This window comes from Phycisphaerales bacterium (assembly GCA_040221175.1).
Taxonomy (GTDB): domain Bacteria; phylum Planctomycetota; class Phycisphaerae; order Phycisphaerales; family UBA1924; genus JAHCJI01.
Map to the genome: position 1 here is coordinate 115343 of JAVJVK010000007.1, position 115343 is coordinate 230685.

At 67.5% G+C, this 115343-nt stretch carries 103 protein-coding genes and 1 tRNA gene (2 of these 104 running past the window's edge); 60 read left to right on the top strand and 44 right to left on the bottom strand.

Features of this window, described 5'->3' with window-relative positions; translation table 11 throughout:
* From RIE32_08090 to RIE32_08110, 5 genes are all read left to right on the top strand, one after another.
* Positions 1 to 355, top strand: the end of a protein-coding gene (locus tag RIE32_08090) for an ABC transporter substrate-binding protein (GenBank protein MEQ9096206.1). The gene continues 599 nt to the left of window position 1, outside the view; only the last 355 of its 954 coding nucleotides appear in the window; its start codon lies beyond the left edge, outside the window; it ends in the stop codon at positions 353 to 355.
* Positions 352 to 1401, top strand: a complete 1050-nt coding sequence (locus RIE32_08095; GenBank protein MEQ9096207.1) for an iron ABC transporter permease — start codon at positions 352 to 354, stop codon at positions 1399 to 1401. The genes RIE32_08090 and RIE32_08095 overlap by 4 nt, the downstream gene beginning before the upstream one ends.
* Positions 1398 to 2258 carry an ABC transporter ATP-binding protein gene (locus tag RIE32_08100; GenBank protein ID MEQ9096208.1) on the top strand — a complete coding sequence of 287 codons (861 nt, stop codon included), beginning with the start codon at positions 1398 to 1400 and terminating at the stop codon, positions 2256 to 2258. The genes RIE32_08095 and RIE32_08100 overlap by 4 nt, the downstream gene beginning before the upstream one ends.
* Positions 2259 to 2344: 86 nt before the next feature.
* Positions 2345 to 3490: a hypothetical protein gene (locus RIE32_08105; protein MEQ9096209.1), complete on the top strand. Its 1146-nt coding sequence runs from the start codon at positions 2345 to 2347 to the stop codon at positions 3488 to 3490.
* 70 nt (positions 3491 to 3560) lie between these two features.
* Positions 3561 to 4016: a hypothetical protein gene (locus RIE32_08110; GenBank protein ID MEQ9096210.1), complete on the top strand. Its 456-nt coding sequence runs from the start codon at positions 3561 to 3563 to the stop codon at positions 4014 to 4016.
* A gap of 3 nt (positions 4017 to 4019) precedes the next feature.
* Here the strand turns inward: RIE32_08110 and RIE32_08115 are convergent, their stop codons facing one another.
* The gene (locus RIE32_08115; protein MEQ9096211.1) at positions 4020 to 4883 is read right to left on the bottom strand and encodes a S24 family peptidase; all 864 of its coding nucleotides are present in this window, start codon (positions 4881 to 4883) and stop codon (positions 4020 to 4022) included.
* A gap of 171 nt (positions 4884 to 5054) precedes the next feature.
* Between RIE32_08115 and RIE32_08120 the strand changes: the two genes are divergently transcribed.
* The 4 genes from RIE32_08120 to RIE32_08135 are packed head-to-tail and all read left to right on the top strand — an operon-like array spanning position 5055 to position 8260.
* Positions 5055 to 5492, top strand: coding sequence for a sigma factor-like helix-turn-helix DNA-binding protein (locus tag RIE32_08120; GenBank protein MEQ9096212.1), 438 nt, complete (start codon positions 5055 to 5057; stop codon positions 5490 to 5492).
* Positions 5489 to 6187 (top strand): ATP-binding cassette domain-containing protein, encoded by a 699-nt coding sequence (locus tag RIE32_08125; GenBank protein ID MEQ9096213.1) that lies wholly within the window; start codon positions 5489 to 5491, stop codon positions 6185 to 6187. Before RIE32_08120 ends, RIE32_08125 begins: the two co-directional genes overlap by 4 nt.
* Positions 6141 to 6815 carry a GNAT family N-acetyltransferase gene (locus RIE32_08130; GenBank protein ID MEQ9096214.1) on the top strand — a complete coding sequence of 225 codons (675 nt, stop codon included), beginning with the start codon at positions 6141 to 6143 and terminating at the stop codon, positions 6813 to 6815. The genes RIE32_08125 and RIE32_08130 overlap by 47 nt, the downstream gene beginning before the upstream one ends.
* Positions 6812 to 8260 (top strand): hypothetical protein, encoded by a 1449-nt coding sequence (locus RIE32_08135; protein ID MEQ9096215.1) that lies wholly within the window; start codon positions 6812 to 6814, stop codon positions 8258 to 8260. Before RIE32_08130 ends, RIE32_08135 begins: the two co-directional genes overlap by 4 nt.
* On the opposite strand, the gene RIE32_08140 is transcribed toward RIE32_08135, so the two are convergent.
* On the bottom strand, positions 8251 to 9249 hold the full coding sequence (locus RIE32_08140) for a hypothetical protein (GenBank protein ID MEQ9096216.1): 999 nt from the start codon (positions 9247 to 9249) through the stop codon (positions 8251 to 8253). The two genes, RIE32_08135 and RIE32_08140, sit on opposite strands and share 10 nt — an antisense overlap.
* Positions 9250 to 9257: 8 nt before the next feature.
* Positions 9258 to 9599, bottom strand: coding sequence for a hypothetical protein (locus RIE32_08145; GenBank protein MEQ9096217.1), 342 nt, complete (start codon positions 9597 to 9599; stop codon positions 9258 to 9260).
* 334 nt (positions 9600 to 9933) lie between these two features.
* Between RIE32_08145 and RIE32_08150 the strand changes: the two genes are divergently transcribed.
* The 8 genes from RIE32_08150 (at position 9934) to RIE32_08185 (ending at position 17156) form a co-directional block, all read left to right on the top strand.
* On the top strand, positions 9934 to 10590 hold the full coding sequence (locus tag RIE32_08150) for a hypothetical protein (protein MEQ9096218.1): 657 nt from the start codon (positions 9934 to 9936) through the stop codon (positions 10588 to 10590).
* Between the two features lie 12 nt (positions 10591 to 10602).
* The gene (locus RIE32_08155; protein MEQ9096219.1) at positions 10603 to 11730 is read left to right on the top strand and encodes a cytochrome c biogenesis protein ResB; all 1128 of its coding nucleotides are present in this window, start codon (positions 10603 to 10605) and stop codon (positions 11728 to 11730) included.
* Complete coding sequence (locus tag RIE32_08160; GenBank protein MEQ9096220.1) at positions 11727 to 12110, top strand: hypothetical protein; 384 nt, start codon at positions 11727 to 11729, stop codon at positions 12108 to 12110. Before RIE32_08155 ends, RIE32_08160 begins: the two co-directional genes overlap by 4 nt.
* Complete coding sequence (locus RIE32_08165) at positions 12111 to 13142, top strand: hypothetical protein (protein MEQ9096221.1); 1032 nt, start codon at positions 12111 to 12113, stop codon at positions 13140 to 13142. It begins immediately after the preceding gene.
* Entirely contained in the window at positions 13118 to 13543 is a 426-nt protein-coding gene (gene ccsA / locus RIE32_08170) for a cytochrome c biogenesis protein CcsA (protein MEQ9096222.1), read from the top strand. Before RIE32_08165 ends, ccsA begins: the two co-directional genes overlap by 25 nt.
* A 49-nt stretch (positions 13544 to 13592) precedes the next feature.
* Positions 13593 to 14126, top strand: a complete 534-nt coding sequence (gene nrfH / locus RIE32_08175; GenBank protein ID MEQ9096223.1) for a cytochrome c nitrite reductase small subunit — start codon at positions 13593 to 13595, stop codon at positions 14124 to 14126.
* Between the two features lie 12 nt (positions 14127 to 14138).
* Entirely contained in the window at positions 14139 to 15872 is a 1734-nt protein-coding gene (locus RIE32_08180) for an ammonia-forming cytochrome c nitrite reductase subunit c552 (GenBank protein MEQ9096224.1), read from the top strand.
* 510 nt (positions 15873 to 16382) lie between these two features.
* Positions 16383 to 17156 (top strand): DUF695 domain-containing protein, encoded by a 774-nt coding sequence (locus RIE32_08185; protein MEQ9096225.1) that lies wholly within the window; start codon positions 16383 to 16385, stop codon positions 17154 to 17156.
* Between the two features lie 24 nt (positions 17157 to 17180).
* Here RIE32_08185 and nuoF read toward each other — a convergent pair whose 3' ends face one another.
* The gene (nuoF, locus tag RIE32_08190) at positions 17181 to 18590 is read right to left on the bottom strand and encodes an NADH-quinone oxidoreductase subunit NuoF (protein MEQ9096226.1); all 1410 of its coding nucleotides are present in this window, start codon (positions 18588 to 18590) and stop codon (positions 17181 to 17183) included.
* 170 nt (positions 18591 to 18760) lie between these two features.
* Between nuoF and RIE32_08195 the strand changes: the two genes are divergently transcribed.
* Positions 18761 to 19579, top strand: a complete 819-nt coding sequence (locus tag RIE32_08195; protein MEQ9096227.1) for an outer membrane beta-barrel protein — start codon at positions 18761 to 18763, stop codon at positions 19577 to 19579.
* Positions 19580 to 19615: 36 nt separating this feature from the next.
* Here the strand turns inward: RIE32_08195 and ribB are convergent, their stop codons facing one another.
* Entirely contained in the window at positions 19616 to 20812 is a 1197-nt protein-coding gene (gene ribB / locus RIE32_08200) for a 3,4-dihydroxy-2-butanone-4-phosphate synthase (GenBank protein MEQ9096228.1), read from the bottom strand.
* Between the two features lie 30 nt (positions 20813 to 20842).
* Here ribB and RIE32_08205 point away from each other — a divergent pair, with 30 nt between their 5' ends.
* Genes RIE32_08205 through RIE32_08215 form a run of 3 tightly spaced genes read left to right on the top strand, consistent with a single transcriptional unit; the run spans position 20843 to position 21906 of the window.
* Positions 20843 to 21511, top strand: coding sequence for an O-methyltransferase (locus tag RIE32_08205; protein ID MEQ9096229.1), 669 nt, complete (start codon positions 20843 to 20845; stop codon positions 21509 to 21511).
* A gap of 21 nt (positions 21512 to 21532) precedes the next feature.
* A complete protein-coding gene (locus tag RIE32_08210) occupies positions 21533 to 21712 on the top strand; it encodes a hypothetical protein (protein MEQ9096230.1) in 180 nt (59 codons plus the stop codon).
* Positions 21713 to 21771: 59 nt separating this feature from the next.
* Positions 21772 to 21906, top strand: coding sequence for a hypothetical protein (locus RIE32_08215; GenBank protein ID MEQ9096231.1), 135 nt, complete (start codon positions 21772 to 21774; stop codon positions 21904 to 21906).
* Here the strand turns inward: RIE32_08215 and RIE32_08220 are convergent.
* Positions 21903 to 23171 (bottom strand): hypothetical protein, encoded by a 1269-nt coding sequence (locus tag RIE32_08220; protein ID MEQ9096232.1) that lies wholly within the window; start codon positions 23169 to 23171, stop codon positions 21903 to 21905. The genes RIE32_08215 and RIE32_08220 overlap by 4 nt on opposite strands.
* Positions 23172 to 23263: 92 nt before the next feature.
* Between RIE32_08220 and RIE32_08225 the strand changes: the two genes are divergently transcribed.
* Positions 23264 to 23914 carry an RluA family pseudouridine synthase gene (locus RIE32_08225; protein ID MEQ9096233.1) on the top strand — a complete coding sequence of 217 codons (651 nt, stop codon included), beginning with the start codon at positions 23264 to 23266 and terminating at the stop codon, positions 23912 to 23914.
* Between the two features lie 224 nt (positions 23915 to 24138).
* The gene (locus RIE32_08230) at positions 24139 to 25440 is read left to right on the top strand and encodes a hypothetical protein (GenBank protein MEQ9096234.1); all 1302 of its coding nucleotides are present in this window, start codon (positions 24139 to 24141) and stop codon (positions 25438 to 25440) included.
* Between the two features lie 89 nt (positions 25441 to 25529).
* On the opposite strand, the gene RIE32_08235 is transcribed toward RIE32_08230, so the two are convergent.
* The 3 genes from RIE32_08235 to RIE32_08245 are packed head-to-tail and all read right to left on the bottom strand — an operon-like array spanning position 25530 to position 27797.
* Complete coding sequence (locus tag RIE32_08235) at positions 25530 to 26180, bottom strand: hypothetical protein (GenBank protein MEQ9096235.1); 651 nt, start codon at positions 26178 to 26180, stop codon at positions 25530 to 25532.
* Between the two features lie 37 nt (positions 26181 to 26217).
* The gene (locus tag RIE32_08240) at positions 26218 to 26982 is read right to left on the bottom strand and encodes a GC-type dockerin domain-anchored protein (protein MEQ9096236.1); all 765 of its coding nucleotides are present in this window, start codon (positions 26980 to 26982) and stop codon (positions 26218 to 26220) included.
* A gap of 26 nt (positions 26983 to 27008) precedes the next feature.
* Positions 27009 to 27797 carry a type II secretion system protein gene (locus RIE32_08245; protein ID MEQ9096237.1) on the bottom strand — a complete coding sequence of 263 codons (789 nt, stop codon included), beginning with the start codon at positions 27795 to 27797 and terminating at the stop codon, positions 27009 to 27011.
* A gap of 102 nt (positions 27798 to 27899) precedes the next feature.
* Here RIE32_08245 and RIE32_08250 point away from each other — a divergent pair, with 102 nt between their 5' ends.
* The 3 genes from RIE32_08250 to RIE32_08260 all read left to right on the top strand — a co-directional run bounded on the left by RIE32_08250 (position 27900) and on the right by RIE32_08260 (position 32917).
* A complete protein-coding gene (locus RIE32_08250) occupies positions 27900 to 28973 on the top strand; it encodes a tRNA-dihydrouridine synthase (protein ID MEQ9096238.1) in 1074 nt (357 codons plus the stop codon).
* Between the two features lie 355 nt (positions 28974 to 29328).
* Positions 29329 to 31104, top strand: coding sequence for an integrin alpha (locus RIE32_08255; GenBank protein ID MEQ9096239.1), 1776 nt, complete (start codon positions 29329 to 29331; stop codon positions 31102 to 31104).
* Positions 31105 to 31192: 88 nt separating this feature from the next.
* On the top strand, positions 31193 to 32917 hold the full coding sequence (locus RIE32_08260) for an integrin alpha (GenBank protein ID MEQ9096240.1): 1725 nt from the start codon (positions 31193 to 31195) through the stop codon (positions 32915 to 32917).
* 69 nt (positions 32918 to 32986) lie between these two features.
* Here RIE32_08260 and RIE32_08265 read toward each other — a convergent pair whose 3' ends face one another.
* Entirely contained in the window at positions 32987 to 35014 is a 2028-nt protein-coding gene (locus RIE32_08265) for a cation-translocating P-type ATPase (protein MEQ9096241.1), read from the bottom strand.
* A gap of 162 nt (positions 35015 to 35176) precedes the next feature.
* Between RIE32_08265 and RIE32_08270 the strand changes: the two genes are divergently transcribed.
* A complete protein-coding gene (locus RIE32_08270) occupies positions 35177 to 36229 on the top strand; it encodes an NAD(P)H-dependent glycerol-3-phosphate dehydrogenase (protein ID MEQ9096242.1) in 1053 nt (350 codons plus the stop codon).
* Position 36230: 1 nt separating this feature from the next.
* On the opposite strand, the gene RIE32_08275 is transcribed toward RIE32_08270, so the two are convergent.
* The 5 genes from RIE32_08275 to RIE32_08295 all read right to left on the bottom strand — a co-directional run bounded on the left by RIE32_08275 (position 36231) and on the right by RIE32_08295 (position 41692).
* Entirely contained in the window at positions 36231 to 37061 is an 831-nt protein-coding gene (locus RIE32_08275; protein ID MEQ9096243.1) for a GC-type dockerin domain-anchored protein, read from the bottom strand.
* Positions 37062 to 37656: 595 nt separating this feature from the next.
* Positions 37657 to 38571, bottom strand: a complete 915-nt coding sequence (locus RIE32_08280; protein MEQ9096244.1) for a hypothetical protein — start codon at positions 38569 to 38571, stop codon at positions 37657 to 37659.
* Between the two features lie 75 nt (positions 38572 to 38646).
* Entirely contained in the window at positions 38647 to 39159 is a 513-nt protein-coding gene (locus RIE32_08285) for an N-acetyltransferase (GenBank protein MEQ9096245.1), read from the bottom strand.
* 9 nt (positions 39160 to 39168) lie between these two features.
* On the bottom strand, positions 39169 to 40533 hold the full coding sequence (locus RIE32_08290; GenBank protein MEQ9096246.1) for a pyruvate dehydrogenase complex dihydrolipoamide acetyltransferase: 1365 nt from the start codon (positions 40531 to 40533) through the stop codon (positions 39169 to 39171).
* A gap of 91 nt (positions 40534 to 40624) precedes the next feature.
* Positions 40625 to 41692: a pyruvate dehydrogenase complex E1 component subunit beta gene (locus tag RIE32_08295; GenBank protein MEQ9096247.1), complete on the bottom strand. Its 1068-nt coding sequence runs from the start codon at positions 41690 to 41692 to the stop codon at positions 40625 to 40627.
* 135 nt (positions 41693 to 41827) lie between these two features.
* Here RIE32_08295 and RIE32_08300 point away from each other — a divergent pair, with 135 nt between their 5' ends.
* The 3 genes from RIE32_08300 to RIE32_08310 all read left to right on the top strand — a co-directional run bounded on the left by RIE32_08300 (position 41828) and on the right by RIE32_08310 (position 44746).
* On the top strand, positions 41828 to 43864 hold the full coding sequence (locus tag RIE32_08300; GenBank protein MEQ9096248.1) for a M1 family metallopeptidase: 2037 nt from the start codon (positions 41828 to 41830) through the stop codon (positions 43862 to 43864).
* Between the two features lie 137 nt (positions 43865 to 44001).
* Positions 44002 to 44616, top strand: coding sequence for a macro domain-containing protein (locus tag RIE32_08305; protein ID MEQ9096249.1), 615 nt, complete (start codon positions 44002 to 44004; stop codon positions 44614 to 44616).
* Between the two features lie 40 nt (positions 44617 to 44656).
* Positions 44657 to 44746, top strand: a tRNA-Ser gene (locus RIE32_08310).
* Positions 44747 to 44777: 31 nt separating this feature from the next.
* On the opposite strand, the gene RIE32_08315 is transcribed toward RIE32_08310, so the two are convergent.
* From RIE32_08315 to map, 3 genes are all read right to left on the bottom strand, one after another.
* Positions 44778 to 45803: a hypothetical protein gene (locus RIE32_08315; GenBank protein MEQ9096250.1), complete on the bottom strand. Its 1026-nt coding sequence runs from the start codon at positions 45801 to 45803 to the stop codon at positions 44778 to 44780.
* A gap of 3 nt (positions 45804 to 45806) precedes the next feature.
* On the bottom strand, positions 45807 to 46478 hold the full coding sequence (gene elbB, locus RIE32_08320; GenBank protein MEQ9096251.1) for an isoprenoid biosynthesis glyoxalase ElbB: 672 nt from the start codon (positions 46476 to 46478) through the stop codon (positions 45807 to 45809).
* Positions 46479 to 46548: 70 nt separating this feature from the next.
* On the bottom strand, positions 46549 to 47397 hold the full coding sequence (gene map / locus RIE32_08325) for a type I methionyl aminopeptidase (protein MEQ9096252.1): 849 nt from the start codon (positions 47395 to 47397) through the stop codon (positions 46549 to 46551).
* Positions 47398 to 47454: 57 nt separating this feature from the next.
* Between map and RIE32_08330 the strand changes: the two genes are divergently transcribed.
* Positions 47455 to 48780, top strand: a complete 1326-nt coding sequence (locus RIE32_08330) for a dihydroorotase (GenBank protein ID MEQ9096253.1) — start codon at positions 47455 to 47457, stop codon at positions 48778 to 48780.
* A 296-nt stretch (positions 48781 to 49076) separates the two neighbouring features.
* Here RIE32_08330 and RIE32_08335 read toward each other — a convergent pair whose 3' ends face one another.
* The 5 genes from RIE32_08335 to RIE32_08355 all read right to left on the bottom strand — a co-directional run bounded on the left by RIE32_08335 (position 49077) and on the right by RIE32_08355 (position 55980).
* Positions 49077 to 50168 (bottom strand): aldo/keto reductase, encoded by a 1092-nt coding sequence (locus RIE32_08335; protein ID MEQ9096254.1) that lies wholly within the window; start codon positions 50166 to 50168, stop codon positions 49077 to 49079.
* Between the two features lie 111 nt (positions 50169 to 50279).
* Positions 50280 to 52787 (bottom strand): outer membrane protein assembly factor BamA, encoded by a 2508-nt coding sequence (bamA, locus tag RIE32_08340; GenBank protein MEQ9096255.1) that lies wholly within the window; start codon positions 52785 to 52787, stop codon positions 50280 to 50282.
* A 49-nt stretch (positions 52788 to 52836) separates the two neighbouring features.
* Positions 52837 to 53979, bottom strand: a complete 1143-nt coding sequence (locus RIE32_08345; GenBank protein ID MEQ9096256.1) for a CPBP family intramembrane glutamic endopeptidase — start codon at positions 53977 to 53979, stop codon at positions 52837 to 52839.
* Between the two features lie 147 nt (positions 53980 to 54126).
* Entirely contained in the window at positions 54127 to 54462 is a 336-nt protein-coding gene (locus RIE32_08350; GenBank protein ID MEQ9096257.1) for a PilZ domain-containing protein, read from the bottom strand.
* Positions 54463 to 54600: 138 nt separating this feature from the next.
* Complete coding sequence (locus RIE32_08355; GenBank protein MEQ9096258.1) at positions 54601 to 55980, bottom strand: glycosyltransferase; 1380 nt, start codon at positions 55978 to 55980, stop codon at positions 54601 to 54603.
* A 152-nt stretch (positions 55981 to 56132) separates the two neighbouring features.
* Here RIE32_08355 and RIE32_08360 point away from each other — a divergent pair, with 152 nt between their 5' ends.
* Together RIE32_08360 and RIE32_08365 are read left to right on the top strand one after the other, a co-directional pair.
* The gene (locus RIE32_08360) at positions 56133 to 57779 is read left to right on the top strand and encodes an adenylyltransferase/cytidyltransferase family protein (GenBank protein ID MEQ9096259.1); all 1647 of its coding nucleotides are present in this window, start codon (positions 56133 to 56135) and stop codon (positions 57777 to 57779) included.
* Positions 57776 to 58963, top strand: coding sequence for a glycosyltransferase (locus RIE32_08365; GenBank protein MEQ9096260.1), 1188 nt, complete (start codon positions 57776 to 57778; stop codon positions 58961 to 58963). Before RIE32_08360 ends, RIE32_08365 begins: the two co-directional genes overlap by 4 nt.
* Here RIE32_08365 and RIE32_08370 read toward each other — a convergent pair.
* Together RIE32_08370 and RIE32_08375 are read right to left on the bottom strand one after the other, a co-directional pair.
* Entirely contained in the window at positions 58911 to 59399 is a 489-nt protein-coding gene (locus RIE32_08370) for an NUDIX domain-containing protein (GenBank protein ID MEQ9096261.1), read from the bottom strand. The genes RIE32_08365 and RIE32_08370 overlap by 53 nt on opposite strands.
* The gene (locus RIE32_08375; GenBank protein MEQ9096262.1) at positions 59396 to 60244 is read right to left on the bottom strand and encodes an anthranilate synthase component I family protein; all 849 of its coding nucleotides are present in this window, start codon (positions 60242 to 60244) and stop codon (positions 59396 to 59398) included. The genes RIE32_08370 and RIE32_08375 overlap by 4 nt, the downstream gene beginning before the upstream one ends.
* Before the next feature lie 523 nt (positions 60245 to 60767).
* On the opposite strand from RIE32_08375, the gene ppdK reads away from it, so the two are divergent.
* Entirely contained in the window at positions 60768 to 63512 is a 2745-nt protein-coding gene (gene ppdK, locus RIE32_08380; protein ID MEQ9096263.1) for a pyruvate, phosphate dikinase, read from the top strand.
* An 85-nt stretch (positions 63513 to 63597) separates the two neighbouring features.
* Here the strand turns inward: ppdK and RIE32_08385 are convergent, their stop codons facing one another.
* Positions 63598 to 65019: a redoxin domain-containing protein gene (locus tag RIE32_08385; protein MEQ9096264.1), complete on the bottom strand. Its 1422-nt coding sequence runs from the start codon at positions 65017 to 65019 to the stop codon at positions 63598 to 63600.
* A gap of 298 nt (positions 65020 to 65317) precedes the next feature.
* Here RIE32_08385 and RIE32_08390 point away from each other — a divergent pair, with 298 nt between their 5' ends.
* Both RIE32_08390 and RIE32_08395 read left to right on the top strand, forming a co-directional pair.
* Positions 65318 to 66166, top strand: a complete 849-nt coding sequence (locus tag RIE32_08390) for a phenylalanine 4-monooxygenase (GenBank protein ID MEQ9096265.1) — start codon at positions 65318 to 65320, stop codon at positions 66164 to 66166.
* Between the two features lie 115 nt (positions 66167 to 66281).
* Positions 66282 to 66962, top strand: a complete 681-nt coding sequence (locus RIE32_08395; GenBank protein ID MEQ9096266.1) for a nuclease-related domain-containing protein — start codon at positions 66282 to 66284, stop codon at positions 66960 to 66962.
* Between the two features lie 3 nt (positions 66963 to 66965).
* On the opposite strand, the gene RIE32_08400 is transcribed toward RIE32_08395, so the two are convergent.
* Both RIE32_08400 and RIE32_08405 read right to left on the bottom strand, forming a co-directional pair.
* A complete protein-coding gene (locus RIE32_08400; GenBank protein ID MEQ9096267.1) occupies positions 66966 to 67856 on the bottom strand; it encodes a GC-type dockerin domain-anchored protein in 891 nt (296 codons plus the stop codon).
* Positions 67857 to 68036: 180 nt separating this feature from the next.
* A complete protein-coding gene (locus RIE32_08405) occupies positions 68037 to 68498 on the bottom strand; it encodes a hypothetical protein (GenBank protein ID MEQ9096268.1) in 462 nt (153 codons plus the stop codon).
* A gap of 127 nt (positions 68499 to 68625) precedes the next feature.
* Here RIE32_08405 and truA point away from each other — a divergent pair, with 127 nt between their 5' ends.
* Positions 68626 to 69522, top strand: coding sequence for a tRNA pseudouridine(38-40) synthase TruA (gene truA, locus RIE32_08410; protein ID MEQ9096269.1), 897 nt, complete (start codon positions 68626 to 68628; stop codon positions 69520 to 69522).
* Positions 69523 to 69868: 346 nt separating this feature from the next.
* Here the strand turns inward: truA and der are convergent, their stop codons facing one another.
* Positions 69869 to 71557, bottom strand: a complete 1689-nt coding sequence (gene der, locus RIE32_08415; protein MEQ9096270.1) for a ribosome biogenesis GTPase Der — start codon at positions 71555 to 71557, stop codon at positions 69869 to 69871.
* 84 nt (positions 71558 to 71641) lie between these two features.
* Here der and RIE32_08420 point away from each other — a divergent pair, with 84 nt between their 5' ends.
* The 9 genes from RIE32_08420 to RIE32_08460 all read left to right on the top strand — a co-directional run bounded on the left by RIE32_08420 (position 71642) and on the right by RIE32_08460 (position 78139).
* Entirely contained in the window at positions 71642 to 71908 is a 267-nt protein-coding gene (locus tag RIE32_08420; GenBank protein MEQ9096271.1) for a hypothetical protein, read from the top strand.
* A gap of 23 nt (positions 71909 to 71931) precedes the next feature.
* The gene (locus RIE32_08425; protein ID MEQ9096272.1) at positions 71932 to 72861 is read left to right on the top strand and encodes a cation diffusion facilitator family transporter; all 930 of its coding nucleotides are present in this window, start codon (positions 71932 to 71934) and stop codon (positions 72859 to 72861) included.
* A 222-nt stretch (positions 72862 to 73083) separates the two neighbouring features.
* Entirely contained in the window at positions 73084 to 74541 is a 1458-nt protein-coding gene (locus RIE32_08430) for a phage portal protein (protein MEQ9096273.1), read from the top strand.
* Positions 74534 to 75007, top strand: coding sequence for a hypothetical protein (locus tag RIE32_08435; GenBank protein ID MEQ9096274.1), 474 nt, complete (start codon positions 74534 to 74536; stop codon positions 75005 to 75007). Before RIE32_08430 ends, RIE32_08435 begins: the two co-directional genes overlap by 8 nt.
* 62 nt (positions 75008 to 75069) lie before the next feature.
* On the top strand, positions 75070 to 76242 hold the full coding sequence (locus RIE32_08440) for a DUF5309 family protein (protein MEQ9096275.1): 1173 nt from the start codon (positions 75070 to 75072) through the stop codon (positions 76240 to 76242).
* Positions 76243 to 76367: 125 nt separating this feature from the next.
* Entirely contained in the window at positions 76368 to 76997 is a 630-nt protein-coding gene (locus RIE32_08445; protein ID MEQ9096276.1) for a hypothetical protein, read from the top strand.
* An 11-nt stretch (positions 76998 to 77008) separates the two neighbouring features.
* Positions 77009 to 77428 carry a hypothetical protein gene (locus RIE32_08450; protein MEQ9096277.1) on the top strand — a complete coding sequence of 140 codons (420 nt, stop codon included), beginning with the start codon at positions 77009 to 77011 and terminating at the stop codon, positions 77426 to 77428.
* A gap of 22 nt (positions 77429 to 77450) precedes the next feature.
* The gene (locus RIE32_08455) at positions 77451 to 77840 is read left to right on the top strand and encodes a hypothetical protein (GenBank protein MEQ9096278.1); all 390 of its coding nucleotides are present in this window, start codon (positions 77451 to 77453) and stop codon (positions 77838 to 77840) included.
* A gap of 2 nt (positions 77841 to 77842) precedes the next feature.
* The gene (locus RIE32_08460) at positions 77843 to 78139 is read left to right on the top strand and encodes a hypothetical protein (protein ID MEQ9096279.1); all 297 of its coding nucleotides are present in this window, start codon (positions 77843 to 77845) and stop codon (positions 78137 to 78139) included.
* Positions 78140 to 78235: 96 nt separating this feature from the next.
* Here RIE32_08460 and RIE32_08465 read toward each other — a convergent pair whose 3' ends face one another.
* Positions 78236 to 80146 carry a GC-type dockerin domain-anchored protein gene (locus RIE32_08465; GenBank protein MEQ9096280.1) on the bottom strand — a complete coding sequence of 637 codons (1911 nt, stop codon included), beginning with the start codon at positions 80144 to 80146 and terminating at the stop codon, positions 78236 to 78238.
* A 536-nt stretch (positions 80147 to 80682) separates the two neighbouring features.
* On the opposite strand from RIE32_08465, the gene RIE32_08470 reads away from it, so the two are divergent.
* Positions 80683 to 82014, top strand: a complete 1332-nt coding sequence (locus RIE32_08470; GenBank protein MEQ9096281.1) for a beta-ketoacyl-[acyl-carrier-protein] synthase family protein — start codon at positions 80683 to 80685, stop codon at positions 82012 to 82014.
* A gap of 129 nt (positions 82015 to 82143) precedes the next feature.
* Here RIE32_08470 and RIE32_08475 read toward each other — a convergent pair whose 3' ends face one another.
* Positions 82144 to 84075, bottom strand: a complete 1932-nt coding sequence (locus tag RIE32_08475) for a GC-type dockerin domain-anchored protein (GenBank protein MEQ9096282.1) — start codon at positions 84073 to 84075, stop codon at positions 82144 to 82146.
* A 459-nt stretch (positions 84076 to 84534) separates the two neighbouring features.
* On the opposite strand from RIE32_08475, the gene RIE32_08480 reads away from it, so the two are divergent.
* Positions 84535 to 85140 (top strand): hypothetical protein, encoded by a 606-nt coding sequence (locus RIE32_08480; GenBank protein MEQ9096283.1) that lies wholly within the window; start codon positions 84535 to 84537, stop codon positions 85138 to 85140.
* Positions 85141 to 85218: 78 nt separating this feature from the next.
* Positions 85219 to 86778, top strand: coding sequence for a glycine--tRNA ligase (locus RIE32_08485; GenBank protein ID MEQ9096284.1), 1560 nt, complete (start codon positions 85219 to 85221; stop codon positions 86776 to 86778).
* 3 nt (positions 86779 to 86781) lie between these two features.
* Here RIE32_08485 and RIE32_08490 read toward each other — a convergent pair whose 3' ends face one another.
* From RIE32_08490 to lpdA, 4 genes are all read right to left on the bottom strand, one after another.
* Complete coding sequence (locus tag RIE32_08490; protein MEQ9096285.1) at positions 86782 to 88047, bottom strand: GC-type dockerin domain-anchored protein; 1266 nt, start codon at positions 88045 to 88047, stop codon at positions 86782 to 86784.
* A gap of 147 nt (positions 88048 to 88194) precedes the next feature.
* Entirely contained in the window at positions 88195 to 89148 is a 954-nt protein-coding gene (locus tag RIE32_08495) for a GC-type dockerin domain-anchored protein (protein MEQ9096286.1), read from the bottom strand.
* A gap of 124 nt (positions 89149 to 89272) precedes the next feature.
* A complete protein-coding gene (locus RIE32_08500; GenBank protein MEQ9096287.1) occupies positions 89273 to 89998 on the bottom strand; it encodes a GC-type dockerin domain-anchored protein in 726 nt (241 codons plus the stop codon).
* Positions 89999 to 90042: 44 nt separating this feature from the next.
* A complete protein-coding gene (gene lpdA / locus RIE32_08505; GenBank protein ID MEQ9096288.1) occupies positions 90043 to 91587 on the bottom strand; it encodes a dihydrolipoyl dehydrogenase in 1545 nt (514 codons plus the stop codon).
* Between the two features lie 217 nt (positions 91588 to 91804).
* Between lpdA and RIE32_08510 the strand changes: the two genes are divergently transcribed.
* The gene (locus RIE32_08510; GenBank protein MEQ9096289.1) at positions 91805 to 92755 is read left to right on the top strand and encodes a GC-type dockerin domain-anchored protein; all 951 of its coding nucleotides are present in this window, start codon (positions 91805 to 91807) and stop codon (positions 92753 to 92755) included.
* Between the two features lie 15 nt (positions 92756 to 92770).
* Here the strand turns inward: RIE32_08510 and RIE32_08515 are convergent, their stop codons facing one another.
* Together RIE32_08515 and RIE32_08520 are read right to left on the bottom strand one after the other, a co-directional pair.
* Positions 92771 to 93463, bottom strand: a complete 693-nt coding sequence (locus RIE32_08515; protein MEQ9096290.1) for a class I SAM-dependent methyltransferase — start codon at positions 93461 to 93463, stop codon at positions 92771 to 92773.
* A gap of 81 nt (positions 93464 to 93544) precedes the next feature.
* A complete protein-coding gene (locus tag RIE32_08520) occupies positions 93545 to 95437 on the bottom strand; it encodes an ABC transporter permease subunit (protein ID MEQ9096291.1) in 1893 nt (630 codons plus the stop codon).
* A 240-nt stretch (positions 95438 to 95677) separates the two neighbouring features.
* On the opposite strand from RIE32_08520, the gene RIE32_08525 reads away from it, so the two are divergent.
* The 5 genes from RIE32_08525 (at position 95678) to RIE32_08545 (ending at position 99997) form a co-directional block, all read left to right on the top strand.
* A complete protein-coding gene (locus RIE32_08525; protein ID MEQ9096292.1) occupies positions 95678 to 96220 on the top strand; it encodes a PEP-CTERM sorting domain-containing protein in 543 nt (180 codons plus the stop codon).
* Positions 96221 to 96322: 102 nt separating this feature from the next.
* Entirely contained in the window at positions 96323 to 96973 is a 651-nt protein-coding gene (locus RIE32_08530; GenBank protein ID MEQ9096293.1) for a GC-type dockerin domain-anchored protein, read from the top strand.
* Between the two features lie 210 nt (positions 96974 to 97183).
* Positions 97184 to 98284: a GC-type dockerin domain-anchored protein gene (locus RIE32_08535; protein MEQ9096294.1), complete on the top strand. Its 1101-nt coding sequence runs from the start codon at positions 97184 to 97186 to the stop codon at positions 98282 to 98284.
* 323 nt (positions 98285 to 98607) lie between these two features.
* Complete coding sequence (locus RIE32_08540; GenBank protein MEQ9096295.1) at positions 98608 to 99168, top strand: PEP-CTERM sorting domain-containing protein; 561 nt, start codon at positions 98608 to 98610, stop codon at positions 99166 to 99168.
* Positions 99169 to 99325: 157 nt separating this feature from the next.
* Positions 99326 to 99997, top strand: coding sequence for a GC-type dockerin domain-anchored protein (locus RIE32_08545; protein MEQ9096296.1), 672 nt, complete (start codon positions 99326 to 99328; stop codon positions 99995 to 99997).
* An 83-nt stretch (positions 99998 to 100080) separates the two neighbouring features.
* On the opposite strand, the gene RIE32_08550 is transcribed toward RIE32_08545, so the two are convergent.
* From RIE32_08550 to holA, 3 genes are all read right to left on the bottom strand, one after another.
* Positions 100081 to 102642 (bottom strand): ATP-dependent Clp protease ATP-binding subunit, encoded by a 2562-nt coding sequence (locus RIE32_08550; GenBank protein MEQ9096297.1) that lies wholly within the window; start codon positions 102640 to 102642, stop codon positions 100081 to 100083.
* 328 nt (positions 102643 to 102970) lie between these two features.
* A complete protein-coding gene (locus RIE32_08555; GenBank protein MEQ9096298.1) occupies positions 102971 to 104098 on the bottom strand; it encodes a hypothetical protein in 1128 nt (375 codons plus the stop codon).
* 57 nt (positions 104099 to 104155) lie between these two features.
* A complete protein-coding gene (holA, locus tag RIE32_08560) occupies positions 104156 to 105202 on the bottom strand; it encodes a DNA polymerase III subunit delta (protein ID MEQ9096299.1) in 1047 nt (348 codons plus the stop codon).
* A gap of 1 nt (position 105203) precedes the next feature.
* On the opposite strand from holA, the gene RIE32_08565 reads away from it, so the two are divergent.
* The gene (locus tag RIE32_08565) at positions 105204 to 106931 is read left to right on the top strand and encodes an ATP-binding protein (GenBank protein MEQ9096300.1); all 1728 of its coding nucleotides are present in this window, start codon (positions 105204 to 105206) and stop codon (positions 106929 to 106931) included.
* A 9-nt stretch (positions 106932 to 106940) separates the two neighbouring features.
* Here RIE32_08565 and RIE32_08570 read toward each other — a convergent pair whose 3' ends face one another.
* Both RIE32_08570 and RIE32_08575 read right to left on the bottom strand, forming a co-directional pair.
* The gene (locus RIE32_08570; protein MEQ9096301.1) at positions 106941 to 107534 is read right to left on the bottom strand and encodes a hypothetical protein; all 594 of its coding nucleotides are present in this window, start codon (positions 107532 to 107534) and stop codon (positions 106941 to 106943) included.
* 142 nt (positions 107535 to 107676) lie between these two features.
* A complete protein-coding gene (locus RIE32_08575; protein ID MEQ9096302.1) occupies positions 107677 to 108591 on the bottom strand; it encodes a ParB/RepB/Spo0J family partition protein in 915 nt (304 codons plus the stop codon).
* Positions 108592 to 108674: 83 nt separating this feature from the next.
* Here RIE32_08575 and RIE32_08580 point away from each other — a divergent pair, with 83 nt between their 5' ends.
* Positions 108675 to 109364 (top strand): HAMP domain-containing sensor histidine kinase, encoded by a 690-nt coding sequence (locus RIE32_08580; GenBank protein MEQ9096303.1) that lies wholly within the window; start codon positions 108675 to 108677, stop codon positions 109362 to 109364.
* On the opposite strand, the gene RIE32_08585 is transcribed toward RIE32_08580, so the two are convergent.
* Complete coding sequence (locus RIE32_08585) at positions 109361 to 110431, bottom strand: ABC transporter ATP-binding protein (protein MEQ9096304.1); 1071 nt, start codon at positions 110429 to 110431, stop codon at positions 109361 to 109363. The genes RIE32_08580 and RIE32_08585 overlap by 4 nt on opposite strands.
* A 116-nt stretch (positions 110432 to 110547) precedes the next feature.
* Here RIE32_08585 and RIE32_08590 point away from each other — a divergent pair, with 116 nt between their 5' ends.
* The gene (locus RIE32_08590) at positions 110548 to 110898 is read left to right on the top strand and encodes a hypothetical protein (protein ID MEQ9096305.1); all 351 of its coding nucleotides are present in this window, start codon (positions 110548 to 110550) and stop codon (positions 110896 to 110898) included.
* Between the two features lie 9 nt (positions 110899 to 110907).
* On the opposite strand, the gene RIE32_08595 is transcribed toward RIE32_08590, so the two are convergent.
* Positions 110908 to 112428, bottom strand: a complete 1521-nt coding sequence (locus RIE32_08595) for a DASS family sodium-coupled anion symporter (GenBank protein ID MEQ9096306.1) — start codon at positions 112426 to 112428, stop codon at positions 110908 to 110910.
* Between the two features lie 150 nt (positions 112429 to 112578).
* Here RIE32_08595 and RIE32_08600 point away from each other — a divergent pair, with 150 nt between their 5' ends.
* Both RIE32_08600 and RIE32_08605 read left to right on the top strand, forming a co-directional pair.
* Complete coding sequence (locus RIE32_08600; GenBank protein ID MEQ9096307.1) at positions 112579 to 114858, top strand: M14 family metallocarboxypeptidase; 2280 nt, start codon at positions 112579 to 112581, stop codon at positions 114856 to 114858.
* Positions 114859 to 114962: 104 nt separating this feature from the next.
* A protein-coding gene (locus RIE32_08605) for a GC-type dockerin domain-anchored protein (GenBank protein MEQ9096308.1) crosses the window boundary here: on the top strand, positions 114963 to 115343 show its 5' end (the start). It continues 744 nt past the right edge of the window; the window shows 381 of its 1125 coding nt (coding positions 1–381); its start codon is at positions 114963 to 114965; its stop codon lies off the right edge, out of view.

A 115343-nucleotide genomic window follows, 5' to 3' on the forward strand; every position in this document is an offset into this window, starting at 1 on the left:
CTTTTATGCATTTCTTCCCGACAGCTATCTGGGCGATCTGGTCGAGACGGCCGGCGGGCGACTTATCACCAGCGACCTGCCCGCGCATCGTTTCTATCGCGGCCTGGCTCCGTTGAGCATGGAAGCCGTCGTTCAGAAGGATCCTGACGTCATCCTCGTCGTGTTCCACGGACCCGAGCGCGCCGCCCGCGCGCTCTTCGCCCGTGACCCCCTGTGGGGGCAACTGACCGCCATCAAGGACGACCACATCGCCTTCCTGGGCGAAGACCTCTTCGCGATGCGATCGGGCTCGCAGGCCGTCACCGCACTGGAAGACGTCCGCGCCGCCATCGAGCGAGCCAAGCCCACCCAATGACCACCCTGTCGGCGGGCCATCAGGCGACCATCTCCCCGGCTACGCGTCCCGCGTGGCGTCGCTTCGTGACGCCCGCCGCCATCGTGCTCGTCCTCGTGCTTGGTCTTGCCCTGTCGCTCGCGCTCGGAGCCGTCCGCATCCCGCTGGCCGACGTGGTCGCCACGCTCACCGGCTCGGGCGAGGGCACGAGCGAGCGCATCATCATGAGCGCCCGCCTGCCGCGCGCACTCGTGGCGTTGCTCGCCGGCGCGAACCTCGCCGTCGCCGGCGTCCTGCTCCAGGGCGTCACGCGCAACCCACTCGCAGACCCGGGCATCATCGGCGTCACCGCCGGCGCAGGCGTCAGCGCCACCATCGTCTTGGCCGCCTTCCCGCAGGCTGCCCACGCGCTCCCGCTGGCAGCCTTCCTGGGCGCCATGGCCTCGGCCGTCTTCGTCTACGCCGTAAGCTGGACGCCCGGCGGCGCGGGCAAGGGCGGCACGAGCCCCGTCCGCATGGTGCTCGCGGGCGTGGCCGTCAACGCCATCCTCGGCGCCGTCATCGGCGTGCTCATTACCGCGTTCGCCGACCGCATCCCCGCCGTCATGTTCTGGACCGCCGGCTCCTTCAACGGCCGCGGCTGGAGCCACCTCTGGATGGTGCTGCCCTACTCCATCGTGGGCCTCACGATCGCGTTCCTCCTCCGCTCACGCGTGCGCATCCTCGAACTGGGCGATGACACTGCCAGCACCATGGGCATCTCGGTCGAACGAACGCGCCTGCTCGCCTTCGCCGCCGCCGCCCTGCTTGCCGGCTCGGCCGCCAGCGTCGCCGGCCTGGTCGGCTTCGTCGGCCTGGTGGTTCCTCACCTGGTCCGCCTGGCCATGGGCTCCAACCGCCTGATCGTGCCCGTCAGCGCCTTCGCCGGCGGCGCATTGCTCTTGTGGGCCGACCTCGCCGCCCGTACCGTGCTCGCTCCGAGCGAGCTGCCCGTGGGCGTCGTCACCGGCCTCGTCGGCGGCCCGTACTTCATCTTCCTGCTCTACAAGTCGGGGTGGCTGCGATGACACTGAAGGCCAACGACCTTTCCATCGACCTCCCGCCCCGCCGCGTGCTCGCCGGCGTGAACGTCACGATCGAGCCGGGGGAGATGGTCGCCATCGTCGGCCCCAACGGCTCGGGCAAGTCCACGCTCCTGCGCGCCCTGGCGGGCCTGCTGCGCCCCGCCGCTGGCAGCGTCACGCTCGATGCCAAACCCCTGCACCGCTACCCCAAGCGCGCCCTGGCCCGCCGCCGCGGCCTGCTCGCCCAATCGGCCGACCTCCCCCAACTCACGACCGTGCGCGAGCACGTGGCCATGGGCCGCCACGCCCATGCCAGCGCCCTGGCCTCCCTCTTCCGCTCGCAGCATCAGGCCGCCCACGACAACGCCATCGACACCGCCATGGATCGCTGCGGCATCGCGCACCTGGCGGACCGCCGCATGGAAGCCCTCTCGGGCGGCGAATGCCAGCGCGTCCGCCTGGCGACAACGCTCGCCCAGGAGCCCGCCGTCCTCATGCTCGACGAACCGCTGACGGGCCTGGACATCGAGCACCAGCTCAGCCTGCTCGACCTGCTCAAGGAACTCAACACCGCCACCGGCGTCACCGTCATCTGCGTCATCCACGAACTGGGCCTTGCCCTGCGGCACTTCCCCCGAATCCTGGCCGTCCACGACGGCGCCATCGCGGCCGACGGCACGGGCCGCCAGGTCATGACCACCCCCACGCTCCGCACCGTCTTCGGCGTCGAGGGCTGCGCCTGCTACGACCTTCCCGATCACCCCGTCGTGGTGTGCAAGAGCCCGGGCGAATGCGCTGCCGGCCGCGAACTGCCGCAGGTGGTCACACCGATCCTCGACCGCCGAGCCATTGCCCGATAAAAACGCAGGGCGCACGATTTGCGCTCTCGACTATTTCTCAGCCAATCAGGCTCAAGTCGCCCCCTCACACGTTCGATAACCGGGGCATGGCACCCCAGAACAGCAACCCGGCCGTCGCCCAGGCCCAAAGCCAGGGCGAAAACCAGACCGCACCGAGCCCCACCAGCAGCGGACGCCAGCCATTCAGGCTCTCGGCGCTGCACCCGCGCGCGGGCAAGGCCTCGTCGGCCGGCATCGCCCCCAACCTCATGGGCGAGATGGCCGGCCTGTTCGAGGGCAGCCTCACCAGCGGGTACGGGCCACAGATCGGCATGGTGCCCACCGCCAAGCCCAAGACCGAAGAGCCCTCCACCAAGCCCGCCAGGCCCGCGATCAAGCGCCGGTCCAAGGCCTCAACCGAAGCCAAGCCGAAGCCCGCCCCGCGCCGCATGACCGCCGAGGAGGCACGGGCCTTCCTCATGGGCTCGGAGGCGCCCGCCGGCCCCAATGCCGAGCCCCGCCCGATGCGCACGCCGCCCATCCCCAAGAGCATCCGCGACCTGCGCCTGGCGGGCTTCACCAGCGTCTACGAACTGCTGCCCGAAGAGCCACGTCTGTTCGCCCTCGAGTCGGTCTACGGCCGCTGGGACGGCAAGATCCTCGTGCTGGATTCAGCCCCGACCCACGTCCAGGTGGTCAAGGCCCGCCTGGCACGCCGAACCCTGCGCCCTTACTGCCAGCACGAGACCCCGGCGACCTACGGCCTGGCACGCCTTGCATTCCCGTTGGCCAGCCGAGGCGTCCTGGCGGGCACTTGCTACGGCCCGCTGCTGGTTAACGACAACGGCCGCGATGAACTGAAGCGCAGCCGCGACGAGCACCGCAAGGCGGTCGCGCCCATGTTGCGCCACGTCATCAAGAGCATGCCAAACGTGAAGGCCATCGTCTGCCTGGGCGTCACCGCCTACGACTTCGTGCTCCATGCCATGACCAGCAAGGCACCAAGGCCGGGAGCCTTGCCCCGCTGGCCCCAGGAGTTCGATGCGGCCGAGCCCGTGCGCCCGATCTTCGGTGGGCCCACCGTCTTCCTCACTTGCCGCACCTCGCCCGACGCCATCCACCGTCGCGGCGGCGAGACCAGGGCCCAGCAGGACTGGCAGGCCGTCGCCGACCACCTGGCACACCAAGAGAAGCCTCGCGCCCTTAAGAGCATCGGGCGCTCCAAGGTGACCGTGCCCAACCACGCCGCCTGATACACATCACCACTTCGAACGAGGCCCGAGCGCACGCCCGGAACCTTCATAACAAACCCTACGCTGACGCATGCGTCTCACGGGCCGAACCATTACCGACGACCGCGGCAACCGTCGTCCAATCACGCGATGGGTGTATAGCTTCACCTATCCCATGCCCTGGGAACCAATCTACCGCGAGACCCCGCGGAGCTGGCGCATGTATCACCTGGGAGCGCTCATTTTTGCACTGGTGGTCGTGGCCTTGATCGTGTTGTCGAGCTTCATCTTCCCAAGCCTTGGATCGCCGCTTGCAGCCCTGCCCTCGCTGTGGATGCCAGCGTTCATGATCGTCTGGATGGGTGTGTTCTGCTATTTCCACTTCGCAGTGTTCAAGCCCTGGGCCAAGCGGCACAAGCTCGCCGCTGGCCACTGCCGTGCTTGCGGCTACGACCTCACAAACCTCACCGCCGACCCCGACGGCTGCACCACCTGCCCCGAATGCGGCGCCGCGTGGAAGCTCCCGCCACCCACTCCCCAGACCTGAGCCCTACTCCCCCACCCGCCGCGTCACGCTCACCGCCGGATACAGCCCCGCCACCTTCTCCCGCGGCTCCACGCGCGCCTTGTGCCGGGGATTCAGCGGCTGCAGCCGGATCAGTTCTTCGCCCCCTTCGCCGCGCTCGAAGTACACGCGCTTGAACGTGGTCTCGCTGTCCGGCTCGGCAAGCCGCGCGAAGCAGTCCATCCCGTCTCGCACCTCGCGGCCGGGGCTGAAGATTACCACGTCGCCCTCGAGATACGTGGGCTCCATGCTGTCGCCGGTGATGCGGGCCGCGAAGGCGTCCGGGTCGCCCAACTCGGGCGCCGCCACGTAGCTGTCGGCTACGCGGGCCGGGTAGCCCAGGTCGGTGAACTCGGCCGCCTGTCCCGCCGGCACAAGATTAATCAGCGGCACCGCCCGGGGTAGCAACGCCTCGACCGTCTCGCCCTCGCCCGGCGTGCCCGCCTGCGGCGCAATCCGCTCCACCAGCCGAGCCAGCACGCCCGACTCGAACGCACGATCGAGCCCGCCCGGCCCCGCCGAACGGAGCATCGCCGCCAGTTGCCGCGCAGCGTGGCCCTGCTCGCGCCGCTCGGCCAGCTCCTCGCGCACGGCCGCCGGCGTGCTCTGCATCGCCACCATCTCACCCAGCGAGCCCGGCTCCATCTCCAGGGCTCGCTCCAAGCCAGACAGCACACGCTCGGTCGGCGCCCCCCGCTTGCCGCGCTCCAGCAGCGAGAGATATCCCTTGGTGCACCCCGCCCGCTCGGCCGTCTCGCGCAAACTCAGGCCGAGCCGCAGCCGCCGATCCCGCAGACGATCGCCGAACCCGCTCGCCAACGGCCACTCGCTGCATCGATCCACCGGCATGCTCGGCCCCTTCCGTGAGCCGCCTCAGAGCATCGAGAGCGGCTATCTGCTCCATATCGCCACCCAACTGCGCAATCTGGTGGGGATACCAAACATTAGCCTTGCAATTGTTTGCAATCCAGTCGACAATAGGGCGTCAGACCAAAGCATGCAGTAAACGGAGAGCACGCCATGCAGACAAGACTGGACGATGCGGCCCTGGACATGCGACGCAAGCAGCGGCGGGCTCTCGTGACGCGCGTCCTTGACGCGGCAGACCATCTGCCCCCCGAAGAACGCCAGCTGCTCATCGCCATTTATGGCCGCGGCATGGCCGTCAGCGAGGCCGCCGTCATGCTGGGAACCCCCGAGCGCCAGCTTCGCCGCCGCGTCCGGGCCCTGGTCCGTCGCGTGTGCGACCCGACCTTCGACGCCGCCGTCCGGCTGAGCCCGGACATGCCCCGCCAGCTCCGCCAGGTCGCCCGCCTGAAGGCCATTGAGGGCCTGCCCATGCGGCAGATCGCCCAAAGGCTGGGCGTGAGCTACCACACCGTGCGCAAGCACTACGACGCATTCCGAGCCCTGATCGAGGCCGCGGGCTCGCGCTCCAAGCCAGGGAGCGCCGCGTGAACGACCGCGTCGCCCACGCCCGCGCCTTGTTCGCCCTGCCCGTGGGCTCGGCCGAGCCCTGCCGCCGCAGCGCCCTGCGCGCCGCCCGCGATGCCGCCCGATCGCTCGCGCAGCTCGAGCCCGGCCAGGTCGCCCTGCTCACCGGCCCCAGCGGCAGCGGCAAGAGCACCGCCATCGCGATGCTCCGCCGCCGCCTTTCGCGCATGGGCCGCGTGGTCGTCCGCCCACCCGCACACCTGTCGCGCCGACGGCCCACCATCGAGCACGTGGGCGATGACCTCGACCAGGCACTCGGACTGCTCGGCGCCGCCGGCCTGGCCGAGGCCTCCTTGCTCGTGCGTCCGGCCGGCCGACTGAGCACCGGCCAGCTCGCGCGGCTGACCATCGCCGCTGCCATGGACCGTTGCACCCCCGGCTGCGTGCTCGTCGTCGACGAGTTCGCCGCCACGCTCGATGCGCCCACCGCCCACTCGCTGGCCCACGCTTTGGCGCGCTGGTGCCGACGCAAGCGCATCACGCTGGTTGCCTGCAGCGCTCGAGAAGACACGCTCGAAGCGCTCGCGCCCGACCTGCTCATCGTCCTGCCCCTGCCCGGCGATCGCCCGTCGCCACCCGTCGTCATCACCCGCGCCCCCGCGGAGCCATGCCGTGGCACACGCCTCGCTCGTCCGCCGATTCCGCGTCCTGCGCACTGACCCCATCACCATCGAAACGGGCACGTACGACGATCTTCGCGCGCTGTCGCGCTACCACTACGTGGCCGGTCGGCCCGGGCCCATCACCCGTATCCTGCGCGCGAGCGCCGACGGCGAGACCGTGGGCGTGCTGGCCGCGTCGATGCCGACCCTCAACGGCCGGTGGCGAAGCATCGCCTGGCCGGGCGACTACGACACGCCCGACAAGCGCGCCAACGCCCTGCGCCTCAACCACGACGTCCGCGTGATCTCGCGCGTCATCGTCGACCCGCGTTACCGCGGCCGCGGCGTCGCGGTCCGGCTCGTGCGCGCGTACCTGGACGCCCCGTGCACCGAGCGCACCGAAGCCCTGGCCGCCATGGCCCACGCGTGCCCCTTCTTCGAGCGAGCCGGCATGGAGCGCATCGACCTGCCGCTGAGCAAGGCCGACGCCAAGCTGCTGCGCGCGATGGCACGCCACGGCGTCGAGCCGGCCGACCTGCTCGCGAGCCTGCCCGCGGCGATCACCCCGAGCCTGCGCGCGTGGGCGCGGGCCCGCAAGCTCCGCGGCGGCGACATCGCCGCGCGGGCATTTGCGCTGCTCACCCACCCACCCGTCGCCCACGTGCACGAACGGAGCCAGTCGTGACGCCGCTGCCGGCACGGCCGGCGACCGTCGACGAACTGGCCCAGTGCGTGGGCACGATGCTGGACGTGCAAGTGAGCGCCAAGCCCTTGGCGTACCTGGCCCATGCGTTCTTTGCCGACCACATGCCCGACGCGCTCGGCAACACCGCCGACGACCCGATCGACGCGGTCGTGTGGGCCAACCGCGGGGGCGGCAAGACGTTCCTGGGCGCCGTGGCGACGCTGCTGGACCTGGTGTACAAGCCGGGCATCGAGGTGCGCATCCTGGGCGGCTCGCTCGAGCAGGCCCAGCGCATGCACGCGCACCTGCGGCATCTCATCCGGTGCCCGGCCGTCAGCGAGCTGGTCGAGGGCCGCGTCACCGATCGACGGCTTGAGCTGATCAACGGATCGAGGCTCGAGTTGCTCGCCCAGAGCCAGGCATCGGTCCGCGGCACGCGCATCCAGAAGCTGCGCTGCGACGAGGTCGAGCTCTTCGACCCGGCCGTGTGGGAAGCCGCCCAGCTCACCACGCGCAGCAAGACCGTGGAATACGAGGGCAAGCCATACACCATCCGCGGCTCGATCGAGGCCCTGAGCACCATGCACCGCGCCCACGGGCTGATGCGGGACGTTGTGGACCAAGCCAACGAGGGCACGCGGCACCTGTTCAAGTGGGGCGTGGTCGACGTGCTCGAGCGCTGCGACGATCGCTACACGTGCGAGGGGTGTCCACTGTTCACAGAGTGCCAGGGCTCGGCGAAGGATGCGAATCGGGTGCCGGGCCACCTGTCCATCGCCGACGCGGTCTCGCTGAAGGGGCGGGTTTCGCTGTCAACATGGGACGCGGAGATGCGGTGCGAGCGGCCCAAGAGCGACGACGCGGTGCTGCCCGAGTTCGATCGGGCCGTGCACGTGCGCCAGATGCCGAACATCGACGAAGACTGGCAATGGGTCCTGGGCATGGACTTCGGGTATCGCTCGCCGACGGTGATCGTGTGGGGCGCGCTCAGCCCCGAGGGGGTGTTGCGCGTTGTTCGTGAGCGCGTGGCGTCACGGTGTCTGCTCAATGAGCACATCGACGCGATGCTGGAGAACGAGAGCCAGAAGCCGAGCTGGATCGGCATCGACCCGGCCGGCTGGCAGGGCAACGCGCAGACCGGCCTGAGCGACGCCCAGCAGATCCAACGCGCCGGCCTGACCGTGCGCGCCCGCCGCACGACCATCCGGGCCGGGCTCGACCTGCTGCGCGCTCGATTGCGGCCTGCCAATGGTGAGCCGACGCTGTTCATCTCTCCCGACTGTCCGCACCTGATCGAGAGCCTGGAGCGCTACCACTACGACATGCAGCGCCCCATGAGCGAGGAGCCGGCCAAGGACGGGCCCGACCACGCCGTCGATGCGCTGCGGTACCTGGTGACGAATCTCGATCGGCCGGGGGCGCTGAAGGCGGGGAGTTACTTGTGAGTGTCGAGGCCGAGGAACCGCAGCATGATGGCCTCTTCGCTCTGACACAGGTGTTCCATCGCCGCGGCCGACGCACTTTGACCATGCAGGCAGGCTCGCGCGAAGGCAAAGAACTCGGCGGGCCTGGTGTCGAGCAGCGATCGCGTGACGGCCTCGGCGAGGTTGTACGAGAGTTCCTGGTGCCCATCCTCGGGCGAGCGGAAGGTGTCGCCATGCAGGAACCCGGCCAGGCCGATCGACGACCAGAGCGCTCTGTGTCGCCGCATCTTCTCGTGATCGATGGTAAAGAAGCACTGATTGGTGACGCGCTCTTCCATCATCTGTGTGAGACCCTCTTCGGCCCACAGAGGGAGGTCGCCGGCGTCTTCTGACCGAGGTGCGAGCGCGTGGTGGGTGAGTTCGTGCGCGATCGAATGCTCGAACGCGTGGCGATCGACGTTCAGGATCAGCGTCGACGGATTGATTGACGAATCGCCAAGATAGATGCCGCCGGATGAGGCAACGTGCCCATCATCCTGGCGGTACGCGTCAACAAGGTCGTAGTACGCATCCATCGTGGGCGCGGCGATGATGGTGATGTGGGCGATGGGGTGCTCGTTGGGATCACCAAGGATGGGAGTGAGCGCTCGTCCGATCGTGGCGAGCGACGACGCCGCTGCGCGCTCGAGGCGCATCCGATCGGCCTTGGGGGCAAGGCCCTCGACACCGATGCTGCGCCATCGCTCGAGCGGCGTTCTGTACTTCGATTGGAGGGTCTGCGCGAGAAAGTCGACCCAGCCGGCAATCATTGCGTGGGCCAACTCGTCGGCGTCGGAGTCTGTCTGTGTTGTCGAGTCAATGTGATCCAGGGCCTCGTCCCAGTTCAGGTGAGGCAGGCCGAGATGGCTGCGCAGGAAGGGCGAAATCGCGTCGATGGCCAGCGGCTCGGGCAGGCCGGCGGGCTGGGGCGTGGCGTCCGGGCGCCCGCGCGAGGATCGACGAAAGAACACGGCGGCCCTCAGTGCCTGAACAACCGGTACACCATCAGGATGCCGCCGCTCAGGATCGCGCCGCCGATGAGGCCGAGGATGCCGTCCATGGCGGCGCCCCAGCCGGGGCCCACCTCTTCTGGTGCGACGAACGCGCCGACGCCGGCGGCGATGGCGATGCTGGCCAGGATGAAGACGGCCTGGAAGGCGTTGTCCTTGACGCGAAGGTTCGGGCCGACGGCCACGTCGGTGACGATGTCGTAGGTGCTCGGCTCCTTGCGCTTCCTGGCGCCTCGCTTCGGCAGGGGCGGCGGGCCGGGCCGCCGGGGCGTGTCGGGCGTGGGCGAAGGGCCGTCGGGGTGCTGTGCCATGGTGGGCGATGGTATCGGCGGGCGGGCCGGGGGTGTTTCGGGGGTGCGGGGATGGTTCCGGGCGCGCCCTGGGAGGCTTGGGCCGCGCCCCGAAAGGTTCCGGGCGCGCCCTGAGAGGCTTGGGCCGCGCCCCGAAAGGTTCCGGGCGCGCCCTGAGAGGCTTGGGCCGCGCCCCGAAGGGTTCCGGGCGCGCCCTGGGAGGCTTGGGCTGCGCCCTGAGCGGTTCAGGCCGTGGCCCGCGGGGTGTGCGCGGCGGCGCACGCGGGCTTCCCGGGGGCGATGCGCAGTTCCTGCGCATCCGGTGGGGGCGGGGCGGGGGCGGCTAGCATGGGGCATGAAGCCGAGCAACCCCTGCCCGCGTGCCCTTCTGGTGCTGCCCCTGCTGGCGTTGCTGGCTCTGCTGGCACTGCCCCTGGCCGCCTGCGAGGAGGCGGCGATCGAAGAACAGTCCGTGCCCGAGGGGGCCGAGACCATCGCCGAGCCGCCCCACACCCAGAGCCAGATCCAGACCGAGCCCGACGCGGCGGCCGAGGCGGCAGATGGGGAGCCGGCCTTCGCCGACGACGCCGAGGCGTGGCCCTGGGCGGCGCCCGCGGGCTGGCGCCGCGTCGACCAGGAGCGGCCGATGCGTCTGGCAACGTACGTGATCGAATCGGGCGACGCCGGGGATACGGTGGAGGTCGCCATCAGCCGGTTCCCCGGGGACGTGGGCGGCATGCTGGCCAACGTGAACCGCTGGCGCGGGCAGGTGGGGCTGGCGCCGGTCGGCCAGGGCGAGCTGGACGGCATGATGGAACGCTTCGAGAACCCCGGCTTCGTGGGGCACACGATGCGGCTGGATGGGCCCCAGGGGCACATGCTGGTGGCCAGCATCCATGAGAGCGGCGAAGACCGGACGTGGTTCGTGCGGGTGACCACCGACGCCCAGACGGCCGACGCGGTCCAGGACGAGGTGTTCGCCTTCGCGCGCACGTTCGGGGCGGGGGGCTGATAGCCTGCGGGCATGCTCCTCCGCCGGGCCATCGAGCCGCTGGCGTCGCTCCGCCTGACCGTCGTTCTGCTAGCGCTGTCGATGGCCCTGATCTTCGTGGGCACCCTGGCCCAGGTCCGCATGGGCGTGTGGGAGGCGGTCGACTCGTACTTCCGCAGCTTCGTGGCGTGGGTCGACCTGTCGCTGTTCATTCCTGAGGCCGCGGGCGTAATCCCCATTCCCGGCGGGGCGACGCTGGGGCTGCTGCTGCTGCTCAATCTGGTGGCGGCCCACGCGGTGCGGTTCAAGCTCTCGTGGCGGCGCGTGGGCATGATCCTCATCCATGGCGGGCTCATCGTGCTGCTGGTGGGCGAGTTCGCCACGGCGTGGCTGGCGGGCGAGGGGCTGATGGCCATCGACGAGGGGGCGACCAGCCAGTACTACGAGGACGTGCGCTCGGTCGAACTGGCGGTGGTCGATCCGTCGCCGGAGGGTGAGGACCGGGTGGTGACCGTGCCCGCGGCGATGCTTCGCTCGGCAGTGGACGGAGCGGCGATTGCGCATGCGTCGCTGCCGTTCGAGGTCGAGGTGCTGCGGTGGATGCCCAACGCGCGGCTCATGCGCGGCGATGGGCCGACGGTGGCGGATCGCGGCGTGGGGCTCGAAGCGGTGGCGCAGCAGCGGCCGCCGGTGCGGGGGGTCGATGGTGCGCAGAGCGATGCGCCCGCGGCGTACGTGCGGCTGACGCGCGATGGTGAAGACCTGGGGACGTGGCTGGTGTGGGCCGGGCTTGTGGGCTCGCAGCGCGTGGAGGTCGATGGCCAGCACTACGGCCTGGCCCTCCGCTACGCGCGGACGTACCTGCCCTACAGCCTGACGCTGCGCGACTTCCGCCACGACACGTTCACGGGCACGGACATCGCCCGGAACTTCTCCAGCGACGTGCGGCTGGTGGATGAGGGGCGGGGGGTTGATCGGGACGTCCGCATCTGGATGAACAACCCGCTGCGCTACCGCGGGGCGACGTTCTACCAGGCGTCGTACAAGCCCGACGGCAGCGGGACGGTCTTGCAGGTGGTGCGCAACCCCGGGGCGGCCCTGCCGTACGTCGCGTGCGCGCTGGTGGCGGCGGGCCGCTGCTGCACTTTGGGTTGGCGATGACCACCTACCTGCGCCGGCGGAGCAAGCGGCTGGCGAAGGCGGGGGCGCCAGCGGCGGGGCGCTCGGCGTGGGGGTCGGCGTGGGGGTCGATCTGGCCGTGGGCGGTGGGCGTGCTGGGGGTGGGGCTCGCCCTGGCGGCGCTGGCGCGGCCGGCGGGCTATGGAGACTTCGACCTGGACACGTTCGCGCGCCTGCCCGTGTCGGCCGGAGGTCGCATCAAGCCCATGGACACCGCCGCGCGGCATGCGCTGATGGTCGCCGGCGGGCGGCAGTCGGTCGATGGCGAAGCAGGCATGCCCGCGATCGAGTACCTGGCGGGTCTGATGGCCCAGCCGGAGGGCGTGGCGGGCCTGCCCGTGGTGCGCGTGGACCACCCCTAGGTGCTGGCGCTGCTGGAGTTGACGCCCGACCAGGGCGGGCGGCTGGGTCTGAGCGCGATCGAGCCGCACTGGGGCGAGGTCGCCCGTCAGGCCCAGCGCGCGATGGACATCGACGCCAAGCGGCGCGACCCGTACCAGCGTGCCGTGCTGCGGCTGTACACGGCGGTCGACACGCTGCTGGCCCATGCGCAGCTCCGCGAGCCGTTCATCGTGCCGCCGCTGGGCCCCGATGGTCGGTGGCGCAGCTTCCATGAGGTGATGGTCCACGACGATCCGCTCGGCAGGGGCGCTTCGCCCGAGGACGTGCATCCGACGGTGGCGTACACCGTCGCGATGATGACGGCGTATAGCGAGGGCGACCCCGAGGGGTTCAACGCCGCGGTGGCGGACTACGAAACGCTGCTGCGCGACTCGATGTCCGGGGTGATGCGGAAGATGGACCTGGAGGTCCTCTTCAACCGGGCCCGGCCGTTCGTGGGGGCGGCGTCGGTGTACGTGCTGGCTTTCGTGCTGCTTTGCGGGTCGCTGCTGATGCGGGCGCGCGCGGGAGAGAAGGGCGAGCCGTTGCGGCGCTCGGCGGTGGCGCTCTTGTGGGGCGGGCTGCTGGTGCATACGGCGGCCATCGCGGTCAGGATCTACCTGCAGGACCGCCCGCCGGTGACGAACCTGTACTCGTCGGCCATCTTCGTGGGCTGGGCGTCGGTGTTGTTCGCGCTGGTGCTCGAGAAGCTGCAGCCGCTGGGCGTAGCGGCACTGGGGGCGGCCAGCGTGGGCTTCGCGACGCTGGTCGTCGCGCACAACCTGGGCGACGACGGCGACACCATGCAGATGATGCAGGCCGTGCTGGACAGCAACTTCTGGCTGGCCACGCACGTGGTGACCATCACGCTTGGCTACGCCGCGACGTTCCTGGCCGGGGCGCTGGCGGCGCTGTACCTGGTGCTGGGCGTGTTCACGAGGCTGCTGACGCGCGAGCGGGCCCAGGCGCTGGGCGGATGGTTTACGGCGTGGTGTGCTTCGCGCTGCTGCTGAGCTTCGTGGGCACGGTGCTGGGGGGCATCTGGGCCGATCAGAGCTGGGGCCGGTTCTGGGGGTGGGACCCCAAAGAGAACGGCGCGGCGCTGGTCGTGCTGCTCAACGCCATCATCCTGCACGCGCGCTGGGGCGGCTTGGTGCGCACGCGGGGCATCATGGTGCTGGCGGTGGCGGGCAACATCGTGACGGCGTGGAGCTGGTTCGGCACCAACATGCTGGGCGTGGGGCTGCACTCGTACGGCTTTATGGACTCGGCGGCGATGCTGCTCATCGGCTTTGTGATAAGTCAGTTTTTATTCATGTCGCTGGGGCTGCTGCCGGTGCGTGCGTGGCGCAGCTCGATTGACACGGCGTCTCAACACCCCAGTGGTGTAGACAGCGCGGATGGGTCGATCTAGTCTCCTTTCGTCAGGCGTGCGACGCGAGCGCGATCGAGAAGGGGAGGCCATGGCCAAACCGCCCGGCAACCGGCCCGCACAGGACGCGCCCGCGCGTGGACGCACGCTGTGGCGGCGGGGCTTGCTGGCACAGCTCGGCCTGCTGCCCATCGCCGTGGCGGTGGTGGTGGGCATGCTGGCCGGCGTGGGGGCGTTCACCTTCGGCTATGGCGAGGGGTGGGCGTACCTGAGCAACGATCCGCAGGCGTGCGCCAACTGCCACGTGATGCAGGGGCACTACGACGCGTGGCAGAACTCCAGCCACCACGCCGTGGCGACGTGCAACGACTGCCACCTGCCCCACGACTTTACCGGCAAGTGGGTCACCAAGGCCGACAACGGGTTCTTTCACTCGCTGGCGTTCACCACCGGCGACTTCCACGAGCCCATCCAGATCAAGCCGCGCAACGCCCGGGTGACGCAGAACGCCTGCCTGCACTGCCACGCGGATTTCGTGCACAGCATGCTGCCGGCGCAAGACGGGGGCGGCATGCTCTCGTGCGTGCACTGCCACCAGGACGTTGGCCACGACGAGCGACAGTGACGGAGAGCTTCCATGAGCGACACGCATCCTGCTGATACCAGGCCAGCGCGGCCCACCCCCGCCGAAGATGCCCGCCGCACGCGCTCCCGGCGTGTGTTCGCCCTGGGCGCGGTGCTGGCCGTCGCGGCCGTCGCCACGGTCGTGGTGACCTTCGTGCTGGTGACGATGTTCGAGCACAAGCAGGACGCGCGCACGCCCTTCGTGCGCGTGGCCGAGGTGAGCGAGGTCAGCACCGACCCCAGGCCATGGGGCCTCAACTGGCCCCACCAGTTCGACGCCTACATGCGAACGGCCGAGGGCGTGCAGTACGGCGGCTCGAGCGCCCTGACGGCCAGCAAGCTCGAGGAGAGCCCGTGGCTCAAGCGGCTGTACGCGGGCTATGCCTTCAGCCTGGACTACCGCGAGGCCCGGGGGCACGCGTACATGCTCTACGACCAGACGGTGACCGAGCGGGTGACCAAACGCCAGCAGAGCGGGGCCTGTCTGCACTGCCACGCGTCGAACACGGTGGCGTACCGGCGCGTGGGGCTCGAGGCGATGGGCCATGACGCCAGCGACGCCGCGCTGGCCGAGGGCTTCAACATGCCGGCGGTCATCCGCGGGTTCGAGGAGGTCAGCCGCAAGCCCTACCACGAGGTGCTGGCGATCGTGGCCAGCGTGCCCGATGGCACGCCGGACAACGATACCGCCTTGCACCCCGAGATGCGCGAGCAGTCGAGAATCGAGACGCCCGCGGGCCACATCGACCTGGGCAACGCCCACCCGGTGAGTTGCGTGGATTGCCACGACCCGGAGACCATGGCCATCCGCATCACGCGGCCGGGCTTCGTGCAGGGCATCGCCGAGCTGGCCGCCAGCGACGAGCCGGTGCCGCACATGCCCAGCATCGACCGCTGGCGCGAGGGCGGTCGGGCCGAGCCGTACGACCCCAACGCCCTTGCCACGCGTCAGGAGATGCGCTCGTTCGTGTGCGGCCAGTGCCACGTGGAGTACTACTGCGCCAACAAGATGACGCTGACCTTCCCCTGGGGCAAGGGGCTGAAGGTCGAGCAGATCGAGGCGTACTGGAACGAGACAACGTTTCCCGCTGATGGCCAAGGGGGTCAGGAGGGGGGCGGTGAGTCGTTCTACGACTACGCCCACGGCGAGACGGGGGCCAAGCTGCTGAAGGCCCAGCACCCCGAGTTCGAGCTGTGGAGCCAGGGCATCCACGCGGCCAATGGCGTGAGCTGCGTGGATTGCCACATGCCCTACGAGCGCGTGGGCGCGATGAAGGTGAGCGACCACCACGTGCAGAGCCCGCTGCTCAACGTCAACAACGCTTGCCAGCACTGCCACAACCTCCCCGAGCGCGAGATCATCGCCAACGTCAAGGCCATCCAGGTCCGCACGGTGGCGCTCATGGAGCGTGCGGCGGGGGCCATGACCGACATGCTCGACGCGGTGATGGAAGCCAAGGCGGCCGGCGCAACCGACGAGCAGCTCGCCGAGGTCTACGCGCTGCAAAGCAAGGCGATGTGGCGGCTGGACTACATCTCCAGCGAGAACAGCAAGGGCTTCCACGCCAGCCAGGAGGCCGCCCGCATCCTGGGCGAATCGATCGACTACAGCCGCCGGGCCCAGGCGATGGCCCTGCGGTTGCGGGCCCCCGAGGCCCCCAGCACCGAGGGGCTGTCCACCGAGGGCGTCCAGGGCGTGACGCCCGCTGGGGAGGCGCCGCGGGAGGGGCCGGTGGAGCCGGGGTGAGTCTGGGGATGGCCGGGACGTTCCGGGGCGCGCCCTGAGAGGCTGCGGCGACGGCCGGAACGTTCCAGGGCGCGCCCGGGAAGGCTTCGGGGACGGCGGGGACGTTTCAGGGCGCGCCTTGGGAGGCTTCGGGGACGGCCGGAACGCTCTGGGGCGCGCCCCGGGAGGCTCGGGGGATGGCCTGGAAGGTTCCGGCTGTCCCCGGAAGGACCTTTCGCGCAGGTCTTGCGCGTTGGGGCGGGGGCTGGGGGGCCTTCGGGTGCGCGCACCCGGGGGCTTGCGCAACTGCGGGAAAGTTCCGGTGCGCGCACCGGAGGGCTTACGCGGCTGCGGAAACTTTCCGGTGCGCGCACCGGAAGGCTTCTGCGGGGCATGGCGCGCAGTTTCTGCGCGTTCAGCCCATGCCAAGGTCTTCGATCAACCTTGAGTCGCGAGTGATCAGGTGATGAGCGCAGGGCCTAGGGTCTTCCAGCAGGCGGTTCAATCCGACCGCACGCAGGGAGAGCACACATGGCGACGCCCGACGAGAGCTGGGCCGTGTACTGGGCCAATGTCGAGGGCAAGGCCGCCACGATCGTGGTCGACCTGTCCTGGCGTGATCGGGCGCCTGACCCGGCTCGGCCAGTGCTCGTGGAGGTCTCGGTCCCTTTCCACGCCTCGCGGGAGGACGGGTTTCCCAATCCGGATGAGCTTACCGCGCTCGACCCGATCGACGATGGCCTCGACGCCGCCATGAAACACGGGGTTGATGCCGTGCCGGTGGGCTGCATGTCAAATGACGGGCGGCGACGGTGGTACTTTTATGCGAGAAGCGGCGAGTGTGAGGCCGCGGTGCGTCGGGCCTTCGATGGGAGCGGATACGAGCCGACATGGGGCGCCAAGCCAGACCCGGATTGGAGTGGGTACAACGACACGCTCTATCCCAAGCCGGAAGAATTGCGATGGATCTGGGACGTGCCCGTACTTACTGCGCTCCAGCAGAATGGTGACCAGGCCGAGCGGGAACGCCCGATCGACCACTTCGCCTACTTCAAAGATCGCGGCGATGCGGAGCGGTTTGCGAAGTGGTGCACGGAAGAGGGCTTCACCCTGAACGGCGAGCCGGACACGAACGCCGATGATGAGCGATTCGGCGTGGAATTTTCGCATTTCGGGCCCGCCACGATCGACTCGATCCATGGCCGGACGATTGCCGCCGATCGCGAGGCGACGCGGCTAGGCGGCACGTACGACGGTTGGGCGACGATCGTGAAAAGGCGACCGTGGTGGCGATTCTGGGGTTGATCGCTTTCTGCTTCGGATCGTCGCCTAGGAATGCGCCGCCGCGCCGATGGTCATCTTGACGGCGACGTGGCTCGGCTTCACGCGGCTCTCGAACTCATCCCTGAACTTGTTCATGATGGTGCGCAGGGCCCAGTTGTTGCCGTCGGCCAAACCACAGATCGTCGTGCCGGGCATGGAGCCCATGCTGGTGGCGATCTCCAGGGCCATGTCCAGGTCCTTGGTCTTGGCGTGGCCGTCCTCGATGCGGCTGACGAGCTGGTAGAGCCAGCCGCTGCCCTCGCGGCAGGGCGTGCACTGGCCGCAGCTCTCGTGCTTGTAGAAGCGGGCGATGTTGCGCGCGACGGCGACCATGTCGGTGTCCTCGTCGAACACGGTCGGCCCGGCGGTGCCCAGGCCCAGCACGTTGTACTTGCGGCCGATGTCGAAGTCCAGCTCGGCCTCGTACTGGTCGGTTCCGAGCACGCCCATGCTCACGCCACCGGGGATGGCGGCCTTGTACTTCTTGCCATTTCGCATGCCGCCGCAGTATTCCTCGACCAGGACCTTCAAGGGAATGCCGAGCTCGAGCTCGTAGACGCCGGGCCTATTGACGTGGCCGCTGACGCCCATGAGCTTCGTGCCGTAGCTGGGCGGGCCGCCGACGCTGGATTCGACGCCCTGCTTGGTGAACCACTCGGCCCCGTTCTCGACGATGCTGGGCACGTGGGCGAGGGTCTCGACGTTGTTGATGATGGTCGGCCGGCCGAAGAGGCCCTCGACCGCGGGGAAGGGCGGCTTGATGCGGGGCCAGCCGCGCTTGCCCTCCAGACCTTCCAGCAGCGCAGTCTCTTCGCCGCAGATGTAGGCGCCCGCGCCGCGGTGGACGTAGCAGTCGACCTGGAACTTCGTGCCGCCGGTGTTGGCGTCGGTGTTCGTCAGGCCCCTGGGGCCGAAGATGCCCTTGTCGTAGGCCTCCTGGATGGCCTTCTCGAGGACCCTGGCCTGGTGGTGGTACTCGCCGCGGATGTAGATGAAGGCCTTGTCCAGGCGGCAGGCGTAGCAGGCGATGGCGATCCCTTCGAGGACCAAATGAGGGTCGAAGTCCATCAGCAGGCGGTCCTTGAAGGTGCCCGGCTCGGACTCGTCGGCGTTGATGGCCAGGTAGCGGGGGCCGCGGTCTTCCAGGGCCTCCTTGCCGTCCTCGATCTTGGGCAGGAAGGTCCACTTGAGACCGGTGGGGAAGCCCGCGCCGCCGCGGCCGCGGAGCATGGAGGTCTTGACGGCCTCGACGACGTCGCCGGGGGCCATGGCGAGGGCCTTGCGGAGGCCCTCGTAGCCGCCGGTCTTCACGTAGTCGTCGTAGGAGACGACGCGGCGGTCCTTGGGGTCGCCGTAGGGCCAGGTGGGGATGCGCTTGCACAGGACGTGCTCTTCGATCTTGGGGGACCAGGCCATGGCGACTCCGGGGGGGCGTGGGGCTGCTGTCGGAAAGCGAGGGAACTGAGCGGGCATTCTAGCGGATGGGGTGGGCGGGCCGACCCCGGGCGCGCGGGGGGTTAGGATTGGTCCCAGCCCGCCGCAGGACCATGGCGGGGTAGCCGGGCAAGCGACCTTTGGAGCGAGCGATGCGGAACCTGATGGTGATGGCGGCGGCACTGGCGTGCTCGGCGGGCGTGCTGGCGGAAGGCGGCAGGCTGGGCTTCGTGCACGAGCCCTACGTGCCCGCGGCGGCGCCCAGCGCGGGCGCGGAGGGCGCCTTCGGCGGCACGTCGGAGGCCTTCGGCGTGGCGGTGGCCCGCTCGGCCGCCCAGGACGACGTGGACTGGACCCGGCGGCAGCGGGAGATCGCCCTGCAGGAGATGTGGCTGTACTACCGCATCGGCGTGGGGGCGACCGACCGGGGCAGCGCCCGGTTCGAGAACTTCAACGGCAGCGACTTCGACGCCGACTTCGACAGCCCCGGGCTGCTGGTGAGCTTCGCCATCGGCGGGCGGTATCGCCTGTGGGCCGACGGCCCGTGGTCGCGCGTTGGGATGCGGTTCGAGGTCGAGGGCCTGTTCGGCTACAGCGAGTACGACCGCAACGGGCTGGGCGCCGGCCCGCGCGCCGGCGACGGCGACCTGTTCGAGTACGGGCTGAGTGCCAACATCATGCCGGACATCAAGCTGGGGCGGTTCAACCTGTTCGCCGGCGGTGGCATCGGCGGGTCGCTCTTTACCATCAGCGACAGCAGCCCGAGCGACTACGACGACTCGCGCGGGGCGCTGAGCTTGCAGGCGATGGCCGGGGCGAGCTTCGAGCTGACCGAGCCGGTGTCGCTGTACGCCATGGTGCGGTACCGCACGTACAGCAACATCCACTTCTACGACGACACGGACATCCGCATGCGGCTGCTGGACCTGGATTCGGCGTCGCTGGAGGTGGGGCTGGAGTTTCGGTTCTGAATCTTTCCCCTCCCCCGCTCCCAGCGGGGGAGGGGGTTAGAGACTCACCCGTTCGCTGATACTCAACCCGAAGGCATCGAGTTGGGGGTATTCGGCGTCGCTGTTGGTCAGCAGCTTCATCTGTGAGATGCCCAGGGCACGGACGATCTGGCTGCCGGTGCCGTATTCGAGGGCGCCGGCGGCCTGGCTTCTCGTTGGGCTGTCGTCGCTGTCGAGGTTGAACGGCTGGGTGAGGCGGTTGTTGAGGTTGGCGTGGGCGCTGTGGGTGTCGAGCCCGCCGCTTGGTCTCAGATACACGAGCGCCCCCCTGCCCTCGCGTTGGATCTTCTGCATCGCGCTGTCGAGGATGGTGCGCGCGTTGCGGTCGCCGTGGCGCGCCGCGAAGATGTCGCCAAGGAGGTCTCGGCGGTGCACGCGGACCAGCGTGGGTTCGGCCTGCTCGACGACGTTGCCCGCGTCGTCGAGATCGCCCACGCCGCCGAGGGTCAGGGCAAGATGCGGCAGAGGATCGGTGATGCTGCGGAAGGCGATGAGGTTGAAGGGGCCGTGGGCGGTGTCGATGGGCGTGCCCTCGGCCGGCTCCAGCCGCTCGACGAAGCGCTCGGCGCGCAGGCGGTGCTCGATGAGCTGCTTGATGGAGCACATCTTCAGGCCGTGCTTCTGGTTGAACTCGACCAGGTCGGGCACGCGGGCCATGGCGCCGTCGTCGCGGAGGATTTCGATGATGACCGCCGCGGGAGTCAGGCCGGCCAGGCGGCACAGGTCGACCGAGCCCTCGGTCTGGCCGATGCGCACGAGCACGCCGCCATCGCGGGCGCGCAGCGGGTTGATGTGGCCGGGGCGGACGAAGTCGCCGGGGGTGCTGCCCGGCTCGATGGCCAGGCGGATGGTCTTGGCCCGCTCGGCCGCGCTGACGCCGGTGGTCAGGCCGTGCTTGGGATGGCCATCGATGGCGACGGTGAAGGGCGTGCCGCGGACGGAGGTGTTCACGTCGGCCTGGGGCTTGAGGTCCAGCCGGCGGCAGTCGGCCTCGGTGAGGCTGAGGCACAGGTAGCCGCGGGCCTCCTTGAGCATGAAGCCGATGCTGGCGGCATCGGCGAACTGGGCGGGCAGGACCAGGTCGCCCTCGTTCTCGCGCGTCTCGTCGTCGGTGAGCACGACCATGCGGCCGGCGCGCAGCTCGTCGAGGATCTCGGGGATGGGGCTGAAGCCGTCGGGGAGTTGGGCGGTCACGGGCGAGGGTAGGAAGGGCTAGGGTGACCCATGGCCATCGACATGACCCCCAACCGCTGGCAACACACGAGCGAGTACCTGGACACGGTGTTCGGCCGGCAGGACGCGCACCTGGCCGGGCTCATGCCGCGGGCGATCGAGGCGGGCATCCCCGATATCGCGGTGTCGGCGTCGGTGGGGCGGATGCTTTTGACCCTGGCCAGGCTGGTGGACGCGCGGCTCATCGTGGAAGTCGGCACGCTCGCGGGGTACTCGGGCATCTGGCTGGCGCGCGGGCTCGCCGATGGCGGAAAGCTCGTGACCATCGAGCCCAATGAGATGCACGCAGGCTTCGCCGAGACCATGTTCGCCGAGGCCGGCGTGGCGGAGCGTGTCGAGGTCGTGCGCGGCTATGGCACGCCGGTGCTCGAGAAGATGGCCGGCGAGCGGGCGGGGGCGGTGGACCTGGTGTTCCTGGACGCCATCAAGACCGAGTACCCCGATTACCTGCCGCACGCCAAGACGCTCCTGCGGCCCGGCGGGCTGCTGGTGGCCGACAACATGCTGGGCTCGGGCGACTGGTGGATCGACACGCCGGCAGGCGAGAATGAGAATCGCGACGCGGCCGACCGGGTGAACCGGCTGGTGGCGGGCGACGAAGACTTCGAGGCGTTCTGCGTGCCGTTGCGCGAGGGCGTGATGGTGGCGCAGAAGAAGTAAGCAGCGCAAAGGGAGCTTGGCATGACCTGGCTGACGTGGGTGTTCGTGATCGCGCTGGGCGTCTTCGCGCTGCGGAACATCTGGACGATCTACGAGGCGCTGGCGCACGAGCCCAAGCAGACGGGGCGCGTGGGCGTGGGCCTGCTGTTCCTGGTCATCGACGTGCTGCTCATCCTCTGGCTGCTGGGCGTCATCCCGTGAGGCGCTCATGAAGCACCTTCCGGGAAGCTACACCGTCGGCCGCGCGGTCGAGCAGATGCGTGGGGCCCGACTGGCTGGGCGACGGGCCAGACCTGGACGACCACGACGCGGCGAACGTCGGCCAGATCGTGATCGTGCTGGCCGTCATTGCCGCGCTGGTGGCGCTCGGGCTGTGGCTCGGGGGCGTGTTCTAGCGGGAGGTCGTTGTGGCCTGGCCGTCGTTGGCGCTGCGCAGCTTGTCGCGGATGGCGTCGCTGTCGACCTCGGCGATCCAGAGCTGGCTGCTGGGGCGCTGCTCGCCCTCGGCCAACTCGCCGCGCTGGGCGGTCCACATCAGGTACCGGCCATCGGGGCTGAAGACCGGCAGCACGTCGGCGCCGTCGGCCTGGGTGATGCGCACGGGCGTCGTGCCCCTTGCCGGGTCGGCCCAGATGGCGAAGACCTCGTAGTTGCGGTGGCTGACTTCGCTGGAGGCGTAGACCAGGAACTCGCCGCTGGGGTGCCAGTACGGCGCCCAGTTGACGTGGCGATTGTCGGTGAGCTGGGTTTCGTTCGTGATGCCCACGGGCACGCCGTCGCTGTTGAGTTCGAGGTCGGCCACGAAGAGCTGGAGCAGGTTGTTGCCCTGGCGATCGGAGCGGTAGCAGATCTTCGTGCCGTCGGGGCTGAAGAAGGGGCCGCCGTCGTAGCCGCTGGCCTCGACGATGGGGAAGTGGGCTCCCGTCTCGGTGTCGTAGGCCCAGAGGTCGGCGTCGGGGCGACCGGCCGCGTCGCTCTTGGCCTCGTCGACCTGGGCATAGAGAATGGTGCGCCCGTCGGGGCTCCAGGACGCCTCGGCCGTGTAGCCGGGCTTCTCGAAGACGGGATCGGTAATGGCCGGGCGCAGGCCGTGGAAGTCGGTGTCCCCTTCGGCGGGGATGATGGTGGAGCTGATGCTGCCGCTGACGATCTGCATCTCGGTGGGGAAGCTCCACGCGTATCGGCCCGTGCCGCGCTGGTAGCCGGGCACGTTGTCGGCCGAGGGCGGCTCAACGGTGCTGCCGAAGAGGACGATGTTGGCCTGCGTTGGGTGGAACCAGCCGCAGGTGTTGGCGCTGCCGCCGGTGGAGACGCGGATGGGCGTGCGGATGCCCTCGATGCGGCCGCTGGTGCTCATGTCGAAAGGGGCGACGAACATCTCATAGTGCGGACTGGGGGCGGCGCCCTCCTCGGGCACGGGCGTGGCCTGGAAGATGACCATGCTGCTGGAGGGGTTGAAGTAGGCCTCGCCCGCGCGGGTGAACATGTCGCGGCTGGTGAGCGGACGATGGTTGGTGAGGATCGGGGCCTCGGCCTGCCGCCAGTCACCGCTGGCCCCGTGGCCGTTCTGCTCGGGGTTGCCTTCGCCGTTCTGGGCCGCAGTCAGCGAGCAGGCCAGGCCGACGCACGCGAGCACACCAATCCGAATCCCGATCATCATCCGTCCTTCCCGAGCGATCGCCCGGCTGCAAGCCAATCCATCCTCGTGACTGAGACTCTGTCGCAACGAATGGGAGTATATCGTCCGACCTGATGCCGGACGCCCCTGCCGACAGCCTCCTGAGGATCATCCTGGATACCGGGCGGTACGTGGTGGTCGACAAGCCCAGCGGCCTGCTGAGCGTGCCCGGCAAGGGGCCCGAGAAGGCCGACTGCGTGCGGAGCCGCGTTGCGGCGATGTACCCCGACGCGACCGGCCCGATGACGGTGCACCGGCTGGACCAGGACACTTCGGGGCTCATCGTGGTGGGCCTGGACCCCGACGGTCAGCGTGCCATGAGCCAGGTGTTCGAGCATCGCCGGGTAACCAAGCGCTACATCGCCGTGGTTCAGGGCGAACTCAAGGAGCACGCCGGGCTGATCGACCTGCCGCTGCGCATCGACTGGCCCAACAGGCCGAAGCACATCGTGGCCGAGGACGGGCGCGCGAGCCAGACGCGGTACCGGGTGCTTGGCGTCGAGAACGGCAACACGCGGGTGGAATTCACGCCCATCACCGGGCGCGGCCATCAGCTCCGCGTGCATGCGGCGGACGAACGCGGGCTGGGCGCGCCGATCCTCGGTGATCCGCTGTACGGCGACACGAGCAAGGCCCCACGCCTGCTGCTGCACGCGTGGAGCCTGGAATACACCGATCCGTTTACCGGTGAGCTGATTCGGGTGGTGAGCGAGCCGGGGTTCTGAGTTGGATTGACCAGGGTCGCGTGGAATCCCGACACCCCCTGAATTCCCGGTATCTCCCCCGCTATCTGGCGCACGGACGAGCTCGACCTGCGACGACGGCCCGATTTCTTCAATTTCACAGCGAGTTCACGGCGGGTTCAATGCCGGGCGTGATTGTTCGAGTGTGGGCCGGGTGGCCGGTCCACACGAAATTGATTCATCGAACACGGAAGGAGCTCTCCACCATGTTCAACAAGAAGCTGAACAACAGGACCAACACCGGCGAACGATTGACCCGCGGCCTTGTTCCCGCCCTCGTCGCCGCGGCTGGCCTGGCCATCGCCGCACCGGCAACCGCCCAGGACTGGGAGGAACACTACGAATGGGAGCCGGGCACGGGGTACCACGAGGAAGAGTGGTATGACCCGACCGACTGGTTTGACGACGACTTCTATAACACTGGCATCGACTACGAAGAGACCGGCTACGACTGGTGGCGTGACGGCGACGAGGCATGGTCGCCCGGATACGACAACGACTACTACGCCGACTACGACGGTGACCGCTCGTATTGGGAGAACCGCGACGGCGAGCCCAACGCCAGGTACGACTACACGTGGTCTGGATGGGACGACGCAAGCGGCCAGCGCAGGTCGCAGACCACCGACTCGGACTTCTACACCGACGAGGACGACCCGGTCGACTACGACTACTGGGACAGCCGCCGCGATTACGACTACACCAGCCAGGCGAACCAACAGGACCGGCAGCGGATGATCCAGAATGCGGAGCTTCGCGGCCGGCTCGATGGCTGGCAGCGCAGGAACCTCCAGGGCCAGAAGGACGCGCACACGCTCGTCCGCATCCGCATGGAAAACGGTCGCAGCGCGATCGTGAACCTTGGGCCCAACGTGGAGTTGTCCCGCCTGGACCTGCAGGACGGCGACCGCATCGCCGTGGCTGGCAAGCATGGCACGATCGATGGCAAGGACGTGTTGATGGCCCAGAAGGTGCGAACGGGCGACAAGATCGTTCGCATGAACAACTGGGAGCCGCAGCAGCAGAGCAATCGCGATCGCATGCAGCGCGAGTACGACCGCCAGCGCCGGATGCAGGCCGAGCGTCAGCGTCAGATGCAGTACGAGCGCCAGATGCGTGCCGAGCACCAGCAGCGCATGCAGGATCAGCGGCGCAGCGGTTCGCAGGTTCGCGGCAAGCTGGAGAACTGGCAGCGCGTGGACCTGGAAGGCCAGAAGGACGCCCATACCCTGGTGCGTCTGCGCATGGACGACGGTCGCTCGGCGATCGTCAACTTCGGCCCCAACGTCGAACTCTCGCGGCTTGACCTCGAGCAAGGCGACCACGTCGCCGTGCGGGGCATGCCCGGCAGCATCAACGACAAGGACGTGCTGATGGCCCAGTACGTGCAGGTGATCGACAGCACGACCATCCGCATGGACAACTGGGACCCGACGGGCAAGGACGGCTCCGGCAGCACGCAGTCCAAGGCCAAGCAGAAGAGCGGGCAGAGCGAGCAGTCCGAGTAAACCTCGCCTGACCTGATGGCATAACGAACGACCGCCCGCACTCGCAAGAGGACGGGCGGTTTTCTCTTGCGCAGATGGTTGACCCGGTCTTAGCGGCGGCGGCGCATCGCCAGGGCGCCCAGGCCCAGGACGGCCAGCGAGGCGGGCGCGGGGATGATGACGTCTTCGACGTAGTGGATCGCCGCGTCGTGCACGCCCTCGTCCTCGCCGTTGTTGAAGACGAGATAGGTGGTCAGCGCGCTGCCGATGCCCGCTTCGCTGCTCGAGAGATCGAGCGCCAGCAGATAGACGCCCGTCTCGGCGTCGTTCAGGTAGAAGTCGTAGTGCTCATCGAAGCCGGCCGGGCCGACGCCGATGCCAAAGCCCGGTGCGCTGCCGGCCAGGGGGCTGGTGGCGCTCAGCGGGCCGAACTCGAGGGTGAAGGTCTGCGTCGCGCTCTCGAAGCCCGCGCCGTTCCATCGCTGCACGGGGCTGGCGAAGTCGAAGACCAGGTCGCTATCGGGGAACTCGCCCGCCGCGGCGAACAGGCCGGGCTCGTCGGCGTAGATCCGCCCACCGAACTCGAACATCTCGGCGGCAAAGACGCGCTCGCCGGGTACGACGAACTCGCCGCCGGGGCCGTCCTCGACGATGCCCGTGACGATGCGGCCGTCGACGATCTTCAGGCCGATGTCGCCCTCATGAGCGAGCGTGGCGCTGGTCAATGTCAGGGCGGCGATGCTGGTGATGGCTGCGCGCATGGCGGAACTCCTCTCAACTCTCTCGCGACCGGGCCCTTCAGCAGCCCGCGTCGAACTCGTTCTGGAAACTCAGGAAGTCAAAGATGGTCAGCTCGCCGTCGCCGTCGAAATCGGCGGCAAGGTCGCCCGCGTCGAACAGGTTCTGGAAGGCCAGGAAGTCGAAGATCGTCAGCGAGCCATCGCCGTCCATATCGGCCCGGCACGGCGAGCCAATGAGCGTCGCCTCGACCCACGCCACGGCGTCGGCCAGATCGTCGGGGCTGGCGTTCTGGCCGAACACGAGATAGAAGGGGTCGCTGTCGGCGATGATCGCGGCGTCGTCCCACAGCACCATCTCCAGCAGGTAGACGCCATCGCTGGCGGGCGCAAGCAGTTCATACGCGAGGTGGTGGTGGAACTTGCCGGTGGTGCTTGCCTGGCCGAACACGAAGCCAGGCTGTGCACCAGCGAGGGGCGTCTCGATCGAGACCGGGCCCTTGCTGATCAGGATGCGCGAATCGGCGACGTCGGTGAAGGCGGCGCCATCCCACGCGAGCACGGGGCCGAGCACGTCGAAGCCCAGCGAGGCGCGCGGGGCGAACGCATCGACGGGCGAATCGAAGCCCGGGTCGTTGGTCCAGTTGGGAAGCTTGCCGAACGCCGTATCGAACACGCGGCGGCCGTAAACCGGCGTGCCGGCGTCGCTGTATCCGGTCTCGATGACGCCGCGCTCGCCGGTGATGACGATGTCGCCCTGGTGCGTCTGCGCCATTGCGGCGGCGCAGAGCGTCAGGAGCGTGATCGTTGAGGTCGTGATGCGCATGGGGCCTCCTTCCAATCGGGCATGCTTTACTGCGCGACGCGCGGGTCGAAGCGGTTCTTCTCGTAGCTCTCGTACACCTTCTCGAACTTTTCGATGGCGGCGTGGCCGTCGAGGTAGCCGTAGGTGGCGCGGGCCGACCAATCGCCGGGGTTGCCACCGTGGGCGTTGACCTGGCTCTCGAGCGAAGCGCGCAGCGGGATGCGCCCGCCGGGCGCGGCGCCCCAGTCCTCGGCGTGCACGTGGTCGGTGCGCGCGAAGTCGGCGCTCGCGTCGGTCTCACCGAAGGTCATCATCAGCCATTGCACCGTGGCGTAGGGGCGCTCGACCAGGCGGTCGGCGTCGTAGGTCTGATCGGGCGAGGGCGCGACGCTGCGGGTGGTGTAATTGTTCAGGCCATAGCTGGTCCACCGAGCGAGCTCGCCCAAGCCACTGGTTTCTCCTGCGCGCACGCGGCGGAGCGCTTCGGCGAAGCTCAACCCCTCGAACTGCCCGCCCTCCTCGACCGACCAGAACGGGCTGCGATCCACCGGCGAGCGGATGGCCAGGCCGTCTTCGGTGTAGTCGGCCAGCAGCACGGGCCAGGCGTTGGGCAGGTCGGCGATGCCGCCGTGGGCGAGCCCGGCGTCGACGTAGTGGCCCTTGTGGTCGTCGGCGTAGAGCCGCTGGGCGAGCCCGAGCGAGCGGACCTGGCTGAGACACACCGCGCCGCGGGCCGTCGCGCGGGCCTGGCCGAGCGCCGGCAGCAGGATGCCGATGAGCACCGCGATGATCGCGATGACCACGAGCAACTCGATGAGGGTGAAGGCGTGCCGCACGGCTGGCTCCCCGGCCCAGGTAATGAGACTGCGCTTTCAATACTACACATAGTGAGAAGGCGTTACCAGGAATCCGCCAGCGATTTGCCGGTACGATTCGGCGTGACCGCCGTCGCCACGAGCCCCATCCATGCCCAGAACCCGGCCATCGGCCGGCCGTTAACCATTGGCGGCGTTGAACTTGCGACGAACCTGCTGCTGGCCCCCATCGCCAACTACTGCGACCTGGCCTTCCGCCTCACCTGCCGGGATCAGGGCGGCGTGGGGCTCGCCTGCACCGACCTCTTGAGCCCCCAGGGCCTGCTCCGCGGCTCGGCCGCCAGCCTCGACCTCGCCCGCACCAGCGACGAGGACAAGCCGGTGGGCATGCAGCTCTACGGGGCCGACCCCGCCATCATGGCCGAGGGGGCCAGGTGGGCCGCCGACCACGGGGCGACGATCGTCGACATCAACATGGGCTGCCCGGTGGACAAGGTTTGTAAGAAGGACGGCGGCAGCAAGCTGATGTGCGACGTGCCCAACGCCATCGCCATCGCCGCGGCCGTGCGTGCGGCGCTGCCCGACTCGGTGCCGCTGACGGCGAAGATGCGCCTGGGCTGGAGCGAGGAAGATTGCCAGAACGGTGTCGCTGGCCAGCTCGCGCTGGGGCTGGTCGAAGTCGGCGTGAGCGCCATCACCGTGCACGGGCGCACGACCGCCATGAAATTCAGCGGCGAGTGCCGGCGCGCCGATATCGCCCGCGTCGTGCGCGCCGTGAAGGACACGCACCCGCACATCCCCGTCATCGGCAACGGCGACGTGCGCACCGCCCAGGACGCCATCAACATGATGGAGGCCACCGGCTGCGACGGCGTCATGATCGGCCGCGGGGCCCTGAGCACGCCCTGGCTCTTCCGCGACGCCTGGGCCCTCCAGACCACCGGCGAGGTTCCCCCAGAGCCGAGCGAGCACGAGAAGCTCGACATCGTCCGCGCCTTCTTCGACCGCATGCTCGCCTTCCGCGACGAGCACTACGCCATGACGCACATCCGCCGGCGGATTTCGTGGTTCGCCAAGCGGATTAATGGCGGGCACTGTCGACCGCTCAAGGAAGCCATCCGCACGGCAGAGGGCCCGGCGGACGTGGACGCCGCGCTCGACGGCTGGGCCTCTGGCGATCTGGCCGCCCCGGCTTGAACGAAAGCTTCGAATCGCTCGCCCCCGCGCACGCGCTGCGCGTTTTGCGTCCGAGAAGCACCGCAACGTCCGCGTAACCGAGTTCCAGAATGATTCTGTGACTGCACAGAATGGTTCTGGCACGCCACGGAAGGATTCTGGAACGCTCCAGAAGCGTGCCGTGACGCCACGAGTTCGTTCTGCAACGCCACGGACCGGCCCTGGAACGCTCCAGATTCGTTCCGCGACGCCGCGGCACGGTCCCACGCCGCTCCAGAAGCGTTCCGTGAAGCCCCGGATTGGGCCAGCACCGCTCCAAAATCGTCTTGTGGCGACTCGGCCTTCGTGGTATGCTGGTGGCAGAAGGAGCCCCGCCATGCCCAAGAGCCGAGTTGCCGTCCGCCCGTATGCCCTCTTCGCCGCCTGCGGGCTGGCCCTGACGGCCGCGAGTGCGGCGCTGGGTCAGGGCGATCCGTTGAGCGAGCCGTTTCCGGCAGTGCTGGAGTTGGCTGATCTTGATGGGGTGATCGGGTTTCGGATCGACGGCGAAGTTCGTGATGGCTTCACCGGCGTGAACGTCGCATCCGCAGGTGACGTCAATGGTGACGGCATCGATGATATGCTCATTGGCTCCCAAGTCGCTCCCGGAGAGAGCTACGTTGTGTTCGGTCGCGATGCCATAGCTGGTCCCGGCTTTCCGTCCGTGCTCCAGCTTGGCGACTTAGACGGAGTCACTGGGTTCCGAATTGGCGGCGTGGAGCGCCAGAGCGCAGGTTACTCGGTGGCCTCAGCGGGCGATTTCAATGGCGATGGCATCGACGATCTCGTCATAGGCGCGCACGGCGCTAGCCCGGGTGGCCGCTATCGCGCTGGCACGAGCTACGTCGTGTTTGGAAGCGACAGCGGCTTCCCAGCCACGTTTCGACTCGCTGACCTGAATGGCACCAACGGTTTCCGGCTTGACGGTGACGAGGAAGAAACCCATAGCGGCTACCGGGTGGCCCGTGCGGGCGACATCAATGGCGACGGCATCGGCGATGTGATCATTGGGGCACGGCGGTCCTATCCCTTCGGCAACGATCTACCTGGTCTGGCTTACGTCGTTTTCGGTCGCGACCCCAGCTCGGCCTTTCCTGCCGTACTCCAACTGGGCGATCTTGATGGCGAAACGGGCTTTCGCCTCAATGGCACCGATGCGGGTGATTACTTTGGCGTGAACATCGCGTCGACCGGCGACATGAACAACGATGGCGTTGACGACCTGATCATTGGGGCGACAGGAACCGACCCCGGTGGCCGCGAGAATGCTGGCACTAGCTTTGTTGTTTTTGGCCGCGACACCGCTTCGACCGGTGGATTTCCCCCGGTGTTTGAAATGTCTTCGCTAGTCGGCTCAGAGGGATTCCGTATTGAAGGAGCGGCCGCGTTCGATACCAGCGGCAGACCAGTTGCTCATGCGGGGGACGTGAATGGTGACGGCATCGACGATGTTGTAGTGTCGGCGCGCGGAGCAGATCCCGGCGGGCGCAGGTCGGCTGGCTCAAGCTACGTCGTGTTCGGCCGCGATACAACCGACCCATTCCCCGCTGCCCTGCAGCTCGTTGATCTTGATGGTGTCAGAGGCGTGCGTATCGAAGGTGTTGATTCTGGAGACTTTGCTGGCGAACCGGTCGCATCAGCCGGCGACGTCAACGGTGACGGCTTGGACGACCTGATCATCGGGACAACCTACTACACCGCTACGTCCTACGTTGTCTACGGACGCGACACCAGCGGCGGCGGCTTCCCGGCTGTGATCCCTCTAGCTGACATCGATGGTGAAATTGGCTTCCGTCTGGATGGCATTGCCCGCGCCGTGGCCCCGGCGGGCGACATCAACAACGACGGTGTCGACGACTTCATGGTCGCTTCACCCTCCTCCGATCCCGGCGGTCGCGAAGACGCCGGCTCGACCTACATCATCTATGGTCGTAAACTGACCTTCTGCCCCCCCGACCTCGACGGCGATGGCGAGCTCACCATCTTCGACTTCCTCACCTTCCAGAACCTCTTCGACCTCATGGACCCGCGCGCCGACTTCGACGGCGATGGCGACTTGACCATCTTCGACTTCCTCGCCTTCCAGAACGCCTTCGACGCCGGCTGCCCCTGATAGCGACCAAACGACGGGGCCATTGTTTTGCCTGCGCTGCAACCGCATGGGCTGCTTGCGGTATCGTGCTCGTGGAAGGAGAACCCGCATGAGAGAGAACCGCATGTCGACGTTGCTGGCCGTTGGCGGCCTGGCGACCACCGCGATGGCGCAGGGCCCGCTGAGCGAGCCGTTCCCCGCCACCATCAATCTGGCAGACCTCGACGGAGCGCTGGGCTTCGTCATGCACGGCGTTGCCGCGAGCGATCAGGCCGGGTACGCCGTGGGGAGGGCCGGCGACATCAACGGAGACGGACTCCCGGATATCGCGGTCGGCGCGTGGCTGGCCGACCCGAACGGCTCGCTCCAGGCCGGTGAGACCTACGTCGTGTTCGGGCGGCGTGACCCGAGCCCGCACTTTCCTGCCCGATTGGAACTTGCAAGCCTCGACGGGGCCATCGGCTTCCGCCTGCCAGGATTCATCGGAGGCGGCCGCAGCGGCTTTGCCGTGCGGTCGGCCGGCGACATCAACAACGACCGGATCGACGACCTGGCAATCGGCGCGCCCACGCTCGAGGCCAGCGGTCAGGTCTACGTGGTCTACGGGACCCGAGCAGGATTCGCAGCGCAGGTGCCGCTCGACTCGCTCAACGGCGCCAACGGCTTCCGGCTGGACGGCGATGACGCGTCGGGCCGGCTGGGCGCCGCGATCGGCCGCAGCGGCGACGTCGACGGCGACGGGCTGGACGACCTGCTGGTCGGCGCGCCGGGCGATCGGGACCGGGGCGAGGCGTTCGTGGTGTACGGGCGGCGCGAGGCGTTCCCTGCCGTCGTTGACCTGGACGACGTCCAGGGCACGCTGGCCAGTTCGATCGTCGGCGACGCGATCGCCAGCGACAACGTCGGCGCGGGCATGGCATCGATCGACTTCGACGGCGACGGACTGGACGACCTGGTCGTGGGCGCCCCCACCGCCGAGACGGGCTTCCGCAACGGCGGCGCGACGTACGTGCTCTATGGCAAGCTCGACCGCTTCCCCGCTCGCGAGAGCCTGTCGAGGATCCTGCCGCGGACGCGATTCCGCGGGGCCGAGACGGCCGACCGCGTGGGCACGGCCATCGACAACGCGGGCGACGTCAACAACGACGGCATCGACGACCTGATCATCGGCGCGCCGTTCTCTGCCGGGGTACAGGGCCGCGGGCGTGCGTACGTGGTGTTCGGCACGGCCGACGGGCTCGAACCGTTCGGCTGGAACGACCTGTTCGACGACACCGGCGAATTCGGCTTCCGCATCGAGGGCGTTGACACCGGCGATGGTTGCGGTACGTCGGTGAGCGCCGCGGGCGACGTGAACGGCGACGGCGTCGACGACCTGATCGTGGGCGCGCCCTCGATCGGCGATGTGGGCAAGGCGTATGTCGTATTCGGGCGCGAGGACGGTACATTCCCGCCCGTGCTGCGATTGCGGGAACTGGATGGCCAGAACGGATTCAGGCTCCTGGGCATTGGCAACAACGATCAGACGGGCATCTCGGTCGCGGGGATTGGCGACATCAACGGCGACGGCGCGGACGACATCGCGATCGGCTCGCCACTGACCGACCCCGACGGCCGCACGCGCGCGGGCATGGTGTCGATCGTGTACGGGCGTGCGTTGTTCCCCACCTGCCCGGCCGACCTGGACCGCGACGGCGAGGCGACGCTATTCGACTACCTGGCGTTCCTCACCGCGTTCGAGTCCGGCGACCTGATCGCCGACTTCACCGGCGACGGCACGCTGACGCTGGCGGACTTCCTGGCATTCCAGAACGCGTTCGACATGGGCTGCTGAACGAGGCCACAACCGCCAATGACAAACCCACGCCTTGGCGTGGGTTTTTATGTTGGTCGGAGATGGAACTCAGGCCGTCGCCAGCCCGCGCATCGACGCCTCGCGGCGCTTGGGGCCGCCCTCGGCCTCGCCCTCGATGGCGGCGAAGCTTTCACCAAACCGGAACAACCGGAAGCTGTTGAACATCACGAAGAGCACCGGCAGGATCTGGTAAAGGCCCGCGACAGTCAAGTTGATGAAGCCCGTCGAGGCGATGACAAGGCCCACGATCACGAACAGGATCGAGGCGATGATGTTCTGCAGGATGATCGCCTTGGTCTTGCGCGCCAGCTCGATGAAGAAGGGGATGCGGCTGAGGTCGTCGTTCATGAGCGCTACGCCCGCGCTGTTGGCCGCGATGTCCGAGCCGCTCAGGCCCATCGCCACGCCCACGTCGGCCTCGGCCAGCGAGGGACCGTCGTTGATGCCGTCGCCGACCATCATGACGCGGTAACCGCGGTCGACCAGGTCTCGCACGAGCTGGTACTTCTCTTCGGGCAGGCACTCGGCCTCGATGGCGTCGACCCCCACGGCCACGCCCACGCGCTTGGCCACGCTCAGGCGGTCGCCGGTGAAGATCGCGATGTGCCGGGCGCCGAGTTCACGCAAGCGTTGCAGCACGTTCTTGGTGTTCTTGCGGACGCGGTCCTCCAGGCCCACCACGCCCATGTACCGCCCGTCGCGCATGACGTGCACGCCGCTGATGCCCTCGATCTTGGCCTCGACGGCCTCGATGGCCGCCGCCTGGCCGGGCTTGAGCTCCTTGAGCCAGCTCGAACGGCCGACGTGCAGCTCGCCGCCCTGGGTGACGGCGCGGACGCCCTTGCCGTGCAGCTCCTGGAAGTCGCTGGGCGTCTCGACGGGCACGCGGGCCTTGTCGGCCGTGCGCGCGATGGACTGCGCCAGCGGGTGGTTGCTGTTGCGCTCGGCCGTCGCAGCGGCCTTGAGAAGATCCGCCCCCTCGACGCCCTCGGCCGGCACCAGCCTTGTCACTTCGAAGGTGCCGGTCGTGATGGTGCCGGTCTTGTCCATGATGATCGTGTTGACGCTGGCGGCGGCCTCGAGGAAGCCCGTGCTCTTGACCAGGATACCAAGCCGGGCCGCGGCGCCGAAGGCGGCGACCATGGCCGTCGGGCTGGCCAGCAAGAGCGCCGCGGGCACGGCCACGACGAGCACCGCGAGCGCCGAGGCGAATGCGTCCTGCTGGGTCTGCGCGTTGTTGGCGCTGAGCATGAAGACGATGAACGCCACGCCGATGGCGATGGGCACGAAGAAGCGCGCGACCTGCTCGATGATCTGCTGGCGCTGGGTCTTGGTGCTCTCGGCCTCGCGGATGAGCTGGGTGACCTTGCCGATGGTGGTGTCCTCGCCCACCTGGGTGACCTCGAGCTCGATGATGCCCGAGAGGTTGGTCGTGCCGGCGTAGACCTCGCTGCCGGCCTGCACCGAGACGGGGATGGCCTCACCGGTCAGCGACGCCTGGTTGATCTCGCTCTGGCCCTTGACGATGCGGCCGTCGACGGGCAGGTTCTCGCCCGGGCGGACGCGGACGATCTGGCCCAGCTTGACGTCGGTGATCTGCTCCTCGCGCTCGTTGCCGTCCTCGTCGACCACGCGGGCGGTGTCGGGCGTCAGGCCGACCAGGGCCTCGATGGCGCGGCGGGCGCCGCTGGCGGTGCGCTCGACGATCTCGTTGGAGATGTTCAGGATGAAGGCCAGCAGGCCGGCCTCGAAGTAGCGCTCCAGCGCCAGCGCGCCGCCCACGGCCACGACCACCAGGCAGCGCGAGCCGAACTCGCCCCGCTTGATCTCGCGCCAGGCCGGCGGCAGCAGGTAGGCCCCCAGCAGCAGGGCGGCGATGCCCGCGGGCACGGCGGCCACCGGCTCGCTGGCCATGCCCGTCCAGCGTGCGATGACCGAGCAGGCCAGCACGATGGCGGCGATCAGGAAGACGATGATCCGCAGCTCGATCTTGGTTTCCTGCTCGCTCTGGGAGCTCAGGTCCGGGTTCTCGAGCTGGTCCAACTCGTCGCGGCTGGGGCTGGCGAGCGTCGACATGGGCGGGCGTCTCCTGCCGGGGGCGGATGCGAGCGGTGCGAAGGGGCCACTTTAGGCCCCGGGGCGGCCTTTTCGGGCGGCGCACGCCAGCACGCCCGGGGGTCCGGGTGAAGGCGTGCTTACGCCGGCTCCGGCGGGGTGGTTCGCGGCGTATGGTGGACCATGCGACACGCCGTGGTGCTCGGAGCGGGACAGATGGGGCTGGTGTGCACGGCGATCCTCGCCTCGGCCTCGCCCCGGGAGTCCCAGCCGCACGAAGACGGCTCGGGCGAGGGCGACGAGATCGGCCGCATCGCTCTGTGGGGCCACGAGCCCGACGCCCAGCACAAGCTGGCCCAGGTCCGCCACAGCCCCCTGCTGGAGGGCTTCACCCTGCCCGAGCGCGTGGGGGTGGCCCTGAGCGACGAATCGGCCCTCAAGGGCGCCGGGCTGATCGTCTGCGCCATCCCCGCCCAGCACGTCCGCGAGGCGTTCGAGCGCCTCAAGGGCCACATTCCCGCCGGAGCGGGCGTGGTCAGCACGGCCAAGGGCCTGGAGCAGGGCACGCTCTTGCGGCCCACCGAGGTCATCGCCCAGGTGATCGGCGAAGACAGGCCCATCGCCGCCCTCAGCGGGCCCACCATCGCCGCCGAGCTGGCCCGGGGGCTGCCGGCCACCATGATCGCCGCCAGCCGCGACGAACGCTTCGCGCGCGACGTCCAGCGGTGGTTCGCCGCCAGCTACCTGCGGATCTACACCAGCACCGACATCGTGGGCACCGAGCTGGCCGGGGCCACCAAGAACGTCATCGCCATCGCCGCGGGCATCCTCGACGGCCTGCAGGCCGGCTACAACGCCAAGAGCGCCCTCTTGGCCCGCGGCCTGGCCGAGATCGTGCGCCTGGGCGTCGCCATGGGGGCCGAGCCGGAGACCTTCTTCGGCGTGGCGGGCGTGGGCGACCTGGCGACCACCTGCTTCAGTCCGCAAGGCCGCAACCGCGCGTGCGGCGAGGCCCTGGGCAAGGGCCGCACCCTCGAGCAGCACATGCGGGCCACCATGCACGTGGTCGAGGGCGTGGCGACCACCAGGGCCGTCATGGCGCTGGCCGAGCGGCACGGCGTCGAGATGCCCATCTGCGAGGCGGTGCACGCGGTGCTCTTCGACGGGCTCGACCCGGTGGACGCCATCGGCCTCTTGATGAGCCGGCCGCAGAAGGAAGAGCGGCTGGCGGAGTAGGTCAGCAGCCGGCGTTTAACTGGTTCAAGAACTCCAGGAAGTCGAAAATCGTAAACTCGCCATCGCCATCAACGTCGGCGGACGGATCCTCGACCGCGAACAGGTTCTGGAACACAAGAAAGTCACCCAGGGTCAGCACGCCGTCCAGGTCGAGGTCCGCCGGGCACCGCAGGAGCCAGCGGATCTGCGCCGCGGCCACGGCATCGGCCGGAACCCAGTTGTCCCACTGCTGCCCGTTGACCAGAACTCGACCGCCAGCCGAGAGCACCGTGCTCAGGCCGGCGTCTTCGTAGCGGATGATCCCGCGGGACCCGATGGCGGGGAGGAGTTCGTCGCCGTAGTCCGGCGGGAACAGCTCGTCCCACAGCGGCAGGCCGCCGAACGGCATCGACGGGTGCCGCGGCGGCTCGATCGTGTCCAGCCGGCGCAACGGCAACCGAAGATCCACCGCCCCCTCCAGCCCCAACAGGTCGTACCAGGCGTCGGGCACGAGCTCCAGGTCGGCCATCTGGAAGTGCAGCGGGCGACCCGCATCGACGTGGTCGCGCAGCAGCGCCAGGATCTCGGCCTCGTACAGCGCCTCGAAGCGGATCGTCCGACGCACGATCACCAGGTCCCACGGCCCGTCGAGCAAGTCGTCGCGCGTCGCGCGCGAGGTAAACGCCACCTCGGCGTCGATGCCCAGGTCACGCAGCGCCGACGCGATGGGCGTGAACACGAACAAACCGAACTCCGTGCTGTACAGCACCCGAGGGTCGTCCTGCGCGTGGCAGGGTTGGCACGCCACGCATGCGAGCAACAGGCCGACAAGGCTTCCAATCATCGCTCTCATCTCGATCCCTCCCATGTTGTCCCTCAGGCGAAGCGATACACGAACCCCGCCTGGGTCGCCGCATCGCCGCCGCCGCCCTCGGTCCATCACCCCGCCCTGATTCACGATAACAGAAGATCGCCAGATCCGTTGCGGGTTTTGCCCAGATCCTCGCTGCTGTGACGGGCCGCTGCACCCCCCTCACCCCCTGAATCGGGAGGCATAACGGGCGGGACATATCGGACGCCGCGTTCGAGATCGGTCCCTCCGGCGGCTTCGTGCCTCGCGTTGCGGCCGAGATGCGGTCCATCGCACGCGTGATGCGTTCCATCGGAGGCCTCGCGCCGTCCCTCGCACGCCACTTTTGGACCATCGAACGCGCCACACGGTCCATCGCACGTCACTCTTGCTCCATCGGACGCGTCATTTACTCCATCGGTGACGACTTTTGGACCATCGAACGCGTCCTATGGCCCATCGGAGGCCTCATGCGCTCCATCGCAGGCCTCGCGCGGTCCATCGGAGGCCTCGTACGGAACGATCCCAAGGGCACAACCGCCCTGGGTGGGCATGGGCGGGCGCACGCGGATGCTGGGAGGGAACCGGCCCGCCCGGCTCAGTCCCTCGGCGGGGTCGAGGGCTCGGCCAGCGGGGTTTCCCCCCGCAAGCGGCGGCCCAGGTCGGCCAGGATGCGGTCGTCCAGCGAGATCAGGTGGTGGCTCAGGACGATGCGGCCGGGCACCCAGATGGGCTCCTGCCCGTTGGGGGCCGCGTTGGTGGCGCCCACCCAGGTGTCGCGGAGGGTGGCGTAGGGGACGATCCTGAGGTCATGCCCATCGCCCAGCGTCGCCGCGTCCAGGTCGGCCAGGAAATCGCTGCCGGGCTTCATCTGGCGGGCCGATTCATCGAGGCGGATCCAGTTGGCCAGCTTGGCCCCCTTGTGGGGGCTGCCCAGGGTGTAGAGGGTCTGGATGTTCAATCGCACGCCCAGGTTCCGCTTGACGTCGGTGGGCTCGGCCCACGCCGTGCGGGCAACCAAGCCGCCCATCGAGATGGCGACCACGTCGACCTCGGCCGTCCAGCGCTCGCCGGTGAGCGGGTCGGTGTTCGTGCCGTACTCGTCGGCGACCTTCTGGGCGACCGCGTCGGCGATGTCGCGGATGTCCTCCTGCCAGAGGTAGGAGATGGCCATCACCCGGCCCTCTTCGGCCCCGGTGACTTGGCGGATGCGCCCGGCCAGGCCCTTGCCGGTGAGGCTCGGGCTGCGCCAGCCGCTCAGGACGATCACGGGGCGGTCCAGGCCCACGGGGGTGGCTTCCATCTTCTCGATGGCGGCGTCGACCTGGTCGTTGGTGGCCGGGTAGGCGGGGTTGGGATGGTCCAGGTGGATGCACGAGGCCAGGGCGAACAGGGCGGCGCCGGCCACGACGCCGATGGCCCCGCGGCCGAGGCGCTTGCGCCACTTTCTCGGCCGCTTCGCGGGCGCGGCGTCGGTGCTGGGGGTGTCCTGGGTGGGGTCTGGTGCGGTCATGGGGCCTCCCGGGGCGGCGTGCCCGGGGAGTGTAGTGGGAAAAGCTAGCGGCTGCTTACAAATGCGGCGATCCGCTCAGCCCGGGGCGTCGAACGCCTGAGCGTATCGGACCAGCCCGCCGCCGTCCGGCACGCCCCCGCCGGGCAGGGAAAGGACCATGAACGCCTCGCCGGCGTCGTAGGGGCCGGTCAGGCCGTGCCCGGAGGCGGGGCGGAAGCCGAAGCGGCGGTAGTAGGCCGGCTCGCCGAGCACCACGCAGAACGCGGCGTTCCAGCACGCCGCCAGGGCGGCGGCGACGAGCGTGGCGCCGATGCCGCGCCTCTGGCGGCCCGGCAGCACCGCGACGGGCGCGAGGCCCACGCCCTCGCTGGGATTTCCGTTGATGGTCACCGGGCTGATCGCGACGCAGCCGACGATTGCGCCCTCGAGCTCTGCGACGAGCGAGACGCGCAGGTCGCCATCGGCGCGCAGCTTCTTGACCAATTCGGCTTCGTCGGCGGTCGGGAAGGCGGCGCGCAGGACCCGGTCGATGGCGTCCACGTCCTCGGCTCGCTCGGCGCGGATGGTGACCGCCGGCGCGTCGTGCACGCGGGCCGCTCAGACCAGCAGCGTCGCGGGCGCCTCGAGCATGCCCTTGACGGTGTTGAGGTACTGGGCGGCCATCGCGCCGTCGACGATGCGGTGGTCGCTGGACATGGTCATGCTCATGACGCTGCCGATCATGAGCTGGCCGTCGCGGACGACGGGGATCTCGCGCGCGGCGCCGACGGCCAGGATGCAGGCGTTGGGCGGGTTGATGATGGCGGTGAAGTGCGACACGCCGAACATGCCCAGGTTGCTGATGGTGAAGGTGCTGCCTTCCATGTCCTCGACGCTCAGGCCCTTCTCGCGGGCCTTCTTGGCCAGGCGCCGCGTCTCGCTCGAGATCGTCCGCAGCCCCATGCGATCGGTGCCCTGGAGGACGGGGACGACCAGGCCCCCGCCGCGCTCTTCGGGCAGGGCGACGGCCACGCCGATGTTGACGCTGCCGTGCTGGCGGATGGCGGCCTGCTTGCCGCTGTCGTCCCACGAGCTGTTGACGAAGGGGTGCTGGTGCATCGCCAGGGCGCAGGCGCGGACGAGGAAGTCGTTTACGGTAAGCTTGACGCCCTGGGCCTGGAGCTGCTCGTTGAGCTGCTCGCGCAGGTCGAGCAGGGCGTCCATGTCGACCTCGACGGTGACCTGGTAGTGCGGGATCGACTGCTTGCTCTGCACCAGGCGCTTGGCGATGGTGCCGCGCATGTTGCTGAGCGTGACGGTGTGGTCTTCGAGGGCCGCGCCGATGGGCGGCAGCTCGGGTTGGGCGGGGGCGGAGCGCGAGGGCTGCGAACGAGCGCCGCCGGATTCGAGGGCCTGCTCGACGTCCTTCTTGACGATGCGGCCGCTGGGGCCGGTGCCGTCGATGCCCGCCAGGTCGACGTTGTGCTCGCCGGCGATCTTCTTGGCCAGCGGGCTGGCGAAGATGCGGCCGCCGTCGCCGCCCGAGGCCGCACCGTTGGCGCTGCCATTGGAAGCCGGGGCGGTTGCGGTGGCGGTCGACGCGGACGCCTTGCTGGAATCGCCCCCATCGGCCTGCTTGCTCTTGTCCTTCGAGTCGCCTTCGGACTTGGACTCGGACTTGCTCTCGCTCTTGGCTTCCGCCTTCGCCTCACCACCGCCCTTGGCGGCCTCGGCAACGTCTTCGCCCTCTTCGGCCAGGATCACGATCGGGTCGCCCACGTTCACCGCGTCGCCCTGCTTGGCGGCCAGCTTGGCCACGGTGCCCTCGTCGAAGGCCTCGAGCTCCATGGTGGCCTTGTCGGTCTCGATGTCGGCCAGCACGTCGCCGGGGGAGACGGAGTCGCCTTCTTTCACGTGCCATTGCACGACCGTGCCGACTTCCATGGTGTCCGAGAGGCGGGGCATGGTGACGGTGATGGGCATTTGCGATGGCTCCGGAAGTCTGCAACTGGTCGCAGCGAGTCGGGTACGTCAGTTCGAGGCGGGCAAGGCGGAGAGATCGGGACGACGAGGGCTACTGCACGACGCCCTTGACGGCTTCCACGATCCTGTTCGCGTTCGGCAAGTACGCCGCCTCCAGGTTCTTCGCGTACGGCGTGGGCACGTCGGCCGTGTTCACGCGGACCGGCTGGTGGTCGAGCCAGTCGAAGGCGTGCTCGATGATCTGGGTGATGACCTCGCTGGAGACGCCGGCGAAGGGCCAGCTCTGGTCGACAACCACCACCCGGTTGGTCTTCTTCACGCTCTCGATGATCGCGTCGATATCCAGCGGGCGGATGGTCCGCATGTCCAGGACGTCGACCTCGATGCCCTCCTCGGCCAGCTTGTCGGCGGCCTCCAGGCAGAAGTTGACCGGGCGGCCAAAGCTGACGATCGTGCAGGCGTCGCCCTCGCGAGCCAGCCGGGCCTTGCCGAAGGGGATGAAGTAGTCTTCCTCGGGCACGTGGCCGGTGTCGCCCAGCATGCGCTCGCTCTCGAGGAAGAAGACCGGGTCGGGGTCGGCAATGCTCGTGCGCAGCAGGCCCTTGGCGTCGATGGCGTTGGAGGGGATCACGATCTTGACGCCCGGCACGTTGCTGTAGAGGCCCTCGACGCACCAGCTATGGGTGCTGCCGAGCTGGCCGCCCGCGCCGTCGTTGCCGCGGAAGACGATGGGGCAGCCCCATTGCCCGCCGGACATGTACAGCATCTTGGGCGCGTTGTTGAGGATCTGGTCGGCCGCGACAAGGCTGAACGACCAGCTCATGAACTCGACGATCGGTCGCAGGCCGCTCATCGCCGCGGCGATGGCCATGCCGGCGAAGCCGTTCTCGCTGATGGGGGTGTCGATGATGCGCTTGGGCCCGAACTCGTCGAGCATGCCCTGGCTGACCTTGTACGCGCCGTTGTACTCGGCGACTTCCTCGCCCAGCAGGAAGACGCGATCGTCTTCACGCATGGCAAAGGACATGGCCTCGCGGAGGGCTTCGCGGAAGGGAATCTCGCGGTTGCCTTCGCGCGTGGGCTCCTGCCAATCCGAGAAGTCGGGAAATGGCTGGGGCTTGAGCAGGGCGGGATGCTCGATCTCGATCGTGGCGGGCATGGGCGGGATCCTCGCGTTTCGGTCCGGGGCGAAGGGGATGGTATCCGTGGGCTGCCGCCCGCGGGCGCAGGCCCGGCCCGGCGTCCGGGTATCATGCGGCAACCTGCGGCCCAACGACCCCCTCGGGAGACTTCCATGCGGACCATGCTCGCCTGCCTGCTGGCCCTGACCATGCCCCTTGTCGCCACCGCGGCGGCCCAGACGGGCGAAGAGCGTCCATTCGACGCCTTCGCACCGCTCGACCTGCCCACGCCCAACGCCTTCCGCCTGGGCTCGGGCGCCCCCGGTCCGCAGTACTGGCAGCAGCGGGTGGATTACAAGATCGACGCCACGCTGGACGCCGAAAGCCAGCGGCTGAGCGCCACGCTGGAGGCGACCTATTACAACAACTCGCCCGACGAGCTGACCTTCATGTGGATCCAGCTCGAGCAGAACCTGTTCCGGCAGGACAGCATCGGCACGCGCAGCCGCACCGGCGGCGGGCCGATGCGGCAGATGGACGAGGCGTTCAACGGCGGCTACGACATTCCCTACGTCCGCTCGGGCGGCAAGGAGCTGGAGTTCACGGTCTACGACACGCTCATGCGTGTCGAGCTGCCCCGGCCCATCCAGCCGGGCGGGCGCTTCGGCTTCGAGCTTGCGTTCGCCTTCGACATGCCGCCCTACCTGCGCCGCATGGGCGCCGAGGACGTCGAGCAGGGGCGCATCTTCGAGTATGCCCAGTGGTTCCCCCACGTGTGCAACTACGACGACGTGCACGGCTGGAACACGCTGCCCTACGCGGGCAGTGGTGAATTCTACACGAACTTCGGCAACTACGAGGTCAACATCACCGTCCCGCGCACCTACCTGGTCGCCGGTTCGGGCGTGCTGCTCAACCCCGCGCAGGTGCTCACGGCCACGCAGCGGCGCCGGCTCGAAGAAGCGAAGAACAGCCGCGAGACGGTGATGATCCGCACGGCCGAGGAGGTCGGGGATCCAACGTCGCGGCCCGAGGGCGAGGGCCCGCTGACGTGGAGGTTCCGCGGCGAGAACATCCGCACGTTTGCCTGGGCGGCCAGCGACGCGTTCATCTGGGACGCCTGCGGCGTGGTGATCGAAGACCTGGAGGGCAACGAGAAGACCGTGCTGTGCCAGTCGCTGTATCCCAACGAGGCCGACGCGTGGAAGCCCGAGGCCGAGCAGGGCGGCAGCACGCAATACGTGGCCCACAGCGTGGAGTTTTACAGCGACTTCCTCTATCCGTACCCCTACCCGATCATGACGAACGTGAACGGGCCCGAGGGCGGGATGGAGTACCCGATGATCATCTTCTGCGGCGGGCGAACGGGCCGCGGGCCGCTGGGCGTGACCGACCACGAGGTGGGCCACACCTGGTTCCCGATGATCGTGAACACCGACGAGCGGCGGCACGCGTGGATGGACGAGGGCTTCAACACCTTCATAAACATGCACTCGCTGGCCGCCTTCCGAGGCCAGGACATCGACCCGGGCCGGGCGCGTCGGCAGACCATGCAGCTTGCCCGCGGGCGCAGCCAGCCCATCGACGTGTTCCCCGATCGCAACCTGCCGGGCCTGCTCGGGCGCTTGCAATACCGCAAGACGGCCATGGGCATGCACCTGCTCCGCGAGGTCGTGCTCGGGCCGGAACGCTTCGATTATGCCTTCCGCGAATACGTCCGCCGATGGGCGTTCAAGAGCCCTCGGCCGGCGGACTTTTACCGCACGATGGAAGACGCGGCGGGCGCCGACCTGGCGTGGTTCTTCCGCCAGTGGTTCATCGAGGATGGCTCGCTCGACCAGGCGATCGAGGTCGCCTTCAGCGAAGAGCCCGAGGCCACCGAGACCGAGGGCGAGGGTGAGCAGGCCGAGGAGCCCTACGTGCCCACCGCCACCATCACCGTGCGCTCGCTTGGCGAGATGGTGATGCCCGCGGAAGTCATCGTGCAGTTCGATGACGGGTCGTACGACCGCCGGTTCTATCCGGTGGAGACCTGGGCCACCACGCGCGAACGCAGCTTCGAAGTGACGCTCGATGGGCGCCTCCTGCGCCGGGCCATCGTCGATCCGCAGGGCCTGCTACCCGACGTCGAGCCGGACAACAACCGCTGGCTGGCCGATGGCGAGGCCGAGGAAGACGCCGAATCCGAGGACGAGAACGACGAGGGCTGAGCCGCCGGCCGACCCATCGCCCGATCTCCAATCGCGGATTACCGGCCTGCCGGTCGCCGTGCTCGACACGGGCAACGCGGTGGTCTTCGAGCGCTAGCCTTCCTCAGCCACGCTCGGCCGAGCGAACGGAGCAGCCCATGGCGCCGGTGATCGAGGCCATCCTGGACGACATCACGACGCTGCGCGTCGACGCGATCGTTAACGCCGCAAACGAGATGCTGGCCCCCGGGGGCGGGGTGTGCGGGGCCATTCACCGGGCGGCAGGCCCCCGGCTCGAGGACGCCTGCCTGGACCTGCCCGAGGTCCGCCCCGGCGTGCGGTGCGAGCCCGGGCACGCCGTGGTGACGCGATCGTTCGAGCTTCCCGCCCGCTGCGTCGTCCACACGGTGGGCCCGGTCTGGGTCAACGGCCGCAGCGGCGAGGACGACACGCTGGCGGCGTGCTATCGGTCGTGCCTGGAGCTGTGCCGAAAGGGCAAGATCGCCTCGATCGCCTTCCCGGCCATCTCGACGGGCGTCTACGGCTTCCCGCCCGAGTACGCGGCGATCATCGCCGTCCGGACGATCGCCCGAGCCATCGCCCCGACCGAGGACCGCCCGGACCCCTTCCCGCACCTGGAGACGATCATCCTGTGTGCCTTCGACGAACGGACCCTGGAGCTGTATCGCCGGCAGTTGGCGGCGGCCGGATTGGCTCAAGAGGGCACGCGGGGCGATCCGAATGGGAAGCATGACGCGGCCCCGGCTGGCTGATACCATGCGGTCCCGTCGGGACGTCGAGTCCCGGCCACACGGAGTGGTGCCCGAGAGGCTGAAGGGGCCGGATTGCTAATCCGGTGTACTGGTTTTACCGGTACCGAGGGTTCGAATCCCTCCCGCTCCGCTTGAGACGCCCGCTGAGAAGCGGGCGTTTTTCATTGGGCGGAACGGGCGACGGCCAGGGCCCGAGCGCGGATGCGGATGAGCAGCCAGAGGGCGAGCACGAACAAGACCAGCGGCGGGATCAGGGAGATGACCACGGCGATGATGACCGCCGGGTCTGCCATGGCGCCAAGGCCCGCCGATTGGGTGCCAGTGCCGCCGCCCTGAGGCGTGAGCCCGTCGCCGTTGCCAGACAGCGCCATGTGGAAGGAAGGAACGCCCTGGGCCGTGGGCCCCTCGCCCGCCAACGTATTCGCGATCAGGATTGCGTCGTCCAGTTCGCCCTGCGAGTTGGACCAGTAGGCGTCGAGCCCGCCCCGGCGATACAGCTCGCGCACGGCACTCTCCACGTCCGTGCCGGAGGCTTCGGGCACGCCACCACGAGCCGGGATCGACCATGCGTCCTTGCCCACGTCGTAGGTGAGCGAAACCGGATTGGCATCCGGCCCTCGCAGCCCCAGTTGCAGCGTGCCGGTTCGTGGCTCGACGGTCGGTTCCACCGGCGTTCCAGATACGAACCGATCGGGGCCGGTGAGGTCGGCGTTGACGTAGAACTCGTAGTCTGGCGCATTGGACCCAGGAAACCATGGGCCGAACGACTGGTTGCTGGTGTACTGGTAGATCGACGTGCTGCCCACCGCGATCTGGTTGCCGATGGCCGTCCCGATCGAGACGGAGATGCCGCCCACGACCAGGCACACGGCCATGATCATGACCACCGCCAGCAGCATCGGTGCGCCCAGGCGGACGGTGGTGGCCACCGTCACGATGCCGCCGCGCAGGTAGGGCGTGCCGCACTCGCCGCACCGTTCGCCGGTGATGGTCTCGCCCACGGCATGGCCGCACACGCCGCAGACGGCCGGGCTTGCGTCGTGTCGCGCGCGCCTGGCCGCGCGGCGGACCTGATCGAACCCGATGCCCGCGCATGACAGCAGCGCCCACAGCCCCACGATCGGCAGGGCCAGCAGCACGAGCAGGAAGAGGATCTGGATCAGGCCCAGCAGCCACATGCCGCCCATGCCCTACACCGCCGCCGGCTGCTCGACCATCTCCATCACCTTGTCCACCATCGCGCCGATGCCCGTGAAGACCGCCCCGATGGGCTGGTCGCACATGTAGGCGGGGGTCGAGACGATGCGGTGGCGGTTGTCCACGACGATGCCGTCGCCCTCGCAGTCCTGGTGGGTCGCGCCCATGGCCTCCAGCCCGTCGGCCGTGCCCTTGTCGCGGCCGATGGTCAGGTTGGGTCCCAGGTCCTTGCCGAAGACGCGGGCTGCGACGGCCGGGCTGATGCACGCAAAGCCCAGCGGCCGGCCGGCCTGCTGGGCTTCCTTGAGCACGCGGGCGACCTGCTCGTTGGCGGTGCAGTCGGGCCCCTTGCTGGCAAAGTCGCACAGGTTCTTGGCCGCCCCGAACCCCCCGGGCAGGACGATGGCGTCGAAGTCGCTTCCCTTGACCTTGGCCAGGGGCGTGACGTCGCCGCGGGCGATGCGGGCGGCCTCCATAAGCACGCTGCGCTTCTTGCCGGTGGGCTGCTGGTTGAGGTGGTTGATCTCCTCGAGTTCCATCTCCGGAGCCAGGCACACCGCCTGGGCGCCGTGGCGGTCCAGCGCGTGCAGCACGGCCACCGCCTCGTGGATCTCCGACCCGTCGTACACGCCGCACCCGCTGAGGATTACTCCGACCTTCGGCATCATCGCCTCCTTCGTTTGCTCCTTGCTCCGCAGGCGTATACCGCGATGGCCGTGGCGGCGTTGCACCCCGCTACCTGGATATAACGTCGGGCAGTTGCTCGAGCCCGGCCGTCAGGTTCCTGGGGCCGTCCTCGGTAATCAGGACGTCGGCCTCGTAGTGCACGCTCTGGCTTCCATCGGCGATATCCAGCGGCCAGGCGTTGCCGTGCTGGGTGATCCGGCCGGTGCCCACGGCGATCATGGGCTCGACGGCCAGCAGCATGCCGGGGGTGAACTTCTGGTGGGCCTCGCGCCACTCGAGCGCGGCCACGGCGGGGACGGTGTTGGCGATGAACGGCGGGGCGTGCAGCGTGCGACCATAGCCGTGGCCGCCCAAGCCCCGCACCATGTGGAACTTACATTCTTTCTCGACGTGGTGCTGGATGGCCCGGGCCCACTCGACAAGCTCGGCCCCGGGCTGCATGGCCTCGATGCCCAGGCGCAGGGCCTCCTTGCCGCAGTCCATGAGCTTCCGCGTCGTCGCGTCGGGCTGGCCGAAGCTGTAGGTATACGCCGCGTCGCCGATCCAGCCCTGCTTGCTCACGCCGATGTCGACCTTCAGGACGTCGCCCTCCTTCAGGGGCTCCTGGTGGCTGCCGGGGTGGCCGTGGACGACCGTCTTGTTGACGCTCAGGCAGGCATGGGCGGGGAAGGGCGGGTGCCGGCCGGCGCGGTAGCCCTTGAAGCAGCTCTTGGCGCCCATGCCGGCCAGCGTCTCGCCCACGAAGCGGTCGATCTCGGCGAGGGTCTGGCCGTGCTTCAGGAAGCCGACGATGGCCTCGTGGGTCTCGACCACGCACCGGGCGGCCTGGGCGGCCAGCTCGATCTGGGCGTCGGAGATGGGCGGTTGGGCGCTGCGGCGCCGCGTGGTTGGTGCCATGGATGCGTTCCTCGCGTCTAGCCTAGGTCGATCTCGCGCACGTACCAAGGACCACGCATGACCCGCACCCGCATCGACAACGCCACCTGCGTCCTGCCCGACGGCACGCGCCCCGCCTCGGTCCTGCTGGGCGGCGGGAAGATCCTGGATATCGACCCGGCCCCATCCGCCCACGCCGACGAGGTCATCGACGCCGGCGGCCTGCACCTGATCCCCGGCGTCATCGACAGCCACGTGCACTTCCGCGAGCCGGGCCTGACGCACAAGGAGAACCTGCACACCGCGACGCTCGCGTGCGCCGCGGGCGGCGTGACGACCTTCATCGAGATGCCCAATACGGCGCCGCCGGCGACGACGCAAGCGGCCATCGACCACAAGCTGAAGCTCGCCGCCGATCGCTGCATCGTCAACTACGGCTTCTACATCGCCGCCAGCACCGACAACCTCGAAGAGCTCAAGAACGCCCGGCGCGTCGCGGGCATCAAGATCTTCATCGGCTCGAGCACGGGCAACCTGTACGTGCACGACCAGGACGCGCTCGAGGCCATCTTCGCCACCACCACCCTGCCCATCTGCGCCCACTGCGAGGATGAGCCCACGGTCCAGGCCAACGCGGCCAAGCTCGATGGCGGCAGGACCGTGCACGATCACAGCAGGATCCGCGACCACGCCGCCGCGCGGATCTGCACCGCGCGCGCGATCGATCTTGCGCTGCGTCACGCGCACCGCTTCCACGTGCTGCACGTTTCTACTGCGGATGAAGTCCCGCTGATCGCCCAGGCGCGCAAGACCCACCCCGGCATCGTGACCGGAGAGGCCTGCCCGCACCACCTCTGGTTTACCGTCGACGACTACGACCGCCTGGGCACGCGCATCCAGATGAACCCGGCCGTCAAGACGAAGGCCGACATCGAGGCGCTGTGGCAGGCGCTCCACGACGGCGTGCTCGGGATGGTCGTCACCGACCACGCGCCGCACACGCTCGAGGAGAAGAAGCAGCCCTACCCCAAGAGCCCCAGCGGCATGCCCGCTGTCGAGAACTCGCTGGCCGTCATGCTCACCGCGATGCACGCCGGCCGCTGCACGCTCGAGCAGGTCGTCGACTGGATGTGCGCCGCGCCCGCCAAGACCTGGCGCATCGTGGGCAAGGGCTCGATCATCCCCGGCTACGACGCCGACCTGGCGCTGGTCGACCTCGACAAGGCCCACACCGTCAGGGACGACGAGCAGCTGACCAAGTGCCGCTGGAGCCCCTGGCACGGCCAGACGCTGAAGGGAAGGGTCGTCCGCACGATCGTCGGGGGGCGGACGGTGTTCGAGGCCGGCCGCTTCGACCCGATGCACCGGGGGGCCCCGGCGCGGTACGCATACGAGTTGGGCTGAGTCGACCGGCTCCTGTTCGGATCCGGGCACGCCTGAGCGGGATCGGAGCGGGCCAAGGTCACGCTCGCGCGGAGCCAGACGGGAGCAGTCTTGCTCAAGACGGGAGCAATCTAGAGCAAGACGGGAGCAGTCTTGTCCAAGACGGGAGAAATCTAGAGCAAGACGAGAGCAGTCTTGCCCAAGACGGGAGCAATCTGGCTCCAGTCGGGAGTAATCTTGAACCGGGCGGGAGCCGATAAGAGGCGCAAACACGCCCTCGCGGGCGGCCCTGTCCCCGCCGCGCTGCGGCGGATGCCCTACCAGCGTTCGTCGTCGGATTGGGGGGCCATCTTGGGCGCCTCGCTCTTGACGCCGTTGACGGTCGTCCCGCCCTGGATGGCGTTGTCGATGTTCGCCAGGAACGAATGCGGGAAGACGGGCTCGGGGGCGCTCAGCTCGTCGAGCCGCTTGGTCTCGTCCTCGGTCAATTCGAGGTCCAGGGCCTTGAGGTTGTCCTTGAGCTGGTCGAGCTTCCGCGCGCCGATGATGCAGCTCGTCACGCCGGGACGGTCCTGCACCCACTTGAAGGCGACCTGCGCGGCGCTCGTGTTGTGCGCGTTGCCGATCTCGATGAGCGCGTCGATGATCTTGAACGTCCGTTCGCTCAGGTGCTTGCTGTCCTTGTCGTAGCGGCCCTCGCCCTCCTCGGGCGTGTTCTCCCTCGTGTACTTGCCGCTCAGGATGCCGCCCTTGATCGGGCTCCAGGGCGTGACGCCCAGGCCCATCTCCCGCGCCATCGGCAGCAGGTCGTGCTCGACCGTGCGCTCCAGCAGCGAGTACTCGATCTGCAGGGCGATCAGCGGCGACCAGCTGCGGAAGATGGCCTCGTACTGGGCCTGCACGACCTTCCACGCGGGCGTGTCGCTGAAGCCGATGTAGCGGACCTTGCCGGCGCGCACGAGGTCATCGAGCGCGCGCATCGTCTCGTCGATGGGCGTGTGCTTGTCGTGGAAGTGCATCCAGTAGAGGTCGATGTAGTCGGTCTTCAAACGCCTGAGGCTCTGCTCGCAGCTCTCGTAGATGGTCTTGCGGCTCGCGCCGCCGCCGTTGGGGTCGCCCATGTACATGTTGCTCAGGAACTTGGTGGCGATGACCACGCGGTCGCGCCTGCCCTTGCCCGGTCCGCTCTGGAAGTAGTCGCCGATGACCGCCTCGCTGTGGCCCTTGGTGTACATGTTGGCGGTGTCGAGGAAGTTCCCGCCCGCGTCCAGGTACGTCGTGATGACCTGGTTGGAGGTCTCGACGTCGCTGCCCCAGCCCCATTCCTTTCCGAAGGTCATGGTGCCAAGGCAGAAGGGGCTCACGCGCAGGCCGCTGCGGCCCAGGGTGACGTAGTGGTTCAGGGGCATGATTCCTCCAAATTGGCAAAGCGATAAATAGGCAAATGAAGAGGATGCTGGACGGACCTCAATCCGATTTGCCCATCTGCCCATTTGCTGTTCTGCCCATTTACTCTGTCCTCAGAACGGCACTTCAACCGTAAACGTGAAGATCCGCGTGTCGTCGGTGGGCTCCTTGAGCACGGGGAAACCAAAATCGAACGCCAGGGGAACGGGCGTCAGCGCGGGCACGGTCATGCGCAGGCCCGTGCCCACGCTCATGCGCCAGTGGTCGAAGCCCGGGCGGGTGGTGATGGTGCCCATGTCGGTGAAGAAGACCAGGCGGAAGTTGTCGTTGAAGATGGGCTGCTGGATCTCGGCGCCCACGAACAGCTCCCACGTGCCGCCGATCTGGTCGTCGCCCAGCATGCCCGTGTCGTTGCGGATGCCTACCGGGCCGATGCCGCGCACGCCGAAGCCGCGGAAGTTCGACCCGCCCGAGTTGAGCCGCTCGAACACCGGCACGTCGCTGGGGGCGTCGGGGATGTAGCCCACCCGGCCGGTGAAGTTGGCCACCGTGGCGCGGCCGAGGAAGTCTTCCTGGATGGGCACGTACACCACCCCGCTGCCGCGCAGGCGGGTGAAGTCCCAGTCGTCGGTGAGCAGGCCGGCCTGCTCGATGCTCAGGCGCACGGCCGAGCCGCGCGTGGGCAGGAAGGGGCGATCGAAGCTGGAGCGCGACAGCGTGAGGCCCAGCACGTCGAGCATGCTCTCGCCCTCGCTCTCGAAGAGGTCCACCGGGCGGTCCGGCTCGATGTCGCGCACGCGCACCTGCTCGAGCCGCGTGGACAGCCCGGCCCGCCACTGGCTGCCAAAGGCCCGGCCCAGCGCCAGCGTGCCGCCCACGCGCGACTCGTCGTAATCGGTGTACTCGAACGAGCGGTAGAACGCCGAGGTGTCCAGGCTGTAATCGCCCTCGAACAGCTGCGGCTCGCCGAAGGAGACCTGGTAGCGCTCGCTGATGTTGCCCGGCTCGACGCTGATCGAGGCGCGCTGGCCGCCGCCGCGGAAGGACCGCCGCCCGATGAACTCGTCCCAGCTCTCGGGCCAGTCGGTGATGTCGAAGTTGCTCTCGCTGATGATGAGCTGGCCGATGACGCCCGAGTCGCTGCTGAGGGCGGCGCCGATGGCGAAGTTGGCCGTGCGCGCTTCCTCGAGGCTGATCAGGATGTCGCGGTGGTTGGTGTCGCCCACCGGATCCTGCAGCACCACGCGCACGTCGGGCCGGCCCAGGGGGCCGAAGAACCGCGTCTGCTCGAGCTGCTCCTGCGTGCGCTGGCCGGCCGAGTCTTCAACCAGCACGCGCTCGTGGATGTCCGCGGGCGTGTCGGGCTGGAGCTCGACGTACCGCATGACCACGCGCAGCTGCGTGATCGTGTTGCCGATGACGTTCACCAGGCCCACCCGGCTGGCGGGCCCCTGCCCGATGCGGACGCGCAGGTCGACCAGGTTTTCCTCGGCGTCGGTCAGGTCCTCGGTCTGCACCGTGCAGGTGGTGTAGCCCATGCGTGTCAGGGCGGCGTAGATGTCCTCGACGCTGCGGCGGATGAGCGAGGCGTTGTACACGTCGCCGGTCTTGATCGACATGAGCCCGCGCACCTGCTCGGGACTGAGCCTGGGCACGAAGCCGTCCTGGAACTGCTCGTCGGCGTATTCGACGATCACGTCGCGCACGGTGTACCGCTCGCCTTCGGCCACGTGGTAGACCACGATGACCTCGCGGTTGTTGGGCGCGTCGATGCGCTGCCAGCCGGCGCGCACGTCGATGTACCCGCGGTCGCGATAGAACTGGATCAGCGACTGCACGTCGGCCTCGGCTTCGGTCTCGTCGAAGCGGCCCTTCTCGAGCACGGGCTTGTACGTCTTCAGCTCGACCTGGGAGCGCAGCTGGCGATCGCTGAAGACCTCGTTGCCCTCGAAGCGCACGCCCGTCACGCGCAGGCGGCTGCCCTCGCGCACGCGCAGGAACAACTGGCCGGTCTCGTCGACCTCCGACAGGTCGGGCGTGACCTGGGCCTCGGTGTAGCCCTCCAGCGCGTACGCGCGCTCGATGTCGCGGGCCACGTTCTGGATGAGCACCGGGTCGACCGGGTTGAGCACCAGCACCTCGGTGAGCACCGAGATCTTCTGGTCGCTCAGGGCGCGGTTGCCCACCGGCTGGACGACGTAGATGAGCGGCTGGGGGTCGAGCGTGAACACCACCACGACCGACCCATCGTCCTGGGGCACCGCCTCGACCACGATCCGCCGGAACCGGCCCAGCCGGTCGAGCGTCCGCCGGTCTCGCAGCAGCATCTGGGGGTCAAGGGCCGACCCCGCCGCCGTGCGGATCTGCTGGCGGGCCATGGTCTCCAGCGTGGGCTCGAGGGGGGCAAACGCCCCGCTGTCGGTCGGGCGACGCAGCACGATGGCGCCGACCTTGCGGTCGGCGAATTCGGCCAGCGGCCCGGTGACCTGCTCGAGTGGTTCCTGGTCGGCGGTGGGCGCCTGGGCCTGCGCCGCGCCGGCCACCGCCAGCACGGCTGCGGCCGCGATGACGCGAGCCCAAGGCCCGCGGTGGAATCCCCGACTCGTGTGCGCCGTTCCCAAAGCCCCGGACAGTACAGCAGTTGGCCGCCGCAAACAAATCGGGCAGGGCTTAAGGCTGGTCCTCGGGCGTTTGGGCCGGCGGGCTGGCGGGCGCGGGCTGGCCCTCTTCGGGCTGGGCGATGGGCAAGCCCTGCTGGTCATACTGGGGCGGTGGCGTGGGCGTGGGGTTGGCCAGCCACAGCACCAGGGCGATGTTGATGGCGTTGAACCCCGCGTGCATGGCGATGGGCACGCCCAGGCCCTTGAATCGCTCGTAGGCCACGCCGATGGCCAGCCCGAGCACGAACAATGCCGGCACGGCGTGCCAGGGCACCTGATCGCCCGAGAGGTGGACCAGGGCGAACACGGCGCTGGCGATGATGACCGCCAGCCACGTTGAGCCCAGCATCCGCAGCAGGGCGGTCTGCACGAAGGCCCGGAAGATCAGTTCCTCGATGATCGCCGCGCCGAGGATGGCGCACGCGATGATCACCCACGTCCACGGATCGTCGGAGTTCTGCCGGATCATCTCCAGCGTCTTGTGGGCGATGGCGCTCTGCTCCTCGCCCGTGGCGTAGGTGAATGCCAGCCTTGAGACCTCACCGGTCGCCGCGACGACCGGGAAGGCAATGAGCACGGCCAGCAGGCCCAGGGGAACGTCGCCCGCCCCGAAGCGCATGCCCTCGTCGTGCTCCCGCTTGTTCAGCAGGTAGACCATGACCCCGCCGGCGAAGGCGCCGAAGATGACCGCGCCGAGCTGGGCCAGGGCCTCGTCGCGCGTCTCGCTCTGGCCCAGTGGTTGCACGGGCCCGCCCTGAGCGGCCAGCCACTCCCACACGACGGTGATCTGGCCGAACGCCTGGGCCCCGAAGATCTGGGCCGAGACGACGACGAAGGCGCCGAACAGCCAGACGGGCCACTGGAAGGCCACGACGTCTCGCTTGCCCGCCCGCTGGAACGAGCCGGGTCGGATGAAGTCGGCCAGGAACAGAATGACCAGCACCAGCGGCGCGGCCACCCGGATGATGATGGCCAGCCAGTCGCTGGTGGTCAGGGCCTTCACGCCCTCGCCCATCGGCGGGGCGCTCTGCACCTGCGCGAGCGTGTAGCCCCCACCAAAGCACGCGTCTGAAGCCAGCAGGCATGCCACACCGCATGCCGCCAGCCCCAGCCGGGGCGAAATCGCCCACGATCCTGTTTGGTTCAGAGCCACGTCGCTCAAGGCCACCGGCCCTCCGCCGCGCGCGGCCTTCGCGCACTCGTCAGCCCATCGGACGATCGTGCCCCGACGCGGAAAAAGATTGTTGGCAACTGGCAAAATCGATGCGTCGGCGGCGGGTTTCGCCCAGCCGACGCGGGGTCAGGCGGCGACGGCGGCCATCGCGCCCTCGTGCGCGAACGCCAGGCCGACGCGCTGCGAACCGTCCTCGGCAACCTTCACGTGGGCGATGCGCGCCTCGATCACGTCGTCGGCGTCTACCACCGCCCGGCTGCCATCGCCGATGATCACGTCCAGGGGCTCGCCCACCATCAGCGGGCGGTCGCTCTTGACCTCCAGCAACAGGCCACCCAGCGAGACGTCCAGCGCCTGCACCGGCAGGTATCGCAGAGCCCGGCGGACGAACACCTTGCCGGCCCGGTTCACGCTGGTCCGGCGGAAGCGGCGTCGATCGAGGTTGTCGGTGTGCGTATCCATGCGAAGCGTCCCCAATCTGCGGGGCCATCCGTGCCCTCGCAACCCTCAATATCGACACAAGCGACCGGATCCGACATTTTCCGAGCGCATCCGACAGCTTTGTTGGCCAAAGCGCAATTCCTGCCGACCGATAACGCCTCAGGCAGCCGGAGCCCGCTTGGCCTCGCGCCGCAGCCCCTCCACCGCCCGGCCGATCGCGGCTAGGTATGCGTCGGGATCTGCCTCCACGCGCCCGAGGGACTCGCGGATGGCCCGTGCCCAGGCAGCGCCGGTGTCCTCGGGATCGAGCCCCGCCAGGCCGTCGCCAGCGAGGATGAGGGCCGAGCTGACCGCCGATCCGTCTCGATCGGCGATCTCGAGGGCGGCCACCTGCGCCTCGGCCATGGCCTTGGCCACCACGGGGCTGGAATGATCGGCGTAGGCCTTCTCGCGGCCAGCGGCACCGAGCGCGTCGCGCCACGGCGCATCCATCAGCAAGCCGCCCACGCCACGGGCGATCGCCTCGGCCTCGGCCGGCATGCGCAGGCCCGAGACGCCGTGGACCACCTGCAAGGCGCACAGCGGATCGACGGCCAACACCACGGCGGTGCCCACCGAGAGCGCTTCGAACACCGCTGGCGGGTTGGTCTCGCTCGTGGCCGCATAGACCATGAGCGCGCACGTTCGCTGCGCCTGGGCCGCCTGCTCGGCCGTGGGGCTGGCGATGATCTCCAGGGGCACGCCCAGCCGCTCGGCCTGCTCGACGAGCGCGGGCGCTTCGGGCCCGTCCATCAGCACCTTGAGGCTCGCGTCGGGCCAGTCGGTCTTGCGCAAGAACGCGATGGCGTCGATCACCAGGCTCAGGCGGGCGCGCTTGGTGGCGGGCCCGAATGCCAGGATCGTGCTCTTGTCGCGCTGTTCGGCCCGCACGCAGCAGGTGTCTCCCAGCACGGGCATGGGCACCGTCCGGACGCGTTCGGCCGAGAGGTTGAACCTCCAGATCAGGTCATCGGCGACCGGCGCGCAGCCGGCCAGGACCACGTGGGCCGACGTGCACGCCAGTTGCTCTCGATAGGCCGCTTCGAGTGCCGCCCGAGAGGTCGAGCCGAATTCGCAGATCGACTGGCGGCTCCAGAGGTCGGCGCCCTCGGCCAGCAGAGCGGTCTTGACGCCCGCAGTCTGCAGGGCCGCGGTGATGGCAAGGGCCGTCGGGGCGGCCATGAGCCCCACGGACTGCACCACCACCGACGTGCTGCCCTTCAGTTGTGCGGCCACGGTGCTCGCGGCGCGGTCCTGGTGCTCGTGGGCGAGCGTTCCGCGGTCGTCGCACACGCACGTTGCGCCCAGGCTCCTGGCGAGTTCGGCGGCCTTCTGGGCCTCGTCGCCGCGATCATGGGTCACGAGGATCAGCTTGCCGTGCCGACGGGCCACGTCGGTCCACAGGGCGCGGTGACGCTCCAGGGCGCCGCTGCGGTCCAGTTGCACGAGCGTTGAGCTCTCGTCGAATACCAGTACCAGCGCGTCCGAGATCTGCTCCATTTGGATAGGGCTCCTGCGGTTTGGGGGTCGTGTCTGTGGAGCTTCCCACGGCGGCGGGGGTCGTCCCTCGAGGCGTTGTCTACGCAAACTTCGGCCGAAACAACCGGCATCTTCACTTCACTCGGCCAGATTGCGATGCCGATAAGCGGTTCGTGAGCACAACGACCCATCATCCGGCTATCAGACCCCTGGAGAAGCTCTTGGAATGGCGCCGGGGCCTGCGTGAACGCGGGCAGCGGCTGGTCCAATGCCACGGCTGCTTCGACATCGTCCATCCCGGGCACATCCGCCACCTGCGCTGGGCCCGGGCCCAGGGCGATGCCCTGCTGGTCACCATCACGGCCGATCAGGGGGTGAACAAGGGCGTGGGCCGACCGCTGATCCCCCACGATCTTCGGGCCGAGAACCTCGCCAGCCTGGACATGGTCGACGCCGTCCACGTGGTCGAGGCCCCCACCGCCGAGGGCATCCTGCGAGCCGTGCAGCCGGACGTGTACGTCAAGGGTCGCGAGTACCAGTCCAACGAAGATCCACGATTCGCCGCCGAGCGGGAGGCCGTCGAGGCCCATGGCGGCCGTGTGGTCTTCTCCTCGGGCGACATCGTGTTCAGCAGTTCGGCCCTGATCGCCGCGATCGAGGGCGGGCGAGACACGGGCGTGGACGCATCTACCGGAACGCTGGCGCAGCTGCTGCGCCAACCCGGCCTGCGAGATGAAGGCATCGCCCGGGCGCTCGAAGCCGCACGAGGTCGACGGGTGCTCGTCCTGGGCGAGTCGGTCGAAGAGGTCTACCGCGTGTGCCAGGCGCCGCAGATGGCCTCGCGCGAGCCGGTGATGACGCTTCGGCCCGCCGGAGAGCGTCGATTCGATGGCGGCGCGGCGGGCGTGGCCATCCAGTTGGCAGCCATGGGCCTGCGGCCGCTGCTGGTGACCGCGCCGCCCGCGGGCAAGCCGGGAGAACTGCTGGCCGAGCGGCTGCGCGGCTCGCGGGTGGCCCTCTCGCCCCTGCCGCCGATCGCCGAGCCCATGGTGATCGAGCACTTCGTGGCCGGCGTGCAGAAGCTGATGACGGTCGACCACGCCCGCTCCATGGCAACCGACCGGGCGCTGCCCGAGGCCGTGGCCTCGGTGGTGGCCGACCGTGCGAGCGGGGCCGACGCCGTCTGCGTGGCCGATCAGGGCCTGGGACTGCTGGCCGGCCCGGTGGCCCGGAAGCTGAGCGAACTGTTGAAGGAGCGACGCTGCGTCCTGACCACGAGCGCCCAGGCCCGCAGCGCCAACCCGTTGTCGATCCGCCACGCAGACCTGCTGTACGCCGCCGAGGCAGACCTTCACCGGGCGGTGGGAAACCCGTCGGGCAGCCTGACGGCATCGGCCTGGTCGGCCATGGATGCCGCCCAAGCCGGCGCGGCCCTGGTCGGGCTCGGGGCCGAGGGCCTGCTGGCCTTTGATCGACTGGACGAAGCGATCGATTCGGGCGACGGCTGGCCGACGCGCGTGCGTGCTCAGCCGGTGCCCAGCCTGGCGCCGCTATCGCTCGACTCGTGCGGCGCCAACGCCGCGGCGCTGGCCGCTGCGACGGCCGGTCTCGTCGGCGCCCGTGCCGCCGGGCTCGAGCCGGACGTACACGTGTGCGTGGCGGCGGTGCTGGCAGCCGTGGCAGAAGCCGACGCGATCTCGCGCCCGGGCATGGCGCTGGTGACGCATGGCTCGATGCGAACCGCCGTCGATCGGCTCTCACGCGCCCACCTCGTGTTTCGTCCGGATGCCTCGCAAGCGCCAGCTCGGGTGGCCTCGTGACGCCGGTCTCCTACGTCATCTGCACGCGCAATCGTCCGGCCGAACTGGCCGCGACGCTGCATGCGCTCGACGCCCTGCACGCCAGCGACCCCTCGCAGGCCGAGGTCGTCATCGCCGACAACGCCTCGGATGTGCCGGTGCGGCAAACGCTTCCCGACGTCACCATTCCCGTCCGCGTCGTCACGCTCGACCGCAACGTCGCCGCATCGGCGCGCAACCACGCCGCGGCCGAGGCCCGGCACGACTGGCTGGTTATGCTCGACGACGACAGCGCCCCCAGGGACCTGGGCCACCTGCACGTACTGAGCCGAATGGCCGACGACGTCGCCGTGGTGATGGCCGACATCACGCTGCCCGACGGCTCGCGCGAGCGCGGCGGGCTGCCCGAGGTGCTCGTGGGCTGCGGGGCGGCGGTGCGTAAGCAGGCTTATCTCGACGCGGGCGGATACGACGAGAGCTTCTTCTTCGCGGCCGAGGAGCCCGACCTGTGCGCCCGGCTGATCGACGCGGGCTGGCGGGTGGAATTCAGCCCGTGGTTCCGCGTCTTGCACCACAAGACCTCAACCAATCGCGACCTGAACCGCATGCTCCGGCTGCTGACGCGAAACCAGGGCGTCATCATCGAACGCACCACGCCTGCCCACGACCGCTCGTTCCTTCGCAAGGACCACGTCCGTCGGTGCGCGTGGATCGCAGAGAAAGAGAACGCCGTCGAGGGCTTCCGCAAAGGCCTTGCCGAGCTGCGCCGGATCCGACACTCGCTCGACCGCCGGCCGCTGAGCGAGCACCACTTCGAGCGATTCGTCGGGCTTTACCATGCGCGCGAGGCGGTCGAGCGGGCATTGTCGGCCGAACGATTCGACACCGCCAGGCTCGTGCACGAGGGCAAGCACGCCTGGGCCGTCCGACGGGCCCTCAGCGAGGCGGGCATCGAGATCGTCGACGACACGCGCGAGGCCGATCGCTTGGTCATCGGCACGCTCTCGCCCGGCCCGATGCTCGATGCCCTGGCCCTGATGCACGCCCGGGGCCAGGGAGCAAGCGTGCTTGTGCCCTGGGTCGAAGCGCCGCGCATCCTGGGCGTCGAGGCCGACGCATTCCCGCTCATGCCCAGCCTGCGACCGGCGGCGCTCACGCGTCGGGACGCAGCCGCAACGCCCGCTCGAGCTCGCATCCGCGCCTAGCGATCAAGCTGGCAGCTTCCGCACACGCACGCCACTGGCCGGGCCAGAGGAACGTCGCTTCTGCGTCACACGCGGGCACCCAGCGGTGGGCGTCGTGCGCATGGTCTGTCGAAATGTCCGGTTGCCACGCCGCGTGAACCAACACCGCAAAGCGGGGCGAGAGCACGACTGCATCGAGCGCCGCTACGAAGTAGGGGTGCACTTCCTCGAGCTGCCAGAAGCCCAGCCATGCGTCGTCGCCCGGCACGAGCCCGACCTCTTCGCCCAGTTCCCGGACAGCCGCTTGCATGGCGTCCTCGCCCTGCTCGATGTGGCCCATCACGGGCTGCCACGTGCCCGACAAGGGCTCGGCGGTCCGGCGGAGCTGGAGAAACTCGAGGTCGCCGGCCTGACGCATCACGTATACGTCGACCAGATCGGCCAGCACGCGGGTCACGATGCGTCGTCCTCGATCGTGGCGCCGATGGCGCGCAGCGGGCCGGCCTTGGCCAGCGTTTCGGCCCATTCGGCATGTGGCTCGCTCTGCGCGACGATGCCCGCGCCCACCGAGTAGCGAAGCTCGTCACCCACGACCACGGCCGTGCGGATGCCCACGGCCAGTTCGGCGTTACCATGCTCGTCGATCGTGCCGATGGCGCCGCAGTACGGCCCGCGCGGCGAGGGCTCCATTTCATGGATCACCTGCATCGCGCGGACCTTGGGGGCGCCGGTGATCGAGCCGGCGGGCAGTACGGCACGCAATGCGTCGTCGAGCGACAGTTCGTCCCGCAATCGGCCGCTGACGCGTGCGCTTGCCTGCCACACGCCGCCGTGCGTCGGTCCGTGCCGCTCGATCATGCGTGGCTCGTCGACGCGCACGCTGCCGATGGTGCTGACGCGGCCCAGGTCATTACGCATCAGGTCGACGATCATGGCAAGCTCGGCCTGGTCCTTCTGGGCATCGCGGAGATCGGCAAGCCCGGGGTCGGTCGCCGGCCGCGTGCCCTTCATGGGCTCGGTCGTCAGCGTGCGCGTGGCGGCGTCGTAGCGCAGGAGCAATTCCGGGCTGAGGCTCAGCACCGCCCGGCGATGCCCATCGCACAAGGGAGGTAATTCGAGGTAACAGCCAAAGGCCGGCATGGATGTGCGAGCCAGGTCGACGAACAACGCGCGGGGGCTGCCCTCGAATCGGCCCACCAGCGCATGCGTCAGGTTTACCTGATACATGTCGCCCGCATGGATGAGCTCGACCGCGCGCTCCACCGCGCGCTCGTATCCACGACGACCCCACGCGCTTCGCATCGGGCCCAGGCGATATGAGCCGGTCGCCTGCGTCGTTGTGGGCGTGCCGTCCGTGATCGGCAGCCATCCGCCATAACTCCACGCAGCCTCGGGATGCGCCCCGCGACCAGGCATGCCGGGCCCGGGCGCCGTGCTGGTGGGCTCGAGTTCGTGCGCGATCTCGTAGGAAACGAAGCCCGCGAACGATCCCGGTCCGATGGGGCAAAGCGCGTCGTGCGAAACGGGTTGCCACGGTCCGGCCCGGTGCACGAAGGCCTTGTCGGCGCGGACAACGATGGCTATCGGACCTGCATGACCAAGGCCCGGCGTTTCTATGGCACGGCACGCCGAGGCGGCCGAGGTGGAGACGGATTCGGATGGTGCGCTCGTCAAAGGCGAAAAGGTCCTCTAAGATCTGACTCCAAGCGATCGAAAACCTGCCGCCCGGCTTACCAGCGGCAAACCTTCACGCTAGGCAGGCCCGCATCGTGCGATGGGGCCTGGCGAGTATCCAACCAAAAGCCGAGTATAGGACGCGTCGCCGATGGCACCACCCGCAAAGACCTCCAAGCGTCACGCCGCCAAGACCACCAAGAAGGCCCCCACGGTCAAGAAGACCAGGCCCAACGTCGGCGGCAGGCCCCGCGATGCCAAGATGGTGTACTACTTCGGCAAGACCAAGGCCGAAGCCACCAGCGACATGAAGCAACTGGTGGGCGGCAAGGGCGCCAACCTCTCGGAGATGACCTCCATCGGCCTGCCCGTGCCCCCGGGCTTCACCATCACCACCGAGACCTGCGCCAAGTACTACGAGGGCGGCAAGCGCCTGCCCCACGGCCTCATGAACGAGGTCCACCAGAACATGTCGCTGGTCTCCAAGGAGATGGGCCGCGAGTTCGGCAACAAGGACAACCCGCTGCTGGTCTCGGTGCGCTCGGGCGCGGCCGTCAGCATGCCGGGCATGATGGACACCATCCTCAACCTGGGCCTCAACGACGAAGCCGTCGAGGGCCTGGCCAACGTCACCGGCAACCGGCGCTTTGCGTACGACGCGTATCGCCGCCTGATCAACATGTTCGGCGACGTGGTCATGGGCGTGGGCCACGAGGTCTTCGAGAAGGCCTTCGACAAGATCAAGATCAAGTACGAAGCGCGCACCGACAACGACGTGCCCGAGAAGGGCATCGTCGAACTGGCCGAGGCGTACAAGACCGTGTACCGCAAGGCCGTCGGCGACGAGTTCCCTCAGAACCCGAGCAAGCAGCTCGAGCTGGCCATCGAGGCCGTCTTCAAGAGCTGGAACGCCGACCGCGCCATCAGCTATCGCCGCCTGAGCGGCATCACGGGCCTGACCGGCACGGCCGTCAACATCCAGGCCATGGTGTACGGCAACATGGGCGACGACTCGGGCACGGGCGTGGCCTTCACGCGCAACCCCAGCACGGGCGAGAACAAGTTCTACGGCGAGTTCCTCATCAACGCCCAGGGCGAGGACGTGGTCGCGGGCATCCGCACGCCCCAGCCCGTCGAGGAAATGCCCAAGTGGAATGGCAAGGTCTACGACCAGCTCATCAAGATCAAGGGCACGCTCGAAGAGCACTACAAGGACATGCAGGACATCGAGTTCACCATCGAGGGTGGCAAGCTGTTCATGCTCCAGACGCGCACCGGCAAGCGCACCGGCGCCGCGGCCGTCCGCATCGCCTGCGACATGGTGCGCGAGCGCCTGATCACCGAAGAAGAGGCCATCCTTCGCATCCCCGCGGCCGACCTGATCCAACTCCTGCTGCCCAGCTTCGACGAGGGCGCCAAGCCCAAGGGCTCGGTGCTGACCCGCGGCCTGCCTGCCTCGCCCGGCGCGGCGGTCGGTAAGCCAGCGTTCACCGCCGAGGAAGCCGTCGAGCGCACCCACGCGGGCGAAGCGGTCATCCTCGTCCGCAAGGAGACCAGCCCCGAGGACGTCGACGGCATGCACTCGGCCGTGGGCATCCTCACCAGCACCGGCGGCATGACCAGCCACGCGGCGGTGGTCGCCCGTGGCTGGGGCAAGTGCTGCGTGGCGGGCGCGGGCGAAGTCATGATCGACGCCAAGAAGGGTGCCTTCACCGTCGGCGACAAGACCTTCAAGCGCACCGACACGATCTCCATCGACGGCACGACCGGCGAGATCATGCGCGGCGCCATCCCCACCGTCGAGCCCAAGCTGAGCGGCGACTTCGCCAAGATCATGCGATGGGCCGACAAGTACCGCACCCTCCAGGTGCGCACCAATGCCGACACGCCCGAGGATTCCCGTCGCGCCCGCGACTTCGGCGCCCAGGGCATCGGCCTGTGCCGCACCGAACACATGTTCTTCGAGGGCGAGCGCATCATGGCGATGCGCGAGATGATCCTCGCCGAGCACAAGGAAGACCGCGAGCGCGCCCTGGCCAAGCTGCTGCCCTACCAGCGCGACGACTTCATCGGCATCTTCACCGCCATGAAGGGCCTGCCGGTCACCATCCGCCTGCTGGATCCGCCGCTGCACGAGTTCCTGCCCCACGAGCCGGGCACGATCAAGGAAGTCGCCAAGGCCCTGGGCGTGCCGGCCAAGAAGGTCGAGCAACGCGTCTCGCAGCTGCACGAGAGCAACCCGATGCTGGGCCACCGCGGCTGCCGCCTTGCGGTCACGTATCCCGAAATCCTGGTCATGCAGGTGCGGGCCATCGTCGAGGCCATGATCAACTGCCAGCACAACAAGATCAAGGCCATGCCCGAGATCATGATCCCGCTGGTGGGCGTCGCCAAGGAACTGGGCGTGCTGCGCAAGCTCGTCGAGCAGACCATCCACGACGTACGGGCCGAGAACGACATCAAGAGCGCCCTCAACATCAAGATCGGCACCATGATCGAGGTGCCCCGCGCCGCCATCACCGCCGACAAGATCGCCGAGTTCGCCGACTTCTTCAGCTTCGGCACCAACGACCTCACCCAGATGACCTTTGGCTACAGCCGCGACGATTCGGCCACCTTCCTGCCCGAGTACGTGGGCCAGGAGATCCTGCCGGCCGATCCGTTCCAGCAGCTCGATCCTGACGGCGTGGGCGAACTGGTCAAGATGGCCATCGAGAAGGGTCGCGACGCCAACGATCAGATCAAGATCGGCGTCTGCGGCGAGCACGGCGGCGACCCTACTAGCGTGCACTTCTGCCACGCCGCCGGCCTTGACTACGTGAGTTGCTCGCCCTTCCGTGTGCCCATCGCTCGCTTGGCCGCCGCCCAGGCCGCGCTGATGCATGGCACCAAGTAAGCAGCAATCCAACACCAATGAACAACGCCCGCGACCGATCAGGCCGCGGGCGTTTTCGTTTGTGAGTCAGGGGATGAAGGCGGAGTTACTTGGGCCTGTTGCCGCCGCCCTGGTTTCCACCCTGGTTGCCGCTGGGCTTATTGCCACCTTGGTTGCCACTTTGGTTTCCACCCTGTTCGGTGGACTGGTTGCCACCGGACTGGTTGCCCTGCTGCATCGTCGTGGTGGTCGTCATGCCGCCCTCGAACTCGCCGTCGAGCGCCTTCTGCACGGCCTCGGCGATGCTGCTCTTGAAGGTCTCTTCGTTGTACTCGGACATCGTGAAGACCAGCTTGCCGTCCTTGGTGACGACGAACACCGTCGGGAAGCTGCTGACCGCATAGTCGAGCGCGACCGCGTCGGCCTCGGTCACCAGCGGATACGTCGCATCGCTGGCCTTCCACGCGTCGATGCCCGCCTTCACGCGGCCGCGCTCGCGCCAGGTCATGCTCAGCACCTTCACCGGCTCGTCGGCGAACTGCTCGGCGATCTCCTGGATGGCGCCGCGCGAGTCCTTCGACGTGCTCGACCAGCCCGTCCAGAAGTCGAGCACCACCACGTTGCCCTCGAGATCCTGCAGGCTGACCTCCTCGCCCTTGCCCGGTCCCTCGGCAATGGTCACCGTGAAGGGCTTGGCCGAGGGATAGCTGGGCTTGGGCGCGCCCGAGGTCACGCCCTGCGTGCCGCGACGCACGGTCGTGTTGATCGCGTAGCCCTCGGGCCGCTCGATCGTGAAGATGTCTTCGGGCAGTTCCTGGTCGATCGCGATGTTCGTGATCGTGTAGGTCTGCATGTTGTCGGCGCCCAGCCGCGTGTGCTTGCGGCGCGGCAGGTCGGTCTCCTGGCTGATCGACCAGCGGACGACTTGCCGCTGATCGCCATAGGCCACTTCGACCACGTCGCACACGTCGCCCTCGACGGTGTCTCCGCCGATGTCGAGCGTCAGCGTCACTTCGGGCAGGGTCAACTCGCGCTCGAAGGGCTTGGCGTCAGCAAACTCGCCGATCCAGCCGGTCTGCGCAACGGTGATGCTGCGGTGCCGAGCGGCACGGTGGTATCGCTCGTAGACGGTGCGCAGGTCGTGGGCGATGTAGGTGACGTTCGGGCCATCGCGGACCACGTCGAATTCGACCGTCTCGGTCTCGCCGGTGGCGGGATTGCGCACCTTGGTGGAGCCCTGACGGCGGTGGTTCCACTCGGCGGCCTCACCCTCGCCGACCTTCTCCATCCAGACGATGCTATCCAGGGCTTCGATCATGCCCAGCAGCGGGCCCTCGCTCTCGACCGTGCCAACGTACTGCAGCGTCTTGAGCTTGCCGATGGCATCGCGCGATTCTTCCAGCCGCTGGCGGGCGACCTCGCCCTCCTGGGCCATCGCCGGCGAAACCATGCAGACCGTCGCCGCCATCACGCCGGCGCCCAACACCCAGCGACTTGCCGGGACAAACTGACCTGTGCGACCGAGCATCCTCGTGCCTCCTTCGAATCGGTTCCCAGAATCCGGCCTCGCGCCCGGGGCCCTCCCCGTTTGGCGCCGCGTCGGGCGGGCCGGCCCACCGGCTCTCAGCGATGCGCCAGCCGGGCACATCCCGCCAACCCCTGTCGGTTGGCCACGATCCTATCTGCTGCCAGCCCGCACTACGACGATCCGGCCCGCGAGGGTCGCGCCGGCAAGTGTCATTATAGGACCCAAGCCGATCCTCGAAGCCCTCCCGCCGCGTCGTGTATCATCCATTGGAACACGAAACCAGAGCCGGAGGCACACCATGCGAGGGGACATCGAGTACAGCACCGTGATCGACAGCGACGAGGCCCGCCTCGCCCAGGCCGCCGCCGACAAGGCGCCCTTCCAGCCCTCCAGCGAGATCGACACCTCCAAGTTCTTCATCACCCAGAACATGGACCTGTACACCCAGGAGAACCATGAGGTCTGGCGAACCCTCTACCACGAGCGGATGAAGACCCTCGACGAGCAGGCCTCCACCGTCTTCCTCGAGGGCATGCGCGCCATCGGCCTGCCCGGCGACAGCGTGCCCGAGGTCGCCGCCATCAACGCCAACCTCGCCCAGCGCACCGGCTGGCAGAGCCGGCCCGTTCCCGGATACCTGCCCGCCAAGGCCTTCTTTGCCTGCCTGGCCAACCGCGAGTTCCCCACCACCATCACCATGCGGCCCAAGCGCCTCATGCACTACCTGCCCGAGCCGGACATCTTCCACGACATCTTCGGCCACGTGCCCCTGCACGCCGACGACGTCTTCGCCGAGTTCCTCCAGACCTACGGCAAGGCCGCCCTGCACTGCGAGGACCCCTACCACATCGAGCGGCTGGGCCGCCTGTTCTGGTTCACCGTCGAGTTCGGGCTCATCAAGGAAGACGGCCGCACCAAGCTTTACGGCAGCGGGCTGATCAGCAGCCTGGGCGAGAGCGAGCACGCCCTGCACAGCAAGAACGTCGACCGCCGCCCCTTCGACATGGACCGCGTCTGCGAGACCCCCTTCGAGATCGACCACTACCAGCCGATCCTCTACGTGCTGGACAGCTTCGAGCAACTCCGCGACGGGATGAACAAGTACGCCGAGCGGGTGATGAACGCGCGGAAGTCGAGTGCGGCGTAGAAAGGTAGCAAGCGAGCTACCGACGAGTCCCGATTTCCCTCGTGAACCCGGTGCATCACTCCGCGAAGCGATCCTGGATCACACGCTCTCGTGCGCAATCCTCTTGGGAGTCGCGATGGGCGTGCTCGCATGTACCGTGGGGTTTGCATCGTCTCGACTACTTAACGGCGGACAACACTTCTGGCTGACGGCCGGGATCAGTTTGGTCGCGGCTGTCGGCCTTGGGGTTGTGTCTCTCCGACGATTCACGCAGACAATCGAACCACTGCAGACCGGGCTCCACGGTGAACGTGCAGTGTCTCTTGTGCTCAGAGACCTGGAGCGGCAGGGCTACTCCGTTTTTCACGACGTTCCATCATTAAGGCGGCCGAACGAGGCCAACTTGGATCATGTGGTCATCGGCCCAACAGGCGTCTTTGCGATTGAAACGAAGACCATTCGTAAACGGGGGCGTCAATACACCCTCGAGTTCTGCAACGACCAGATCAGCATCAACGACCATCCTCTTTGCTCCGATCCCATCGGACAAGCACGGGCCGTTGCCGACGATCTGGCCTACATTTTGGATCGCTTCGCAGGTCGCAAATGTGCAGTCCAGCCAGTAGTCGCGATACCAGGTTGGTTTGTCCGGGCTGACAAGACGCCTTGGCAGCAACCCGTTTGGGTGGTGAACCACAATGCACTGGTAACTTTGATCACCAGTCCGCACAGACCCAGACTTCCGAACGGCCTGGACCGACAACTCGCCGGTGCGCTTCAAACCCACATCAGGGCCGCTGCTGCTGCCGAGCAATAGGGTTCAACACCCCGCCGCAAACGCATTCTGAAACGCCAGGAAATCAAACAGCGTCAGCTCCCCGTCCCCATCGAAATCCGCCGCCGGGTCGCCCGCGTCGAACAGGTTCTGGAATTCAAGGAAATCGAAGATCGTCAGTTCGCCATCGCCGTCGATGTCCGCACGGCACACCGGGGCACAGTCGTCCTGGATCACCGCCAGCCCCTGCACGGCCTGCGCCGGACTGATCAGGCCCAGATCGGTCAACTCCAGCCGGCCCAGGTCCACGCGGTAGAAGTTCCCGCTGACTGACACGCTCAGGTACAGCGCCCGTTCGGCACGGTCGAACGCCAGCCCGCGCCAGTTGCGGCTCGGCAGCACCAGCGGCAACTCGGTCACCTCGGCCGTGTCGGGATCGATCGTCACGATGCGCGCCGTCAACGCGCTCACGCCATAGAGCGTGTTGGTGTCGCAATCGAAGGCCAGCCCCTCCACTTCGTTGGCACCCACCAGCACGCCGACGATGCTCGACGTGCCGCTCGTCGGATCGACGGTGTACAGACGGTTGTTGTTGTTGTCGCTCACGTAGATCACGTCGCGGCCGGGGTCATAGGCCAGCCCGTTGGCGTTGCTCGCGCCCGACACGGCGGCCAGGAACAACGTCGCGCCCGTATCGGGGTCGATCGTGTACACCGAATTGAAGCCAGCATCGACCGCGTACAGCGTGTTCCGTCCCGCGTCGTAGGCCAGCCCCTGCGGCTGCACGCCCACGGGCGCACGCGAGGTCGTCGCGCCGCTGGTCCGGCTCATCTCGACCAGTTCGTTCGGTCGGAGATTCCCACCGATAATCGTGCCGTCCTGCCCTTGCACGCCTGTGGCCGCCAGGGTCACCACGATCGCCACGCTCTTGAACATGTCTCGCTCCTCTTCAAACGTACCGAAGTTGGCCCCCTTTCGATTAACTCCCGTCGCGCCGCTTGCGTTACCCCAATAGGTGAGTCGCCAGGCCAAACAAAAACGACACCCCGCCCTCCCCAGGCGCGGGGTGCCGCTCTCTCAGAGGTAAGGACTCCGAGGTTGTTGGTGCAGCCTTGCTCAGCCGATCGCGTCGGCCACGGCCTGGCGGATCGCCATCGAGCCTCGAGCCACGGCGTTGCGGATGTCCTCGCGGAAGCCCTCGGCCGCGCCGCGAACACGCATAATCAGGTCACGCTCGGCTTCCAGACGGATAAGCAGGTGCACGCAGTGACGCTCGATGTTCGCGATGCGCGCCGCCCCGAAGCGACCGATCAGCCGAACGCGGTTGATGCCGGCATCGCCCGCACGGATGATGACGCGGTCGGGCGCGCCGTCGGCATCGAGTTGGGCAATGCGGTCGACCGCGGCGCCGGTGGTGTCGGCAATGGCGCCGACGGTGCGGTCCCGGGCGTCCTCCATCGCCGCCACGCAACGGGCAGCGACGTCCGCCGGGTCGGGCGGGGTCATCTGGCCGAACACGCTGGTGGCCGTCACCAGACAGGCCGCCAGCCACGACACGAGAGTCAGATTCCTGATCATCGTTCACGCTCCTCTGGGCTTGGATGTTCCGCTGGCCGCGCCTCCACGACGCGGCCCTCACCGGGCCAACGCACGCCGTGCACCGCTATTGCCAACGCACGCCAGATCGAGCCAATACCCTCACCGCGTGCCGACCTACCGCCTCACCATCGCCTACGACGGCACCGACTTCTGCGGCTGGCAGAAGCAGGAGCCACCGGCCCCCAGGCCCGATCAGCCCCCGGCCACGGGCGCGGCCATCCACCACGTCGATCCGTCGCTGCCCGCCCCGCCCGGCCGGGTCGCCCTGCGGACCGTCCAGGCCGTGGTCGAACAGGCCGTCCGGCAGGTCGTCCGCGAACCCATCATCCTCACCGGCGCCAGCCGCACCGATGCCGGCGTCCACGCCCGCGGCCAGGTTGCCTCGTTTACCTGTTCAGACGGAACCGACCCCGCCCGCCACGGCGGCGGCTGGCCCACCGAGCGCGGCGTCGAGCCCCTGGTGCGGGCCCTCAACGGTCGCCTGCCCGCGGACGTCCTCATAACGAAAGCCCAGCCCACGCACGAACGCTTCAACCCCATCGGCGACGCCGAGCGCAAGGCCTACTCCTACACCTTCCACGACCACCATCAACGCCCGCTGTTTGACCGCAGCTTCGTCACCCACACCCACCACACGCTCGACGCCGCCCGCATGGCCCAGGCCGCCAGGCACCTGGTGGGCGAGCACGACTTCGCGGCCTTCACGCAACTCAACCACGATCGCCAGAGCACCGTGCGCACTATTTACGACCTCACCGTCGAGCGCACCGCCGAGCACCGCGTCCGCTTCACGGTCACGGGCAGTGGCTTCCTCTACAACATGGTCCGCATCATCGCCGGCACGCTGCACGAGGTCGGCCGCGGGCGAATCGAAGCCGAAGACATCCCCCGGATCCTTAACAGCACCGACCGCCGCCAGGCCGGCCCTACCGCCGCGCCCGACGGGCTGTGCCTGGAGTGGATTCGCTACGCGGGCGATTCATCGCGCGAATCCCGTGAGTAGCCGCGACCGACGTCGCTCCCGAACTGTGGGGCACGCAAGACCCCGCACGAACGAAGCCGGGAAACGCAACAGTCAGAGAAGTCCCGAAATCGCTGCGTCGTCCACCCCCGCAATACGCATAGGAGGGGGAAAGGCCGCCGCAGAATAGTGGAACCGTGCTCACGGTTCGCCGAATAGCAGGGTGAGGGAAAAAGAGAGATCCCCTCAAGGCCGGTTCAGGCCGAACCCGATCGGGGCTCGAACGAGCCGACAACCACACCACACCAGGCGTGGCCAGCGTCCGGACTCATCCCCCGGACCCTGGCCACGCCTTCTTGTGTCAAGATTTGAGTCCGATCCATCGACGCTATCGGCGTGTGTCTTCTTCCTCGTCATCGCCGAACACGAACACCTCCGCGTCCTCGAAGACCTCGCCCTCGATGGCATCGTCGTCGACGAACTGCCCACCCTGGTCATCTTCGCCGGGAATGCGGAACAGGCTCTCGATTTCCTCGGGCGTCAGTTCCAGGTCCTCGCCGCGATCGAACGCGCTGGTATCGATCATGCCCTTCTTGTCGCGCTTCTCCTGCTCCTCGCGCCGCTTGTCGAATTGCTTGCGGCTGCGCACGAACACGCGAAAGGGAACCTCGTCGAACGGCGCCTGCTCGCGCAGCCGGTTCATCAGGTACCGCATGTAGTTGGGCGTGAACAGCTTTGGCTCGTTGACCACCATCGCGATCGTCGGCGGAGCCGTGCCCACCTGCGCCACGTAGAACACCCGCGCCAGCGTCCCGAGCTTGTTACTCGGCCCCCGCTTCTCGAGGATGCCGCGCACCAGCCGGTTCAGCGCCCCCGTCGACACACGCTCGTGGGCCTGCTTCTTCAGATCGAACGCCAGGTCGAGCACGCCGTCGACGTTCAGCCCCTCCTTGGCGCTCAAGAGCGCGATGGGCGCAAACGGCAGCCCCTTGAACCCCTCGCGCACATACTTCTCGTACCGCTCGGGCGTCACGGGCCGGCCCTTGTCGTCGGTCTGCCCCTCGGCCAGGTCCCACTTGTTCACGCCGATGATCGTTGGCTTGAATGCGTTCTGGCAAAGCATGGCCAGTTGCTGATCCACCTGGCTGGTCGGCTCGGTCGCGTCGACCATGAGCAGTACCACATCGGCCCGGTCCACCGCTCGCTGCACACGGTCATACGCGAACCACTCCACGCGGCCCTGGAAGCTCTTCTTCCGTCGCATGCCCGCCGTGTCGATCACGATGATCCGCTTGCCGTCCTTCTCGACCAGCACGTCGATCGCATCGCGCGTCGTGCCGGCGATCTCCGAGACGATCACCCGCTCGGCCCCCGCCAGGGCGTTCACCAGCGTGCTCTTGCCCGCGTTGCGCTTGCCGATGACCGCGATGGACAGGTCCGCCGGAGGCGTGCTGGCCGTCTCGTCTTCGGCCGGCAGCAGCTCATAGAGCCGGTCGCTCAGGTCGCGCCGCATGTAGTTGTTCTTGGCGCTGCACATCAGAGGCTCGCCAAAGCCCAGGGCGCTCATCTCGTAGGCGTGGGTCTCCCACTTTGGCCCGTCCACCTTCGTGGCCACCACGTGCACCGGGGCCCGCTTTCCCAGGCTCGGGTCCAGCGTCGCCAGGTGGGCACGGTCCTTCCGCCCCAGCTTCTGCTCGCGCAGCAGGCGGGCGATCTCCTCGTCTCTGGGCGTCAGCCCCGCCTGCACGTCCACGCAGAACAGGATGAGGTCGGCATTAGCGACGGCCGCCTCGATCTGCCCCTCCACGTCGTCGGTCAGGGTCGAAAGATCGGCCCCCACCTCGTCGTACCGGCCGCCTTCGGCCACGTAGACCCCATAACCGCCCGTGTCGGTCAGCTCCACGGCCCGGCTGGGCTTCCCCTCGCTGTGCTCCAGATCGATGATCTTCGTCACGCGGTCGCGCGTCACCCCCGGCAGATCGTCGACGATCGACACCTTGGAGTGGGCCAGCATGTTCATCAGCGAGCTCTTGCCCACGTTGGGCCGGCCCACGATCGCGATCCGTGGTATAGGCATAGGTCCAATCGTACGCCGGCCGACCACCGACCCCGGGCCGGAACAGCCATCCCGGCCGCCGATCACCCCCTACCATCGCCCGCTATGGAGAACCTCACCCCCGGCGCCAAGGTGCGTATTACCCAGCAGTTCCCCCGCATGAGCGGCACGATGGTCTCCACCATCGAGGGCGTCGTCGTCCGCGTCGGACAGGAAAAGTCCGGCTCGTGGTTCGCCCACACCCGAGACAACAAGGTCTGGATCGACCGCGTCGAACTGCGAAAAAAGGACGGCGAACTCGTCGTCCTCAATCTTGACCGCTTCTCGGCCGTCGAAATCCTCGAAGAGCCCAAGGCCGAAACGACGGGCTGAGCTCCCACCCACGGGCGGGCGCCATGTCCCACGACCACCACCACGAAATCGAACAGATGGGCGACGGCCCCCTCATCTGGGCGGTCGTCATCAACGTGCTGCTCACCGTCGTCGAGATCATCGCCGGCGTCTTCTCGGGCAGCCTCGCCCTGATCGCCGACGGCCTTCATAACCTCGCCGACGCCGGCTCGCTGGTCGTCGCCCTGGTGGGCCGCCGCATCGCCAAGAAGCCCGCCGACGAGCGCAATACCTTCGGCTACAAGCGAGCCGACATCGTCGGGGCCCAGGCAAACCTCATCCTGCTCGTCGTCACCGCGGGCTTCCTCATCCTCGAGGGCATCCAGCGGCTGCTCAACCCAGAGCCGGTCATCGGCCTGGTCATCATGATCGTCGCCGGCATCGCGCTGGTCATCGACCTGGTAAGTGCCTGGCTGACGGCCAAGCTCGCCGGCGAAAGCCTGGGCACGCGCGCCGCGATGATACATAAGCTGGCCGACGCCGCCAGCAGCGTGGGCGCCATCCTGGCCGGCGCGCTGGTCTACTTCTTCGATTGGTTCTGGGTCGATCCCATGATCGCCTTCATGATCGCCGCCTACATGGTCGTGCAGGCCTTCAAGATGTCGGGCCACACCACGCGCATCCTCATGCAGGGCGTGCCGCACGAGCTCGACCTGCGGGCCGTCGCCGACGATCTGGCCACCATCGACTACGTGCAGGACATCCATCACCTCCACATCTGGGCGCTCGACCCCCAGACCATCCTCCTCGAGGCCCACGTCGTCACCGATCGCACGAAGCTGGCCGACATCGAGCCCATCAAGCACGCCATCCGCCAGCGCTGCCGGGCCAACTGGAACATCCTCCACACCACCCTTGAGTTCGAAACCGTCGCCACCGCCCAGCGAGAGGCGGCCGAGGATGAAGACCAGGTCAACCTGATTCCCAAGCACTGAGGCCACATCGCCGCGGCCGTGCGCGCCGCATGGCGCGATGACCGGCCACGAACGCCCAGAATCGAAATCCATCAGAGCCCGATATTTTCCGGGCCGAACCCGCACGATGGGCCGTTCTTACAACCGCCCCGGCGCGCCGCCATCCGTCCGACCGCCCGTTGGGTGAAGGCCCCCCGAGTTCACGGGGCCACCACCCAACGCCCTTGTCCAAGGGAGGTCACCGTGGCGTTCAATCTCGCACCCTTCACCGACACCACCCTCTCGCCGCAGGCCCTCGAGATCATCCTCGCAGAGCACGAGCGCGACGTCGCGCCGCGGCTGCGCTGGCTCTGGGGCTACTTCCGAAACGAGCCAACCCGCCCCGGAGGCGAACTCCCGCAAGCCGCCGGCCTACCACCCCGCCTTCGCGGCGCGTGGGATCCGTGGTCGGACGACCGCATGGTCGACGCCGCCGCCAGCGAGGTCGTCATCGAGAACGACATCGCCTGGCGAATCCACACCATGGTCGACTTCATGCTGCCAGAGCCGCTCGTGCTGCTCAGCAATGCCGGGCAAGCCGAAGAACGACGCAACATCGAGGCCGCCCTTGACGCGGTGTGGGAAGCCTCGGGCGGTCTCGCCCTCCTGCACGACGCCCTCCTCCTGGGCCATGTCTACGGCCACGTCGACCTGCTGCTCCGCTGCGACATCGAGCGGCTGACCGCCCTCGCCCCGGACCTCGACTCGCTCCTGGAGCTTCCCGGTGAGGTGCTGGCCGAGGCCATCCGCGTGGAGGCCATCGACCCGACCCGCGGCGTGCCCATTGTCGACGCGGGCGACTACCGCCGCCTCGAGGCCTACGCCATCGACTTCACCCGCCGCACCTCGCAGACCGACGAGCACGACCGCCACGGCCGCACGCTCGACACCGAGCGCGTCACCGAAGTTCTGAGCGGCGCGTGGCGGCAGGTATACGTCGACGGCGAGCTGGTGGCCGAGGGCCCCAACCGCGCCTCGCCCGGCCGCGTGCCGATTGTGCACATCCAGAACATTCCCCAGCCGCTGTGCTACGCCGGCGTGGGCGAGGTCGAGCCGCTCGTGCCGCTGCAGGACGAACTGAACACGCGCTTGAGCGACCGCGCCGCCCGCGTGACCATGCAGAGCTTCAAGATGTACCTGGCCAAGGGCATCGAGGGCTTCGACCAGGTCCGCATCGGCCCGGGCCGCGTCTTGAGCACCGACAACCCCGACGCCCAGGTGACGGCCTTCGGCGGCGATGCCGACTCGCCCAGCGAGACCCTGCACGTCGAGGACATTCGCGAGGCCATGGACAAGACCTCGGGCGTGCCGCCCATCGCCGCGGGCGTCGTCCGCGCCAAGATCGGCAACCTCTCCAGCGGCAACGCGCTCCGCGTGACGATGCTGGGCCTGCTGAGCAAGACACGCCGCAAGCGTGTGGGCTACGGGGCCGGCGTGGCGCGGATGAGCGCCCTCATCCTCGAAGCCCTCGACCGCGCGGGCACCCTGGCCACCGAGCCGCAAGACCGCAAGGTGGGCGTGCACTGGCCCGACGCCATCGACCTCGACAAGGACGCCCAGCTCGTCAACGCCCAGCGCAAGAGCGACCTGGGCATCGACCCCGAGCGCGTGCTGGCCGAGCTCGGATACGCCGCCGACACGCAGGAGAACACCAATGCCTGAGAACACGCCCGACACCAACGCGAATGACAATCACGCCGACAACGACCTGCGCGAAGCACTGGCCGAACGCACGCAGATGGCCAGCGACCTGGCCGACCAGCTCCGCGCCCGCGAGGCCCAGCTCGAGGACCTGCGCGACCGCGCGGGCCGGCTCGAGCGGCGCGGCGCCATCGAGCGCGGCCTGGCCCAGGCGGGCGCCATCGACACCGAGTCGCTGGCGCTGCTGGTCGAGAGCCGGCTGGAAGGCGACGCCGACGCCACGCCCCAGCGCGTCATCGCCCAGCTCCAGCGCGAGCGGCCCGCGCTCTTTCGGGCCAGCGGCGCCCGCGCGTCGGCCATGAGCCCGAGCCATCCCTCCCAGGGCGCGCCGGGTCGCGCGGTGGTCGATCGTGCGCACGACGACGCACGCGCCACCGGCGACCGGCGCGCCCTCATGAAGTACCTGCGCCTCCGACGCGCCCAGTAGCACCACGCCCATCGCCCCCGATCTCGACTCGCACGCCACGCACATGATCAAAGGAGTCTCGCATGGCATTCACTGGTAAGGCGACCTTCTCGGCCGGCAGCACGCTGCCCGAACTCGTCGAGGACGTCTCGGACATCATCGGCATCGTCAGCCCCTTCGAAACCCCCCTGCTGGATCACCTGGGCGACGCCCGGCGCGCGGCCGCCAGCACCGTGCACGAGTGGATCGAGGATGAGTTGCTGCCCAACACCGGCGTGGTAATTGCCCAGGCGTTCTCGCCCACCGCCCTGACCGACACCACCATCACCGTCGACGACGGCTCGCGCTTCCGCGTGGGAGACCTGGTCCGCCCCGGCGAAGGGCCCGAGGTCATGCTGGTCACCGGAATCGCCAGCGACACGCTGACGGTGGTGCGCAGCTACGGCGGCACCGATGCGATCCCCCTGGCCGAGGACATGGTCCTGACCATCCTGGGCAACGCCGCACTCGAAGGCGCCGAGGCCCCCGATGCACGCTTCACCAACCGCGTGCGCAAGAGCAACTACACGCAGATCTTCACCGCGGCGGTGGAAGTTTCCGGCTCGATGCAGGCCGTGCGTGCCCACGGCATCGCCGACGAGCTGGACTACCAGAAGCAGGAACGCATGCGCGAGTTGCTGCGCGACCTGGAGAACTGCATCATCAACGGCGTGGCGCCCGCGAGCACGCCCCAGGGCTCGGGCTCGGTCCGTCGCTCGATGAACGGCCTGATCCATGGTCTGGAGACCAACCTGTTTGAACCCGGGGAGGGGCCCATTCCGGGTGGTTCGGGCGCCGGGTCGGACGGCCTGACCGAGGAGGTGCTCAACGCCGCCCTCCGCGAGGTGTGGGAACAGTCCTCGGGGCCGATCGACACCATCGTGTGCGGCGGGCTCCAGAAGCGCCGCATCAACGCCTTCCTGACTTCGTCGCGCCGCTATGGCCCCAGCGACGACCGCTACAGCGACCTGGTGAGCGTCTACGAGAGCGACTTCGGCGTCTGCCGCGTGGTCGTGTCGCGATGGATGCCCGCCGACAGCCTGCTGCTGCTGGATTCCAGCCGCATCGAGGTCATGCCGCTGGAGGGCCGCAGCTTCCACTACAAGCCGCTTGCGGCAACTGGCGACGCGGCGATGGGCCAGGTCATCGGCGAGTACACGGTCGAGATGCGCAACGAGAACGCGCACGGCCTGATCAGCGGGCTGGCCACCAGCTAGTGCCCATGGGCATGCGAAGGGCTCGGCGGTTTCGTGTGGGGGCGGCCGCCGGCTCGCGGGCCGGGTAACACCGGCCCGCGGGTTTGAAGGACACAACGCGCACGCGAGAGCGCAAGGAGCGACTCATGTTTGGACACGACAGGGACATGCTGGCCATCGAGCCACACGCCTTCACCGACGCGCTCTGGGCGGGTCGACGCCTGGCTTCGGGTACGGCGGCCGTCTCCGGCACGACGCTAACCAGTTCGAGTTCGAGCGCGACATTCTCCGATGCGGGCGCGACCGTGGGTCAGGTGCTCGTGTTCAACGGCGTGCCTCTCGAGGTCATCTCGGTGACGTCCGATACGGTGCTCGAGGTGTCGCGCCTCCGCCGCTCGCTCGAAGATCCCGCGTTGCCGCCGGTGGCCTCTGCCGGTGCGCCGTTCACGCTGGTGACGTTTGCGCCGCAGCGCGCGATCGTGTACCGGCAATTGCTGGGCATGCTCGGCCTGGACGTGCCAGATGTGCCCGGACCCGAGGCGGTGGTTGACGCTTCGTCGCTCGTGCACGCCGAGGCGTTGGGCACGCTCCACCTGGTGTATGCCGCGGCTTCGGCGCTCAGCGGGCCGAGTTCGTCGCTGGGCGCCCGCGCTGCGATGTATGCGGACATGTTCTCGCGAGCGCGGCAATCGCTGGTCGTGCGGCTGGACCCGGACGGCGACGGGGTCGTCGATGCCACGCGCCGGCCCGCACTTATGCAACTGGTCAGGGGCTAAGGAGGACGGCCATGCTCGTATTGAACCCCCAATCGGTGCACTTGCTTGGCTCGCCGATCGAGCGCGTGCGCCGCATCGCTGTCGATCGCGTCCCCGAGCGAACGCTCTTGGAGTGGGGCAACACCGGACCCTATCCGACGTTTGCCGACGTGCCCGAGCAACGCGTCGAGATCGAACTCGTGGCCGATCTGGAACGCGGCTCGGTCGAAAGGCCGGCGCCCGGGGACGAGGGGACTCTGGCGTTCTTCACCGCCCCAACCGCCGGACACGGAGGCCGTCGGAGGATCGAAGCCAGCGTGGTCGTTACTTCGATTCGCCAGGAGATCGAGCCCGGCGGGGTGACGCGGCGACGGATCCGGATGCAGGCGATCTCCGGCAACGGGTCGACCGATCCGATCGTGGTGAGCAACGCCGAAGACGGCGCCCGCTAGGCAGGCGCGAAAGGAGCACACGATGCCGAGCATGTACGATGGCTCGCCGCTGTTTGCCAGCGGCCCGCACCGCTTCGAGGTTCATCGTCAGGGCCAGACGGAGGTGCCGCCCGGGACTTCGCCCACGCTGCAGTCTCCGCCCAGTTCCAAGTGGACGCAGTTGGGACCGGTCCAGTTGTCGATCTCGGTGCGAGGCCGGCTGGTGGCGTCGAGCGAAGCCGACCTGTGGACGCTGCGCGACGCGATCTCGGGCGCCCTGACGTCTTCGCCCAGCACGGGCACGCTGGAGGACGGCCAGGGCAAGAGTTGGGACAACATGTGGCTGGTGGGGTATCGCGAGATCGGGCCGATCGATGTCGGTCGGGCGTGGTCGATCGGATATGAAGCCGTGTTCCGGAAGGTGGGACAGTAGCGATGCAGGGCGACGTGGCGGGCATGCTGGCGCAGTTTGGCATGGCCGGGTTGATCGCGTGGATGTGGCTGAGCGAGCGTCGCGCCGGACTGGCGCGCGAGCGTCAGATCGAAGAGGCGCATCGCCGGCTCACGCAGGAGCAGCAGTCGCTTGGCGTCGTGATCCGCGTGGTGGAAGCCAACACGCGGGCCATGGCTTCGCTGGAGATGGGCCAGCGCGGGCTGGCCGAACTCATCCGGGAGCTGTCGGCACACCGAGAGGGCTCCGACGCGCGGCGGCGGTCGCCCGAGGTTATATAAGCAAAGAAAAAGGCCCCCGGCGGACATCCGGGGGCCCCTGTGGTCACTCAGAAGGTTTTATTTGTGACCGTAACACAGACTGAGTGATGCTGCGATTTACTCGCAGCCGGCGTCGAAGGCGTTCTGGAAGCAGAGGAAGTCGAAGAGCGTGAGGATGCCGTCCTCATCGCAGTCGGCAGCCGAGTCTCCACTGTCGAAGGCGTTCTGGAACGCCAGGAAGTCGAAGATGGTCAGGCTGCCGTCGCCGTCGAAGTCGGCGTAGCACGACTCACCGGTGCCGAGCCAGCCGAGTTGGTTCTCGAGCAGGTCACGGACTTGGCCGTCGGTCATCGAGTCATAGTCGAAGCCGTTGAAGAGGGTGGCATCGCCGTTGGCGACGATGATGGCGCCATCGCCCGAGGTGGAGTCGAAGGTACCGACCACTTCGGCGCCGGCGTCAGCGGTCATGCTGTCGCCGTTGTCGTTCCACGGGCTGGGAGCCGTGTCCGGGTTGACCGGGCTGGCGGCGCTGCCCCACGACGGGTGGCCGGCGTTGTCGAAGACCGAGCGCGGCGTGAAGAAGTCGACGGCCGTCGCGACGCCGAAGGCGTCTTGCAGCACGGGCTCGGCGTCCATGTTCCAGAAGGACAGATGGGCGCGGTTGCCGCGAGCGATGAAGTCGGCGAAGGCGGCGGGCGTGCCACCGTCGAAGAAGCAGCAGGGGTTGCTGACCAGGGCAACGCCGAAGTCGGGGTTGTTCAGGGCAGCGGTCAGGCCCGGGAAGTCGCTCTCGAGGACCAGGTCCGGGATGATGCCAGCAGCGCTGACGGCGGCGGCCAGGTGGCCGTCGTTGCCGGACTGGAACTGGATGACCTGGCTGCCGGGGGGCGGGGGCGGAGGTGTGCTGGTGCGCACCCAGGCGATCTGGGCTTCGAGCAGGTTGATCACCTCGGGCTGGACCATCGAGTCGTACTCGAAGCCGTTGGCCAGGGTGCGGTTCTCGTTGCTGACGACGGTGGCGCCATCGCCCGAGGTGCTGTCGAAAGTCGACACGACCTCGTCGCCGGTCAGGCTGTCGCCGTTATCGTTCCAGTCATCGGCCTCGACCGTGACCGGGCTGGCGGCGCCGCCCCACGAGGGGTGGCTGGCGTTGTTGAAGACCGGACGCGGCACGGTGAAGTCGACCGCGCTGTCGACGCCGAGGGTGCCTTGTAAGGCCGGGCTGGCGTCCAGGTTCCAGAACGAGAAGTGCACGCGGTTACCCGCGGCGACGAAGGCGTCAAGCTCGGTATCGAAGCCAGCCGCGAAGTTGTTGGCCGGGTTGTGGATGATGGCAAAGCGGTACTGACCGCTGGCCAGGCCGGCGTTCAGGGCGGCGTAGTCGCCGTCGATGAAGTCGTAGTTCAGGCCCAGGTTGTCGGCGGCGGCCCGAGCCGGGAAGTCGCCGTTGCTGTCGCTGAACAGCAGGATGCGGGCCGGCAGGCCGCCTTGGGCGTAGCCGAAGTCATCAAACGCGGTTTCGGGACCGTCGACGCGTACCGAGCCGATCTCGGTGGTGGACGTCCAGCGTAGGTTGATCATGCTGCCGTCGCCGGGGCCGTAGCCATCGGAGTCGACGAACTGACCGATCTGGTTGCCGCTCATGTCGAAGAAGGTAATGGTGTCGGCGCCGACGCCGGCAGCGCTGGCCGAGAAGCCAAAGGCGCTGACGCCACCGATGCCGGTGAAGTCAAAGTCGACCGAGCCGAAACCGAAGATGGTGCCGAACTTGGTGCCGCTGGTGGGCTGGATGGGGCCACCGGGGCTGCGGAAGTCCTGCCAGTTGCCGAAGTCGACCGAGGCGAAGCTCAGGGCGCCGCCCACGCCGACGTCGCCGCCGAAGATGCTGGTCAGGAAGACGCGACCACCGGGATAGCTCTCCATGTCGTCGGTGGCGTCGGGCGTAAACGGACCGGGCGAAACCTGGGCAAACGTGGTGCCGGCGGCCGCGAGGATCGCGGCGGCGGCGAGAACCTTCTGGGTATTCATCTCTTCAAGCCCCCAAAATTAGGTGCTACAGGTCACGCGGCTGGTACAACACCAACCGCCTCATACAAACACGAATCGCCGACGAGCCCACGCGGGCCCGCCGGGGTCAGCAAGCGTTCTTTTCGAGTGATCACGAACACGCTCGGATCGCCTCTCCTGCTGTCGTGCTTTCCGGTTTCCACGTCATAACCTCACGACCGTTGCGTAACGATCGCGTAGGTAGAACCAGACAGCACACCTCGCTGCTGGAGTGGTCAGATCTCCGTGAGCCTGCCGTTCCTTAGTTGGCTTGGAAAACTTACCCCCAGCTTCCCTCAATACGAGTCGCAACTTCTCTCGCTATAAGTAATGCCGTGACGCCCTCGTTTTGTCAAGAGCATTTTGACAGCTTTGACCCATTTTTCTGATGGGCTGGCGTAGTTTTGCCTACCTGGTCTGGCTCCGGTATGCCTGGGACGCCCGTCGGCCGCTGTGGGCAAGCCGGGCTACGGTCTCGGTCGAGGCCCTGGATGAAGCCGGAGGCCCGGGAGGCGCGCATGCGAGGCGGACGGCGAGTGGTCGTGACCGGGATGGGCTGGATAACTCCCCTGGGGTGTGGCCTGGACGATGCCTGGGAAGCGATGATGGCCGGGCGGTCAGCCGCTGGGGCGATCGCTGGATTCGATGCCGGGGCATTCGCGACGAACTTCGCAGCCGAAGTTGCCGGCTTCGAGCTGGCCGACCATCTCGGGGACCTTTCCGGGCTTCATCGCTCTGCCGGTCGTGGAACCGCCTTTGCATTGGCGGCCGCCTTGGCGGCATGGCGTCAGGCGGGGCTGGAGGCGGGTGGGGTGGACCCGTTCCGTGCGGGGTTGTACTTGGGGGCAGGCGAGAGCAGCCCGGACAGTGCGGCCTTCGGACGGATCTGCATCGGTTCGTGGGATGCGGACCAGCGAGTGGTGGATGGAGCGCGGTGGGCGGCGGCGGCTGCACAGCTCGATCTGATGCGAGAGGTGGAGCAGGAACCACAGATGGCTCTGGCGCACCTCTCGGCATTGCTTGGCCTGCGCGGTCCGGCCATGAACTGCATGACGGCATGCGCGGCGAGCACGCAGGCCATCGGCGAGGCTGCCGAGGTGATCTGTCGCGGCGATGCCGACGTGATGGTCAGCGGCGGGTGCCACTCGATGATTCATCCGTTGGGGATGACCGGATTCATCCGCCTGACGGCGATGAGTACGCGAAACGACGAGCCGGCCGGGGCATCTCGCCCGTTCGATCGGACGCGTGATGGTTTCGTGATGGGCGAGGGCGCGGGCGTGCTCGTGCTCGAGGATCTGGAGCATGCGCGGGCGCGGGGCGCGACGCCCCTGGCCGAGATCGCCGGGTACGGATCGTCGGCGGACGCGTACCGCATTACGGACATCGATCCCGAAGGCGAGGGGGCCTGGCGTGCGATGGGGCGGGCGCTCGAGCAGGCAGGGATCGATCCGAGCGTAGATGGCGACGACGGACGGCCTGGCGTGCACTACGTGTCTGCACACGGCACCGGCACGCGCGAGAACGATGGCATCGAGACGCGGGCGGTGAAGCGGCTATTCGGCGAGCTCGCGCCGCGCGTGCCCGTGAGCAGCGTGAAAAGCATGCTGGGACACCTGATCCAGGCGGCGGGCGCGGTTGAGCTCATCGCGTGCATCCGCGCGATGCAGACGGGATGGCTGCCGCCGACGATTAATTACCTCGAGCCTGACGAGGCGTGCGACCTTGACTATGTGCCGAACAAGGCGCGCGATGTGCGCGAGCAGGGCGGTGTGCGGGTGTGCCTGTCGAACAGCTTTGGTTTCGGCGGGCAGAACGACTCGGTGGTCGTGCGGCGCTGGGACGGGTGAGGAGTGTGGAACTCGGAAGTTTGCTTCTCTTCGTTTGACGCGACACGAAGGTAATACAAAGAACGAGGCCCCGGATTGCTCCGGGGCCTCGTGTTTACTCAGAAGGTTCTAGAACGGACGGGGCTGGGATTACTCGCAGCCGGCGTCGAAGGCGTTCTGGAAGCAGAGGAAGTCGAAGAGCGTGAGGATGCCGTCCTCATCGCAGTCGGCGGCCAGGTCGCCGTTATCGAAGGCGTTCTGGAAGGCCAGGAAGTCGAAGATGGTCAGGCTGCCATCGTCGTCGAAGTCGGCGTAGCAGTCGCCGCCGCCGGTGCCGAGCCAGCCGAGCTGGGCGGCCAGCAGGTCACGGATCTCGCCATCGGTCATCGAGTCATAGTCGAAGCCGTTGAAGAGGGTGGTGTCGCCGTTGGCGACGATGATGGCGCCATCGCCCGAGGTGGAGTCGAAGGTACCGACCACTTCGGCGCCGGCGTCAGCGGTCATGGTGTCGCCGTTGTCGTTCCACGGGCTGGGATCGATGGCCGGGTTGACCGGGCTGGCCGCGCCGCCCCACGACGGGTGACCAGCGTTGTCGAACACCGGACGCGGCGTGAAGAAGTCGACGGCCGACGCGACGCCGAAGGCGTCCTGCAGCACGGGCTCGGCGTCCATGTTCCAGAAGGACAGGTGGGCGCTGTTGCCGCGAGCGATGAAGTCGGCGAAGGCGGCGGGGGTGCCACCGTCGAAGAAGCAGCAGGGGTTGCTGACCAGGGCAACACCGAAGTCGGGGTTGTTCAGGGCGCTGGTCAGGCCCGGGAAGTCGCTCTCGAGGACCAGGTCGGGCGTGATGCCAGCGGTGCTGACGGCGGCGGCCAAGTGGCCGTCGTTGCCGGACTGGAACTGGATGACCTGGCTGCCGGGGGGCGGGGGCGGGGGCGCCGCGTTGGCGACCCAGTCAATCTGCGCCTCGAGCAGGTTGACCATGCCGCCGGCTTCCATCGAGTCGTACTCGAAGCCGTTGGCCAGGGTGCGGTTGTCGTTGCTGACGACCGTGGCGCCATCGCCCGAGGTGCTGTCGAAGGTCGACACGACCTCGTCACCGGTCAGGCTGTCACCGTTGTCGAGCCAGGGGTCGCTACCCGAGGTGGCGACGGGGCTGGCAGTGCCGCCCCACGAGGGGTGCGACGCGTTGTTGAAGACCGGACGCGGCACGGTGAAATCGACCGCGCTGTCGACGCCGAGGGTGCTCTGGAGGGCGGGCTCGGCATCGAGGTTCCAGAACGAGAAGTGGACGCGGTTGCCGCCGCTGACGAAGGCGTCGAGCTCGGCGTCGAAGCCGGCGGCGAAGTTGTTGGCCGGCTGGTGGATGATGGCGAAGACGTAGTCGCCGCTGGCCAACGCCGCGTTGAGGGCGGCCGTGTCGCTGGTGATCAGGTCGTAGTTGAGGCCGAGGTTGTCGGCAGCGGTCTGCTCGTGCAGCTCGTTGCTCTCGGAGTAGACCAGGATGCGGGCCGGCAGGTCGCCGGCGGCGATGGCGATGTCGTCGAACGCGGTCTCGGGACCGGTGACGGTGACCGAGCCGATGGCGGTCGTGGAGGTCCAGGCCTTGGCTTCCATGGTGCCGTCGCCGGGGCCGTAGCCGTCGCCGTCGCTGAAGAAGCCGATGCTGTTGCCATCGAGGTCGAAGAACTCGATGTCATCGCTGCCGACGCCGGCGGCGCTGGCCGAGAAGCCGAAGGCGGTGATGCCGCCGATGCCGGTGAAGTCGAAGCTCACCGAGCCGAACCCGAAGATGGTGCCGAAGCGGTTGCCGCTGGTGGGCTGGATCGGGCCACCGGGGCTGCGGAAGTCCTGCCAGTTGCCGAAGTCAACCGACGTGAAGTCGAGTGCGCCACCCACCGAAACATCACCACCCAAGAGGGTGCTGATGATGGTGCGACCGCCGCCGTAGCTCTCCATGTCATCGGTGGCGTCGGGCGTAAAGGAGCCAGGGGAAACCTGGGCAAACGTGGTGCCGGCGGCCGCGAGGATCGCGGCGGCGGCGAGAACCTTCTGAGTGTTCATCATCTCTACAAACCCCATTTGCAAATGGAAACTGGGTACGCCCCGGCAACGGCGCCGGGACATCGAAACAAAACCATGGCCATTGTCCGAATGGCCGTGGGTCAGCAAGCCTGTTTGGGATTTCGTGCCTGGTGAGTTCTCACCGAGCCATCCCCCGTCTCTCGTGTGAGCCCGGCGCCAGCTCTCCAAGCCGGTGGACCGGGCCGGCCCGTGGACGGGCCATCTCTCCGTGAGTGTCGCCAGCTACCTTGGCGGCACGTTCCTCTCGCGTGGAAGAGCGACGGCACCCCGACTTCCCATCGCATGGCGGCGGGAACGGGGTCTTGATCAGCGATCAGGTTTTCGGATGGTGGTCCAGAAAATACCGCTGTCCTCCACGAATCTCTCTGGCCTCTACAATGGCCCAAGATGGCGGCAATGTCAAGCGGAAAATACTCAGCGAGCAGATTTTTTACTTCCGGGCTTGCCCTGGTTGCCATGACGCTGATCCTGGTCGGTGGATATCTGGCATTGGCGAGAGCCCGCGCCGATTTAAGGGCCGATATCTATCGCGACAGGCTTGCCGAGGTCGCCCGAGACTACACCGCCCTCGTCGAGCAGTTCAACAGTGCCGTGGCGCAGGCCGCGGTGACGGAGCTGGTGGTCGAAGACGGCGCCATGAGCGTGCGCGTTCGCAGCCGCCGGGGCGTCGAGACCGTGATTCCCACGCCCTACGACCCACAGCGCGAGATCTACGTCGACTACGTGGTTATCGGCGGTCGCTTGTGGATCCGTCGCGTGTTCGACGACCGGACCCCCCCGACCGAGGGCATCGTGATCGATCCCGAGCTGGTGGACGTCGACTGGGACGAACCGGGCGCCCAGGTGGGCAAGGCGGTCTATCGATCGCTGGGCGAGGGCGTGTGGCAGGTGAACGTGACCGGGCAGGGGGCCCTGGGCCTGGTGCGTGTCGAAGACGGCCAGCGCCGCCCGTTGATCGAAGCGCCCGAGGTGCTCGAGTTCGACACCATCGAGGCGAAGGTGCGCGAGGAGACCGAGCGTGTATCGTTCGGCGATCTGTTGCGCAAGGCCTTCGGCGGCTGAGCCGATAGTGGTATGAGCGATTTCATCGGTCGGGGAGCGTCGGCTCGCGGCTGATTGGTTGACTGGTTGGAGCAAGGCATGAGCGACGCGGTGGCGGACGGGACCAGTTCGGTCCAGGGCAAGTCGATGGAAGAGCTGGTGAGCCTGTGCAAGCGCCGCGGGTTCATCTTTCCGGCCAGCGAGATCTACGGCGGGCTGAACGGCTTCTGGGACTATGGCCCGCTGGGCGTGCAGCTCAAGAAGAACCTGGCCGACCGCTGGTGGCGCGACATGACGCTGACGCCGCCGCTGCGCGAAGGCAAGCCCGTGTCGATCGTGGGCGTGGACTCGAGCATCATTCAGAACCCGCGGGTGTGGGAGGCGAGTGGGCATGTTGGTGGGTTCAGCGATCCGATGGTGGATTGCACCGAAACCAAGTTTCGCTACCGTGCCGATCATCTGGTATGCATCGGCGAGAAGGGCGATACGAGCGGGCAGATCTACGTGCACGTCGAGGATGATGACGAGACGTATGCCGGCGCGCGCAAAAAGCTGGACAAGTACAAGAAGCGTTCGTTAGGCGATGACGAGATCGATACGTGCCCGTTTGTTTCGCTGAGCGCAGATGAGCGGAAGATCGCGGTTGGTCCGCATGCGAAGTCGCCCGGCACGCTGACCGAACCGCGCGCGTTCAACCTGATGTTCCAGACTTACGTCGGCGCCACCGCCAGCGAGGACGACAAGGCATATCTCCGCCCCGAGACTGCCCAGGGCATCTTCCTGAACTTCGCGAACATCATCGACACCACGCGGGTCCGCGTGCCCTTCGGCATCGCCCAGATCGGCAAGGCGTTCCGCAACGAGGTGACGCCGCGGAACTTCATCTTCCGGTCTCGCGAGTTCGAGCAGATGGAGATGGAGTTCTTCTGCCACAAGGACGAGGCCCAGCAGTGGCTCGACTACTGGGTGGCCGAGCGCAAACGGTGGTGGAACAGCGTTGGGCTGAGCGACGAGAACATGATCGTGCGGAAGCATGATGATGACGAGCTCGCGCACTACTCGAAGAACGGGGCGGGCACGTACGACATCGAGTATCGCTGGCCCTTCACGCACCCGGGCTTTGGTGAGCTCGAGGGCGTGGCGCACCGCAGCAACTTCGACCTGACCCAGCACAAGGAGCACTCGGGCAAGAAGCTGGACTACTTCGACCAGGAACGCAACGAGCGGTACCTGCCCGACGTGATCGAGCCGGCGGCTGGCCTCACGCGCGGCGTGCTGGCGCTCTTGTGCGAGGCGTTTACGCCTGACGAGAGCCGGGCCAGCAAGGTCGTGATGAAGTTCAAGCCCAGCATGGCGCCGATCAAGGCCGCGGTGTACCCGCTGGTGAACAAGGACGGCATGCCCGAGGTGGCCGAGAAGCTGGTGCGCGAGCTGCGCGGCCGGTTCGGGCACATGGGACTGATCGAGTACGACCCCAAGCAGAGCATCGGCAAGCGCTACGCCCGCATGGACGAGGCGGGCTGCCCGGTGTGCTTTACCATCGATGGCGACACGATGAACGACCAGACCGTGACGTACCGCGACCGCGACACGCTCGCGCAGGACCGGATCGCGATCGACAAGGTTGGGGATTGGCTGGCGGAGAAGCTCGAGGCGTAGGGCTCAGCAGCCGGTATCGAAGGCTGTCTGGAAGGCCAGGAAGTCGAAGAGGGTGAGCGAGCCGTCGCCGTCGAAGTCGGCGGCCAAGTCGCCCGAATCGAACAGGCTTTGGAAGTCCAGGAAGTCGAAGATCGTCAGCTCGCCGTCGCCGTCCAGGTCGGCGTCGCACGCGGCCAGGGCCACGGTGAGGGTGGCCGCGGCGCGGATGCGGTCCTCGCCGAAGACGTGGTCTTCGTTCAGGTGGAAGCCCACGAGCGAGTCGTCCAGCAGCACGCACGAGAGGAAGACGCCGCCGCGGACGCCGACGACCGTCGGGGTCGACGTGAGGTCCATGGCGACGCCGTCGAGCGTGGCGCTCTTGACGGTGAGGTTCATGGTGACGCCCAAGCCGTCGCCGGTGGGCCTGCCCAGGCGGAAGCCGTCGCCGACCAGGCCGCCCGAGATGTTGATGGTGCCGTCGTAGGCGCGGAACTCCGAGCCGATTGCGCCGCCGGTCATGTTGAAGATGGGGTCGACGCCGCCGGTGCCGTTGAGGATGGCGCAGTTGCGATCCATGGCGCCGCCGGACATGTCGACGACGCCCTTCTCGACGACGAAGTCTCGGCCGATGGTGCCGCCGGTGATGGTGAGCCGATTGTCGATGGTCTTCATGAAACCGTTGGTGCCGATCGAGCCACCCGAGATGGTGGCGGTGGCGCGATCGTCGAGCTGCAGGGCGCCCTCGATCGTACCGCCGTCGATGCTGACGGTGGCGTCGTCGATGGCGAGGATGAACGTGTCGACCGTGCCGCCGGTCATGTTGAACTCGGCGTCGTCTTCGATGATGAACGCGGCTTGGCCGCCGGCAACGAGGCCGGCGTCGCCGCCCGACATGTTGCAGACGCTGTTGCCCTGCAGCCATACGCCACGGCGGGTCTGGCCGTCGATGATGTTGAGCGTCGTCGTGCCGACTTCACCGACGAACTTGACGCGGACTAGCTCGCCGCCGTCGAGGTTGTACGTGACGTCTTCGACGAAGTGGTCGACGGTCGGGAAGCCCGAGCCGCCGCCGGCGTTGATGTTGACTGTCGCGCCGTTGAAGGTGAAGGCGCCGGTGCCCGAGTCCGGGAAGATGCTGCCGCCGCTGTGGACGTTGACCGTGGCGCCGGGGTTGGCGGTGAACCACGCCTCGGCCGGCAGCGAGTCCGGCGGGATGTCGATGACCTGGGCGTGCGCGGTGCAGGCAAGGCCGGCGGAAAGGGCGAGTGCGGTGAGGGAGAGGCGGGTCATGGCGGGCTCCTTGAGGTTGGTTGACCCTCAAGGGAGCGGCACGACGATGGCGGACTCACGCCAATCTGCGAACTTTGCCGCAGTGGCGGTGAAGCTAGTGAACCTAGGAATGGCAGGTCTGCACGGCAGGCCGTTCTGGGACCGTTGTTATGGGCAGCCGGAGTCGAAGGCGTTCTGGAATGCGAGGAAGTCGAAGAGCGTGAGCGAGCCATCGCCGTCGAAGTCGGCCTGCGGATCGCCGGCATCGAAGAGGTTCTGGAACGCCAGGAAATCGAAGAGCGTGAGTTCCCCGTCGCAATCAATGTCGGCCGCGCACATGAGCGGGAAGCCCGACACTTGGTACGCAACGCGACCAGCGAACAACCATCCGACGCCATCCGTGCCGTTAAGGCCGATGCCGGCCGGCCCACCAACTTCCGACGGCCGGGGCAACTCGGAGGCCAGGTCTCCCTCGGGCGTGAACTGGGCGATGGTGGATTCGGCGCTGCTCACGACGGTCAGCTTGCCGGTGCCGAGGTTCACTTCGAGGTCGCCGAAGTTCACGCTGTAGCCGGCATCGATGGTGGAAAACGTGTTGAGCACGCTTCCATCGGCCGGATCGATTTCGGCGATCTGGTTGGCCTGTGCGCCGCCGTTGCGATCCTGCACGAGGAAGAACGTACCGCGGTCGGGGTGGTACGCGCCGCCCACGACGTGGCTGAGCCCCCACGCGGCAGTGAGCTCGACGATCTGGTCTCCGGTGGCCGCGTCGTGGGCGTAGATCTCGCACTCGCCCACCTCGCCGTTGAAGACCAGCACCGAGCCGCGGGGCACGTCCACGCCGTTCATCGCGAGGTCGACGGGCGCAACGTCGATGTCGACGTCGTTGGTCGAGCCGCCGGGCATGGGAAAGCTCAGCAGGAGCGTGCCGTCGGTGCGGTAGCCCTGGACCTCGCCGCCGCCGCAGGTGTAGACCCAGATGGTGTCGGTCACTGAATCGTGGCTGCCGGCGCACATGCTGCCCGTGGCCGATGGATCGAAGGCCGAAAGCACCTCGAGCCCCTGGGCCGCCGCAAGGGGCGTGGCCAGCGCGATGCAAAGCGGTGCGGCGATTCGTCGCATGATGGTGTCTCCTTGTCTGCTCCTCGCTGCACAGACCCTACCGGAAACGCCCGAGCGATGCAAGCCGGGTTGATGGCCCCGGGCACGTGATCTGCCTCGATTGACTTGGTTATCAGGCGTTGGGTTACGGACAACCGGCGTCGAAGGCGCTCTGGAATGCCAGGAAGTCGAACAGCGTAAGCGAACCATCGCCGTCAATGTCTGCCACTGGATCGCCGAGCGTGAATTGATTCTGAAACGCGATGAAGTCGAAAACGTTCAACTCACCATTATCATCAGCGTCGGCCACGCAGTCGTACGTCAAAACGACGTTGTCGAGTCCGCACACTTCGCTCGACACGCTGGAGGCGGCCAAACTGATCCTCATGCTCGTGACGTTTGCCATGAGTCCTTCCCAGGTACCGGACAGTAAGACCCATTCGCCCTGACGAATTGGAATGAAACGGGAGCGCCATCCGAATGGTCCAGGCTCAACTGGCGGTAACCATCTGGCCGCACCCCCAGGCCCGTTCAGGTCGACGCGACCCATCGGAAACTGTGTTCCATCGATTTCGATGATGCGATAGTCGTATCGGAGCACTCCGTTGTCATCGTACTCGCGCCAGTCACCGAGAAATTCAGCGGGAGCGGTCACGATTCCACCGAGGGGTGGGCCATCGTCTTCGAATCTCAGGAACCCCCCCGGATTGCCGCCCCCAGGGCTCCAGATGATGCCGCTGGTGAAGGTCCATCCGTCAAGACCACTGTCAAAATCACTCTCAGCCGCAACCCATGAGAGCTGAGCACTCGCGTGGTTTGACAGAACACACATCATCAAAAAGTATACAAATACGTTGCCGAAGTTCCGCATGCGCTCTCCTCTCCTGACACGTCGAGTAGCCCAGCGAGTCGCTCTCAGGCGTTAATCATCCGCCCCTCACTCCCCAACGCCGCCTCGTGCACGCTCTCGTGCATGGTCGGGTGCGCGTGGACGGTCGCGATGAGTTCCTCGCTCGTGGCTTCCAGGCGACGCGCGAGCGAAAGCTCTGCAATCAGTTCGGTCGCCTGGTCGCCCATGATGTGGGCGCCCAGGATCTCGCCACGGGGCAGGCCGCGGATGATCTTGCAGAAGCCGTCGGTGTGGCGGGTGGCGATGGCCTTGCCCAGGGCGCTGAAGGGGAACTTGCCGACCTGGTAGTCTTCGCCCGCCTTGAGGCCCTTTTCCTTCAGGGCGCGCTCGGTGTAGCCGATGCTGGCGACCTGTGGGTGGCAGTAGGTGCAGCCCGGGATGATCGAGTAGTCCATCGGGAAGGGCTCGTGGTCGAGCTTGCCTTCCTTGTGGGCGAAGCGCTCGACGCACAGCACGGCTTCCTCGCTCGCCACGTGCGCGAGCCAGGGCGGGCCGATGACGTCGCCGATGGCGTAGATGCCCTCGAGGTTGGTCTTGTAGTCGATGCGCTGCTCGCCCAGGTTCGTGGGGTCGTAATCGGTCTTGATGTGGTCCTTGACGGTCTCCAGGCCGAGCTTGTCGTCGAACAGGCCGTCGAAGCGGCCCTTGACGCCGATGGCCAGCAGCAGCTTGTCGGCCTCGATGGTTTCCTTCTTGCTCTCGTCGGCCTTGCCGTCCTTGAAGGGGGCGATGGTGACCTTCACGCCCTTGCCCTTGGCATCGACATCAACGCACGTGGTACCGGTCTTGATCTCCATGCCGGCCTTTTTATAGAAGCGGAGCATGGCCTGGCTGACCTCGTCGTCTTCCACCGGCAGGATGCGGTCGAGCATCTCGACGACGGTGACCTTCGTGCCGTAGGCGTGGTAGAAGTAGCCGAACTCCATGCCGATGGCGCCCGAGCCGACGACGATGAGGCTCTTGGGGAAGCTCTTGTTGAACATGGCCTCGCGGGCGCCCCAGATGTGCTCGCTGGAGCCGAACTTCGCGAAGGGCAGGTCTCGTGCGACCGAGCCGGTGGCGATGATGACCTTGTCGGCGGTGATGGTCTCGCGGGGCTTGCTGGCCGGCTTGGCGGGCGCGTCGGTGCGCTCCTCTTCCACCTTGCAGTCGTAGATCTCAATCTTCGCGGGCGTCTTGCCCTTGGCCGGAGCCACGATCTTGGCGCTGGCCTCGATGTGCTCGACCTTGTTCTTCTTCAGCAGGAAGCCCACGCCCTTGTTTAGCTTGTCGGCCACGCCCCGGCTGCGGCTGATGACCTTCGACCAGTCGAAGTCGATCTTGCCGTTGATCTTCAGGCCCCACTCTTCCTTCTCGTGGAGTTTTTCCATCAGTTCGGCGTTGGACAGCAGGGCCTTGGAGGGGATGCAGCCCCAGTTGAGGCAGACCCCGCCGAGCTTGGCCCGCTCGACGCAGGCGGTCTTGTAGCCCAGCTGGGCGGCGCGGATGGCGCCGACGTATCCGCCGGGGCCCGAACCGATGACGACGACGTCGAAGTGCTTGTCGGCCACGGAGTTGCCTTTCTGATGAATCCTGGAAATCCGGAGATCGCGAACCTGAGCGGGCAGTCTAGGTGCCAGGGAGGTCGATTGCCGGACGGGTCGGGGCTTGCCGAACCCCGGAGATCGGCGGCACGATCTCGAAACGAATGCCATAATTCCATGACAGGGATCACGACGTTCGCCCCGAGCCGCCCAAGGCCGCGGCGTCTGCGAAGGGAGCGTGCCCATGCTGGGGCCACGGAGTGCTGTCGCGTGCCTGGGGCTTGCCGTCGGCGTCGCCGCGGCCGACCCGGTGCTGATCGTCACCGACTCGGCCTTTGGCTCGCCCATGGTCTACCACGTCGACGCCGCCACCGGGCAGGTGCTGTCGGCGGTCGATCTGGTGGGCGCGGGCACGACGGGGCGCACGCCCATGGCCGGTCTGGCCCTGCAAGCCGACGGGCAGCTCCTGGGCTTCACGCAGGCGACCGACAACGAGTTCTATCGCATCGACCGCGAGACCGGGGCCGCCACGCGCGGCGGTCGGCTGGGCGTCAGCGCCCGTGAGGGCGGCATGGCCGTGCTGGCCGACGGCACCATCGTGTGCGCGAGCACCGGCTCGCCGGGCCGGCTATTCACGATCGACCCCGCGACCGGGCGCGCGACCCTGGGGCCCACGATGTCGCCCGCCACGGACATCTCAGGCCTGGGCGTTCGCGGCGATGGGCTGCTGGTCGGCCTGGACCTGCGCACCACCGAAGGGCCGCCCGCGCTGCGCCTGATCGACCCTGCCACGGGCGAAACCGTGGTGCTCGCCGAACTCCTGCCCGTCATCGACCTGACCGACGTGGGCGGGCTGGAGGTGATCTCGGTCGGCGGCAGCGAGGTGGGCTACTACGTCGTTTCGGGCGCCGCTACCGGCGCGCCGGCGCAGCTCTGGCGATTCGACCCGTACACGGGCGAGCAGGCGCCCGTGTCCGCCCTGGACGGAATCGGCGCCGTCTCGGGCCTGGCAGCCCTGCCCTGCGCGCCATGCCCGGCCGACCTGGACGGCGACTGCGAGGCGACGATCTTCGACTTCCTGCTGCTGGGCAACTGGATCCAGATGGGCGACGCGCGCGGCGACCTCAACGACGACGGCATGGTGGACCTGTTCGACTACCTGTTCTTCTTGAACCTGTTCGACGCGGGTTGCTGATCTCGCTCGGCGCGACTACTTCGCCGCCGCGTCGTAGGGCCCCGCGAGGGCGCCGAGAAGCTGGATCTGCCGCCAGAAGTCGTGGTTCTCGAAGATCCGGGTGTCCGGACTCGGCGGACTGGCGTCGGGCTTGCGCACCACGCTGATGCAATCGATGAGGGCGCGATCGTTCGGCCCACCCTTGGTGCACAGCTCCTGCAAGGGCACCGACAGGTCGCACGCGAGAGCTCGCTCGCGGATCGACGCGGCGCTGACGCTGCGCGCCCGCCAGTGCACGGGCGTGTCGGCCGAGATCTCGCATCCCGCCAGGTTGCTGTGGTGCAGGAACGCCACGCCGCCCGGCCTGAGCACGCGAGCCAGTTCGCGCAGGTACGAGCCCATCGCGTCCATCTCGGCGTGCACAAGGCTGTCATAGCTGAAGCAAAAGTCGAACGGCCCGTTGATGCGTTCGGCCGGCCCGCCCAGCGTGAAGCCATCCCCCACCACGCCGTGCACGCGGCCGCCGAAGCGCTTCTGGCACGCCTCGATGCATGCGGGATCGATGTCGATGGCGGTTAGCGTGCCCGCGTGGTGCAACAGGTATTGCGTCCAGCGGCCATAGCCAGGCGCGATCTCGAGGATCCTCGCGTGACGCGGCAGCGCATACAGGAACGGCATGAGCCGCGGCAGCAGGATGCCGTGCCACCATCGGTCGCTGCCGCCGGCCAAGGTGGACCATTCATCGCCTGCCCGGCCCCAATCGTGCGAAGCCCACTTTTGCTTGTTGGCGTCGACCGAGGGCATGGCGCGTCAGTTTGTGCCCGCGAGCTTGCGGACGGTCATGTCGAAGCGGCGAACCATCTGGCTGTGCAGCGCCCACACGGCCGCCAGGTGCAGCCCCGCGCTGGCGGCGGCTCCCACCAGCAACGCGAACCTCGCCGTCACGAGCTGATTCGAGCCGCCCTGCGTCACCGTCTCGTACATCGCATCGACCGGCTCGACGAGCGCCAGGCTGCTGGCAAACGGCGAGAGCCCGAGCAGCGCGGGCCCCACCACCGGAATCGAGCGGCCGGCATTGAACCCGCACCCCCCCACCACCGCCGCGGCGATGGCCGCCACGATGACGGCGCCGACAACCGACGCGATGGCGCCCTTGCTCTTGAGCGACCAGTGCAAGCCGATCATGACGCACAACGCCATGAACGGCGCGGCGCTCAGCGCCAGGATGATGCCCGCCTCGGGCAGCACCACCGGCAGCATGACGTTGCCGGCGATGGCCGGGCCCGCGGGCACCTTGGCGTTGTCGGGCTGGCCAAACCCACCGATGGCCGCGTGCACGCCGGCCAGCAGCATGGTGGCGACCGGCACGGCGAGCATGGGCAGCAGGTACGCCACCAGCCCGCGCAGCTTGCCGCCCAGGTACTCGCTGGGCGTCACGGGCGTGGTGAGCAGCAGGTCGAGCGTGCCATCTTCGCGCTCGCGGCTGATGGCCGTGGCAGACATGTTGATCGCCACCAGTGTCGTGACCGCCAACTCGACCAGCACGACGACCATGATCGCCAGCCGATAGTCGGCCGACGTGATGGCGGACGTGTCGTACGCGATGATCAGCACGATCGCCATCGCCACGCCCATCACGATGAACGACCACCGCGCGATGATGCGCCCCAGCGTCGCGTTGCGCGCCGCGGCCTCGCGCCAGGCAATCGGATTGTGCCACACGTGCCTCGGCGGACGGAAGGTCTGCCCATCTTCACCGGTGGCGCCACCGCTGAGCCCCAGCATCCGACGATACCAGGGCAGGCGGGGTCGTTCGCGTGTGCGCCGCGCCAGCCCGCCGGTGCGCACCGTGAGCGTCGAGGCAGCCACCAGCGCCAGGCTCAGGCCCGAGGCGAGCAGGATCCACGCACGCACGGGTCGCTCGAGCATGAAGGCGGCCGGGCCCGAGAGCGTGCCGCGATCGGCACTGGGATACGTCGTCGGGTTCAAGAGTGCGTCGAGCGCCAGGAAGGGGTTCAACCCGGTCAGCCAGGTCACGCCGTTGCCCGCCGGCCCGGCGCCCAGGCCGCGCAGCCGGAGCCATGCATCGATGCCGTAGGTCACGCCCAGGTACGTCACCACCGCGACATAGAAGGTAAAGACCGCGCGCCGGCCGGCGATCCGACTCACCGCAAGCGCAATCGCAATGGCGCCGACAAGCAGCGCCGCGGCGGCGGCCACCAGATAGCTGGCAAAGATGCTCGAGCCCGGCACGCCACCGAAATACTGCGTGAGCGCGAACAGCGGCAGGCTGGCGAACAGCAGGGCAAGCACGAAGAACAACCGGCCGAGCAAGTTGCCCAGCACGATCTGCAACCGGCCCAGCGGCGTGGTCAGCAGCACCTCCCACGTCCTGGGACTCGCTTCCTGGGCGATCGCGCCGGCCATGAATACCGGACTGAGCACGCAGATCAGGAAGATCTGAAGGTACGCCACGTAGGTGAACGTCCCCGCGCCCGCCTCGGCCAGATCTCGAAACGACGTGGCCGCCCCGCTGCCGCTGGTCTTCACCAGCAAGGCCCAGAGCATGACCAGCACCAGCAGCGCCAGGTAGGCCGAGCGGATGTACATGTGCCGGCTCCGGCGGGAGCCGTTCTGCACGAGCCGCACGGCGATGGGGTTGGCCGGGCCCAGGGCCAGCAGCCAGCGGATGAAAACGGGCATCGGGGCGATGATACCTGCCACCGGATGGGTCAGGCCGGGGTTCCGGTCGTATCGATCGGGCTGGTTATTGATAACGAACAAGAACCAAATCGTAATCTAGGCAAGTCCAAGCAAACAAAATTTTCACATTTTAGGGTTTTCGGTGATGACACGGTGGCCATCTTCGGTCATACTCCCTCACAAGTGCCCAGACCCGGCTGCTTAGGGGGCGGTCGGAACTTTGGGTGAGAGGAGACAGACATGCGTAAGACGATCACTGCGGGGGCCATCCTGGCCCTGGCCGGCACCACGTTGGCCGGCGACCTCGACTATCTCGGCGACACGACTGGCGGCCCGACGTTCAACCGTCCGACCAGCCTGACCGCCCTGAGCAGCTTCGCCACCGACGTGGCCTACGAGGCCACCCAGATCGGCGTCAGCGCCGATGGCGACTACTCGGTCCTGAGCGACCAGACCAACTTCGGCCTCCTCTGGGACGGCTACCTGCTGGTCTACGAGAACGGCTTCGATCCGGCCAACCCGCTGGACAACCTGATCGCCCTTAACGACGACTACTTCGGCAGCATGCTGCCCGGTATCGGCGTTGGCTACTCGGGCCTCGACGCCGTCACCATGAGCTCGGCCAGCACGTACTACATCGTGCAGACCGGCTTCAGCAACGGTGACGAGGGCCCGTACCAGGTCTCGATCAGCGGCCCCGGCGACATCCGCATCATCCCGGCTCCGGCCTCGCTGGCCTTGCTGGGCCTCGGCGGCCTGGCCGCCACGCGTCGCCGCCGCTAAGGCTCGACGTTCGTCCCGAGAGAATTCTTTCGAACGCCCCACGGGGCGTTTTTTCCTGCGCGAACCAACCCAACCGGCGCCAAGCGCCCGACGGAGCACCCCATGAAGAATCTGACTACCGCCGCCTGCCTGCTAGTCGCCCTGGCCGGCGCCGCCAACGCCCAGGAACTCGTCTACCAGGGCGATACCACCGGCGCCGAGCGCTTCAACCGTCCCAGCAGCCTGAGCAGCCTCAGCAGCTTCGCAACGGATGTCGCCTACGAGGCCGTCCAGATCGAGGTTACCGAGACCGGCTCGTACACCATCCTCAGCGATCAGACCAATTTCGGCCTGCTCTGGGACGGGTACCTGCTGGTCTACGAGACGGCCTTCGACCCCGCCAGCCCGCTGGACAATCTGATCGACCTGAACGACGACTACTTCGGCTCCATGCTCCCTGGCATCGGCGTGGGATACTCGGGCATCGATGGCATCACGCTGGCCGAGGGCGTGGCCTACTTCATCGTCCACACCGGCTTCTCCAACGACGATCAAGGGCCATACGAGGCCCAGGTTTCCGGCCCGGGGGCCGTACGGATCTTCACGTGCTACGCCGACCTCAACGGTGACAGCCAGTTAGACATCTTCGACTTCCTCGAGTTCCAGAACCTCTTCGACGCGGGCGACGACCAGGCCGACTGCAACGACGATGGCGTGCTGGACATCTTCGACTTCCTCTGCTTCCAGAACGCCTTCGACGCCGGCTGCGAGTAAATACCGAGTCGCTCATGGGGGCATTCCGCCCCCGATTTTGCCCTTGCGTCGGCGGGCCAGTTCCGGTATGCTGTAAAGATCTGGTTCGTGGGGAGTTCAACGAACCAATCAGCACGTGTGCCGGCGGCGCCCACGCCGACCGCGCGGTTGGTGTGGCCTGATGCGATCCCATGGCCCGCCCGGCACACCTTGTCAACAGAGGAGATTGTCGTGGGACGACTGACAACCGCACTGGTGGTGCTGGGCGTGGCCGGCGTGGCCTCGGCCCAGACCGTGTCCGTGCTGGGCGACCTGACGCCCGGCGACCCGATCATGGGCGACTTCCCGGTCGACCTGGTCTTCGGCGAGGTGACCCCGACCACCTGGGACTTCTATGAAGTCACGGCCGAGGCGGGCGATCTGGTTCGCATCGAAGTGAACCGCCTGACCGACTCGCTCGATCCCGTTTCGGCCGCGTACTTCGGCAGCGTCGAGGGCGAGCCCCTGCCGCCCGACGGCACGTTCGTGCTCGAGGCAGACCTCGGTGGCCTGCCGTTCGTTTTCGTGGCCTCGGGCGACGACGATGATCCACCGGCCACCGGCGCCGGTCCCTTCGGCGATCCGAACTACTCGTTCGTCGCCGCCGATGCGGGCACCTACACCATCATCGTCGCCAGCTTCGCCAGCGATCCGGGCGTGCTGGAGTACGAGGTGACCGCGACCATCGGCGATGCGCCCACCGTGCGCCTGGAATACATCGGAGACACCACCGACGGCGATCGCTTCAACCGCCCGGCCGGCCTTGGCACGCTCAGCAGCTTTGCGACCGACGTGCCGTTCGAGGCCGCCGAGATCGAAGTGGCCGAAGACGGCCTGTTCACCGTGCTCAGCGATCAGACCGACTTCGGCTTTGCCTGGGACGGCTACCTGCTCGTCTACGAGAACGGGTTCGACCCGGGCGATCCGCTTGCCAACCTCATCGCCACCAACGATGACTACTTCGGCGTGCTGCTGCCGGGCACCGGCATCGGCTACTCGGGCATCGAAGACATCAGCATGCTCGCCGGCGTGCCGTACACCATCGTGCAGACCGGCTTCAGCAACGATGACTTCGGGCCCTACCAGATCCAGGTGCTGGGCAACTCGGACGTCCGCGTCTTCACCTGCTACGCCGATTTCGATGGCGACGGGCAGCTGACCATCTTCGACTTCCTGGGCTTCCAGAACGCCTTCGACGCCGGCGAAGATCGCGCCGACTGCGACGAAGACGGCTCGCTGACCATCTTCGACTTCCTGTGCTTCCAGAACCTGTTCGATCAGGGCTGCGAGTAAGCACGGCTCAAGGCATCCAGCGATTCATGCCGCCGCCCATGCGACCCCTTCGCATGGGCGGCGTTGCGCTTGGCGACGCCACATTTCATGGAAGTGTTGGCGGTCATTGCCCATTCCTGTGTACTTGCACGCAGGCCTTTGGCCGAAAACTGAAACCCCTATCTTGCCTCAACAGCCACAAGCATGCGAACAACTTATAAATCCATGATCTAGCAAGCAGATTGGCTTGTTTTTCTTCAGGAATCCGTCATCTGGCATTAGAATGGTCCCGAACGCTTGCTTCGTGGCGGGCGCGATGACACATGTGTTTTGAGGAGAGAAACATGCGTATCGCAGGCATCATTGCAGTGGCCGGGCTGGCGACCGTCGCCAACGCCCAGCTCATCGACTTCGAGGGTTTGGGCGAGGGCACCCCCGTCGATACCCAGTACTCTGGCCTGGGCGTCGACTTCGCGACGGACCGCGGCACCGCGTCGATCAGCTCATACACGAGCTTCTTCGGCTCGGACGTGCTGGCAAACGCGACCATGGGCGGTGCGGCCGCCGACCGCGCCCTGACGCTGATCATGGAGTTCAGCACCCCCATCACCGAACTGGAGTTCGACTTCAACAGCGCCGGCGATCCCGGCAGCGCCTTCCCCATCCGCTTCTACAACTCCGGCGGGCTGAGCTCTTCGGACTCCCTGGCGTCGGCCGGCTCGAGCTGGGTCACCGACATTAACTTCAGCGGCCTGGCGAGCGTCACCCGCGTCGAGATCGACTCGGGCGGTGGCGACGGCTGGCTATTCGGCATCGACAACATGGACTTCGTCCAGGTTCCCGCACCCGCCTCGCTCGCCCTCGTCGGCCTGGGTGGCTTGGTCGCAGCACGGCGTCGCCGCTAGAACACGATCGTGACGCATGCGCGGCACGCCCCAGGACGCCCGGTGTGGGCGTCCTTTTTTGTCCGGCGTCCGGGAAATTGGTCTTGTGCGCCGGCGTGTGTTTCGGTACCATAAACGTTTTCGTGGGGCGATGAACGCCCCGCAAGGGGGTTTCAACATGAAGAAGACGATTGGTTTCGCATCCGCCGTACTCATCGCCTGCGGCACCACGCATGCTCAGGTCATCGACTTTGAAGATGGCTTCGAAGGGCAATCCATCACCGACGAGTACGCCGCCCAGGGCGTGATCTTCAGCACCGGGCGCGGTTCGGCCTCGATCTCCAGCTACGCGTCGTATTTCGGCACGCTGTCGATCTGTAACGCCACCGCTGGTGGCGCCGCTGGCGATCGCGACCTGACGCTGATCATGGAGTTCGATCCGCCCATCAGCCTGATCGAGTTCGACTTGCACACCGCGGGCAGCCCGGGCTCTGACTTCCCCATGCGCCTGTACGCCGGCGGCACGCTGGTGGGCAACGAGAGCCTGCCCCAGACCGGCTCGACCTGGTTCCCCTCGCTGGTCTTCGACGGGCTGTCGTCGGTGGACCGCATCGAGATCGATTCGGGCGGTGGCGATGGCTGGCTGTTCAGCCTGGACAACATCTTTGTCGAGGGTGGATCCTGCTATGCCGACTTCGACGAGGACGGTTCGCTGACCATCTTTGACTTCCTTGCGTTCCAGAACGCCTTTGATGCCGGCGACCCGATCGCCGACTGCGACGGAGACGGCGCGTTGACGCTGTTCGACTTCCTCTGCTTCCAGAACGCCTTCGACGCCGGCTGCGAGTAACCGCAGCCTCCGCAGCGCACCAAAGCAAAACGCCCGGCCGCATCGCGCGACCGGGCGTTGTTGTTTCAAGACTTAGAACTGAATCAGGTCGACTCGGCCCCGGCCGACACCGGCGTATCACCCTCGGAGTTGTCGCCCTGGTCCTCGTCCTTGGGCGGCTCGGGAAGGCTCTCGGTGTTGAAGAACAGGTTCTCGTCTTCGCCCTTGCGGGTCACCTTGATGAGCGTGCGGCCCTGGATCTCGCCCGACAGCAGCATCTCGCTGAGCGGATCTTCGATGTACTGGCCGATCGCACGACGCAGCGGACGGGCGCCGAAGTCGGGGTTGTAGCCCTTGTCGATCAGGAAGTCCTTGGCCGGCTGATCCAGTTCCATCGTGATGTTCTGGATCCGCAGGCGGTCGGCTACCTTCTTGACCTCGTACTCGATGATCTGCACGAGGTCGTCGCGCGTCAGCGGGCGGAACACGATCGTGTCATCGAGGCGGTTGATGAATTCGGGGCGGAAGAACCGCTCGATCTCCTTCATCAGGATGCCCTTGATGTTGTCGTAGTCCACGTCCGTCGAGCGCTTCTGGAAGCCGAAGCCGCCGCCGCCCTTGATCAGATCAGCACCGATGTTGCTGGTCATGATCATGATCGTGTTGCGGAAGTCGACGTTCCGGCCGAACGAGTCGGTCAGGCGGCCCTCCTCCATGATCTGGAGCAGCATGTTGAAGACGTCCGGGTGGGCCTTCTCGACCTCATCCAGGAGCACGACCGAATACGGCCGGCGGCGGATGCGCTCGGTGAGCTGCCCGCCCTCTTCGTAGCCGACGTAGCCCGGAGGCGCGCCGATGAGGCGGCTGACGTTGTGCTTCTCCATGTACTCGCTCATGTCCAGGTGCACGAGGGCGTCCTCGTCGCCGAACATGAACTCGGCCAGCGCCTTGCTCAGCAGCGTCTTGCCCACGCCGGACGGACCGACGAAGATGAAGCTGCCCATCGGACGCTTGGGATCCTTCAGGCCCGCCCGGGCGCGACGGATCGCCTTGGCCACCGCCTTGATGGCGTCTTCCTGGCTGATGACCTTCTTGTGCAGCTCGGTCTCGAGCTTGAGCAGGCGGTCGGCCTCCTCGCTCTCCAGACGCTGCAGCGGCACGCCGGTCATGCTCGACACGACCTCGGCGATGATGTCCTCATCGACGGTGCCGTCGATCTCCTTGGACTTCTCGCGCCAGGTCTTCTGGATCTCTTCCTTCTTCTTGCGGAGCTGCTCAGCCTGGTCGCGAAGCTCGGCGGCGCGCTCGTAGTCCGCGGCCTTGACGGCCTCGTCCTTCTCCACGCCCAGCTTCTCGACCTCGCTCTCGATCTCGGCGAGGTCTGGCGGCTTGCTCATGCTCTTGATGCGTACGCGGGCGCCCGCCTCGTCGATCACGTCGATCGACTTGTCGGGCTGCACGCGACCCGAGATGTACCGACCGCTGAGCTCCACCGCGGCGCGCACGGCGTCGTCGGTGATGCGCACGCGGTGGTGCTGCTCGTAGCGGTCGCGCAGGCCCTTGATGATCTCCACGGTCTGCTCATCGTTGGGCGGATCGACCGGGATGGCCTGGAAGCGGCGTGCGAGCGCGGCATCCTTCTCGATGTACTTGCGGTACTCATCAAACGTCGTGGCGCCGATGCACTGGATCTCACCGCGAGCCAGCGCGGGCTTCAAGACGTTACTCGCGTCGATCGCGCCCTCGGCACCGCCGGCACCAACGAGCGTGTGCAATTCGTCGATGAACAGGATCACGTTCTTGGCGCGACGAACCTCGTTCATCACAGCCTTGATGCGCTCCTCGAACTGGCCCCGGTACTTCGTGCCGGCGACCATCATCGCCAGGTCGAGCACCACGATCCGCTTCTCGTGCAGGATCTCAGGCACGTCGCCCGAGATGATGCGCTGGGCCATGCCCTCGACGATGGCGGTCTTGCCAACGCCGGCCTCGCCCAGCAGCACGGGGTTGTTCTTCGTGCGGCGGCACAGGATCTGCACCACGCGCTCGATCTCCTTCGCACGCCCGATCACCGGATCGAGCGAACTTTCCTTGGCCAGCTCGGTCAGGTCGCGACCAAAACTGTCCAGCGCCGGCGTCCGGCTCTTGCCCTTTCGGCCCTCGCTTGGGCTGCCGCCCGAAACGCCCGCGCTGGCAAAGCCCTCTTCGCTGCCGCCCGAGCCCTCGCCCGAAGCGCCCAGCAGGTTGAGGACCTCCTCGCGGACCTCGTCGAGCTTCAGCCCAAGGTTCCGCAGCACCTGGGCCGCCACGCCGTCCTGCTCTCGCAGGAGGCCCAGCAACAGGTGCTCGGTGCCGACGTAGTTGTGGTTGAGGCTGCGCGCCTCTTCGATGGCGTACTCGATGACCTTCTTGGCGCGCGGCGTCTGCGGCAGCTTGCCCATGGTCACCATCTCGGGGCCCGCCTTGACGAGCTTCTCGACCTCGAGGCGGACCTTGCGCAGGTCCACGTCGAGATTCTTCAGCACGTTGGCGCCGACACCCGAGCCTTCCTTCACGAGGCCGAGCAGGATGTGCTCGGTCCCGATGTACTCGTGGTTGAGGCGCTGGGCTTCCTGATTGGCCAGGCCCATCACCTTGCGGGCTCGGTCTGTAAACCGTTCAAACATTGCCGCACCTCCAAGGGGATCGCACCGAACACATTCCGGCCGATCCGTGCACCGGAGCTTCGGGTCGCTCCGAAGCGGAACCGAAGACCCACCAGGCACCAAGCCCGCCGATCAACGGCACATTCCGGGGTATCGGTTGCATGGCCCATGCCAATTTCTCAAACCGACCACCCCGGCGCGTACTTTCTGCCCTGTGGCCCCAAAACACCACCCGGGCCCCCGCCCGAGCGCATTCCCGTGTGACACGCCCGGTCGGATCCGTAATCGGACCCGCTCCGCCCTGCCGATGCGGCAGGCCATCGGTCCGATTACTTGTGTATACGACGATTCAGCGGCTGCGGGTCGATTGGCTCGTCAGTCGTGGGTCGGCCACGATTTCGATAGGGATGACCCGTTCATCTTCCGAACCATCGGCCTTATCCCGCACGATCACCTTCAACTGGTACCGCCCCACGCTCAACGAGGCCGGCAAGTCGATGACCGTGCCCAGGTAGATCTCCTGCCGGGGCCGATCGCTGCGGATGACGACCCGTTCTTCGGGCTTGCGCCAGGCCAGCATCGACCCCCGCTCGTTGTACAGGCGTAGCTCGAGCCCCAGCACCACCTCGTACACCCCGGGGTTGGAGGCCTCGCCCCGGCTGGCCGGCTCGGCCGCCAGTTGGGTCTGGAAGCTCGCCGGCTCGGTGTACAGCAGCATGCGATTGCTGCGTCCGGCCATGAACGCATACCGCTCGAACGGCCGATAGGCCGCAAAGCCATAGATGTCCGTCGCCAGCGCCGCGTCGTTGATGCGAACCGGCAGCACGTCCGGGAGCCTGCGGCCCACGTCATCGATGGCTTGGGCAATGCGTCGCGGCGCGTCGGCACGATCGCCCGCGGCCATGGCCCGCAGCAAGGGCCCAAGCGCGTCGGCCAGGTCGCGCTCGGTCGGGCTCAGCCGTTGGCCCGGCCGCCCGCCATCGTGCTGCTCGGCGTATTCGCGGATGGCGCCGGCCAACAGCGTGGCCGCGAACGCGCGGTCCGGGTCCTTGGCTTGCTCTTCCAACTGAGCCAGCATGAGTTCCACCGGATCCGGCGGCGGCTCATCATCGACTGTAACCGGCCCAGCGGGCTCCACCCGGGTCGGTTCGGGCGGTGCAGCGGTCGTCCTCGCATCGTCCTCGACCGACCGCTGTTGCCAGGGCCGAGGCTCCCCGCTCGTCGGCGGCGATTGATTATCGGCGCTGCGTGAACGCTGCTGCATCTCCATCAGCTTGGCCATGTCGTCGGCCGACTGCCGGGCCAATTCGGCCAGCGACGGCCCCTGGTCGACCTCGGGTTGGGCCTGCGGATCTTCCAGATCTTCCAGGGCCGCACTGGGCGCGCCATCGTCATCGGCGGCGGGCTGAGTCTGGCAGCCAGTCAGCGTGAACGCCAAGGACACCCCAAGGCACGGCAAGATCCGGCGGTGGTCCACGGTCGCCTCCTGCGACATCGGCACACGAACAGCCCGGGGCCTTGGGCCCCGGAAGACTCACCGGGTATCGGGCCGCCCGCTCAGGCGGCTTGCGATTTCCACGCACAGACGCTCCAGCGTCCGCCGGCCCGGTGCGCCGCGCTTCATCGCAGCGTCGGCTTCGCACGCCGTCGCGTGCAGACGAGCGGTACCAGCGGGCCCCAGCCGCCGGGCGGCCCTGACGACGGCCGCGCCCTTGGGCGCCGGCCACACGTTCAACTTCTTGGCGATCGCGCCATCGGGCACGCCGCTGTGGGCCATGCGCGCGGCCGTGGCCAGCACCCGCGTCAGGTCGACGCACGCCCACATGGCGGGCACGGCCTGGTCACGCGGCGCATTGCCCATCCACAGCTCGATGTACGAAAGCACCCGCGACGGCTGGCCCGACAGGATCTCGTCCTGCAGCGGCCAGGGCTTCTCGGCCTCGCGCGTGGCGCGAACGTGCATCCGCACCAGGTCCGCCGTGATCTCCGGCGCTTCGATCGGCCCCACCGCGTCGGTCGCCAGCTTGCCCAACTCGGCATCCAGGCGGGCAAGGTCGACGCCCACCGAATCGACCAACACCTGCGCGGCGTCGGCTCGAAGTTGGACCTTATGAAACCCCTTGGCGCGGGCCGATGCCCACTGGGCGGCCTGCTGGGGCCCCACCGCCTCGCACGAGATGACCTTCCCGACTTTCTCGACCGCCTTGTCCAGCCGTCCCGGCCGCCAGGTCTCGGCCCGCAGCACCAGCGTCGCCCGGTCGTCGGGGTCCTGGGCGTACTTCTCGAGGGCGGGCCGGGTGGCCTCTCGCACGAACTTGTCAGCGTTGTCCACCACCACCAGCTTGTGCACCGGCAGCAGCCCGGGGCTTCGGCATTCGTCCAGCACGTCGGCCAGGGCGGCCGACTCGCCGTCGAAGCGGATCGTGTTGATTTCCAGACCGGTCGCCTTTGCGAGGGCCTCACGCAGCTTCTCAAAATAGTGCTGGCGGAGGAAGGCCTCGTGCCCCTTCAGGATGGCCACGCGTTCGCTGCCATCCGGGGCGGCCGCCTTGGTCGACTTTGGAGCACTCCGCTTGGCCATCGTGGCCACACGATATGCGACCGAGGCCGCCCGACGGGCGTATACCAAGGGCGTGCTGGTATTGACCGTCATCGAGGGGCCCACCAAGGGCAAGCGATTCGAGCTGCCCGCCAACGAGCCGCAGCTGCTCGGGCGGTCGAGTGAGGCCCTGCCGCTGGACGATCAGGCCGTCAGCCGACGCCACGCCGAACTTACCCCCGACAATGGCGAGTGGTACCTGCGTGACCTGGAGAGCCAGAACGGCACGCTCGTGAACGGGCGGCCGATCCAGGGCCGCGTTCGCCTGCGCACCGGCGACACCATCACCGTCGGCCAGACCACCCTGGCCTTTGGTCGATCGAGCATCGTCGACGAGTTCGACATGATCGAGTTGCTGCGCCCGGGCGAGATTGCCACCAGCGTCGACGCCACGCTCAAGCGTGCGACGGACACGGCCGCCACGCCCGATGGCAAGAGCACGCCGGCCGAGCAGCACGCGCTGGAGTATTTGCGCGTCGTATATCAGATCACCGAGCTGGCGGCCAAGTCGGTCACGCGGGGCGCCCTGCTGCACGGCCTGCTCGAGCTTATCTTCGAGGAATTCAAGCCCGAGCGCGGCGTGGTCATGCTCATCGACGACAAGGGCAAGCTCACGCCCGGAGCCGTCAAGAACCGCGCGCTCATCAAGGGCCGCGAAGATGATCGCATCCAGGTCAGCCGGACCATCCTGCTCCACGCCGTGCGCACCGGTGAGGCCGTGTTGTCCACGAACGCGATGGCCGACCCGCGCTTCGCATCCGGAGATTCGGTGCAGAACCTCCGCATCCGCAGCGCCATCTGCGTGCCCATCGAACACCGGGCCAGCGTGTTCGGCGCCATCTATATTGACACATCGGCAACCGATCAGACCTTCACCAACGAGCAACTTCGGCTACTCCACGCCGTGGGACAGCAGGCCGGCATCGCCCTCTCGAACCTGCAACTGCACCAGGGTAAGCTACAGACCGAGCGCCTCGCCGCCATGGGCCAGACCGTGGCAAGCCTGAGCCACTCGATCAAGAACATCCTGCAAGGGCTCAGCGGCGGCGCCGATCTGGTCGAGATGGGTCTGGACCGCGAAGACCTGGCGATCTCGCGACAGGGCTGGGGTATCCTCAAACGCAACCTCGACCGCATTGCGGGCCTGACGACCAACATGCTCGCCTTCAGCCGCCATCGGCAGGTGGAGATGGAGTTCACCCCCTTGCGGCCGCTCATCGAGGACTGCGCGCAGCTGCTGGAAACGCCGTGCGAACAGGCTGGCGTGGCGCTCATCGTCGACGCGGAAGACGAGGTGCCCCCGGTGCCGATCGACGTGTCGCTCATCCACCAGGCGCTCATGAACCTGCTGACCAACGCGCTGGAAGCCGTGCCGCAGGGTTCAGGGCGCATCACCGTGCGCCTGCACTACGAAGAGCCCGACGCACGCGGACCCGGCAGCCCGGGCGAAGCCCACGTGCTGGTCATCGACAACGGGCCTGGCATTCCAAAGGATCGGCACAAGAGCATCTTCGAGCCCTTCCAGACGAGCAAGGGCGTGCGCGGCACGGGGCTTGGCCTGGCGGTCACCAAGCGCGTGGTCGAAGATCACCGCGGGCGCATCACGATCTCGAGCGAGCCGGGCAAGGGCTCGACGTTCACCATCGTGCTGCCCACCGATCCCGATCGAGACCACGACCCGTCGGCAACGCGGGGCCCCCACCATCGCTGACCGGCCGGCTTACTTGGCCGTGTACTTGCCGCGGCCTTCCTTCCGGAAGGCGTCGGGATGCTTGATGAGCGTCTGGTTGACGATCGTACGGAAGTTCGGGCTGGTCGTCTTGTAACCTGCCTTCTGCACCGCTGCGGCAGCCTCGGTCACGCCCATGGTCGTGCCGGTGAGCACCTGCTGGAGCGCTTCGACCAGGTTTGTATCGTTACGGTGGCGCTTGCGCGAACCACGCGGCTTGGTCGGGGCCTTGACCGATGGCTTGCGACCAGAGCTCGCCGAACCCTTTCGGCTCGTCGAGCGCTTGGCGGTCTTCTTCGTGCTGCGCGAACGACCGCCGCCGTGCGAGCGCGCCTGGCTCGCCGGCGCGTTCTTGCGCGGCCGGCCGCGCGGCCGACCGGTCGTGGTGCTCACGCCAAGTTCGGCCAGATACTCATCGATCTCCGCAATGCGCTCGACGAGCTCGGCCCTCTCCTCGGCCAGCTCGACCGCGCCCTCGCGACGTCGCTCCAGTTCCTGATGCAGTTCGGACACAGACAGTTCGCTCAGCGGCTTGGTCGCCTTGCGAGGCTTCGAGCGCGTGGAGGTCTTCTTCTTGCGTGGCATACGTGCTCCGAGGGAGAAAAGAGCGTGAGCATTGGCGAGCGATCCTCATCGCACGCCGCGAATCCCACGAGAAGCATGATGTTACCAATGGAAACTCAGGAAAGCGACAGTACGTGCATGAACAACTTTTTAGAGTTGCCGGTTACTGCGACTCGAAGCCCATGGATCGCATAAGTCCATCGAAGTGCTCGAGGTCGTAGAACTCGATCACGAGCTTACCCTTGTGGCCCGAGTTCGAAACGTCGATGCGGACACGCGTCTTCAGATGCTCGCCGAGCTTCTCTTCGAGGTCTCGGATGTTTGCGTCGCGCTCGGGAGTATCGGCGCCCGGCTGTTCCTTGCCGGGCACGGCGCGCTGCGCCATGTCCCGCACCGCCTTCTCGGTCTGCCGGACGGAGAGGTGTTCGGTCATGATGCGCTCGACCAGGCCGCGCAGCTGGGCTTCGTCCGGTACCGATGCGAGCATCTTCCCGTGTCCGGCCGACAGCGCACCATCGGCGATCATGTTCCGAATATCTTCGGGCAATTCAAGCAATCGCAGCAGGTTCGCGACGGAGGAGCGATCCAGCCCAACACGGTCGGCCACGTCCGACTGCGTCATCGAAAACTTGCCCATGAGCGTCCGGAACGCGTTGGCCCGCTCGATGGGGTTCAAGTCGGTTCGCTGCACGTTTTCGATGAGCGCCAGCTCTGCCGACTTGCGATCGTCGGCCTCGCGAACGATGGCGGGCACCGTTTCAAGGCCCGCCATGCGACACGCGCGCCAACGCCGCTCGCCCGCAATCAACTCGAATCGATCACCGCCCAGCGGCCGAACCACGATCGGTTGCATCAGCCCGGCCAGGCGGATCGATGCGGCCAGCTCGGCCAAGTGCCGATCATCGAACTTGATGCGTGGCTGGAACGAGTTTGGACGCACAGAGTTAATGGGGATTTCACTTATTTTCTCACTATTGTCCGATAACTCTGAGGCTGTGACCTCGACCTTTGGTGCTTCCGTGTCCTCAAGAAGGCTGGAGAGGCCGCGACCGAGCTTCCGTGGGCGTTGTGTTGCCATGACCTAGTTTATCGGGCAGCCGCGGGTGTTCCACGTGACACATCTTGCTCATCGAGCAGGCTTCGCGAGCCGATGCTGCTTCCGTGGAGAGTCAGCTTCAAGCTCCATCGCGAGAAGAGGGCGCCGGCGAGGCCATCGCCGCGGCGATTGCGCACGAGGTCAACAACCTCCTGACGCCCGTGGTCGGCCTGGCAGATCTACTCCAGCACACCGATGGCGACCAAGAGATCCGGGACCAGTTGATCGAACGCGCAGTGGACCGATGCCAGCGAGCAGTCGCAATTTGCTCGCTACTGGTCGACCTGACCAAGGCGCCGGAATCTCATCCGTCATGCAGCCTGCGAGACGCGCTCCGCGATGCCGCAAGCGCCGTTGCCGACCGTGCTCAAGCGGGTAGCGTGTCGATCGACATCGCCTTCGACGACGCCGGGCAACTCGGCGTGCCCCGGATCGTGGCCGAGCACGTCGTGCTCAACCTGCTACTCAACGCGATCGCCGCATCACCCCAGGGCTCCAGGATCACCATCTCCGCTGCCTTCACGCCCGCATCCGCGTGGCATCCGGCGGGCTGGAGTATCTGGATTAAGGATCGGGGCACGGGCCTGGACGCCAGGAGCGTGGCCGACATCAACCGCGGAGGCTTGCCGCAGGGCTCCAAGGGCATCGGCCTGGCGGTCGTCCGCATGCTCTGCCAGCGGTGGGGCGGCCGCTTAAGCGTCGACTCTGACTCGGGCCACGGCACAACGTTCCACGTGGAACTTCCTGCGAGCTAGGCCGTCAGCACGACGGCGTCATGAGGCGCCACCTCGAGGCTCACCTGGCCCTTGAAGGCGCTCTCGGGCCCCGGTGCGAACTCCGAGACGTTCAGCGATGCCCCACCGCTCATCTCAACGCGGTGGTGGGCCACATCGCCCAAATACGTCGAAGTCGCCACCGAACCCCGGATCGTGCCAGCCTTGGATGCCTTGAGGCTCTCCGGCCGCATGGAGATGGTCACTCGCTCGCCTGCCTTGGCGTCCGCAGCCAGCGTTCCTCGGATGCTGCCGTGATCGGTCTGGACACCAATGACGTCGCCCGCGGCTCCGTTCTCGTCGAGCGTGCCGGGGAGGAGATTGGTTTCGCCCAGGAACGCAGCCGCGAAGGTGGTCGTGGGGCGGCGGTACAGTTCCATCGGCGAGCCTGCCTGTACCACCTTGCCATCGCGCATGACGGCAATTCGATCTGCAACGCTCAGCGCTTCCTTCTGGTCGTGCGTCACGTAGACCGTCGTAATGCCGGACGACTTGCAGATGCGTCGGATCTCTTCCCGCAGGTCATTGCGAAGCCGAGCATCGAGATTCGAGAGCGGCTCGTCCAGCAACAACACATCCGGACGGATGACCAGAGCGCGCGCCAGCGCCACCCGCTGCTGCTGACCGCCCGAAAGTTCGCCCGGCTTGCGATCCGCGAGGTGAGCGAGTTGCACGTCCTCGAGGGCTGCCCGGGCCCGCTGCAGCCGCTCTTCCTTGGCCAGCTTGCGGACCTTCAAGCCGAAGGCCACGTTCTCGGCGGCCGTCATGTGCGGCCAGAGCGCGTAGCTCTGGAACACCATGCCCGCGTTCCGTTGATTCGGGTTTAGTTTGGTAATCTCACGATTGTTGAAGTGGATGGAGCCGGCGCTCGGCTCGATGAAGCCAGCGATCATGCGAAGCAGGGTGGTCTTGCCGCAGCCCGAGGGACCCAACAGAAAAAAGATCTCCCCTGGTTCAATGACAAGGTCGATGGCGTCGACGGCCTTGACCCGCCGGTCTGCCCGGCCGAAAGTCTTCGTCAGGCCCGCGATCGTGATCCGAGTTGGCATGAGCCGAGGATATGCCCGGGCGGTTCCGGGACACGCGTGAACAGATTCCGGACAAAATAAGAATATTGTGCAGCTAGAACCTATCTTCGCCCGAACATGGTGGCATGAAACCAAACATGAGCCATACCGATAGCCTCGCCCAGATCGACCGCCTGCGCGGTTGGCGCACGCGATCGCCCCGGCTGAACCTGGAAAACGAGTTCCGCCAGGCTCGCCTGGGATTCGATGCCGTCGCACGGTCGGGCCAGTCGATCCAGCAGGCGTGGGCCGCGCTGGCGCCAAACGGCCTGGGCGAACGAGCGGCCGCCGACCGCGTGACGCGGGGCGTCCTGGCCGTGCGCGTGTCGAACGGGGCGGACCAGCACGCTGCGGCGCGCTGGCTGCGCAGTGGGGGGGCACTGGCGCTGTCTCGAGCGGCGGGGGTGCCTATCCGCCGGTGGAAGTTCGAGCAGCGACCGCGGGCGTAATCGTCTCGTTCAGGTCAACAGTCGCGGCGCGACGATCATGACCCAGGCCGTCACGGCGCCCGCAAAGAGCAGGTTGAGCAGGACGCCGGTGCGCGCCATCTGCATGATGGTGACGTGACCGCTTGCAAAAGCCACCGCGTTGGGCGGCGTGGCCACCGGCAGCATGAAGGCGCACGAGGCCGACACGGCCGCGGGCAACAGCAGGTATGCGTCATCGATGCCGAGCACCGGTCCCGCGGCGGCCAGAACGGGCAGCAGGGCGGTGGTCACGGCTGTGTTACTGGTGAGTTCGGTCAGGAACGTCACCGTCAGGCACAACCCAAGCACGATGAGCCAGATGGGAACACCCTGGAGCCGCGCGAACTGCTGCCCGATTGCGGCGTCCAGGCCGGTGGCGGTGACCGCTGCCGCGAGGCTGAGCCCGCCGCCGAAGAGGAGCAGGATGCCAAAGGGCGCCCGGCGCGCCGTTTCCCAGTCGAGCGCGAACGTGGTCCAGCGTCGATCAACGGGAACGACGAATAGCGCGACGGCGGCGAACATCGCAATCTGGGCGTCGCTCAGCGTGATGCCCAGCCGCTCGAGGCCCGGCAATTGCATGATGAGATCCTGGAAGATCCACAAGCAGGCGGTGATCGAGAAGATGATCAGGACCACCCATTCGCCCGGCTTCATAGATCCAAGCTTGTGCAGTTCCTCTCGCACGACCGATCGACTGCCGCCAACGGCGCCGCCGATGCGGAAGAGCGGGCCGATGAGCAGCACGTAGGCCAGCGGCAGCAGCACCACGACGAGCGGAAGTGCGTGCAGCATCCACCGCCCGAAGCTGATGGTGTACTCGCTGCGCTCCTGCACGAAGCCGGCCAGCACCGCGTTGGGCGGCGTGCCGATGAGCGTGGCGATGCCGCCGATGGAAGCCGCATAGGCAATCGCAAGCACGAGGCACGTCGAGAAGCGCGCGCGGGCGCCGTCCGGGGCGTCAGGATTATCCGGCAGCGTGGCCAGCACGCTGGTGGCAATAGGAATCAGCATGATGACCGTGGCGGTGTTGGAAACGAACGCGCTGAGCACGGCCGTTGCGAGCATAAAGCCGGCGATGATCGAGCGCGGGCCCGTGCCCACCGCCAGGATGGTCAGCAGCGCGATGCGCTTGTGCAATCCCCATCGCTCCATGGCCAGCCCCAGCATGAAGCCGCCCAGGAAAAGGAAGATCACCGGGTTCGCATAGGGCGCGGCGGTCTCGGTGATGGTGGTGGCGCCCAGCAGGGGCAGCAGGGCGAGGGGAAGCAAGGCCGTCGCGCTCAGCGGCAATGCCTCGGTCAGCCACCAGATGGCCATGAGGCACGCAACCGAGGCGGTCACGCGGGCGGCCGAGCTGAGCTCAATGGGCCCATCGGTTCCGGGAACCGAATCGGGGAGTGCCAGCGCGACGACGATGGCGGCGGCCGGGCCGAGGCCCAGGCCGATGAGCGACGCCCATCGCTGGAGGCCGGACGTGGTGTCTCGATCGGGAATGCCCGCTTGCTCTGCCATGATCGCGATGATACGGGCCGGCTCGAAACGTCCACCGCCCATCGGCCGTAGGGAACAAGACGGGCGCCCGGCCTGCCACGATTGATCCCATTGGAGACGCTTCTTATGTCACCCCTTCCTGCCCCTGGGTTTCGTTCGCTTGCGTGCAGCGTGTCTGCGTTCTCGATCCTGAGCCTTTGCGGGCTGGCGGCGGGCCAGCAAGTCGCGCCCGAGCCGCAGGCCGCCGGGCCGTATGAGGATCACAAGCTGGTTCGCCTGCCTGCGGCAACGCGTCGGGTGGTGCAGGCCATCGAGTCGCTGGACGCCGACGTCTGGACGCACACCATCCGCCCGATGCAGCCAATCGAGCTGCGGCTCGATCCCGAGCAATATGCGCGATTCGTGGACCTGGAACTCACCCACGACGTGCTGGTCGACGACTTGCAGGCCGTGGTCGATGCCGAGCGTGCGCGGATCGAAGCCCGCCAGCAGCAGGACGACCTGACGTTCTACGACGAGTATCGGACCCTGGATGACTTCTGGGTACGGTGGCAGCAGATCTCGGACATCAACCCCGACGTGGCCGGCTTCCAGGTGATCGGCCAGTCGCTTGAGGGGCGCGACATGCCCGGCTTCGTGCTCAACGGCAACGGGGCCCAGGGCAAGCCGGTCATGCTGATCAATGCCTGCCAGCACGCCCGCGAGTGGGTCAGCCCTGCGGCGGTGACGTATCTCATCGAGCAGTTGGTGGATGGCTACGGCGATGATCCGCGCATCACCAGGCTGCTGGACGAGCTCGAGTGGGTGATCGTGCCCATGATGAACCCCGACGGCTTCGACTTCACCTGGACGGACGAGCGCTTCTGGCGCAAGAACCGGCGCGACATCGACGGCAGCGACGAGTTCGGCGTTGACCTGAACCGCAACTGGTCGGTCGCGTGGGGCCAGCCGGGGGCGAGCGGCGACCCGGCGAGCCAGACCTATCGCGGCGCGGGGCCGTTCAGCGAGCCCGAGCTGCAGACGTTCACCGCGTTCGTGGGCGATCGTCGCGATCGCACCGTGATCCACCTGGACGTGCATACGTACGGCCAGCTCGTGCTGCATCCGCTTGGCTATTCGTTCGAGCCTTCCGAGGATGACTCGGTGTTCCAGGAACTCGGCGAGGTGATGGCCGGCGGCATCTTCGAGGAAACCGGCGCCGACTACTTCGTGGGCCAGGGCAGCAGCGGGCTCTACCTCACCAGCGGTTCGGCCAAGGACTGGGTGTACGGCGAGACCGCTGGCGAGGGCTTCGGCTGGACGATCGAGTTACGGCCGATCGCCAGCGGCCTGGGCGGGTTTGACCCGGAGCCGGACCAGATCCTGCCGGCCGGCCGTGAGCTGCTCGAGGGCGTGCTTCGCGCTGCCGAGAAGATGGCCGAGCCGCTGCGCTTCCACGTCACCCCGCAAGCGTCCGGCGCGCCGGTGGGCGAGGCGTCGCTGCGGTTGTTCGAGGTGCGCAATGGAGTCGACGAACTCGACCCGGCCACGGTCCGCGGGTTCGTTCGCACGAGCCCGAGCAACGACTTCGTGCCCGCGACGGTGCAGTTGATCGAGGGCGAGGATTACTCGATCGAGATTCCCGCGCTGCAATGCGGCGAGCTGGGCGAGTTCTACGTCGAGGCGGCAACGTTGGACGGCACGGTGTACCGCTATCCGGCCGCGGGCGTGCTGACGCAGCGGTCGACTGATCCGATCGTGGTGTCGCGCGACGCGTGCGAAGTGGTAGGCGACTGGATCGCCGGACTGCCCGACGACACGGCCGTCCGTGGCCAGTGGGGCAACGCCGACCCCGAAGCGACCGATGCACAGCCGGAAGACGATGCGTCGGCGGACGGCACCAACGGCTGGTTCACCGATGGTCGGGCGGGCAGCGCGCTGGGGGACTTTGATGTGGATGATGGATTCACGTCGCTGGTCTCGCCGGTGTTCGACGCGACGATGACCGGCGGCAAGGTCAACCCCGAGGCGTTCGTGTCGTTCGCGCTCTGGTACAGCAACGACCAGGGTTCGGCGCCCGGGCAGGACACGTTTGCCGTCTTCATCAGCAACGACGATGGCGTGTCGTGGGAGTTGCTCGACGCGACACAGCAATCGACCGACGGTTGGGAGACCAGGCGATATCGCATCGGCGACGTGCTCGAGCCAACCGATCAGATGCGGTTGCTGTTCATCGCCGCCGACGAGGACCGTGGCTCGATCGTCGAGGCAGGCATCGACGAGCTGATGGTGGAGGTCGACTGCGGTCCGCCGCATCCGGCCGATCTGGACCGTGACGGTTCGCTGACGCTGTTTGACTTCCTGCTCTTCCAGTCGCTGTGGGAGGCGGGCGATCCGGCCGCGGACATCGATCGCGACGGCGCCTTTACCCTGTTTGACTTCCTGGGCTATCAGACGCTGTTTGATTCCTGAATTGGCATGAAAACGACAGGAATCTCGAAGATCGACGCATGAGTCAGACGCTTTTCTTTCGCTCTTGAGTGTGGCACGCACACCAAGCATGAAAGGAAAGAGCCATGCGTACGCACTCGTGGAAAATCAGTCTGATTGCGGCCGCGGCGGCCTTGCTGGCCGGCGGCCTTTCGCCCGCGCTCGCCCAGCCGACGTGCAGGGCCGATCTGGACGGAGACGGTCGGCTGACCATCTTCGACTTCCTGGCGTTCCAGAACGCCTTCGTCACCGGCGATCCGCTGGCCGACTGGGACGGCGATGGTGAGCTGACGCTCTTCGACTTCCTTGCCTACCAGAACGACTTCGATCGCGGCTGCGATCCGCTGCCCGGTTGCCGCGACTTCCAGGTGATCGATCCGTTCGAAGCGCAGTACGGGGAGAACATCGAGCTGGGCCTGTACAACCAGATGCAGGTCGACGTGCCGGCGATCATCCCGCTGGGGCCC

Bases quoted from the DNA above. Each gene is read 5' to 3' on its own strand.
- RIE32_08510 (MEQ9096289.1), top strand. From the start codon at position 91,805: ATGCTGGGGCCACGGAGTGCTGTCGCGTGCCTGGGGCTTGCCGTCGGC.
- RIE32_08455 (MEQ9096278.1), top strand. From the start codon at position 77,451: ATGCCGAGCATGTACGATGGCTCGCCGCTGTTTGCCAGCGGCCCGCAC.
- RIE32_08390 (MEQ9096265.1), top strand. From the start codon at position 65,318: ATGCGAGGGGACATCGAGTACAGCACCGTGATCGACAGCGACGAGGCC.
- RIE32_08305 (MEQ9096249.1), top strand. From the start codon at position 44,002: ATGGCGCCGGTGATCGAGGCCATCCTGGACGACATCACGACGCTGCGC.
- RIE32_08350 (MEQ9096257.1), bottom strand. From the start codon at position 54,462: ATGGATACGCACACCGACAACCTCGATCGACGCCGCTTCCGCCGGACC.
- RIE32_08480 (MEQ9096283.1), top strand. From the start codon at position 84,535: ATGACGCTGATCCTGGTCGGTGGATATCTGGCATTGGCGAGAGCCCGC.
- RIE32_08290 (MEQ9096246.1), bottom strand. From the start codon at position 40,533: ATGCCCATCACCGTCACCATGCCCCGCCTCTCGGACACCATGGAAGTC.
- RIE32_08270 (MEQ9096242.1), top strand. From the start codon at position 35,177: ATGCGACACGCCGTGGTGCTCGGAGCGGGACAGATGGGGCTGGTGTGC.
- RIE32_08440 (MEQ9096275.1), top strand. From the start codon at position 75,070: ATGGCATTCACTGGTAAGGCGACCTTCTCGGCCGGCAGCACGCTGCCC.
- elbB (MEQ9096251.1), bottom strand. From the start codon at position 46,478: ATGCCGAAGGTCGGAGTAATCCTCAGCGGGTGCGGCGTGTACGACGGG.
- RIE32_08450 (MEQ9096277.1), top strand. From the start codon at position 77,009: ATGCTCGTATTGAACCCCCAATCGGTGCACTTGCTTGGCTCGCCGATC.
- RIE32_08425 (MEQ9096272.1), top strand. From the start codon at position 71,932: ATGTCCCACGACCACCACCACGAAATCGAACAGATGGGCGACGGCCCC.
- RIE32_08280 (MEQ9096244.1), bottom strand. From the start codon at position 38,571: ATGACCGCACCAGACCCCACCCAGGACACCCCCAGCACCGACGCCGCG.
- RIE32_08255 (MEQ9096239.1), top strand. From the start codon at position 29,329: ATGCCCAAGAGCCGAGTTGCCGTCCGCCCGTATGCCCTCTTCGCCGCC.
- RIE32_08405 (MEQ9096268.1), bottom strand. From the start codon at position 68,498: ATGATCAGGAATCTGACTCTCGTGTCGTGGCTGGCGGCCTGTCTGGTG.
- RIE32_08395 (MEQ9096266.1), top strand. From the start codon at position 66,282: ATGGGCGTGCTCGCATGTACCGTGGGGTTTGCATCGTCTCGACTACTT.
- RIE32_08500 (MEQ9096287.1), bottom strand. From the start codon at position 89,998: ATGCGGAACTTCGGCAACGTATTTGTATACTTTTTGATGATGTGTGTT.
- RIE32_08100 (MEQ9096208.1), top strand. From the start codon at position 1,398: ATGACACTGAAGGCCAACGACCTTTCCATCGACCTCCCGCCCCGCCGC.
- RIE32_08335 (MEQ9096254.1), bottom strand. From the start codon at position 50,168: ATGCCCCTGAACCACTACGTCACCCTGGGCCGCAGCGGCCTGCGCGTG.
- RIE32_08570 (MEQ9096301.1), bottom strand. From the start codon at position 107,534: ATGCCACGCAAGAAGAAGACCTCCACGCGCTCGAAGCCTCGCAAGGCG.
- RIE32_08550 (MEQ9096297.1), bottom strand. From the start codon at position 102,642: ATGTTTGAACGGTTTACAGACCGAGCCCGCAAGGTGATGGGCCTGGCC.
- nuoF (MEQ9096226.1), bottom strand. From the start codon at position 18,590: ATGGCCTGGTCCCCCAAGATCGAAGAGCACGTCCTGTGCAAGCGCATC.
- RIE32_08400 (MEQ9096267.1), bottom strand. From the start codon at position 67,856: ATGTTCAAGAGCGTGGCGATCGTGGTGACCCTGGCGGCCACAGGCGTG.
- RIE32_08110 (MEQ9096210.1), top strand. From the start codon at position 3,561: ATGCGTCTCACGGGCCGAACCATTACCGACGACCGCGGCAACCGTCGT.
- RIE32_08210 (MEQ9096230.1), top strand. From the start codon at position 21,533: ATGACCTGGCTGACGTGGGTGTTCGTGATCGCGCTGGGCGTCTTCGCG.
- RIE32_08530 (MEQ9096293.1), top strand. From the start codon at position 96,323: ATGAAGAATCTGACTACCGCCGCCTGCCTGCTAGTCGCCCTGGCCGGC.
- RIE32_08120 (MEQ9096212.1), top strand. From the start codon at position 5,055: ATGCAGACAAGACTGGACGATGCGGCCCTGGACATGCGACGCAAGCAG.
- RIE32_08180 (MEQ9096224.1), top strand. From the start codon at position 14,139: ATGAGCGACACGCATCCTGCTGATACCAGGCCAGCGCGGCCCACCCCC.
- RIE32_08445 (MEQ9096276.1), top strand. From the start codon at position 76,368: ATGTTTGGACACGACAGGGACATGCTGGCCATCGAGCCACACGCCTTC.
- ppdK (MEQ9096263.1), top strand. From the start codon at position 60,768: ATGGCACCACCCGCAAAGACCTCCAAGCGTCACGCCGCCAAGACCACC.
- RIE32_08475 (MEQ9096282.1), bottom strand. From the start codon at position 84,075: ATGGGGTTTGTAGAGATGATGAACACTCAGAAGGTTCTCGCCGCCGCC.
- RIE32_08460 (MEQ9096279.1), top strand. From the start codon at position 77,843: ATGCAGGGCGACGTGGCGGGCATGCTGGCGCAGTTTGGCATGGCCGGG.
- RIE32_08375 (MEQ9096262.1), bottom strand. From the start codon at position 60,244: ATGCGAAGCGCGTGGGGTCGTCGTGGATACGAGCGCGCGGTGGAGCGC.
- holA (MEQ9096299.1), bottom strand. From the start codon at position 105,202: ATGGCCAAGCGGAGTGCTCCAAAGTCGACCAAGGCGGCCGCCCCGGAT.
- RIE32_08220 (MEQ9096232.1), bottom strand. From the start codon at position 23,171: ATGATGATCGGGATTCGGATTGGTGTGCTCGCGTGCGTCGGCCTGGCC.
- RIE32_08545 (MEQ9096296.1), top strand. From the start codon at position 99,326: ATGAAGAAGACGATTGGTTTCGCATCCGCCGTACTCATCGCCTGCGGC.
- RIE32_08095 (MEQ9096207.1), top strand. From the start codon at position 352: ATGACCACCCTGTCGGCGGGCCATCAGGCGACCATCTCCCCGGCTACG.
- RIE32_08260 (MEQ9096240.1), top strand. From the start codon at position 31,193: ATGAGAGAGAACCGCATGTCGACGTTGCTGGCCGTTGGCGGCCTGGCG.
- RIE32_08225 (MEQ9096233.1), top strand. From the start codon at position 23,264: ATGCCGGACGCCCCTGCCGACAGCCTCCTGAGGATCATCCTGGATACC.
- RIE32_08185 (MEQ9096225.1), top strand. From the start codon at position 16,383: ATGGCGACGCCCGACGAGAGCTGGGCCGTGTACTGGGCCAATGTCGAG.
- RIE32_08585 (MEQ9096304.1), bottom strand. From the start codon at position 110,431: ATGCCAACTCGGATCACGATCGCGGGCCTGACGAAGACTTTCGGCCGG.
- RIE32_08235 (MEQ9096235.1), bottom strand. From the start codon at position 26,180: ATGCGCGCAGCCATCACCAGCATCGCCGCCCTGACATTGACCAGCGCC.
- RIE32_08155 (MEQ9096219.1), top strand. From the start codon at position 10,603: ATGCTCCTCCGCCGGGCCATCGAGCCGCTGGCGTCGCTCCGCCTGACC.
- RIE32_08490 (MEQ9096285.1), bottom strand. From the start codon at position 88,047: ATGACCCGCCTCTCCCTCACCGCACTCGCCCTTTCCGCCGGCCTTGCC.
- RIE32_08495 (MEQ9096286.1), bottom strand. From the start codon at position 89,148: ATGCGACGAATCGCCGCACCGCTTTGCATCGCGCTGGCCACGCCCCTT.
- RIE32_08160 (MEQ9096220.1), top strand. From the start codon at position 11,727: ATGACCACCTACCTGCGCCGGCGGAGCAAGCGGCTGGCGAAGGCGGGG.
- RIE32_08265 (MEQ9096241.1), bottom strand. From the start codon at position 35,014: ATGTCGACGCTCGCCAGCCCCAGCCGCGACGAGTTGGACCAGCTCGAG.
- RIE32_08575 (MEQ9096302.1), bottom strand. From the start codon at position 108,591: ATGGCAACACAACGCCCACGGAAGCTCGGTCGCGGCCTCTCCAGCCTT.
- RIE32_08520 (MEQ9096291.1), bottom strand. From the start codon at position 95,437: ATGCCCGTTTTCATCCGCTGGCTGCTGGCCCTGGGCCCGGCCAACCCC.
- RIE32_08205 (MEQ9096229.1), top strand. From the start codon at position 20,843: ATGGCCATCGACATGACCCCCAACCGCTGGCAACACACGAGCGAGTAC.
- RIE32_08240 (MEQ9096236.1), bottom strand. From the start codon at position 26,982: ATGCGCATCACGACCTCAACGATCACGCTCCTGACGCTCTGCGCCGCC.
- RIE32_08465 (MEQ9096280.1), bottom strand. From the start codon at position 80,146: ATGAATACCCAGAAGGTTCTCGCCGCCGCCGCGATCCTCGCGGCCGCC.
- RIE32_08525 (MEQ9096292.1), top strand. From the start codon at position 95,678: ATGCGTAAGACGATCACTGCGGGGGCCATCCTGGCCCTGGCCGGCACC.
- RIE32_08540 (MEQ9096295.1), top strand. From the start codon at position 98,608: ATGCGTATCGCAGGCATCATTGCAGTGGCCGGGCTGGCGACCGTCGCC.
- nrfH (MEQ9096223.1), top strand. From the start codon at position 13,593: ATGGCCAAACCGCCCGGCAACCGGCCCGCACAGGACGCGCCCGCGCGT.
- RIE32_08315 (MEQ9096250.1), bottom strand. From the start codon at position 45,803: ATGGGCGGCATGTGGCTGCTGGGCCTGATCCAGATCCTCTTCCTGCTC.
- RIE32_08470 (MEQ9096281.1), top strand. From the start codon at position 80,683: ATGCGAGGCGGACGGCGAGTGGTCGTGACCGGGATGGGCTGGATAACT.
- der (MEQ9096270.1), bottom strand. From the start codon at position 71,557: ATGCCTATACCACGGATCGCGATCGTGGGCCGGCCCAACGTGGGCAAG.
- RIE32_08435 (MEQ9096274.1), top strand. From the start codon at position 74,534: ATGCCTGAGAACACGCCCGACACCAACGCGAATGACAATCACGCCGAC.
- RIE32_08590 (MEQ9096305.1), top strand. From the start codon at position 110,548: ATGAGCCATACCGATAGCCTCGCCCAGATCGACCGCCTGCGCGGTTGG.
- RIE32_08330 (MEQ9096253.1), top strand. From the start codon at position 47,455: ATGACCCGCACCCGCATCGACAACGCCACCTGCGTCCTGCCCGACGGC.
- RIE32_08595 (MEQ9096306.1), bottom strand. From the start codon at position 112,428: ATGGCAGAGCAAGCGGGCATTCCCGATCGAGACACCACGTCCGGCCTC.
- map (MEQ9096252.1), bottom strand. From the start codon at position 47,397: ATGGCACCAACCACGCGGCGCCGCAGCGCCCAACCGCCCATCTCCGAC.
- RIE32_08355 (MEQ9096258.1), bottom strand. From the start codon at position 55,980: ATGGAGCAGATCTCGGACGCGCTGGTACTGGTATTCGACGAGAGCTCA.
- RIE32_08385 (MEQ9096264.1), bottom strand. From the start codon at position 65,019: ATGCTCGGTCGCACAGGTCAGTTTGTCCCGGCAAGTCGCTGGGTGTTG.
- RIE32_08105 (MEQ9096209.1), top strand. From the start codon at position 2,345: ATGGCACCCCAGAACAGCAACCCGGCCGTCGCCCAGGCCCAAAGCCAG.
- RIE32_08295 (MEQ9096247.1), bottom strand. From the start codon at position 41,692: ATGCCCGCCACGATCGAGATCGAGCATCCCGCCCTGCTCAAGCCCCAG.
- RIE32_08420 (MEQ9096271.1), top strand. From the start codon at position 71,642: ATGGAGAACCTCACCCCCGGCGCCAAGGTGCGTATTACCCAGCAGTTC.
- RIE32_08275 (MEQ9096243.1), bottom strand. From the start codon at position 37,061: ATGAGAGCGATGATTGGAAGCCTTGTCGGCCTGTTGCTCGCATGCGTG.
- RIE32_08195 (MEQ9096227.1), top strand. From the start codon at position 18,761: ATGCGGAACCTGATGGTGATGGCGGCGGCACTGGCGTGCTCGGCGGGC.
- RIE32_08115 (MEQ9096211.1), bottom strand. From the start codon at position 4,883: ATGCCGGTGGATCGATGCAGCGAGTGGCCGTTGGCGAGCGGGTTCGGC.
- RIE32_08300 (MEQ9096248.1), top strand. From the start codon at position 41,828: ATGCGGACCATGCTCGCCTGCCTGCTGGCCCTGACCATGCCCCTTGTC.
- RIE32_08150 (MEQ9096218.1), top strand. From the start codon at position 9,934: ATGAAGCCGAGCAACCCCTGCCCGCGTGCCCTTCTGGTGCTGCCCCTG.
- RIE32_08230 (MEQ9096234.1), top strand. From the start codon at position 24,139: ATGTTCAACAAGAAGCTGAACAACAGGACCAACACCGGCGAACGATTG.
- RIE32_08485 (MEQ9096284.1), top strand. From the start codon at position 85,219: ATGAGCGACGCGGTGGCGGACGGGACCAGTTCGGTCCAGGGCAAGTCG.
- RIE32_08145 (MEQ9096217.1), bottom strand. From the start codon at position 9,599: ATGGCACAGCACCCCGACGGCCCTTCGCCCACGCCCGACACGCCCCGG.